At 52.4% G+C, this 115,343-nt stretch carries 82 protein-coding genes (2 of these 82 cut by a window edge); 13 read left to right on the top strand and 69 right to left on the bottom strand.

All coding sequences use genetic code 11. The features are described from left to right. On the top strand, positions 1 to 4,753 hold the 3' portion of the coding sequence (locus ACFSX3_RS00935) for an S-layer homology domain-containing protein (protein ID WP_209992399.1). 404 nt of this gene lie to the left of the window's left edge; the window shows 4,753 of its 5,157 coding nt (coding positions 405-5,157); its start codon lies off the left edge, out of view; it ends in the stop codon at positions 4,751 to 4,753. An 80-nt stretch (positions 4,754 to 4,833) separates the two neighbouring features. Here ACFSX3_RS00935 and ACFSX3_RS00930 read toward each other — a convergent pair whose 3' ends face one another. Next, positions 4,834 to 5,862 (bottom strand): aldo/keto reductase, encoded by a 1,029-nt coding sequence (locus ACFSX3_RS00930; protein ID WP_209992400.1) that lies wholly within the window; start codon positions 5,860 to 5,862, stop codon positions 4,834 to 4,836. A 188-nt stretch (positions 5,863 to 6,050) separates the two neighbouring features. On the opposite strand from ACFSX3_RS00930, the gene ACFSX3_RS00925 reads away from it, so the two are divergent. Next, complete coding sequence (locus tag ACFSX3_RS00925; RefSeq protein ID WP_209992401.1) at positions 6,051 to 6,668, top strand: TetR/AcrR family transcriptional regulator; 618 nt, start codon at positions 6,051 to 6,053, stop codon at positions 6,666 to 6,668. Positions 6,669 to 6,779: 111 nt separating this feature from the next. On the opposite strand, the gene ACFSX3_RS00920 is transcribed toward ACFSX3_RS00925, so the two are convergent. The 16 genes from ACFSX3_RS00920 to ACFSX3_RS00845 form a co-directional block, all read right to left on the bottom strand. Then, on the bottom strand, positions 6,780 to 6,983 hold the full coding sequence (locus ACFSX3_RS00920) for a hypothetical protein (RefSeq protein WP_209992510.1): 204 nt from the start codon (positions 6,981 to 6,983) through the stop codon (positions 6,780 to 6,782). A 17-nt stretch (positions 6,984 to 7,000) separates the two neighbouring features. Continuing rightward, positions 7,001 to 8,164, bottom strand: a complete 1,164-nt coding sequence (locus ACFSX3_RS00915) for a glycoside hydrolase family 27 protein (protein WP_209992402.1) — start codon at positions 8,162 to 8,164, stop codon at positions 7,001 to 7,003. 566 nt (positions 8,165 to 8,730) lie between these two features. Further along, entirely contained in the window at positions 8,731 to 10,437 is a 1,707-nt protein-coding gene (locus tag ACFSX3_RS00910; RefSeq protein WP_379256759.1) for an RICIN domain-containing protein, read from the bottom strand. A 150-nt stretch (positions 10,438 to 10,587) separates the two neighbouring features. Next, complete coding sequence (locus ACFSX3_RS00905; RefSeq protein WP_209992403.1) at positions 10,588 to 12,222, bottom strand: response regulator; 1,635 nt, start codon at positions 12,220 to 12,222, stop codon at positions 10,588 to 10,590. Then, complete coding sequence (locus ACFSX3_RS00900) at positions 12,200 to 13,957, bottom strand: sensor histidine kinase (protein WP_209992404.1); 1,758 nt, start codon at positions 13,955 to 13,957, stop codon at positions 12,200 to 12,202. The genes ACFSX3_RS00905 and ACFSX3_RS00900 overlap by 23 nt, the downstream gene beginning before the upstream one ends. 33 nt (positions 13,958 to 13,990) lie before the next feature. Then, the gene (locus tag ACFSX3_RS00895; protein WP_209992500.1) at positions 13,991 to 15,664 is read right to left on the bottom strand and encodes an extracellular solute-binding protein; all 1,674 of its coding nucleotides are present in this window, start codon (positions 15,662 to 15,664) and stop codon (positions 13,991 to 13,993) included. Between the two features lie 136 nt (positions 15,665 to 15,800). After that, positions 15,801 to 17,060, bottom strand: a complete 1,260-nt coding sequence (locus ACFSX3_RS00890) for an endo-1,4-beta-xylanase (RefSeq protein ID WP_379256762.1) — start codon at positions 17,058 to 17,060, stop codon at positions 15,801 to 15,803. Positions 17,061 to 17,079: 19 nt separating this feature from the next. Continuing rightward, entirely contained in the window at positions 17,080 to 18,054 is a 975-nt protein-coding gene (locus ACFSX3_RS00885; protein ID WP_379312508.1) for a carbohydrate ABC transporter permease, read from the bottom strand. After that, entirely contained in the window at positions 18,047 to 18,952 is a 906-nt protein-coding gene (locus tag ACFSX3_RS00880; RefSeq protein WP_339224228.1) for a carbohydrate ABC transporter permease, read from the bottom strand. The genes ACFSX3_RS00885 and ACFSX3_RS00880 overlap by 8 nt, the downstream gene beginning before the upstream one ends. After that, a complete protein-coding gene (locus tag ACFSX3_RS00875) occupies positions 18,949 to 21,513 on the bottom strand; it encodes a DUF5696 domain-containing protein (RefSeq protein ID WP_209992406.1) in 2,565 nt (854 codons plus the stop codon). The genes ACFSX3_RS00880 and ACFSX3_RS00875 overlap by 4 nt, the downstream gene beginning before the upstream one ends. Before the next feature lie 14 nt (positions 21,514 to 21,527). Further along, a complete protein-coding gene (locus ACFSX3_RS00870) occupies positions 21,528 to 22,154 on the bottom strand; it encodes a YIP1 family protein (RefSeq protein WP_209992407.1) in 627 nt (208 codons plus the stop codon). Then, a complete protein-coding gene (locus ACFSX3_RS00865) occupies positions 22,151 to 23,611 on the bottom strand; it encodes a hypothetical protein (protein WP_209992408.1) in 1,461 nt (486 codons plus the stop codon). The genes ACFSX3_RS00870 and ACFSX3_RS00865 overlap by 4 nt, the downstream gene beginning before the upstream one ends. A gap of 18 nt (positions 23,612 to 23,629) precedes the next feature. After that, complete coding sequence (locus ACFSX3_RS00860; protein WP_209992409.1) at positions 23,630 to 24,511, bottom strand: carbohydrate ABC transporter permease; 882 nt, start codon at positions 24,509 to 24,511, stop codon at positions 23,630 to 23,632. Next, the gene (locus tag ACFSX3_RS00855) at positions 24,508 to 25,473 is read right to left on the bottom strand and encodes a carbohydrate ABC transporter permease (protein WP_209992410.1); all 966 of its coding nucleotides are present in this window, start codon (positions 25,471 to 25,473) and stop codon (positions 24,508 to 24,510) included. Before ACFSX3_RS00855 ends, ACFSX3_RS00860 begins: the two co-directional genes overlap by 4 nt. 18 nt (positions 25,474 to 25,491) lie before the next feature. Then, on the bottom strand, positions 25,492 to 28,386 hold the full coding sequence (locus ACFSX3_RS00850) for an extracellular solute-binding protein (protein WP_209992411.1): 2,895 nt from the start codon (positions 28,384 to 28,386) through the stop codon (positions 25,492 to 25,494). A gap of 120 nt (positions 28,387 to 28,506) precedes the next feature. Further along, entirely contained in the window at positions 28,507 to 29,895 is a 1,389-nt protein-coding gene (locus ACFSX3_RS00845; RefSeq protein ID WP_209992412.1) for an ABC transporter substrate-binding protein, read from the bottom strand. A gap of 256 nt (positions 29,896 to 30,151) precedes the next feature. Between ACFSX3_RS00845 and ACFSX3_RS00840 the strand changes: the two genes are divergently transcribed. The 4 genes from ACFSX3_RS00840 to ACFSX3_RS00825 all read left to right on the top strand — a co-directional run bounded on the left by ACFSX3_RS00840 (position 30,152) and on the right by ACFSX3_RS00825 (position 35,257). Next, positions 30,152 to 30,934, top strand: coding sequence for a helix-turn-helix transcriptional regulator (locus ACFSX3_RS00840; protein ID WP_209992413.1), 783 nt, complete (start codon positions 30,152 to 30,154; stop codon positions 30,932 to 30,934). Positions 30,935 to 31,523: 589 nt separating this feature from the next. Next, positions 31,524 to 32,453, top strand: a complete 930-nt coding sequence (locus ACFSX3_RS00835; protein WP_379312506.1) for an ABC transporter permease subunit — start codon at positions 31,524 to 31,526, stop codon at positions 32,451 to 32,453. Then, on the top strand, positions 32,450 to 33,415 hold the full coding sequence (locus tag ACFSX3_RS00830; RefSeq protein ID WP_209992414.1) for a carbohydrate ABC transporter permease: 966 nt from the start codon (positions 32,450 to 32,452) through the stop codon (positions 33,413 to 33,415). Before ACFSX3_RS00835 ends, ACFSX3_RS00830 begins: the two co-directional genes overlap by 4 nt. A 45-nt stretch (positions 33,416 to 33,460) precedes the next feature. Beyond that, on the top strand, positions 33,461 to 35,257 hold the full coding sequence (locus ACFSX3_RS00825; RefSeq protein ID WP_209992415.1) for a hypothetical protein: 1,797 nt from the start codon (positions 33,461 to 33,463) through the stop codon (positions 35,255 to 35,257). A gap of 602 nt (positions 35,258 to 35,859) precedes the next feature. On the opposite strand, the gene ACFSX3_RS00820 is transcribed toward ACFSX3_RS00825, so the two are convergent. From ACFSX3_RS00820 to ACFSX3_RS00780, 9 genes are all read right to left on the bottom strand, one after another. Next, on the bottom strand, positions 35,860 to 36,636 hold the full coding sequence (locus tag ACFSX3_RS00820) for an alpha/beta hydrolase (protein ID WP_209992416.1): 777 nt from the start codon (positions 36,634 to 36,636) through the stop codon (positions 35,860 to 35,862). 164 nt (positions 36,637 to 36,800) lie between these two features. Further along, positions 36,801 to 37,730 carry a GNAT family N-acetyltransferase gene (locus ACFSX3_RS00815; protein ID WP_209992417.1) on the bottom strand — a complete coding sequence of 310 codons (930 nt, stop codon included), beginning with the start codon at positions 37,728 to 37,730 and terminating at the stop codon, positions 36,801 to 36,803. Positions 37,731 to 37,902: 172 nt separating this feature from the next. Next, complete coding sequence (locus ACFSX3_RS00810; RefSeq protein ID WP_209992418.1) at positions 37,903 to 39,927, bottom strand: right-handed parallel beta-helix repeat-containing protein; 2,025 nt, start codon at positions 39,925 to 39,927, stop codon at positions 37,903 to 37,905. 89 nt (positions 39,928 to 40,016) lie between these two features. Continuing rightward, a complete protein-coding gene (locus tag ACFSX3_RS00805) occupies positions 40,017 to 40,958 on the bottom strand; it encodes a carbohydrate ABC transporter permease (RefSeq protein WP_209992419.1) in 942 nt (313 codons plus the stop codon). Between the two features lie 16 nt (positions 40,959 to 40,974). Then, complete coding sequence (locus ACFSX3_RS00800; protein ID WP_209992420.1) at positions 40,975 to 41,949, bottom strand: ABC transporter permease; 975 nt, start codon at positions 41,947 to 41,949, stop codon at positions 40,975 to 40,977. 98 nt (positions 41,950 to 42,047) lie between these two features. Continuing rightward, the gene (locus ACFSX3_RS00795; RefSeq protein WP_209992421.1) at positions 42,048 to 43,760 is read right to left on the bottom strand and encodes an ABC transporter substrate-binding protein; all 1,713 of its coding nucleotides are present in this window, start codon (positions 43,758 to 43,760) and stop codon (positions 42,048 to 42,050) included. Between the two features lie 102 nt (positions 43,761 to 43,862). Further along, positions 43,863 to 45,605, bottom strand: coding sequence for a sensor histidine kinase (locus tag ACFSX3_RS00790; RefSeq protein ID WP_209992422.1), 1,743 nt, complete (start codon positions 45,603 to 45,605; stop codon positions 43,863 to 43,865). 19 nt (positions 45,606 to 45,624) lie between these two features. Further along, positions 45,625 to 47,226, bottom strand: coding sequence for a response regulator transcription factor (locus tag ACFSX3_RS00785; RefSeq protein WP_209992423.1), 1,602 nt, complete (start codon positions 47,224 to 47,226; stop codon positions 45,625 to 45,627). Positions 47,227 to 47,304: 78 nt separating this feature from the next. After that, positions 47,305 to 49,119: a family 43 glycosylhydrolase gene (locus ACFSX3_RS00780; RefSeq protein ID WP_209992424.1), complete on the bottom strand. Its 1,815-nt coding sequence runs from the start codon at positions 49,117 to 49,119 to the stop codon at positions 47,305 to 47,307. 171 nt (positions 49,120 to 49,290) lie between these two features. Between ACFSX3_RS00780 and ACFSX3_RS00775 the strand changes: the two genes are divergently transcribed. After that, a complete protein-coding gene (locus ACFSX3_RS00775; RefSeq protein WP_209992425.1) occupies positions 49,291 to 50,082 on the top strand; it encodes a helix-turn-helix transcriptional regulator in 792 nt (263 codons plus the stop codon). 216 nt (positions 50,083 to 50,298) lie between these two features. Here the strand turns inward: ACFSX3_RS00775 and ACFSX3_RS00770 are convergent, their stop codons facing one another. After that, the gene (locus ACFSX3_RS00770) at positions 50,299 to 52,281 is read right to left on the bottom strand and encodes a glycoside hydrolase family 31 protein (protein WP_209992426.1); all 1,983 of its coding nucleotides are present in this window, start codon (positions 52,279 to 52,281) and stop codon (positions 50,299 to 50,301) included. A 125-nt stretch (positions 52,282 to 52,406) separates the two neighbouring features. On the opposite strand from ACFSX3_RS00770, the gene ACFSX3_RS00765 reads away from it, so the two are divergent. After that, complete coding sequence (locus tag ACFSX3_RS00765) at positions 52,407 to 53,297, top strand: helix-turn-helix transcriptional regulator (RefSeq protein ID WP_209992427.1); 891 nt, start codon at positions 52,407 to 52,409, stop codon at positions 53,295 to 53,297. Here the strand turns inward: ACFSX3_RS00765 and ACFSX3_RS00760 are convergent. From ACFSX3_RS00760 to ACFSX3_RS00700, 13 genes are all read right to left on the bottom strand, one after another. After that, positions 53,294 to 54,817 carry a glycoside hydrolase family 43 protein gene (locus tag ACFSX3_RS00760; RefSeq protein ID WP_209992428.1) on the bottom strand — a complete coding sequence of 508 codons (1,524 nt, stop codon included), beginning with the start codon at positions 54,815 to 54,817 and terminating at the stop codon, positions 53,294 to 53,296. The two genes, ACFSX3_RS00765 and ACFSX3_RS00760, sit on opposite strands and share 4 nt — an antisense overlap. A gap of 18 nt (positions 54,818 to 54,835) precedes the next feature. After that, the gene (locus tag ACFSX3_RS00755; RefSeq protein ID WP_209992429.1) at positions 54,836 to 56,275 is read right to left on the bottom strand and encodes a glycoside hydrolase family 43 protein; all 1,440 of its coding nucleotides are present in this window, start codon (positions 56,273 to 56,275) and stop codon (positions 54,836 to 54,838) included. 45 nt (positions 56,276 to 56,320) lie between these two features. After that, positions 56,321 to 57,340, bottom strand: a complete 1,020-nt coding sequence (locus ACFSX3_RS00750; RefSeq protein WP_209992430.1) for an endo-1,4-beta-xylanase — start codon at positions 57,338 to 57,340, stop codon at positions 56,321 to 56,323. Between the two features lie 127 nt (positions 57,341 to 57,467). Next, positions 57,468 to 58,994, bottom strand: a complete 1,527-nt coding sequence (locus tag ACFSX3_RS00745) for a response regulator (protein ID WP_209992431.1) — start codon at positions 58,992 to 58,994, stop codon at positions 57,468 to 57,470. Next, complete coding sequence (locus ACFSX3_RS00740; protein ID WP_209992432.1) at positions 58,982 to 60,796, bottom strand: sensor histidine kinase; 1,815 nt, start codon at positions 60,794 to 60,796, stop codon at positions 58,982 to 58,984. The genes ACFSX3_RS00745 and ACFSX3_RS00740 overlap by 13 nt, the downstream gene beginning before the upstream one ends. A 24-nt stretch (positions 60,797 to 60,820) precedes the next feature. Further along, entirely contained in the window at positions 60,821 to 62,353 is a 1,533-nt protein-coding gene (locus ACFSX3_RS00735) for a response regulator (protein ID WP_209992433.1), read from the bottom strand. 131 nt (positions 62,354 to 62,484) lie between these two features. Next, positions 62,485 to 63,396: a carbohydrate ABC transporter permease gene (locus ACFSX3_RS00730; RefSeq protein WP_209992434.1), complete on the bottom strand. Its 912-nt coding sequence runs from the start codon at positions 63,394 to 63,396 to the stop codon at positions 62,485 to 62,487. Positions 63,397 to 63,410: 14 nt separating this feature from the next. Next, entirely contained in the window at positions 63,411 to 64,397 is a 987-nt protein-coding gene (locus ACFSX3_RS00725) for an ABC transporter permease (RefSeq protein ID WP_209992435.1), read from the bottom strand. A 111-nt stretch (positions 64,398 to 64,508) separates the two neighbouring features. Continuing rightward, the gene (locus tag ACFSX3_RS00720; RefSeq protein ID WP_209992436.1) at positions 64,509 to 66,188 is read right to left on the bottom strand and encodes an extracellular solute-binding protein; all 1,680 of its coding nucleotides are present in this window, start codon (positions 66,186 to 66,188) and stop codon (positions 64,509 to 64,511) included. 530 nt (positions 66,189 to 66,718) lie between these two features. Then, positions 66,719 to 68,965, bottom strand: a complete 2,247-nt coding sequence (locus ACFSX3_RS00715; RefSeq protein WP_209992437.1) for a glycoside hydrolase family 95 protein — start codon at positions 68,963 to 68,965, stop codon at positions 66,719 to 66,721. A 21-nt stretch (positions 68,966 to 68,986) separates the two neighbouring features. Beyond that, entirely contained in the window at positions 68,987 to 70,006 is a 1,020-nt protein-coding gene (locus tag ACFSX3_RS00710) for a zinc-binding alcohol dehydrogenase family protein (RefSeq protein WP_209992438.1), read from the bottom strand. Continuing rightward, positions 70,006 to 70,965: an aldo/keto reductase gene (locus tag ACFSX3_RS00705; RefSeq protein WP_209992439.1), complete on the bottom strand. Its 960-nt coding sequence runs from the start codon at positions 70,963 to 70,965 to the stop codon at positions 70,006 to 70,008. Before ACFSX3_RS00705 ends, ACFSX3_RS00710 begins: the two co-directional genes overlap by 1 nt. A gap of 229 nt (positions 70,966 to 71,194) precedes the next feature. Further along, complete coding sequence (locus ACFSX3_RS00700; protein WP_209992440.1) at positions 71,195 to 72,031, bottom strand: amidohydrolase family protein; 837 nt, start codon at positions 72,029 to 72,031, stop codon at positions 71,195 to 71,197. A gap of 131 nt (positions 72,032 to 72,162) precedes the next feature. On the opposite strand from ACFSX3_RS00700, the gene ACFSX3_RS00695 reads away from it, so the two are divergent. Next, complete coding sequence (locus tag ACFSX3_RS00695) at positions 72,163 to 73,032, top strand: helix-turn-helix domain-containing protein (RefSeq protein WP_209992441.1); 870 nt, start codon at positions 72,163 to 72,165, stop codon at positions 73,030 to 73,032. A gap of 65 nt (positions 73,033 to 73,097) precedes the next feature. Here ACFSX3_RS00695 and ACFSX3_RS00690 read toward each other — a convergent pair whose 3' ends face one another. Next, entirely contained in the window at positions 73,098 to 75,524 is a 2,427-nt protein-coding gene (locus tag ACFSX3_RS00690) for a glycoside hydrolase family 31 protein (RefSeq protein WP_209992442.1), read from the bottom strand. 119 nt (positions 75,525 to 75,643) lie between these two features. On the opposite strand from ACFSX3_RS00690, the gene ACFSX3_RS00685 reads away from it, so the two are divergent. Further along, complete coding sequence (locus ACFSX3_RS00685; RefSeq protein ID WP_209992443.1) at positions 75,644 to 76,537, top strand: helix-turn-helix transcriptional regulator; 894 nt, start codon at positions 75,644 to 75,646, stop codon at positions 76,535 to 76,537. Between the two features lie 109 nt (positions 76,538 to 76,646). Here the strand turns inward: ACFSX3_RS00685 and ACFSX3_RS00680 are convergent, their stop codons facing one another. Continuing rightward, complete coding sequence (locus ACFSX3_RS00680; RefSeq protein ID WP_209992444.1) at positions 76,647 to 78,074, bottom strand: family 43 glycosylhydrolase; 1,428 nt, start codon at positions 78,072 to 78,074, stop codon at positions 76,647 to 76,649. A 71-nt stretch (positions 78,075 to 78,145) separates the two neighbouring features. Further along, the gene (locus ACFSX3_RS00675; protein WP_209992445.1) at positions 78,146 to 79,963 is read right to left on the bottom strand and encodes a family 43 glycosylhydrolase; all 1,818 of its coding nucleotides are present in this window, start codon (positions 79,961 to 79,963) and stop codon (positions 78,146 to 78,148) included. Positions 79,964 to 80,188: 225 nt separating this feature from the next. Here ACFSX3_RS00675 and ACFSX3_RS00670 point away from each other — a divergent pair, with 225 nt between their 5' ends. Next, positions 80,189 to 81,331, top strand: coding sequence for a glycosyl hydrolase family 8 (locus ACFSX3_RS00670; RefSeq protein ID WP_209992446.1), 1,143 nt, complete (start codon positions 80,189 to 80,191; stop codon positions 81,329 to 81,331). A 512-nt stretch (positions 81,332 to 81,843) separates the two neighbouring features. Here the strand turns inward: ACFSX3_RS00670 and ACFSX3_RS00665 are convergent. From ACFSX3_RS00665 to ACFSX3_RS00620, 10 genes are all read right to left on the bottom strand, one after another. Further along, positions 81,844 to 83,472, bottom strand: a complete 1,629-nt coding sequence (locus ACFSX3_RS00665) for a response regulator transcription factor (protein ID WP_209992447.1) — start codon at positions 83,470 to 83,472, stop codon at positions 81,844 to 81,846. Further along, positions 83,450 to 85,237, bottom strand: a complete 1,788-nt coding sequence (locus tag ACFSX3_RS00660) for a sensor histidine kinase (RefSeq protein ID WP_209992504.1) — start codon at positions 85,235 to 85,237, stop codon at positions 83,450 to 83,452. The genes ACFSX3_RS00665 and ACFSX3_RS00660 overlap by 23 nt, the downstream gene beginning before the upstream one ends. A gap of 60 nt (positions 85,238 to 85,297) precedes the next feature. Next, the gene (locus ACFSX3_RS00655) at positions 85,298 to 86,176 is read right to left on the bottom strand and encodes a carbohydrate ABC transporter permease (protein WP_076074807.1); all 879 of its coding nucleotides are present in this window, start codon (positions 86,174 to 86,176) and stop codon (positions 85,298 to 85,300) included. Between the two features lie 56 nt (positions 86,177 to 86,232). Continuing rightward, positions 86,233 to 87,132, bottom strand: a complete 900-nt coding sequence (locus ACFSX3_RS00650) for an ABC transporter permease (RefSeq protein ID WP_209992448.1) — start codon at positions 87,130 to 87,132, stop codon at positions 86,233 to 86,235. A gap of 72 nt (positions 87,133 to 87,204) precedes the next feature. After that, positions 87,205 to 88,932: an extracellular solute-binding protein gene (locus ACFSX3_RS00645; RefSeq protein WP_209992449.1), complete on the bottom strand. Its 1,728-nt coding sequence runs from the start codon at positions 88,930 to 88,932 to the stop codon at positions 87,205 to 87,207. Positions 88,933 to 89,065: 133 nt separating this feature from the next. Continuing rightward, positions 89,066 to 89,845 carry a response regulator transcription factor gene (locus ACFSX3_RS00640; RefSeq protein ID WP_209992450.1) on the bottom strand — a complete coding sequence of 260 codons (780 nt, stop codon included), beginning with the start codon at positions 89,843 to 89,845 and terminating at the stop codon, positions 89,066 to 89,068. Positions 89,846 to 89,923: 78 nt separating this feature from the next. Then, positions 89,924 to 91,483, bottom strand: coding sequence for an ABC transporter substrate-binding protein (locus ACFSX3_RS00635; protein WP_379312500.1), 1,560 nt, complete (start codon positions 91,481 to 91,483; stop codon positions 89,924 to 89,926). A gap of 18 nt (positions 91,484 to 91,501) precedes the next feature. Then, positions 91,502 to 93,943: a glycoside hydrolase family 2 TIM barrel-domain containing protein gene (locus tag ACFSX3_RS00630; protein ID WP_209992451.1), complete on the bottom strand. Its 2,442-nt coding sequence runs from the start codon at positions 93,941 to 93,943 to the stop codon at positions 91,502 to 91,504. Between the two features lie 53 nt (positions 93,944 to 93,996). Beyond that, positions 93,997 to 94,665, bottom strand: coding sequence for a carbohydrate ABC transporter permease (locus tag ACFSX3_RS00625; protein WP_339224155.1), 669 nt, complete (start codon positions 94,663 to 94,665; stop codon positions 93,997 to 93,999). A gap of 230 nt (positions 94,666 to 94,895) precedes the next feature. Further along, positions 94,896 to 95,870 (bottom strand): ABC transporter permease, encoded by a 975-nt coding sequence (locus ACFSX3_RS00620; protein ID WP_209992452.1) that lies wholly within the window; start codon positions 95,868 to 95,870, stop codon positions 94,896 to 94,898. A 200-nt stretch (positions 95,871 to 96,070) separates the two neighbouring features. Here ACFSX3_RS00620 and ACFSX3_RS00615 point away from each other — a divergent pair, with 200 nt between their 5' ends. Together ACFSX3_RS00615 and ACFSX3_RS00610 are read left to right on the top strand one after the other, a co-directional pair. Continuing rightward, positions 96,071 to 96,925, top strand: coding sequence for a helix-turn-helix transcriptional regulator (locus tag ACFSX3_RS00615; RefSeq protein ID WP_379312498.1), 855 nt, complete (start codon positions 96,071 to 96,073; stop codon positions 96,923 to 96,925). 13 nt (positions 96,926 to 96,938) lie between these two features. Then, entirely contained in the window at positions 96,939 to 97,718 is a 780-nt protein-coding gene (locus ACFSX3_RS00610) for a helix-turn-helix transcriptional regulator (protein WP_209992453.1), read from the top strand. Between the two features lie 61 nt (positions 97,719 to 97,779). Here ACFSX3_RS00610 and ACFSX3_RS00605 read toward each other — a convergent pair whose 3' ends face one another. From ACFSX3_RS00605 to ACFSX3_RS00530, 16 genes are all read right to left on the bottom strand, one after another. Next, a complete protein-coding gene (locus ACFSX3_RS00605; protein ID WP_209992454.1) occupies positions 97,780 to 99,312 on the bottom strand; it encodes a carboxylesterase/lipase family protein in 1,533 nt (510 codons plus the stop codon). Positions 99,313 to 99,481: 169 nt separating this feature from the next. After that, positions 99,482 to 99,970 (bottom strand): LURP-one-related/scramblase family protein, encoded by a 489-nt coding sequence (locus ACFSX3_RS00600; RefSeq protein ID WP_209992455.1) that lies wholly within the window; start codon positions 99,968 to 99,970, stop codon positions 99,482 to 99,484. Between the two features lie 50 nt (positions 99,971 to 100,020). Beyond that, the gene (locus ACFSX3_RS00595; protein ID WP_209992456.1) at positions 100,021 to 100,731 is read right to left on the bottom strand and encodes a 2Fe-2S iron-sulfur cluster-binding protein; all 711 of its coding nucleotides are present in this window, start codon (positions 100,729 to 100,731) and stop codon (positions 100,021 to 100,023) included. A gap of 16 nt (positions 100,732 to 100,747) precedes the next feature. Then, the gene (locus ACFSX3_RS00590) at positions 100,748 to 102,403 is read right to left on the bottom strand and encodes an FAD-dependent oxidoreductase (RefSeq protein ID WP_209992457.1); all 1,656 of its coding nucleotides are present in this window, start codon (positions 102,401 to 102,403) and stop codon (positions 100,748 to 100,750) included. A gap of 51 nt (positions 102,404 to 102,454) precedes the next feature. Further along, positions 102,455 to 102,991: a hypothetical protein gene (locus ACFSX3_RS00585; protein WP_209992458.1), complete on the bottom strand. Its 537-nt coding sequence runs from the start codon at positions 102,989 to 102,991 to the stop codon at positions 102,455 to 102,457. 29 nt (positions 102,992 to 103,020) lie between these two features. Next, the gene (locus ACFSX3_RS00580) at positions 103,021 to 103,710 is read right to left on the bottom strand and encodes a 4'-phosphopantetheinyl transferase family protein (protein WP_379256779.1); all 690 of its coding nucleotides are present in this window, start codon (positions 103,708 to 103,710) and stop codon (positions 103,021 to 103,023) included. 41 nt (positions 103,711 to 103,751) lie between these two features. Next, positions 103,752 to 104,900 (bottom strand): ABC transporter permease, encoded by a 1,149-nt coding sequence (locus tag ACFSX3_RS00575; protein ID WP_209992460.1) that lies wholly within the window; start codon positions 104,898 to 104,900, stop codon positions 103,752 to 103,754. Further along, positions 104,897 to 106,030, bottom strand: coding sequence for an ABC transporter permease (locus ACFSX3_RS00570; RefSeq protein ID WP_209992461.1), 1,134 nt, complete (start codon positions 106,028 to 106,030; stop codon positions 104,897 to 104,899). The genes ACFSX3_RS00575 and ACFSX3_RS00570 overlap by 4 nt, the downstream gene beginning before the upstream one ends. Positions 106,031 to 106,059: 29 nt before the next feature. After that, positions 106,060 to 106,983: an ABC transporter ATP-binding protein gene (locus ACFSX3_RS00565; RefSeq protein ID WP_209992462.1), complete on the bottom strand. Its 924-nt coding sequence runs from the start codon at positions 106,981 to 106,983 to the stop codon at positions 106,060 to 106,062. A 37-nt stretch (positions 106,984 to 107,020) separates the two neighbouring features. Beyond that, positions 107,021 to 107,851: a thioesterase II family protein gene (locus tag ACFSX3_RS00560; RefSeq protein WP_209992463.1), complete on the bottom strand. Its 831-nt coding sequence runs from the start codon at positions 107,849 to 107,851 to the stop codon at positions 107,021 to 107,023. A 20-nt stretch (positions 107,852 to 107,871) separates the two neighbouring features. Then, complete coding sequence (locus ACFSX3_RS00555; RefSeq protein WP_379256784.1) at positions 107,872 to 108,372, bottom strand: hypothetical protein; 501 nt, start codon at positions 108,370 to 108,372, stop codon at positions 107,872 to 107,874. Then, positions 108,362 to 109,132: a hypothetical protein gene (locus ACFSX3_RS00550; RefSeq protein WP_209992465.1), complete on the bottom strand. Its 771-nt coding sequence runs from the start codon at positions 109,130 to 109,132 to the stop codon at positions 108,362 to 108,364. The genes ACFSX3_RS00555 and ACFSX3_RS00550 overlap by 11 nt, the downstream gene beginning before the upstream one ends. Positions 109,133 to 109,188: 56 nt before the next feature. Next, positions 109,189 to 112,521 (bottom strand): thioester reductase domain-containing protein, encoded by a 3,333-nt coding sequence (locus ACFSX3_RS00545; RefSeq protein ID WP_379312511.1) that lies wholly within the window; start codon positions 112,519 to 112,521, stop codon positions 109,189 to 109,191. Between the two features lie 49 nt (positions 112,522 to 112,570). Next, positions 112,571 to 113,566, bottom strand: a complete 996-nt coding sequence (locus ACFSX3_RS00540; RefSeq protein WP_209992467.1) for a 2-oxo acid dehydrogenase subunit E2 — start codon at positions 113,564 to 113,566, stop codon at positions 112,571 to 112,573. A 122-nt stretch (positions 113,567 to 113,688) separates the two neighbouring features. Further along, entirely contained in the window at positions 113,689 to 114,714 is a 1,026-nt protein-coding gene (locus tag ACFSX3_RS00535; protein WP_209992468.1) for an alpha-ketoacid dehydrogenase subunit beta, read from the bottom strand. Then, on the bottom strand, positions 114,692 to 115,343 hold the 3' portion of the coding sequence (locus ACFSX3_RS00530) for a thiamine pyrophosphate-dependent dehydrogenase E1 component subunit alpha (RefSeq protein ID WP_209992469.1). Its footprint extends 302 nt past the window's final position; 652 of the gene's 954 nt are visible here — the last part of the coding sequence; its start codon lies off the right edge, out of view; the stop codon is at positions 114,692 to 114,694. Before ACFSX3_RS00530 ends, ACFSX3_RS00535 begins: the two co-directional genes overlap by 23 nt.

Genomic DNA, 115,343 nt, shown 5'->3' with positions numbered 1-115,343 from the left:
TAAGGGAGTCGCTGCCATTGTCTATGACGACCAGCGCGGAGACGTCCTCTCTTTACCCGGCGGCGGGAACGGTACTGCCTGGCTGAAGCTGCCCGATCAGCTCTACAGCAGAATCAAGGATGAACTGTCCATCTCCTTTTGGGCCAACATCGACTCTTCGGCTAACGCCTATAACCGTCTGCTGTCCTCCACAATTGCCGAGAAGGGGCTGACGAATGCCGGGGTTAGCGGCTGGCAGGATTCCGAGTTCATTATCATCGCCGGAGACGGCACCTTCAGCAACCGGGTCTATACCGGCACGAACCCAAGCCAGATTGCCAGCTACAAAGGCGATATCGTCTGGAACCGTAACCCGGCTAAGGGCAAGTGGCAGCAGGTGACCGTCACTATGACCAGCAGCGGGGCCTACGAGGTATACCTGGACGGTGTTCCCGTTGGCATCAAAGGTCTGGATCAGGGCAAAAGCTCATCAGGAGCGACCATGCCCTCCGTTCTGGAGCATTTCTTCTCGCGTGATTATCTGAACGCCTTGAAATTCAATGATTTCGGCAGATCGCTCTATACCTCGGATGGAGATATCAAGGGGAAATTCGACGATCTTCGGATTTACAATGTCCAGTTAGATGCCAATCAGGTAAGCGCACTCTATGCGGCGACGAAGCATGAAGAGAACACTTCAGCCAAGCCAGCCAAAATCTCGGTCGATCTGGCAGACCGCTCGCTCGGACCTGTATTCCATGGCTCTTCCGGCGCACTGTATGCGATCAGCGAGCCGAATGTGCCGGATATCAATACACTGATTCCGATCAAGCCCTCGCATATCTCCCAAAAACCGCCGAACGGTATTCAGCATCCGACTGGCGACGCGCTCCGGGTATCGGACTATTTCTTCGAGGCCGGCGGGGAAGCTGTAAATATCGTTATGCAGGATTATTATCAGCATTGGTACTATCCGTCCAGAACGGCTAACGAATATATTCAGGAGGCCGTCATTCCGATTACAACAGCTGTCAAGGCCTACAAGCAGCAATGGGAGGCCGCGAATCCGGGACGGGATGCGGATGCCAGATTCATCTATATCCCGTTCAATGAGCCTGAGCAGAACAATACCCGTTATCCCCAGCTGCTGGCGGATAACCAGACAGGCAAGAATTCAAGAGCCGTATTCAACAGCGACTGGCTGGCGGTAACGAAAAAGATCAAAGAGATTGACCCCGGCGCAGTCATTTCGGGAGTAAATCTAACCCAATATGGAGCCAAGGTATTCGAGGATTTCATTCCCTACTGCGTAGAAAATGACTGTCTGCCGGACATTATCAGCTGGCATATGCTGTGGGACAAAGCCTTCAACCAGGCTCCCTCGAACGTAGCCACCTTCCGGACGGTGGAAGCAGGGTCCTTGCAGCGCTATAAAGAGCTGTACCCGGACCGGACGGTTCCCTTCCCGATCAAAGTGGACATCAATGAGTATGCCGCAACCTCGGAGATTGCCGTAGGCGGCTCGCTGATTCATTACATCGCACGTTATGATGAGCTGAAAATGAACAGCATGCTGCCGTATTGGAACACGGCCAACTCCTACGGGTCGCTGCTCGCCGGGCAGAACGAGCCTAACGGGGCATGGTGGCTCTACAAATGGTATGCCGATATGATGGGCGGCGATATGGCCAAGATAGAGGTCATCAACGCGAGACATGAGAATGACGCCTTCGGCCCCGGCTTGTATGGGCTAAGCTCCATTCAAGACAACAAAAAGCAGGTCGGTATCGCGTTCGGAGGCACACAAGGAGACGGCCAGATCGTGTTCAACAACGTGACCGGCAATGGGAACAGCCCCTCCTTCCTCACAGACGCAGAAGCCGTGCATATCACCGTATGGCACGCTGGATATACAGGCTTGACCGGTTTTCTCGTAGAGCCTACCCAGATTCTGGACCGCGATTATCCCGTCAAGAACGGCTCGGTCACTCTGGATGTCAACCTGAACGATTACACCTCGGCGTATTATGCAGTCATTACTCCGGCTGTTGATCATGCCCCGAAGGAGACTTTCTATCAGCGCTTCGAGGCTGAGAATGCCGAGGTGCGGACCAACGTGACCCTCACGGATCACTATCCGCGCAAGAGCACCGGACGCTCCGCCTCGAACGGCCAGTACGTCCAAGGCATCAAGGCTGCGGACAGCCTGGTGAAGTGGACCGAGGTTACAGTTCCGGCAGACGGGAGCTACCGTCTGGATCTGATTGGAGGCAGCGGCGCAACCTCCACCATGCGTAATCAATCCAACACCGGAGATGCGAATCAGCGCATCAATTCCGAATGGTTCATCAAGATTGACGATCAGCCGGCTACGAAGGTGGTTCTGCGTGCGGATTACAACATGCAGCTGCTGGGAGGCAATACGATCTTCGCCGATCTGACGCAAGGGACACATTCCATCGGCATCAGCAAATACAACCCGGATACGGGAGAAGCGGGCCAGGGTGAATCCACCCTTGATGCGATCGAACTGACGTATAGCGGCTTACCGGGCGCACACCCCAATTACCGCGTACAGGCGGAATTCGCCGACTACGATCCTGCGCTGGGGTTGTCGAGAGAAAGCAGCCTTGAAGGCTTCGAGGGCGCCGGATATGTGACCGGTTACGGCAGCAGCCAGGACGCTAATACCCGCTTTGTAGTAAGTGTACTGGAGGACGGCATGTATGATCTGCAGCTCCGCTATGCAGCATCGGGCGCAGGCAAAATGCAAATTCAACATGACCGCAAGCCGCTCGTGGATCTGCCTGTTACGGATAGCGGCGGACAATGGAAGACCGCTACAGTACCAACCTTCTTACGCACAGGTATTAACCTGGTTGATGTACGTTCCAGCGCTGCGCTTAGTCTCGATTATATTAACGCAGCCTTCGTCAGCCAGACTTCTGTATATTCCGTTGAGGCAGAGGCGGCAACGGTCGTAGGTACTCCGGCCGGCTCCGAGCTGCCGCTCATCCGTGAGGATGCCTTTGCCAAATACGCCTCCGGCGGCAAATATGTAAACGGTATTACCTCCTATGACGGAACAGAGCGGTATCTGGAGCTGAAGGACATCACAGTGTCCAAAGCAGGCACCTACAAGCTGGTCGTCACCTACGCGAACGGTGAAAGCGCCGGGACGCACGCTTACAACAATGACGTTGTTGAACGGTATGCGCAAGTTAGCGTCAACGGCGGAGAGCCGCAGACCGTCTTTTTCAAGAACACTATCTCATGGCAGCAGTTCGCCACTCAGACCTTTGATGTTGAGCTGAAGGCCGGCACCAACAGCATCCGCTTCTCCAATAACAATACGTATGACGGCGGCTCCAATCCTTATGGAGGAACCGGGGCGCAAGGCTTCACTCCTTACACAGCGGTCCCGCACCAATACGCACCTGCGTTCGACCGGTTCGATATTTATCCGCGGCATACGCTTGTGACTGACGGCGGCGGTGATCCCGGCGGCGGCAACAACGGCGGCGGTGATCCCGGCGGCGGCAACAACGGCGGCGGTGATCCTGGCGGCGGCAATAACGGCGGCGGTGATCCTGGCGGCGGCAATAGTGGCGGTAACAATAGCGGTACGAACGGCGGTAGCGGCAACGGGGGCGGCACTACCGTTGGCTCGGTCACCCCTGTTCAGCCAGAAGCACCAAGCGGCAGCGGCCATTTGACCGTCGAAGCAGAGGTTACAGGAACTACTGCAACAGCCACATTGGATGCCCAGAAGGTAAAAGCGGCGGAACAGATCACCGTCTCGTCTCCTCTCGGCACCTTCCACTTCCCTGTAAAAGCGGTTGATACCGCTGCTTGGGAACAGCAATTGGGAACCGGGGACTGGAAGCTTAAGGTCAGTATGACGGTCCTGCCGAAACAGCGGCAGCAAGAGATCCTTCAGGCTGTTCTGGCAGCCCAGGGCAAAGTAATCAGCCCTGCCATTGAATACACGGTAACGGCTGAAGCCAATGGACGTACGGTGGAGATCCCGGGGTTCAAGGGCAGCTATTCCCGGCACACCTTGCAGCTCGATGCTCCGGCGGATAGCCGCAATACTACTGTGGTGCGAATTGAAAAGGACGGAAGCTTCACCTTCGTTCCGGCTGTCATCAACGGCACCGGTGTAATCTTTTACAGTCCAAGCAACGGCACGTTTGCGGTAATTTCAAGCAACAAGACATTCGAGGATATCAAGGGGCACTGGGCACAGGCATCCGTCGAAAAGCTGGCCTCCAAGTACATCCTCACCGGCTTAACGGACAGCAAATTCGCACCGAACGCTACCACAACGCGCGCAGAATTCGCAGCGATGATGGTTCGTGCGCTGGGCTACTCCTCCTCCAGTTCGGCAGATGTTTCGTTTAAGGATACCCCCTCCGGCGCATGGTACACCGGAAGTGTCGGAACAGCCGCTGAGCTGGGTCTGGTGCAGGGCGGAACGGACAATACCTTCCGGCCGAACGACATCATTACCCGCCAGGAGATGACCGTTATTCTGATTAAGGCGATGGCTCTTGCAGGCTCGCCGCTCCCAGCTTCAGAGCTTCAGCCGGCAGCCTTCAAGGATGCAGGCAAGATTGCGGGCTGGGCGCAGCAGGATGTGGCCAAGGCGGTTCAGGCAGGCCTGATCACCGGAACGCCTGACGGACAATTCCATCCAGGGCAATCCGCCACCCGTGCAGAGGCGGCGACAGTGATTCTTAGATTGCTGGAGCAGGCGGGCTTCGTGAATTGAAATAAATAACACAGCGGCAGAACGGGACTGTTATCAGTCTTGTTCTGCCGCTTTTGTTATTATACTTAAGGTTCGTTCAGCTACATATGCCGTCTGCGCTGTTCCGGCTTCATCCACTCCGGGGTCCAGGTTTGCTCTTTGTCATCTACCCGTTTACCTGGCGGAACAATAACATCAATCGCATCCAGCACATCTGTACTGAGCCTGGTCTCCGCACCGGAGATATAGGCACTCAATTGCTCCAAGGTCCGTGGTCCCCATATTGTAGAGGTAACAGCCGGATGGCTTTGTGTAAAAGCGGTGGCCATATCCGCCAGCGAAATCCCCGATTCATTGGCTAACTGCTGCAATTGGGCAATGAGCTTGAACTTGTATTCATTTTCGGCAAGTTCCGGGTCGAGATTATCCATATATCCTTTTAAATCGGAAGCGCGTGTGCCGCTTTGTGCGGGCTGGCCCGGTTTATATTTTCCAGTCAGCAAGCCCCCGGATAGGGGACTATACACAAATAGAGACAAATTGTACTGCTTGGCGATTCCCGCAAGTTCAAATTCCATGCGCCGGTTAATCAACGAATAGGGTGTCTGTTCACTTACAAAACGCTGAATATGATAACGGTCGCTAATCGCCTGTGCTTGTACAAGCTGTCCGCCGAGGTGATTGGAGGTGCCGATATGATGAATTTTCCCCTCCCTCACCAAATCGTTTAACGTGAGCAGAATTTCTTCATAGCCCATCCATTCCAGCGGAAGATGAAGCTGATAAATGTCTATATAGTCGGTTTGCAGACGTAACAGACTTTGCTCGACAGCCGTCCTGATCCAGCGGCGTGACCCGCCGCTCTGATTAATTTTCTCAGGGGACTCCGCACCAAATTTAGTAGCCAGCAATACGTTCTCCCGTCTGTGCTTAATAGCTTGGCCTATCACACGTTCTGATTCTCCCTGTCCGTAAATATTAGAGGTATCCACTAGATTAATCCCGTAATCCAAAGCCTTATCTATGATTAGCCGGCTCTCTGCTTCACTTGTCCTGGTTCCAAAACCAGACCCGCCAAGCGCAAAGCTGCTGACCTTAGTACCGGTCTTTCCAAGAAAACGATATTCCATGTTAAACCTCCTAGTTAAGTTCCTGCCATGGCGAAGATAATGAACACATGTTGATTCCAGCGCTAGGACCTATTATAATCAGGCATACCAAGGAGATCAATGAACATTACAGGCAAAGTGTATATTAATAGATACAATGTCAATAGTGTTGATTAATTAATGGTTATCAGTAAAAAGGAGATCAGCCCATGATTGAACAGAGTACAGACATGAGAGTCGTCCGCAGCCGTACCCTAATGGAGAATGCCTTATTTTCTATTTTGGAGCAGGAAGGAATTAAAGGGCTGAAGGTCAAGAATCTATGTGAAAAAGCAGGGATTAACCGGGGTACCTTCTATTTGCACTATAAAGATATTTTTCATCTGATTGAGGAAACATCATTTATTCAAGGGTTATTAGAGGTATTTGAGCCCATCCATATGAAGGAGTTAATCGACTACCCTGATCCGCAAGGAGCTTTCCCACCTATCACTAAGGCCTTTGAATATATGCAGCAGCATGCCAGTTTTTTCAAGGCATTATTCCATCCGGATGCTCCGGCAGAGATCCAAGAACGCCTGCGGTATCTGACGGGTACACGTTTATATGATAATCTTATACAACATCAACCGGAGATGGATCACGAAAGCCGCCTGTTTACTGAATATGCCATAGCTTATTTGGGTAACGCCCAATTTGGGCTTATCCATCACTGGTTCATGAGCGACCGTGCCATGCCGCCCGAAGATATAGCCCGAATGTTAACCGTATATATACGTAATACCCCCTGTCTTGATAACACTGTCCCACACAAAATAACCCCATAAAGTGGAGCTTTAGCTTCGATGATGACACAGGTACTTTGCGGGGGCCCCAAAACATACACAGAGCAGCGGTTCTCCATCCTTGGAGACCGCTGCTCTGGCTTGTCAGTAACGTTAACGGAACAGCACGCATTTGCCGGATTCCCTGAAATACTGGATCAGCCGCTCAATGGGCTCTCGTCCGCATTTCAACTGGACGCCGAGGCAGTCGATGCACAGGAAATCCTGGGCATTGCGCGTGACCAGCTTCAAGTAAATCGCCACATCATCCGTCATTAAGGGGACGCCGCATTGTCTGCAGGTTCTGTTCATGCTCATACGCTTCTCTTCTTTCTTTACACCAGTTTCGCCCGTACAACCAGACAATCATGAGCTGGCACAACCGGAGCGAACCGTTCTCTGAACACCCCAAGCTCCTTGTGCTCCCAGCAGTCATACAGCGACAGCGATTTGCCGGAGGCATACGGAAGCCCGAAATCCCAGAATTGCAGCGACATCTCTCTTTGACCATCGCTCAGGTTGAAGAACCCTATCGCCAAGTCACCGTCTGCTAATACTTTTACCAGCATGAACACTTCATTGGTATGGAACCACTGCGGCTCAGGCTTAATGCGGTAAGCTCCGCGGCCCTCGATATCCTGGTTGATCGCAATCAGATCCGGGTTCAGCAGAATCTTCTTGGTAGCTTCATTCGCCTTGCGGATATCACTGCCGATCATTAGCGGAGATCCCAGCAGGCTCCACAGCGAGAAGTGGGTCTTGTACTCCACATCCGTGCAGCCGCCGATCTGGCTGCCGATGAAGTCACTGTTGCTGCCCCCGTACATGCCGACTACCAGCATATCCAGATCATTATGGCAGTAGGCTCCGGTGTAGGCGGCTTTGTCGAGCTGCGACAGCGCGAGGGTCTTGATCGATTCCCAGCTGTCCTGAATGTCGCCGGTGGACCGGTACATATGTGCGCCGGATTCACGAATCCACTGGTAGACGTTATCCTCCCCCCAGTTACATGCGGAGAAGAGGATGTCCCTTCCGCAGTTTTTGAGGGCAAGACTCATCCGTTTGTACAGCAGCTCCCCCGACATATGTCTGGGCTTGAAACAGTAGTCATATTTAAGAAAATCTACGCCCCACTCCGCCAGTGACTCCGCATCCTGGAATTCATGCTCGAAGCTGCCCGGATACCCGGCGCAGGTATGCGTTCCCACACAAGAGTACATCCCGAACTTCAGTCCCTTGGAGTGAATATAATCTGCAACCGCCTTCATTCCGTTCGGGAATTTGACCGGATCAGCCACCAGCTTGCCATCCTTGTCCCGGTCCTTCAGGCTCCAGCAGTCATCAATCACAATGTAATCATAGCCCGCATCCTTATAACCGTCCGCCACCAGCGTATCGGCCGCTTCCCGGATCAATTGCTCGTTGATATCCCAAGTAAAAGTGTTCCACGAATTCCATCCCATCGGCGGCGTTAAGCCGAGCTGTTGCTGTTTGTCCATGATTCGTATTCATCCTTTCGAGTCCATCATTCCATGATTAGTTGCCAGCTAGTAATCATCAGCATAAATGCTGTATTCTTTATGTATTTAATCACAACAGGACCTTGCAAGCTATAGCTTGACGTTGCTTTCATATGGATGGATGTTGCTTTTGACATTACGACTGCAGGAGAGTCGAAGATGCATATCCCATGTTACTGAAATACGGCGGAGGCTGCTTGCAGCAGTGGCAGGGGAGAGCCGTTTTTCGCATACATTTGCTCTCGCGCCCCCGCACATGCCGAATGTATTCGGTTTTTGACACACATTTGCTCTCGCACCCCCGCACATGCCAAATGTATTCGGTTTTTCACACACATTTGCTCTCGCACCCCCGCACATGCCGAATGTATTCGGTTTTTCACACACATTTGCCCTCGCTGCTCCTCGCCCTCCCAATGTATTCGGTTTTTCGTATACATCCGTCCCTACTCCATCACGCAAAAGACCCCCTTCACCCCGCACGGCAATCCGGTACTGTCCCGGACCGCCCTGCAGATGGAGAAGGGGGCTCTTACCATAAAGCTCTAGTTCACCTGAACCAGCTTCCACTGCTGGTGGAGATCGCCACGGTAGAGGTTCTGCTGGAGCTTCGCACCGTCTGCGGTGGAGGCTCCTGTGACTTCGACTGCCTTGTTACTGTTCACATTAAGAATGCTCCAGTAGCCGTTGCTCAGCTTGATGAGCCGGAACTGCTGGGCGGTGTTATTCAGATCCTGCATCAGCTGGATGGCTTCGCCGTTATTTTTCGACCCGTTGCGCACATCCATCACCTTATTGTCGGAAGAATTCACGCTGCGCAGCCGGTAAATATTATTGTACGTACCCATATCCGTAACCGTCCATTGCTGAGCCAGCGCGGTGTTCTCCGGCCACTGCTGGAGCTGAAGGGAGTTCGTATTCTGCCCGTTCGGAACATCAATCGCCTTGCCTGACGCCCGGTTGATCAGCTTATACTTCGCATTGTTGGTGACTCCGTTCCACACCCCGTTCCAAGGGTTGAACTGTGCCCGCTCATAATACCATTCGAAGATAAAGCGCGCCATGCCGTCCCGGGTGGCGTTGCCGTCATAGAGCAATCCGCCGTCCGGATCGGCGAAGGAGCTTTTGGGACCGGGATCGAGCAGGAAGCCGTTCATATGGACGGCAATGCTGACATTGCCGGCGGCGGTGAAGATCGCTTTGGTATTCTTACCGAAGCCTGCGTTCGTACCGTTGAACAGATCCCAATACGAGGAGTCTCCCGGCTGGTTCTTGAACCAGGTAGTTTCAGTAATATTGATCGGGTAAGCATCGGCAGCAGGCTTGATGCTGCTATCCCAGATCTGCTGAAGCGAGTTGAAATTGTCATAAGCGCCGTAGCCCGGATACCAGTGTACGGCATAGCCGTAATTGTTCAGCGGGTCGGTCAGCGGACTGGATGCCGTCAGCTGGTAATGCTGATCCCAGCCGAGCCCGGAAGCCCAGATCACATTGTCCGCGCCCTTGCTGCGGATGGTCGAGATCATCGAGTTCTGGAAGTTCTTCAGCGAATTCCAGAACGCCGCGAAGTTCGGCTGGGAGGGATTGCCGCCCCATTGTCCGTTCACATCGCTCAGCACAGGCTCGTTCACCAGCTCGAACATAACATTATCCGCGCTCTTGAGTCCCGGCTGAGAGGCCAGATAACCCCAGATCTGATTGAACTTGTCCAGATTGGCCTGGGTGGTCGCTTTGTTGTCCAGCAGGGTGAAGTCCAGCCCCAGCGTGACATACAGCCCCTTCGTCTTCGCATACTCCACATAAGGAATGATCAGATTCTGGGTAGCTGCCTGAAGGCCCGCGAAGTTATACGTTCCTGCTGCGACATCGCCCATATCCTCCCGGTCGATGAACAGGCGGACCTGATTCGAGTACCAGCCGTGGCTATTGCCGTATTTGCCGGAGGTGCTGGTGAAGGTATCCGTGATCTCCTTCAGGTACTCCAGAGTGGCCTTATGCCGGTTCCCGCCGTTGCGGTTCAGATAATAATTGCTGTTCTGATACGTCCAGTAAGCCCCGGTAGGCTGATGCCAGCCGCTTAGCAGCACAGGCTGTCCGCTGCTGTTCACCAGCTGATTGCCGCTTACATGCAGCTTGGGAACAGGCGAACCCTCCCAAGCGTTTGCCGTGCCACCGCCGGACTGCATCGGCGTAAGCAGCAGGGCCAGCATCACCAGCAGCTTCATGGACCAGCTTAACTTCCTTTTTCTCACAGATACCCATCTCCTTCTCATTTCGTGGAATCGGCGGATGCCGTCTTCATGAAAGCGAATACATCTGAATTGTACTCTGCACGGAGACGGGCGGAAACCTGTGTGATTATAGTTGATAGACTTACAGATTATAGTTGATAGACTGACATATTATAGATTTGCATGCATAGACTCCCTGTATTCCTGGGGGGTCATTCCCGTCATTTTTTTGAAGAACCGGGTGAAGGAATGGTGGGCCTCATAACCGACATACATTGCTACATCGCGGATTTTGAGCGCTTCACTTACCAGCAGCTCCTTCGCCTTGACCGCCCGGCACTGATCGATGTACTCTGACAGGTTAATGCCCTGCTCCTGCTTGAAGAAGCGGGACAGGTACGACGGATTGAAATAATGCAGCTCGGCCAGCCGCACCAGAGACAGGTCCTCGCCCAAATGGCTGTGGATATATTCGCAGATCCGTTCAATAACCTCTGAGGAGCGCTCCTTCTCGGCTGTGCTTCTCCGCTCGAAGAGATCTGCGGCCAGCCTCTCCAGATAAGAGATGCCCTCCCCCAGGGACGAATGCTCGTCCAGCCGCATCAGCTTGCCATATTCATTAACTAGGCTGTAGAGCTCCGAGCGGTTCATATGGGACAGCAGCACAAGCGCAACCGTATAATACAGCTCGGCCGCCTCTTCCACGGAGACGCCCGAATGAATGCCTTCCCGGATCTCCTCCAGCGTCTCGGCGAACCGCTCCCGCCGTCCGGCATCCAGATGGGCTGCAAGATTCTCCACCCGCTGGTGAAGCCGGACCCCCGTCTCACGGATTACGTCAGGCTCGGGCGGACCGCTGCGGTCAATCTGCACCATAGAGATGCCGTCCCCGATCTTCATCTGCTGCAGCCGGTGAAGCCGCTCGTAATGGCGGCCGGTCTCTGTCCAGGCACAGGCCGAGCCGCTGACCGTAAAAGCAACCGGCAGGCCCAGCGTCTGCCGGCAGGATTCCTGGATCATCTCCAGCGTCCCCTCCAGATACCGCGCGAAATTCCCGCCGAAGACAGCCTCGGCATTATGCAGAGGCTGCAGCAGCCACAGGAGATCCCCGTGCCTGTCGAGCACCCAGGCATGCCGGGTCATCTCCACCAGATGGGAATTCCAGATCAGCCGGGAAGAGGTCAGAAGCTCACGCCGGTCCATGTAAGAGATGCCCTCCGGGTATGTAAGCCGTCCAAGCACGAGCATGACCGGGAATTGGGCTTCCAAACTGATACCCAGCTTGCTGAAATCTGCGCTTAAAGCATCCGTATCCGCACACAAGACCTGGCTGTCCTGAAGCAGATGGCGGAGATAATCACCCTGCGCCGCCGTCTCCATGGAATCGCGCTGCTCCCTGGACTGCTCCAGCAGCTCGCTCAGCATATTGCCCTGCTCAATCTCCTGCAGCACCTCCTGCACCGTCTCAATAATCTTGTCGAAGCCCTCCGTCTTCAGCAAATAACGGGCCCCGGGAATCTGCAGCGCACTATAGGCGTAATCGAATTCGCTGTAGCCGGTCAGAAAAACAATCCTCGACCGCGGCCAAAACTCCCGGATCTGCTCAGACATCTCCAGCCCGCTCATGCCGGGCATGCGGATATCCGTCAGCACAATATCGATTCGTGTGCGTGCGAGCCACTCCAGGGCCGCTTTTGCCGAATAGACCTTGTAGACATCAAGCTTGTCCGGTAGCAGTTGATTGAACGCCTCGTATAAGCCGTCTGTTATTATCTCTTCATCATCAACGATCAATAGTCTGTACAAGACCTTCACCTCCTGTCAGCCTGATCCGGATCTCTACCCGGAGGCCGCTTAATGTGCTTCTGTCCAGGAACAGGCCGCTGCCTTCCCCGTAGATTAATTGGATGCGCCGGTGAATATTGCTCATACCGGTAACTTCATGTGTTCCGCCGTTCTGATTCAGCCGCCTTCTCAAGGTCTCGATCCGTTCATCGGTCAGCCCGCTTCCGTTATCCTCGACAATAATGCGGATCTCCCGTTCCTCCTGTTCAAAAGAAACCCGCAGCTCCCCATCCTCCGCCTGCTTCTCCAGACAATGCTCATAGGCATTCTCGATAATCGGCTGGAGAATCAGGCGCGGAACCCGCAGCTCCTTCATGGCTTCCGGCAGCTCGTCGAACTGAACCTGAATGCGCCTGGAGAAGCGCATCTTCTGGATTTCCGTATACATCCGGGAATGGCGCGTCTCCTCCGCAAGCCGGACATTATCCTCCCCGTTACGGGTGATGAACCGGAAATATTCGCCCAGCATGCCAGCGAATTCCTCAATCCGGGAGCTGTCCCCCTGCTTCGCCAGAGCGCTGAGAATGAAGAAGCTGTTATAGAGGAAATGCGGGTTGATCTGCGACTGGAGCTGCTTCAGCTCCGCCCGCTGCATCATCAGCTTCTGGGTGTAATCCTGGTCAATCAGCATCCGCAGCCGGCTGAGCATCTGGTTGAACCGGAGATACAGATAGCCGAATTCATCCTTGCGGCCATGGTCAATCTGAATATCAAGTGAGCCGCTCTCCATCCGTTTGAAGCTGCGGATCAGCACAAGCAGCGGCTTCTGGACGAACTTATAGGTGGCGTAGGAATAGATCAGCACCGCCAGGAAGGACGCCGCCGCGAACAGCCAGGCCCAGACCACGAACTTGGTCAGCGGGCGCTTGACCGCCTTCTCCGGCAAGTAGGTAGCCACAGCCATCCCCAGCTTGTCCGAGGTGAAGCTGTCAATATGATACCGTATTCCATCCAGCTCCCAGTTGTACAGATTCCCCTCATCGATCGCCTGGTGATAGCTCTCAATCATCTCCGGGGAGCTGTTCTCTGTACCGAGTGCAAAGTCCGTCAGCCGCGAGACCAGCAGCGAGCCGCTCTCCTCGTACGCGTTGATCGCCCGGAGCGAATCCTTCAGCTTCTCGTTATCCAGCTCAATCTGAACGATGAACAGCGGTGGCTCATTCCTCCTGCCGCTGGATTGGGTAACGCTTAACTCCAGGAAGTTGTTCCAGTTGATCAGCCGGCCTTCTTTTCTCAGATCGACCGACCGGAAGAAATTGAACTTGCTGCTGTCAAAATGATCAATGCCGTTCATCGCGGACAGCGTTTTGTTAATGGTACGGATATGAACGAACACATCGCCGATGTAGGCGCTGCTGTTCTTCAGGGAGGTGAGCCGCTGCGTGATGTAGTTCAGGCTCTCCCGCTTTTGAACATCGTCCATATAGTTCCAGGTAACGGCAATCTTGTTCAGCTCGGTATCCTGGGCAAGATCATACTGCTGGATCTCCATCCACTCCACCTCGCGGTTCAGGTCCTCCAGATAATAGGTTAATTGCGACAGGGTCGCTCTGGACAGGTCCTGGCTTGCATTCCTGTAGCTCCAGTTGTAGAGGTAGAGTCCAAGCAGCAGAATCGGCAGAATAATAGCGAGATAAGTGACAACCATCCGGATAAAAATAGTGTGGCGCATCGACACCGCAGGAAACTTAAGCATGTGTACCGCCTCCATTGCTCTGCTCAGGCCCGATCATTTGCCGCTCCCGCCCTTCTCTGCATACCAGTCATTGACCTCAGCCGTAATCTGCTCGCCGCCCAGCTTGTTCCACTGGGCCACGAAATTATCGAACTGGCTGATTGGTCTGCCCTGAATGATATCAAGGAAGGCATCAATCTGAAGATTATTTAGAATATTCTGCTTCTCGATCATAGTCTCTGTAGGTGCGCCGACGAAGCTCTCATAGAGCAGCTGAGATTTACGTTCATACCCGTCCAGGATGGAAAAAGCACCCGAAGGCCCATACGTCCGCTCCCAGCCCCAGCCTGTCTCGCTGTCCGCACCTCCCGCCTCGTAAGCGGCAATCCGCTTCTGGATCGTCTTCGCTTCATCCTGAAGCACGGAGGCATCGCCGGTGCGCCGGAAGGTCTCCAGCTCCCGGAAGGCCTCCAGATTCTTCTTCACCGGAAACGGCGTCACCGGCGACAGCTTCCACACCGCCTGCGGAGCGTTATAATACCGCTCCACCTCACTCGTAGTCCCCCAGTTCTTCTCCAGATGCAGGTTAATCAGCTTGATCAGCGCTTCTGGATGCTGAACACCTTGCTTGACCGCCAGGAACTGGTTGGTGCTGAACGGAAGCGGCACCTTCGGCGGTGCCCCGGACTCCGAGACCAGCGGGAAGGCTTGCCACTCGGCCTGCGGATTATGCTCGCGGCTGAGCTGCACGAGGAAGGAGCCCCACTGCTCCCCATACATCATGCCGACCTGCTCATGCTCAATCCAGCCGCTGGCCTTGACCCCGTCCTTGAAGGCGAATTCCCTGTCAATCTGTCCCGTCCGGTACAAGTCCTGAAGCACCTTCAGGGCATGCTTGACCTCCGGCTGGATACCTCCATAGACCAGCTTACCGGTCTTGTCCTTCATCCAGATTCCGGGATACGCACCATAACCGGCCATGAAGCCGGTAAGTCCCATGACCGGGTCCCACAGGTATTTGGTTGCCGCAAGACCGTAAGTATCATGCTTGCCGTTAGCGTCAGGATCTTGCTGCGTAAACGCTTTCGAAATAGTCAGCACCTCTGCCATCGTCTGCGGCGGCTGCAAGCCAAGCCGCTCCAGCCAGTCCGTCCGAATCCACAGGAACATCGCGCCCTCAATGGACGAATTGGTCTCCGGGATGGCCATAAGCTTGCCGTCAAGGGTAACCGTCTCGAACGGACCGGTCCCTTCCTCGCTCAGCACCTTGCGGGTTAACGGGGTTGCATACTGGTCATAGACTTCGCTCAGGTCCTGGATCAGCCCTGCATTGCTCAGCACCCTGAGCTGCGAAGCATTCACCCGCACAATATCGGGGATATCCCCGGAGGCCAGAGATACCCCCAGCTTACGGGAGTAGATGGAGCTCCACTCCGTCCAATCATAGGTAATCTTAATCCCGAGCACCTCTTCATACAGCTCGGTCCAGCGGTTATGCTCCAGCGTCTCCCCCGGCAATTCCTTCAGTATTTCTTCCAGTGCATCGTTGTTCTCACGTACGAACGACAGCTGAATCGGCGGATTGTACTTGCTTAGACCCGGCTCCTCATAGAGCGGAGCGCTCCCCGGCTGTCCTTCTGGGACCGGAGAACGCTCCGCAAGGCTATCACTCTTCTCACAAGCGGTCAACAGTTGTACGGCCATGCATGCAGCGACAGTCCAGGCCATTGTATTCTTGATTGTTTTGGGCACCAGTTGCAACCTCACTTTGCAAGATTATTACTACCAGAATATTATATTATCCCGGCAAAAATAAAGGAATTGTAAGGTGCAATTCTTGTTTGGCTTACCCGTTCTTTACCATTTAAAAATCTGTGACCGTCTGGAAGGCCGGTTTGGGCTGATGCTGCCTGTCGAACAGCATCGGCGCTTCGGTCCGCTCGACCGGGAATGTGCTCAGCCAAGTATGATCATCCGCAATGCCCCAGAACATGACCCCGCTTAACAGCTCCTTCCGGTCTCTTAAAGCAGCGAATAGCTCACCGTACCGCGCGGCCTGCCGCTGCAGGATGTCTTCGGGAACCACAGGGCCGACATCGCTGAGATCGTTATAGACATACAGGCTCATATCCAGCTCGGTAATCTGATTATCAAGGCCCAGGGCATGGAACTTCTCCATGGATTCGATAATGCTCTCCACCGAAGGATACTCCAGATTAATATGGGTCTGGTGGCCAACCCCGTCAATCGGCACTCCCTTCGCCAGCATATCCTTCACCAGCTCGTAGAGCCGGTCCCGTTTCTCCGGACTCTCTGTACCGTAATCATTAATGTACAGCTTAAGCCCCGGTCCTCCAGCCTTGCGGGCCGACCGGAAGGCTGTCTCGATGAATCCGGTGCCGGTAATCTTATACCAGTCGCTGGCCCGCATGCCGTCCGGGTCATTCGGCTCAATCACCTCATTCACTACATCCCAGGAGGAGATGTCGTCCTTGTAACGGCTGACAACAGCGGTGATGTAGCTGTCGAGCCGCTTCAGCAGCAGCTTCTTGTTCGCTTCGCGCCCTGCTGCATCGGTCTCATCCGCCATCGCCTGACCGGCTTCATCCCGGAAGAACCATTCCGGTGTCTGGCTGTGCCACACCAGGGTGTGGAAGCGCAGCCCCATGCCGTTCGCCTTAGCGAAGGCGACGATCCGGTCGGCCCGTTCCCAGGTGAAGGTGCCCTCAGCCGGTGCAATCGCATCCGGCTTCATGGCATTCTCGGCCACGAGCCAGTTCACATGCCGCTTCAGCAGCTCTGCCGTGGCCCCTTCGGTCTGGTCCGGCTCCACCGCAGCGCCTATGGGGAAGTAATCCGCATAGGCTGCCGCCAGCGGCGCGGCCTCCTGCTGCACCGGAGCTTCCGCCGCAGCTTCAGGCGAAGCTGTAGCGGCCGCGGCCGGAGTCCCGCCGGGTGAGGCTGCCGGGGATGACGCTGCGCTCTCCTGCGGCCCCGGCGAGGGGGCAGCCGGAGCCGCATCCCCGCCTGGAGCGGAGCAGCCGGATAACCCTAGAAGCGCGGCTGCGAAGACTATACTCCGGGCCAGTCTGGCCGGAGTGCTTGTTCTGTTATTTTGGCGCATAGTCATCCTCCTTCTACGGTTAACCCACAATCCCGGTACGCTCAATACTCTCCACGAAATACCGCTGCACGAACAGGTAGATAATAATCAGCGGCAGAATCGCCAGCAGAATCCCTGTATCCTGGACCATGCTGAGGTAGAACGGATCAGCCTTGGAATTGGCCCCGTCCTCCAGCAGAATCGCCAGATTATACGGCAGCGAGCCGAGCTGGGTCGCCATCACCTTGCTGGAGGTCAGATAGGTTGTGGTGAAGAAGCTGTCGTTCCATTGCCACACAAACGAGAAGAGCAGCACCGTAACAATCGAGGGTATCGCGTTAGGCAGCATAATCCGGTAGAAGGTCTTGCCTACCCCGGCCCCGTCAATGTAAGCTGCTTCCTCCACCTCTTTGGGAATCCCCCGGAAGAACTGCCGGAAGATGAAAATGTACAGCCCCGCCTTCAGCGAGTTCGCCGTAGCAGAGGTTAGAATAAACGGCCAGTAGGTGTTGAGCAGATTCAATGATTTGCCGCCGGTTAAGAGCGGAATCAGCCCCATCAGGCTGAAATCCTTCAAATTCAGGTAGACCGGAATCAGAATCGTGATCGGTGGGACCAGAATGGTCAATATGACCCCGGCGAACAACAGCTGGCTTCCCTTGAACTTCAGCCGGGCGAAGCCATACCCTGCAAGCGCGCAGGAGATGGCGGTCAAGATTGTAGTCAGCGCCGACAGGGTGAAGGTATTCAGCAAGGCCTGCCAGTAATCCATAATTCCAATCGCTTTGACGAAGTTGTCGAGCGTATAATTCTCGGGAAGCCAGACGACAATCGGTGAATACAGATCGCTCTTGGCCTTGAAGGCCGTGGATATCTTCTGGAGCACCGGATAGAGGATCACGAACGACAGGCCTGCAATGAGCGTCAGCCGCACGAAGGACCATATCCATTTCTTCCAGCGTTCGAGCGACAGTAAGCGGGTCGCATGCAATAGTCCCATCCTCCCTTTAATCATAGTAGAAGACCTTCTTCGAGATCAGATAGCTGCTGACGGCCAGAATTAAGGCTACTGCGGCGAAATACAGCCAGGCCATCGCAGAGCTTAGACCGAAGTTGAACTGGGTGAAGCCGGTCTCCCGGATCAGGTCAGTCATGGCGTTATTCGAGAAGGAATCGATAATCGTATAGATGGAATTCACCAGAATGAGCGGGCTGACCATGGGAAAAGTGATTTTCCAAAAGGCCTCATAGCCGGTTGCCCCTTCCATCTTGGACGCCTCATACAGCTGCGGCGAGATGGTCTGGATGCCGGCCAGGAAAATCAGAATCTGTACGCCGGACTGGCTCACAATACTATAGATACGGCTCACGGCGCTGGTCAGATAGTTCACTACCCATTCGCTTAAGCCCGCGTCCAGCATCAGCCCCTCCAGCTCGAAGGTGCCCAGTCCCTGAATCGCCCCCGCACCGGCGTTCTGATCGTTGACCGCCTGTATCAGGCTGCTGCTCTCCAGGCTCAGAATGACCCCGGAGGCCAGAATGACAGGCAGGAAGAAGATCGAGCGGGCCAGCGATCGGCCGATGAATTTCTGATTCAGCAGCACCGCCAGAAACAGGCTGAAGATAACGATCAGCGGCACATTGATGACCATATTCATCATGGCATCGGCCAGCGAGCGGTTGAATTCGGTATTGACCGTCAGTGCTTCAACATAATTCTGGAAGCCGCTGAAATGAACAATCAGTCCGTCGGAATTGGCCTGCACCGAGCTTAAGCTGTAGCGCAGCGAAGACAGCAACGGAATCAGGAAGAAGAAGATGAAGCCGAGCAGCCAGGGCAGCACATAGAAGAAGCCCATGAATGCCTTTTGCTCTTTGTAGGATCTGCGGTCCAGTCTAAGTATGGATTTCAAGATTGCTCACCACCCGTAATATAGCTTTCGGCTTCAACCGTCCGGCCCCCGGCAAGGACTGCGGTCTTATTGTAGTTAACGATGACAGACATCCCGTTACCATAAGTGCTTTTATAGACACCGTCTGCCAGCTTCTCATGACCGGTCAGCCGTTGATGCTGAACGTTCTTCATCACTCTGTTCACTTCGGTGTACATCTCAGCCGCCTGGTTGATCCACTGCTCATAATGGACCGCATACAGGTTATCGAAGTCGGTATCCTTCACCTTGTAATTAGGCGCATACATCCATTCATAATAGAGGCCGGAGCCATACTCCAGGCTCTTCAGGATATATTGCCTTGGATTCGTGAACGTGGACAGGTTAAAAGGCTTACCGGTGTAATTCACATATCCCCGCACCACCATCGGATAGAACGGAATCTCCTCATCCTCCAGCTTGAACCGGCTGCTGGACACCGGAGCATCCGTAATGTCAGAGAGATACGGGAGGGCGTAGGCATTCCCGCCGTCTGCGAGAATGCGCAAGGACTGTCCGGTGATCTTCTCCAGTGACTGGACCGATATCTGCTCGGACGCAGACCGGTCGATCTCCTGGTTCTTGCGGAAATCACTGTTCAATTGATCGGCCATATCCCGCAGCGAGATGCCGCCGGTCTGAAACGGCGCAAGCTCCTTCAGCGTGGCATCGACATATCCGCCGACCCTGCTTGGCGAAATAATGTAGGCAGGGGTGAAGGAACGGTCCCGCCGGTTCAAGGCCATATTGTACGGATAGACAGCTGCCGGAATCTCACTGAGCATCCGGGAAGCCTTCTGGTTAATCCGGAAGCCGGAGGTCTGGTTCGCCCGCAGCAGAGCTACGTCAGGGAAGAGCTGAATGTCTTGCTCCTTAGCGTATGCAGCCAGCCGGTTCAGCCCGTTACTGCCGCCGATTGCCTTATCCACCGACAGCCGGTCCGGCACCTTATGATCCAGGCCCAGGTTGAACCAGCCGGCATATTTCAGCTTGATATTATCAATGCCGCGCTGCTTCATTTGCTCCAGAATGCTCTCAGCTTGCTCGAAGGTGGTCAGTGCCTCCAGCGATTGATACGGAATACCCAGGACATGCTTGGTCTTCGTGATTCCGCCCACCAGTTCCAGATAGAACGGCGTATTCACAGGGGCTTCTGCGGAAGCTGCCGGCTGCGCCTCAGGCAGTCCGCCATGCTTCGCCAGATAGCTCTGGTAATAACGCGCCATGCCCGGATAGGACGCTTCCGCTCCGCTCAGGAACGCGTAACGGACGATATAATCTGTCTTAGGCGGCTCCTGCTGGAATTTCGGCAGGGTGCGGTTCTGATCGCTTGACGTCAGGGTAAGATCCCCCTTGGCAATCAGGGTGAAGCTCGGATACACATAGTTGTAGCCGTTCAATCTGCCGCTGGTATCCGCGTTGATGGTGGCCAAGGATGCGCCCTGTTCAATAATGCCCAGCATGGCGCCTTCCTCCCGGATCAGGCCGAACACCGGCAGCTTGACCTCCTGCTGCTGTGCGTAGGCATCCGTGGTCTCCATCGTCCCGTCCACACCATACACTGCCTGCTTGTATGCGGGATAACGGGTCTTGCCGTTATTGAAATGAATCAGCGCTCCTGAGCCGTCCGGCACCAGGATGGACCCGGAATCCTTGCTCCCTCCGGCACCCAGGAAGCTCAGCAGGGAGATGTCATTCACCGGATAATCCGCAGGATAACGGATATCCGCTACCGGAACCTTGACGACCAGCTGGTCCCCGTCCAGGGCATATTCAATGGCGAGCTGGAAAATACGCGGCGCAGGCTTGGTCTGGCTGAGGTTGTTCTCAGCGATATCCTGCTGCAGATCCTCCTCTGTGTACCCTGCCTTCTCGAAGCCCTTCAGGGTCCGCTCCAGCTGAAGCCCCTTCAGCGCTTCATCGTTTCGTGTATATACTCCGTTCTCCTCATCGAAATTGTAGGCAATTTTCATCGTCCGCTGCCCGGTCTTATCCATCTTGCTCATGATCTTCTCCTCGAACCGCTCCTTGCCCATCTTCATCGGCAGATCCTCCGCTGTTGCAGCGGCCGTGCCGAACTGGTAGAAGACCTTGACGCCCTCCGGCGTCAGTTCCATCTTCATTTGCTTATGGGCCACGCTGTCCGTATACGAATTGACAGAGCTGACTTGACCCAGGTTGTTATAGAAATCCAGCTTGAGCTGCGCGGACAGCAGGTCTTTATTATCCCCGCTGGCCTTGGCATCCGCTTCACGGTCCAGCGGGTTGCTGTACCAGAGCGTCCCGTCCGACAGATTCTTGACAGCGATCCCTCCGGTAGCTTCATCCATGAACAGCCGGAGCTGCGCGTTCTCGAGCACACCTGTCATACCGCTCACCCCAGTATCGGTGAAGGCAGATTTCAGCGCGCTCCCTTCCGTAAAGGACACTTCAAGATTCGGTTCATGCCCGCTGGCCTGGCTGCCTGAGCTTGACGCCGAGCAGCCGGCCAGCACACTCATACTGAAGAGAATCGAGAGCAGCATGATTAACGGCTTCCTCATTCCCGGTCCTCCTCCTATCTCCTCAAGACAATTTCTTGGTATATGGTTGAGACGAATGCAATCATCTGCTGAATCAGACTGAAGAACAGCAGGGTCAGGAAAGCCATGAAGGCCATAGCGAGCAGCGTCAGCAGAATCGTCCCGATCGTTTTGGACGGGGAGAACTGATGAACGGTCATAATGCCCACATACAGCAGCAGTCCCGACCAGAGGATGGCAAAGTTTTTGAAAAAGTAATAAAAAGAGCTCTCCTGGGCCGAGATGAAATTGCTGATCCAGATCCAGGGGAAATTAATCAGCACTATCGGAAGCAGTGCAAAGCAGGTGGTAATAAAAATCTCCACGAACTTCCCCTCCCCGTCCATCAGCGTGGTCAGCGACCAGTTCGCCACACACCAGAACAGAACAGGAACCAGCACATAGACCGCTTCCAGCAGGCTGTTGAGATACCTCGGATTATTCATATTTACCAGGAACCCGCTGTATTGATCGCCCAGAACATTCGTCAGAATCAGCATAAACAGAATGCCGAAGGAGATGATCAGACTGGTTTTTTGACTGCGTTCATATTTGAGGTCCCAGTATCCGTTGAACGGATGAACCATCACATACAGCGGATGTTGCAGCGCTTCTCTGTTCAATGGAGCTCCACCTTCTTTCTGGCCTTCATTTTCCGGTACATCCTCAGGCCCAGCCATAGAGCTAACAGTACGATCAGACCCGTCATAATAGTGGAGAAATGTTCGCGAAGCACTTCCTTACGGTAGAGCAGGAACGCTTTGGAGTAGTTGGTCCGGTCCATGCTGCGCTCGAAATACTCCGCCGACTCCTTGTACTCGCCTTGCCGCAGATAAGCCTTGCCAATGCCCGCATAGGCGTACTCCATATTCGCATTCAAGTTGACGACCTTGCTGAACTCCTGGGAGGCCAGCTCCTCATCACCGTTATAGTAGCTGCGCACAGCACTGTTCAGCGTTCTTCCGTACTCTGTGGTCTGGAATACCGTGATTTCACCCAGTGCCTGATCCAGCACCAGAATATCGTCACCGCTGTGCTCAATGGCAACCGGAGTGTTGAATTCGCCCAGACGGTTACCGATTCCGCCGAAAATGTACAGCAGATAGCCGTCCCCGTTGTACGTGAACACCCGGCCCCGGCTGGCATCCAGCACCGCGTATATTTCACTGTCGCTCACATCAATATCCACGAGCCGCGGGGCACCGCCCGAGCGCGTGGAGTAGAGCAGATCACCGCTGGGCTTGTAATAGCCCTCTCTCCGCAGAATATCTGCTCCCTGCGCGTTCAGCTTCTTAATCGGGTCCCCGTAATCGTCACCGTTGGTAGCGTACAGAAAGCCTTCGTCATTAATGTCCAGATTCGTAAACTCGGTTGGCGTATACATGACCATCTGCTCGCGCTGCGCCTTAGTGGAGATTGATTTCCAGAAATACTCCACCGCATCGACATGCACCCGGTTCGCGCCAATGAACGATTTGAACACACCATCCGCCCCGAATTCCATGAATCCGTCGAAGACGCCGGCCGACATCACATAGATGCGGTCCGCCTTGTCTACAGCAACACGGACAGGCTGAAATTCAAAATTCGCCTGCAATAACTCGGACTTCGGGGCTTCAATGATCCCCACAGCCTTGAAGCTGCTATCGAGATGGACGATACGCTTATTGCCCGTGTCTGCGACATACACTTCCTTCTGCTGCGTCACATAGATGCCCTGCGGATTGTTGAACTTCTCCGCCTTCCCCATGAACTGGAACGCGTCTACCGTCTTGACGGATTTGTAGTCCTGATCCAGTATTACAAACCGGTTATTGCCGCTATCCAGAACATAGATCTGCTTATCCGCCGTAACCTGAATATCCTGCGGATTGTTGAATGGGCCCGCACCGGAGCTGGCACCCGTGATTAGCGTAGTAGCCTCGTAGGCGGACGGAGCCGCCACCGCATTCTCCCAGTATGAATAATTGTAGGAAGGGGCTGCGCTCTCTGCCAGGGCCAGCTCTCCGCCAAGCCCCAGACTGACCAGGCAGCACAAGGCCAGCAGACCGGTTCTCAGTTTCTTTATCCTTGCGACCATTGTCACCGTTCCTCCTCTCTACTCTTTCATACCGGATGTGGCCATCGTCTGGATGACACTGCTCTGTGAAATAATGAACAACAGAATCGGCACGGTCATCAGCAGCAGAGCGACTGCCGCTCCGACCCCGGCACGCGCAATTCCTCCCTGGATGACCTGGCTGAGCGCGTAGTGAAGCGTCTTCAGGTTCTCACTGTAGATGAAGCTTCCTCCATCTGTGCCCCACAGTGCCGGAAATTGCAGAATCATCAGCGTCAGCCAGGCCGGCTTCACATTCGGCATTACGATTTGCCAGAACACGCGGTACTCATTCGCACCGTCGATTTTGGCCGCCTCAATCAGCGCGTCCGGGATCTGCTCCATGAACTGCTTCATCAGGAACAAGCCTAGCGAGAAGGCCAGTGACGGCACGATAATCGCCGCTTGGGTATTGATCCACCCCAGCTGTGACATGACCAGATAGTTCGGTATTGCCGTAACATGCGGCGAGAACATCAGGGACAGCACTACAATCTTGAACAGAACGCTTGAGCCCGGGAATTTGAACTTGGCCAGCGGATACGCCGCTGCCGACGCCAGCAGGATATGTCCTGCGGTTCCTACCAGTGTGATCAGCAGTGTGTTCGCAATGTATCTGGTGAACGGCACCCAGGAATTGCCCATGATCACCATCAGATCGGTGAAGTTCTCCAGCGTCGGGTTCCGCACCAGAAATCTCGGCGGGAAGATGAACAGCTCATCCAGCGGCTTGAAGGCATTGTTCACCGTGTAGATCAGCGGAAGAACCATGAACGCGCCGAAGCCCAGCAGCAGGCCGAAGAGCATAAAGCTGACAGCAAAGGAACGGTTCAGTCTTTTTTGAGGGCGAAAGGCCCCTATCACTCTTGAATACAGGGTCATTCACCCACCTTTCGGAGCAGCTTCTGAGTCATCATATTGGTTCCGAGCATAATCGCGAAGAGAATGGTTGCAATGGCAGAGGCATAGCCCATCTCAAAGCGCAGTGTCCCGTAATCCATCAGATGCGTGACCACCGTATGTCCCGCATAGTTGACGCTCGGGAAGCCCGCAAGCGCAATAGAGACCTCGGCAACCGCGAAGGAGGCGGTAATCTGCATGACCGCGCCGAACATCAGCTGCGGACGCATGGACGGCAACGTAATGAACCACAGCTCCTGCCAGCGGTTCCTGATCCCGTCCATCGCTCCTGCTTCGAACAGCGTCTGGTCCACGGTCTGAAGTCCGGCGATGAACGCCAGGAAGCTTGTGCCGAGACTCAGCCAGAGCTGTACAATAATGACAATGGCGAGAATGTACTTCTCATTCTGCAGCCATTGAATCGGCTCCAGCAGCACCCCGATCTTCATCAGGAAGCCGTTGAGATAACCATAGCTGTCCCCCGAGAAGACGATCAGCCAGATGAAGAACACATTGCCCGAGATGGAAGGGGCATAGAAGACCAGTGTCATCAGCGACCGGACAAAGGGCGACAGCTCATTGATCAGCCAGGCGAACAGGAAGCAGGCAATATAGCTCAGCGGGCCTGTGATGACCGCGAACAGAAAGGTGTTCTTCAGCGCGATCATGAACACATCATCGCCCAGCAGCAGCCTGGAATAGTTCTCCCAGCCTATGAATCTCGGCGTCTCCAGCATATTGAAATAGAAGAAGCTCAGCCCGAAGGAGACGACCACCGGGATCACCGTGAACAGGAAGAAGATGATCATATAGGGACTCATCATGAAATAATAATGCTTGCTCTTCTTGATATCTTTCCATAATTGCGCCAGGCGGGATTCCTTGAGCGGACCGCCAGCCAGCCCTTGCAAGGCTGGTTCAGTGGTATTGTGTATTTGTACCATCAGCTTACAGCCTCCAACCTAATACGGAAGTTTGAATTCCTTCCGTTTGATCTGAATTTCATCGTTAATGTAGATCAGATAATCCGACAGGGCTTCACGCGGATTCACCTTCCCGTTGACCACCTTGCGGAACGCATTGTCCAGATGCCGGCCTGTGAAGTAGCCGCCCGGAACCTGAGGGTTACCCTTCACCCATTGCCACTGGCTCTCCAGCTCCTTGTAGTCCTTCACCGGCCAAGGCAGCTCCTCCAGCGCTTCGATGTTGGCGGTCGGATAACGTGCCGCCGCTCCCATCAGCCCTTCCATTTCCCGGCCGTACTGGACCTGAGTGTTCTTGTCCGTCCACCACTTCATGAATTCCCAGGACGAATCCTTGTCCTTGGCATTCTCCAGCAGCATGACACCGGTTGTATGGCTGGCCACGCTATGGTCCACCGTGCCGTCCGCCTGCTTCGTTCCCGGCACCACCGTGAATTCCCACAAATTGCGGATTTCCGGCGCCATTACCGTCAGGCTGTTATAGATGGTATAATCGGCAATCCCGATCGGGATCTCGCCTGTACGGAAGCGGTTCGGAAAGTCCACTTTCACCGGGAACTTGTAATTGGTATAGAACTGGGTCCACTTGTTAAATTCACTCATGGAGGTCTCCGAGTTCAGTGCGCTTCGCTTCTGGTCATCCGTATACAACTGCCCGCCGTTCTGGTAGAGCAGCATGGTGAAGGCCGCATTGGGCACCAGCGTCGCGTTGTTCAGCGTATCCTCCAGCGGAAGATAGAACTCCAGATTATGTCTCTGCAGAACAGAGACCACATTGTAGACTTCCTCCCACGTAGTAGGCGGCTCCAGGCCAAGCTCCTGCAGAATATCCTTCCGGTAAAAGAGCATCGGGAAGATCTGCTGCTCAGGCAGCCCGTAGACGCTTCCATTGTACTTATAAGGCGTAAGGGCACTGTCGCGGAAGCGGTCAGCCACTTCTTTGAAATCGGCGAACTGGGACAGATCGGCCGATGCTTTGCGCATCGCATAGTTCACTGGAAGGTCCTCACCGATCTGCATGGCTACGTCCGGCCCTTCCCCAGCCAGGGTTGCCGGCAGCAGAATGTTCGGAGGTACCAGCCTTAGCGCCACGGAGATGCCCGTATCCGGCGTGAAGGTATCGTCAATCATACTCTTCATCACTTGAGCCTGATCCCGCCCGGTCGATATCCAGACCGTAATCGCCTTCTGGTTCTTCGCTACGTTACCGATACTGTCATAGTCTTCGGTATACGAGGCGCCGTAGGCTCTCAGCTCATGCTTCAGCTTCTGGAAGAAGGTAGCCTGCGCGGACGGAAGCGGCTTGTCTGGCGCCGAGACCACCAGTGAATCCAGCGTCAGCGGCTGTTCCCGCACGCTAAGTATCCAGGTTCCCAGTCCGCCGACATTCGTCTTGAAGGAGACCAGCCGTTTCGCTACCGTGTCCGGGTGCTTAGCCATATCCTCCAGCTGGGTGACCATCGAGTACAGCACGGATACCTTGTCGCTGCGTTCCCCGGTGGCCTGCTCCAGATACTCGCCAACACCGCGGATAATCTCCGCCTGCTCCCGGAATACCTTGGTCATCTCCGGTATCCGCTTCTCCAGCTGATAGTCGCGGAATTTATCAGGGTTATTGGAGGTAATCGCCAGAATATTACGGTACATTTCATTCAAGGTCAGGACACTGGACTGGACGGTGCGGACCAGCGGCGCGATATCGCCCAGGGTCACGGTCAGTCTCAGCTTGTGCGTCCCTTGTGTAAGATGGAACAGATAAGGCTCTTCCCCGCCGAGTACATTCATCTGCCAGCCGGGAGAGTAATTGAAGCGGATCTGCTTCATCTCGGTGAACGGATATTCACCGTCAATCGTGAGACTGCGGTTGGCATAGACGCCCCGGAGCTGATTCTGCTTCTCCTTGAGCGCTATCCGGTACAGACCTTCTTCAGGGACTTCAATCTCCCATTCGATCCATTGCCCCGGAAGCTTCCAGTTCACCCCGCCGATGGTGTTGATCCTTAAATTTGAGACGGCATAAGGAACCACTGCCGGGCTGGAGCGGTCAGATAACGGGTATAAGGTAGGCGAGGATTTGGCGGATGCCGCTTCGGCCTGGACCTCGATATAAGGCTCTTTTACCGGCTGAAGGCCCTTCGTCTCATACTGCTGCTTAGCCTCTGCGTAAGACTGCACTGTCCGGTCCTGGAACAGCTCGATATAATCAATGGCCATCGGCTCACGGAGCGCGGTCAGCGACAGGGTCTGGTTCCCCTGCTCCAGATAGAAAGCATATGGCTCCTCATAGAAGCCTTCACTGTCCGCAACGACCGTGGACTGCCACACCGGCTGCTCCACCTGTCTGGGACGCAGATCGTTGCCGCGGTCATCCTGCTTAATGACCTCTTCACGGTTCCCCCAGACCCGGTCGAAGAGCAAGGTATCCGCTCCCTTGAACGGCACTTGCCGGTTGATGGATAAGGAACGCTCAATCGACGAGCTTTTACCTTCCACCGGATAATAATGAACCCGGATGTTATACAGCCCGGATTCGGGAACCGGCACCTCCCAGGAGATGGTTCCCGATTCCGGGGTAATAACTGCTGCTCCGTCAAGCCCCTCGAATTGCTGCTTCACCTCGAAGACATCTCCGCTGCCGGGGGAATAGCTCTCCCCTTCGATGCGGATCTCCCGGTCAGGGCGCGGGGCATCCCTGTGTTGCTTCAGATAGGCTTCATAGCTGCCTTCTGCGGCATCCTGCACGGCTGCCGTGAACTTGCCTTCTGCCGGAGAGTCGGAATGCACAGGCTGCCCCGAGGAATTAAATATCCAGAACGTCCCGGCCAGCAGGACAACAACCAATATAATCGCTATGTTCCTGATTCGAATATTCAACGTACTCCTCCCCTTAAGCGATGGATCATAAGTTCGTATATTTCAAGTTCCAGCTTTATAATTGCCGCAAGAATGGGAACAACAGTCCGCGGGGGACTGTTGTTCCATGCGGGTATCGGTTTATTTTTTGTAGACCGCGTCTACAGAAGCCTGAACCTTCGCCTTGTACTTCTGAATGACAGTAGACGCCGAGGTTCCCTTCTTCAGCTCGTCAATCATCTCGTAGTACGGCATGGTCGAGAAGGTGTTATGGTTCGTGAGCAGCATGCCGCCTTCGACCAGCTTGGCGTTGTTGATATCATCCTCGTTGTCATACGTGCTCTCCAGGGAAGCCTGCTTCGGATAATCGTAGATGGACTCGATATCGTTGAGCTTCTCCCAGATATACAGCAGCTGGTCCGGATTCTCGGCCTTCTTCGGGATGGTCAGGAACTGGACATTGGATTCCACACTGTGGTACTCGGTAGCATTAGGTCCTTTTGGAAAAGGAACAAAGCCGATATCATAATCCTTCATGTCCGTCTTGAAGCCGTTCGCCTCATAATCTGCTCCCGCATACATCAGCGTGTTCCCCTGGCGGAAGAACTGCGCCGGTTCCTGCCAGTCCCCGCCTTCTGTCGGCCGCGCTACCTTCTCGGCACCCAGCTTGGCGATGAACTTGAAGACTTCCAGCAGCTTGGGATCATCGAGATTCTGTTTGTCGTCAATGGTCAGATCGGTCTCGTTGGAGGCCAGTGCCATTTCCAGGAACCCGCCTGAGGCCAAACCCCAAACATCAAGTTTTCCGTTGTTATCTGTATCTTTGTTCGCTTCTTTGGCGACTTGGGTGAAGGTCTCCCAGTTCCAGTTATCCTCGTTCACATATTCCTGGAGCGGCTTCATGCCCAGCTTCTTCATCAGGGTGCGGTTATAGAAGACCCCGCTGATCAGGTTGCCCGCATTCTCCGAGAAGCCATAGCCCCGGCCCTCATATTGCGAGAATTCTGTAGTCATCCGCTGATTGAAGGCATTCTCATTCTTGGTGTACTCGTCAACCGGCCAGAACATATCCTGCTTCGTCAACACTGGAATCATATATCCCTTGCCCATTCGGACAATATCACCAAGCGGTTCACCGGCGACCAGTGAAGCCACTACCTTCTTCTGGTATTCACCGAAGTCAAGCGCCACATATTCAACCTTAAAGTTATGCTTCGCCATCAATTCCTTCAGATTCTTCGAGCGCTGGATATTGTCAGGATTGTCCTCGGGAATCTTCATATCCCACCAGGAGACAATCTTAATCGTTCTGCCGCCCATATCAAAATCCTTTTCCGGTGTAGCATTGCTCGGCTCCGCAGCCTCTGTAGCTTCCGCTGTGGCTTCTGCTGCCGGTGCCTCCGTAGCCGCCGCCGGCTGGGCTGACGCTCCCCCTCCGGCATTCCCGCCGTTACCTGCTCCGCCGCATGCCGTCGTTGCAGCTAATAACAACATACTAATGAATACTGACATTACTTTTTTTGCCCGCATGATCTGTCCCCCCAAGTATGAATGACTTACCTCGAAAGTTTAGCGCTTACATTTTCAGGCAGCAACCCGTCTAACTTCAGGTGTTCACCTGTCAAATTATAGGTCGGGTCCGCAAGTCCTTATCCACCGGGCAGCCGGATTTCGATCAGGTAAACAAATGGAGCCTGGTGCAAGAATTGCACATTGTAGCGCCCGGCTCTGTTGCACATAATGAATGAAGGAAGCTTAACTTCTCTCTGAAAGCGGGGTCTTCAGGTTGTACAGAATCTTATGTGTAGAGCGAAACCGTCAGGTACGGGAGATCGCTTCTTATATGGCAGGGAGCAGACTTAAGAATTTCATCATTCATGCGCATGCTGATTATTCATCCGATATTCTGCGGCTGATCCGCAGTGAGGGGATATCACTGGTTCTTCTGAATATCAGGGACGCCCATACGCCGGGCATGAGAGTCTGTGAACAGATCAGGCAGGGAAGCTCCGTTCCGATTATCCTGCTCGGGGGCAGCGGGGATTTCGGGTTGGCGCGCCAAGCCTTACTTTATAATGTAAGCGATTACTTGACAGATCCGGTGAACCCGGCTGAGCTGGGCGGAAGCCTGGAGGCGGTTAGACGGGTGCTGGCTTCGGCTGGCAGACCGGCTGCTGCTGAGCGGGATTATGCGGATCAGGATTATGCGGAGTTCAGCCTTCAAAAAGAGCCGCCCTCCCCGTGCCCGATCGTCAGTACGATCAAGCAATACGTGGATGAGCAGCTCCATCATAATATTACACTCAAGCGGATTTCCGACTCCCTGAACTTCAATTGCGCCTACCTCGGACAGAAGTTTAAGCAGCAGGAGAAGATGTCCTTCAACGAATACCTCCTGCGCCAGCGGATGGAGAAGGCCAAGCTGCTGCTGGAAACGACCGACATGAAGATCTATGAGATTGCAGACGCTGTCGGATATTCGGAAATCGACTGGTTCTACAAGAAATTCAGGGAATACACGGGAACCAGCGCCAATGAATACCGCAAGCAATGCTTCATCACCGCCTGAGGGGGGGGATTGGAGGGAGCGGCCAGTGCGTTTCTGTAATGTTATGTTCCAGGACGCACTCACGACGCTCATCCGCCTACTTTTTCCGAATTCAGGTGCACTAATGCCCTTAATTCCGCTCATCCGCCTACATTTAAGAATTCAGGTGCACTAATACCCCTCATTTGGCTCATCCGCCCATATTTGATGAAATCAGGGGCATTAATACCCTTCATTCGGCTCATCCACCCTCATTTGATGAAATCAGGGGCACTAATGCCCCTCATTCGGCTCATCTGCCCTCTCGCCTCCCGTCTTCCGTTCTTACCCCTTCCTATACTCCCGTTGCATCCGCAACCCCTGCTTCTCTCGCTTCCCCTCCCATGCACTTTCCCTTCTCATCCGCGCCTCCTTCACCTGACAATAGATCAATAATTGGTGAGGATCGGTCATTGTAGGAAGATAGACGATAACTTATTATAGTTTCATACATGAAAGCGTTATCAAAACCGAAGTTGCTTACTGAAGAAGGGGGATGACAGACGGACAAGATACCTGGGAATGCTTGCCCCGGCTTAGCTTCAGAGAGCAATCATACAAAGAGAATACAATGAGGAGTGAAACAATGCGCAGCCAGAGCATAAGAAGCAATTCTTTCCGGAAGTTCCTGTACATTTCGCCCTTTATGGTTTTACTTGCTGTATTTGCGTATTACCCGCTCTATGGATGGGTGTACGCATTCTTTGACTATACCCCGCCTATCCCATTGTCTCAATCTGAGTTCGTCGGCTTCAAATGGTTTCATTCCCTGGTCGAAAATCAGGTCAAGATCGACCAGTTAATGCAGGTTATCTGGAATACCTTCGGCATCAGCGGACTGGGTATCCTCTTCTCCTGGCTCCCGATGATCTTCGCCATCTTCCTGACCGAGATCAAGGCTGTCCGGTTCCGCAAATTCATCCAGACGGTCACCACCCTGCCTAACTTCATCAGTTGGGTGCTCGTCTACTCCCTGGCCTTCTCCATGTTCTCCAGTGAAGGGATGGTCAACGGCTTCCTCCACATGACGGGACTGTCGGATAAGCCAGTGCTGTTCCTGCAGAGCTCAGATCATGTCTGGCTCACCATGTGGTTCTGGGCTACCTGGAAGACGCTCGGCTGGTCCGCCATCCTGTATATCGCCGCCATTATGGGCATTGACGAGTCACTGTATGAAGCGGCTCACGTAGACGGTGCCACAAGAATGCAGGTCATCCGCCATGTCGTGCTGCCAAGCATGATGCCAACCTATTTCGTCCTGCTGATGCTCCAGATTGCAAGCTTCCTGAACAACGGATTGGAGCAATATTTCGTGTTCCAAAATGCGTTTAACAAGGACACTATTCAGGTTCTCGATCTATATGTCTATAACCTCGCCATGGGCGGCGGCAGTTATTCCGTCTCCGTTGCCATCAGTATGCTGAAGAGTCTGATTAGCGTGGTGCTTCTCTTTTCGGTGAACGGGCTGTCCAAAATGCTGAGAGGAGAGGGCATTGTATGAGTGACAACCAGACCAGTCTTACGCCAAACACCCGGGAGATCGATATCACCAAAAAAACGGTCAAAATGCAGGTCAGCGCTACCGATAAAATCATCTCCACTATCATCTATATCCTGTTCTCCCTGTTCGCCTTCATCTGCGTTTATCCGTTCTACTCGATCATTATCAATACAATCAGCGCGAACGACCTCAGCGCGAAGGGTGAAATTATTTTCTGGCCCAAGGGGATTCATTTCCAGAACTATGTCGATGTATTTAAAATACCCGGCCTCGGCAATGCCTTTGTCATTTCGCTGGGCAGAACGGTAATCGGAACCCTGCTCACGGTCGGCGCCTCCGCCTTCCTGGGATTTATGTTTGCGCAAGAGGACATGTGGGGCAAGAAATTCTGGTACCGCTTCACCATCATCACGATGTTCTTCAATGCCGGGATCATCCCGTGGTATCTGACCATGAGAACCCTGCATCTGACCGACAATTTCCTGGCGTATATTCTTCCGTCCGTGGTAGCGCCTTTCTTCATTATCCTGGTCAAAACCTTCGTCGAGGCAACACCGAAGGAGCTGCAGCAGGCGGCCAGCATTGACGGCGCGGGAATCTTCACGATTTTCTACAAAGTCATTCTGCCGATCAGCAAGCCGATCCTTGCAACCGTTGCCATTTTCTCGGCGGTCAACCAGTGGAATGCCTTCCAGGATACGCTCCTGCTGGTGACGGACAGCAAGCTCTACAGCCTGCAGTTCATTCTGTATAACTACATCAACCAGGCGAGCTCCTTGTCCACCATGGTCAACCTGCAGAATGCCGGATCAACGGCGATGGCTACTCTGGCGACCAAGCAGACCTCTACCTCCATCCGCATGACAGTTACCATTATCGTAGTCGCACCCATTCTGCTGGTATATCCGATCTTCCAGAGATTTTTTGTCAAAGGAATTATAATTGGCGCCGTGAAAGGCTAACGGACCTGCGCCATTATGATACATTAATCATTCGGGGGGCTACACATGAAAACACACATTAAGCTGGGCAGAAAGTCTGCGCTCTTACTAGGGACGACCATCCTGCTGGTAACAACGGCGCTAAGTGGTTGCAGCGGTAATTCCAACAATGGAGGAGCTGCTGCGGGGACGGCCGAACCCGGAACACCTGCTGAGTCATCCGATCCGGGCACAAGCAAAGGCATCGATCACAGCAAACCTCTAACCATTACGGTATTCGACAACGCAGCTAACTATCAAGGCGAACAGACGGGATGGTACGGCAAGCTGCTGAAAGACAAGTTCAATATCACACTGAACATTCTGGCTCCGCAGGTAGCGGGCGACCAGCTTTACAAGACTAGATCAGCCTCCGGTGACCTCGGGGACCTGCTGATTATTGAGAACAGCCAGCTCGAGGAACTGATTCCGGCAGGCATGATTATGGATCTAACCGACATGATTAAGAACACGGAGCATCTGTCCCAATATGTAGACAATCACTTTAAGCCGTTCAATGTGGCCTTCGAGAAGCAGAATCCGGATGGCAAAATCTATGCCCTCCCGGCCTTCACCGCCGACACTTCAGCAACCACCTTTTCGGAAGAGCTGCCTTACTCCAGCCCGATTATGCCTTGGGACTACTACAAGGGAATTGGCGCGCCGAAGCTGAATAATCTGAACGACCTGATGACCGCCCTGAAGGACATGCAGGCTAAATATCCGAAAACTCCGGACGGCAAGCCGATTGTTCCGATTACGCTGTGGAAGGACTGGGACGGCGGAAGCATGGAGAATGTGCGCTGGCTCAGCAACTGGTATGGCTATGAGCAGCCGAACGGCACTACAACCATTCAATTGAATGCCAAAGGCGATATCGTTCCGGTTGTGGACGACAACGGCATGTACAAGAAGATTCTGCAGTTCTATTATGACGCTAACAAAATGGGTCTCGTCGACCCCGACTCCCCTTCCCAGGACTGGAACAAGGTATCTGAGAAGCTGACCAACAAGCAGGTGCTGCTCCTGTGGTACTCCTGGCAGAGAGGCTTCTACAATACGATTGAACGCGGCAACCAGGGTGACGGCAACGTAGCCGTTCCGATCGGCGATACCCACCTGATTCAGAACAGTGATGCTTACTTCGGGAACGGCAGAGTGTTCGCCATCGGCTCCAAAGCGAAAGAACCGGAAAGAATCATGGAACTGATGGACTGGATGTCTTCGCCGGAAGGTCTGCGTTACTACACGAACGGCTTCGAAGGCTTCAACTATGAAAAAACACCTGACGGCAAATTCAAGCTGACCGAAGTGGGCCAGACCGCATTCCAGGAAAATACCCCGGTTCCTGCTGAATACGGCGGCGGCGGTTACCAGGATGGCCAGAGCAAGGTCAACTCGATGATTATGAGTGATTTTGTGGTCGATCCGGAAACCAAAGAGTTCTATAACAGCACCTACTGGGCATCCACCATTGAAGCGAACAAGACTGCGCTGACTACAGATTGGCAGAAGACCTATGACGCCACTACTCCGACCGAGTACTATACAAAGAACAACATGATCGACATCGTGCCGAACATCAACACCAGTCTTGGCTCCGATTCCTCTGACGTCAAGAACAAACGCAGCCAGATTTCAGATTATGTCAAGAACACCTCCTGGAAAATGATCTTCGCCAAGGACCAGGCTGAATTCGACCAGCTCTGGACCAAGCTGAAGAGCGATGTCGAAGGACTCGGCTGGAACGATGTCTTCGCCGTAGACAAGGAAAGAGCAGAGAAAATCGTTAAAATGCGCGCTGATGCGGTTGCTAATAAGTAAACAAATGAGCGTTACTGTGTAAGCTGTAAAAGTAAAAGAAGAGGCAGCCCCGAAGCCATGGATATGGCTTGGGGCTGCCTTTTTTGCGCTTAAGTATGTAGAGCAACTTCTCCGGCTAATGAAGCCCCTCGTCGGCAATCTGCCTACTCACATCCAGCTAACCTGGCCTCTTTGGCTAACAGCCTACCCATATCCATCCAATCAAGCCCCCTCATCGGCAAGCAGATGGAAAAAGGTATCTTAATTTGGCAGATTCCGGCGTTTACAGATAAGCAAGTGGAGAAACAGCATCTAATATTGTTTTTTTACCCACTTTGGTTGAATTGTGATGGATTAAGTGTTGTTTGTCCAACTACTGTTCCCGGAAGGCAAATTTGTTCACCAGCAAGTGGAGAAAATCCAACTATTTCCTCATAACGTGCTCATGGTCGCGTGCAGTGCGGTCTTGTGCAATCGGCGGACGATAGGTGATTGATTAGTGATTGATTAGTAAGTGATTAGTGAGTGATTAGTTGGCGATCGGCGGACGTTGGGTGGGTGACTAATAGGCGATTGACGGTAAGCGGCATACGAGACGCCCATTTCGAACGCCCCCTAACCATTTAGAAAATAAGCTGCGCGAACTGATACAAGCCGTTCTTCCAGACCGGCCAGTCATGGTCGCCCTGCTCTTCCACCCAGATATGCGGCACTTTATGTTCTGAGAAATAAGCATGGGTGCGGTCGCTGACATACTTGAGGCTGTCAAGATCTCCGCAGGATAACCAGAGAACGTTAAGCGCTGCGGACGTCTTCTGCGGGTCCGGTACCAGCAGCTCCGGCTCCTTCGTGTTAGGTGCCGCAGAGAAGGCTCCCACCCAGGCGAAGCGGTCCAGATTGTTCAGACCCATGTTGAGCGATTGCCCTCCGCCCATGGACAACCCGGCCAGCGCACGGTGCCCCCGGTCCGTCAGCACGGAATAATTCGCTTCAATATAAGGGATCAGATCGTTCAGCAGATCAGACTCAAAGGTTGCAAAGGCTTCCAACTTGTCAGGCGCGAAGATGTCGCCCTCCGCCCGGTCATTCAACATCGCCCGCCCGTTCGGCAATACAACAATCATGGGCTTCAGCTTGTGATCAGCATAAAGGTTGTCCAGAATAATCTGTGGCGTGCCGTGAGTGTACCATTCGTCTTCATCTCCGCCAATGCCGTGCAGCAGATACAAGACACTATATTTCTCTGTGCTAGAGTATCCAGGCGGCGTATAGACTCTGGCCTTCCGGGTGTTGCCTACTGTGGCAGAGGGATATTCGATCATTGTGATCTTACCACGCTCGATCCCTTCTCTCTCCTGATCATATCCCGCTGCTTGTGTTGTATACTTCTGATGGTTCATGTCCAATGCTGCTCATTCCTCTCTTAGATTATATGTATATCCCATTACTTTGTTTATTCGATAAACTAAGTGCAGAATCCTGCTGAGGAACCTGCTGCGGAAAAATATATATGTAGGATAGAAGGCCTTCTGCATTCTCCTGCATTGGACAGTCCCGCTTGTATTTAATCTTCGTATACATACGAATGCATCGGAGTAATCTCCACCGGGTGCAGTGATTGATAGAGTGCATTAGCCTCGGCAGAGAACCCTGTAATATATGCCGTTGTCACACCTTGCTCCTTCAGGCGGATGAAGCAGGCTGAAATGACAGATTTGCCGAAGCCGCGTTGCCGGTAATCCGGGTGGGTCCCAATCGTCTCTATAACCGCAATCCCGTTATCCTGATCCACGAATCCAAAACAGAAGGCAATGGGCCGGCCGTTCTCATCCATCACCGTGAAGTCAAGGTCCGCACGATAGGACTTTAGATCTTTTCTCCAGTACTCTATGCTCCCGACGTTGGAATCACCCGAAGAGAAGATCTGCTCCATTAAATCGCTCTTCGTGCCTTCATCTATCCCTTCCGTCATGCAGCGGATGGAGAATCCTTCTTCCAGATTCAAAGTGTAATCCATATGAACAAGATCGTATCTTCGGGTATTCCCGATATGGGAATCTTGCACAAAACCTTGATCCAATAATGCCTGAACCTCCTGACCATAGGGATAGCAATCTGTGTTAAGCTTCTTTTTCCCCTTGCCCCATACATTCCGGGTCCATGCGACCATCTCGTCCGCCAGATGCGGGTAATCCGGATGAACGATTAAACTGAAGAAACCGCCTCCGGATTCGGAAATGAACAGGCCTGTGATCTCACCTGCTTCATTCTTCCATAGGTGTGCATTATTCTCCATGAAATTAGGGTCTGCACTTTTGGGCGCTTCGTACCGGTTCCAGAACTCGAATCTGACAAATTCCCAGGTCTGAAGTTTACCTGTCAATGTTACCATTTTTCTCAAAAAGGCATGAACGTTATTGAAGTTCTCCTGGGTGTCTACGTACTTTTCATTGAATGCCTTTATCTCCTCATCTCCATTCATCTCTCTCATCATTTCATTCTTCTTCCATTATATGTAGGCCCACTTCCCCTTCATAGGCAGAGATCGGCTATAACCATTTGTACTATTGCATCACCATTGTTAAACTTCTTGCAGGATTTCTCATTTCGTGCACCACACAAAAGCCTGTCCCCAGGGACAGGCTTTCAGCCATAACCATTCAGTTCTACAGCACAATCTTCAACGGACTGTTATCCGTTAATTCAAACGGTCCAGGCGTCACATTCGAGTCCGGGCGCTGCTTACCGAAGAAGTCGCGGTCGAACCGGTACGCCGAGCCGTCCGGCTCCTCGTAACGCATCTCGGCGTGATAGCTTCTGCCCAGCAGATTCGTGGTGACCACGGTCGGCGCTGCTGCACGCAGCAGCTCAGGGTTCACGATATGCACCTGCACCTTGCCGGAAGCCGGATCAACCTCGATCTCAAGACCCTTATCGGCATAGACCTTCACGTTCGGCTCATGTGTACCCGGCACCGCATCTTTCAGATACAGATTGCCTTGAATGGCTACAGGAAGGGCTATCTGTTCAGGATGGAACGGCTTCCCGGAATCGATCAGCGCCTTGATCTCTTCCCTGGTGTATTCCCACCACTGCTTATCCAGCGCATTCGGGTGCTCATCATAGCCGCCTAATCCGACTGGATGCAGATAACAGCGGGAATTATCCGGGATACCGTCCATTACCCGTTCACCGTTATCGTTAAGCTGTTCTCTCGGGGCCAGCGGCAGATGCTCAAAGAAGGTCATCGGCACTACCTCATTGTCCGTGTCCTCATCTCGCAGGAAGATATTGTTATAATATCGGTCATCACCGCCCGTGAAGTTGCTGTAACCGGCAATCGCTGTCTCATGCGGAATATGGTACGGCGTATAACGGGTAAGCTCGGGGCGCACTACGAACCTGCCGGCGAACAGATTATGGACGAACGCGCCGCCCTGGGCCATATTGCGGAAGTTCATCGGCGACAGGAACAGGTTGTGATCCACCATATAAGGACCATGGCAGACCTCCATGAAGAAATCTTCTGACAAATTGTCAAAGAACACATTCCGGCTGATACGGGTGCCCTGTGCTTGCCAATCGAGCCATAACGCCCGGTAGGAGCTGTAAATGACATTTCCGCAAATCTGGGTATCCAGTGAAGCATGGAGCTTGATCCCGCCTACCTCTGCCCCGTGGAAAATCCGTTTATGATGAATATTATAAATGCGGTTCTGTTCAATCCGGCTAAAAGCAGCCCCTAAATGTCCCACGATTCCAGCCTGTTCACAATCATGAATCACATTATTGCGGACGATATGGCTTCCAATGTTGTCCTTATGCCAATCCTGGCGGAGTGCGCGGAAAATAACCTCCTGCTCCCGCTGCGTCCCGCCCTTCATCCGGCCATTTGACCACTCGTTATGCCCGGTTGAGATTTCTTTGCCCAGGCTCACCCCTGTGCATTTGGACTCGCAGATATGGTTGTCTTCAATGATCCAGCCTTTGCTCCAGTGGGGGCCGATCAGCCCTTCCTGCAAGGCCGTTGGCGGTGCCCATTGCGGAGAAGCCTGGCGGAGTGTGAAGCCCTTAACGGTTATATAACCCCGTCCAGTCTGCTCCGGCCAGAAGCAATAAGGGCGAACGCTGATCTCCACATTCTCCCGGCGCGGGTCCTTGCCCCCGAAGCTCGCCCAGATCCTTGTGGAGGCCGAGCCTACTTCTGCATACCACTGCAGCAGAGAGTCCGCTGCGTACTTGGCCTGCGGCCATACCTTAGGATCGCGCAGCTTGGTAACGCTATCACATTCATACAGCGATTTACCGTCCAGGTAGACCTCCCCCAGATGCGGCTCGAACGCCCCTTCGAACAGCCAGTCGCCATATAATTTCTCCTTGAACGGATTGCGCACAGCAAACAGGCTGTTCGGCACCTCCGCGCTCCAGACACCGTCTCCTTCATCCTGCCAGTCCGCCACCGGCTCAGCGCCTGTGATGACGACTTCCCCGTCCCCGGCAGCCTGATAGACAATCCTCTGTTCCTCTGTTCCTCCGTTAGCCGGGCTCACCCATTCCCTGTATGTACCCGCATGAACGGTGACCGTGTCTCCAGGCTCCGCCAGCGCCGCAGCGCGGGAGATGGAGCGGAAAGGCTGTTCCGCCGTGCCAGGAGCCTGATCGCTCCCTTGCAATGCAACATGATATTCCATATGAGAATCCTCCTCTTTCTTGTATGTCATATGGACATTTTAAATGAATATCCTGTATATTGCTATAACCATGTATACAATTAGACAACCTAACCTTTAACCCCGCCGACCATCATACCTTTGACAAAATACTTCTGCAGGAACGGATACACCATAATAATCGGCACGGACGCTACTATCGTCATCGTTGCCCGCACGGACATCGGAGTGACCGCATTCTGCTGGCCTCCCGTTGCCCCCTGGATCATCCCGTCCAGCGACGAGGTACCGGTGGTAGTGTTGGAGTTCTGCAGAATCTTCTGCAGCTCATATTGCAGGGTGCTGAGACTTGCATCCGAGGAGTTGTAGAGGAAGACATCGAACCACGAATTCCACTGGAACACTCCCGAGAACAGCGCCACCGTAGCCAGCACGGGTACCGTAAGCGGCAGGATGATGCTGAAGAAGGTCCGGTAATCGCCCGCGCCGTCAATCTTAGCCGATTCGATGATGCTCTCCGGCAGATTTTCAATGAAGGAACGGATAATAATCAGGTTGAACACCCCGATGATTCCCGGAAGAATGTAGACCCAGAAGCTGCCGACCAGTCCCATATCCCGTATCAGCAGGTAATTGGGAATCAGGCCGCCGTTGAAGTACATCGTCATGATAAAAGCTACGGTGATAAATTTGCGCAGCACATAATCCTGTCTGCTAAGCGTGTAGGCCAGCATGGCGGAGCAGAAGACGGTGACGACCGTTCCGATCACGGTGCGCAGCACTGAGATGAAGGTCGCATGAAAAATCGTGGCCTCTCTCAGAATATAACTGTAATTCGCAAGCGTCCATTCTCTGGGCAACAGGTAGATCCCGCCTTTGATAGAGTCTTGCGCGTTGTTAAGCGACACTGCAAGGACATTCACAAACGGATAAAGGGTAACAATCATTAGTGCGATCATGAAGCAGTAGTTGCAAATGACAAACAAGCGGTCGCCGGTGGAAGAGCTTATGGGGGGCTTGCGTTTTTTCTTATGGACAGCTGCGGTTTCCATGCCTGCGCCTCCTTTATTAATACAGTCTGGCTTCGCCCATACGCTTCGCGGCATTATTCGCCATGAACAGCAGGATGAAGCTGACGACCGTCTTGAACATTCCCGCTGCGATGGACAGGGAGAAGTTACTCTGGGCAATTCCGTATTTCAGCACGAATATATCAATGTTCTCGGAATAATCCACATTCATGCCGTTGCCCAGCAGGTACTGCGGCTCGAATCCCGATTCCAGCAGATAGCCGATATTCATAATGAGCAGGACAATCACAACAGACTTGATGCCCGGAAGCGTGACATAGATCATTTTCTTGAACCGGTTCGCGCCGTCGATCTCCGCTGCTTCATACTGTGTGGGATCAATCGTCGTCATAGCGGCCAGGTAGACGATGGTGTTCCAGCCGATATCCTTCCAGACGGAGCTGGCTCCGAAGATGGTCCAGAAGTATTCCGGGATACCCAGGAACAGGATTTCATTGCCGCGGTCAAGGAAGCCCAGACCCACCAGCAGCTGGTTAATGGTACCATCCGGGGACAGCGTCGTCTGAATGATGCTCGCCGCCACAACCCAGGAGATAAAATGCGGCAAATAACTGACAGTCTGCACTACACGCTTGAAGGCAATATTGCGTATTTCATTAAGCAGCAACGCAAGGGTGATCGCGGTGACGAAGCCGAAGAACAGGTTAATCGAGCTCATCGCCAGCGTATTGCGTAACACCCGGAGGAAGCGGTCATCCCCGAACAGAAATTTGAAATGCTCGAAGCCAATCCAGGTCTGCTCCATGAACTTCCTGGCCGGCTTATAATCCTGGAACGCAATGCTCCAGCCCCACAACGGCAAGTATTTGAATACAAATAGCCAGATTAGAAAAGGGATTGACATCACTGCCAAGGCCCGCTGCTGGCCCAGCTTTTTGAAGAACAGCCTCATCCGGCCCGGCTCCTTATCCGCCGCCGGCCGGGATAATGCGGGTACCGTATTTTTATCCATCCGTATCTCTCTCCTTCAGCACACCGGGCCGTCCAAGCGGCAACCAGGAAAGACCAGGATAGCTACACAGCCCTAGTCTTTCCTGCCGATTCCGGCGGCTATTGGTTCGCCAGTTCGACCTTCGCTTTGACTTGCTCGGTGGTCCATTGCTCATAACCCGCAGTATCCAGCTTGCCGAATTCCTTCATGTATTCCTCCCAGACCGCATCGAACTTATCGGGAGTCGTCAGCACCAGCTTAGGGAAATATTTCTTCGTCATTTCGTCCTTGCTGGCTTCCCAGAGCTGTTCCGGGGAATTCTGCTCCTTCGCGAAGCCCCACGCCGGGAAGTATGGACGCGGAACCGGTTCAGCGAACAGCTGGCTGTAGGTCTGTACGCCGTATTTCTCTAAGATAGCCTTGTCCTTGTCGGTCAGCGTCATCTGGAAGACCTCGGGCTGGCTGGCAACATTCTTGGCATTTCCGTCAGCCAGTGTTGAGGTCGCATTGTACATCGGCCAGTTCCAGCTGAAGTATTTGAAGCCGAAGCTCTCTCTGAACGGCTCGTCAATCTTGTCGATCTGCTCTTGCGTACGGAAGTAGCGGCCCTGTTCATTCACTTCATACGTCTCACCCTTGATGCCCCAGGACATCAGGGTCTGGTTCTCTTCCGTCAGCATGTTGTCGAAGAACTGGATGATGCGGACCGGGTCTTTGGCACTGACCGTAATCCCGATTCCGCGGTTCGTTACAAGGCCCCCAGGCGGATCAAGATAAGCATCCGGCGTGCCTTCCTCGAAGGTTACCGGCAGCGGGAAATACTTGAAGCCGTCCAGGGAAGGATCTTTACGGGCGGCGTCCTTCAGCACGTTCAGCGCATTATCCACCTGCCAGCGGTAGTCGAAAAAGCCGAGCACCTTGTGGGAGGTTAATTTGGCGATATACTGGTCATAGTTATCGACGAAGGAGGCTTTATCGAACAGACCGGCAGCATTGAGGTCATTCAGCGCCTTCAGCCACTTTTTGGTGGACTCGGCACCGGCATAGGTCTTGGCTTCCCAGGTGTTCGTATCCACTGTAACGTTGCCGTCATTCGGATAGCCCATCAGATGCATCGGCGGGTTGGAGGTGGCGAAGAATCTCCAGTCATGTGTAAGGGAGACCATGCCCGTCAGATTCTCATCCTTGTGCTTGTCGCGGTAATTCTTAATCAGCTCTATATATTGATCCAGCGTCTTGATCTTCGGATAACCCGCTTCCTCCAGCACACGGCGCTGAACCCAGAACCCCGCACCAGCTTCCGGCTCAGGAATGAAATCGTTCACCTGGGCGGCAATCGGCAGGAAATAGATTTTACCGTCCTTGGAGCGCATCTGGTTCAACGACTTGCCATACACACGCTGGATGTTCGGCCCGTACTTCTCAATCAGCTCATCGAGCGGGATGAATGCGCCGGCATTCAGCACTTCCTCTATAGCAGCATCGGGAATCAGTACATCCGGGTAATCGTTAGCGGCAATCATGGTTCCGATCTTGGTATTGAGGTCACCCACCACGAATTCCAGCTTGAAATTGACACCGGTCTGATCCTCCAGCAGCTTGCCGATGGTCGTCTCATTGGTGTTTCCGTCCTTCGAGCCGGCCACCCCGTTGAAGATTTTGAACGTTACCTTATCCTGCTTGGGTTCGGTCTCTGTGGTAGCGGCAGCGCTTGTCGGCTCCGTCGTCCCCGTATTCTTCTTGGCATTATTAGGCCCCGAGCAAGCCGTCACCACGGATAATGAGACGACTGCCGTCAGAGCGAGAAGCCATATTCTCTTGCTTTTACCCATTGCCTGTATTCCCCCTTGTATATTCATGGTTTAGTGCTTCTTTAGTATAAAAGCGTTTTCATTACTCCGTTACCCGTGAAATTATGGCTTCTCCTTTGAAAACTATGGATGAACTGGAATTCTCAGCTCAATCCGTGTCCCTTCACCCGGTCTGCTGTCCACCCGGAAGGTTGCGCGCCTGCCATACAGCATGGTTACTCTGTAGATAACATTCTGTATTCCGATACGCTCGCCGATAATCCCTTCCATGTCGAGGTATCCGTACAGAGTTTCAACCTGCTCACCGCTCATGCCAATCCCGTTGTCCGCCACTTGGAAGACCACCTCATCCCCCGTCAAGCTGATGCGGATCTCAATGCTTCCGCCTTTTTTGAGCGGCTCGATGCCATGAATACTGGCGTTCTCCACGAAGGGCAGGAACACCATTTTGGGGACAACGCAGGCGTAAGCCTCAGGCTGCACATCGATATGATAGCTCAGCTTATCCTCGAACCGGTATTTCTGAATATCCAGAAAACAGAGAATGAAGCCCAACTCCTCCTCCACGCTCACCCACTCCTTATTCCAGGTCAGCGAGCTGCGCAGGATCATCGCCATGCTCTGGATGATTTTGGCCGTCTCGTTCTCCTGCTTCAGCAGGCTCCGCATCCGAATCGTCTCCAGCGCATTGAACAGGAAGTGCGGGTTAATCTGGCTCTGCAGAGCATTAAGCTGCGCCTTCCGCCGCTCCAGCTCCAGCGACTTCTTCTGAATCTCCGTTAGATACACATCGTTAATCAGGGCCTTAATCTGCATAATCATACTGTTGAACTCCAGGGTCAGCTGGCCGATCTCATCGCGAGATTCCCCGTGCATGATCGTCTGGAACTGCTGCGTCTTCACCTTTTTCATATGCTTCAGAATCTCAATAATCCGGAGGTTGATCGAACGGGTAATGATCAGAATAATAACGGTGGGGACAATCATCATCAGGCAGGCCGACCAGAGGATGAAATAACGGGATTTCAGCACCTCCTTGATGATCTCCTTCTCATTCACTGTGCCGACAATCCGCCAGCCGGACAGATAGCTGATACTGCCGTATTCCTTCTCGAAATTAATGATATGCTCCTGTTTCAGGGAGGCATACAGCTGCCGGTCCTTCCCCTGCCAGTCTATGGCCCGGTTAGTCGTATATTCAATCCGGCCCTCCGGCCCCAGCAGATACACATCCCCCTGTACGTTCAGATTGGCGAAGACCTCCATCAGATCAATCGTCTTAAAATCAATCTTCACCAGCTTCTCCTTGACCATCCGGTCCGCGAAATAATCCATCCGCCGCAGCAACGAGAACGACTGGAACCGGCCGCCTGCATCCTGGGTGCGGACGAACAGCGGCTGGGAGGAAGCCTCCTGCATCCACTCTTTATACCAGATACTCTCCCGGACCTCCCCGGACAGGATCCCGATATTCCCAGAATTCAGCAGCGTGGGGTTATCCACATAGATGGTTTTGTTTTGCAGCGAGGAAGAGAACGGGGAATAGTTGTTCAGGGTGGACCTGAGATAGAGGTCGTAAGCCTCGACATAGTCTTCGGTCTGTGTGAAGTTACGGTCCAGCACCTCATTGGTCTTGTAATCCGCATAGAAAAAAGAGGACAAGCCCACGGCCTGATCCACCACCAGCCGGAACTCATTCTTAATCTGTTCCACCGCCAGATCGATGTCCTTGATCCGCTGTGCCTTCACATTTCCGGTAATCGTGTTGTAGAAGATCACATTCGTGAGAATAATCGGAGCGATGACCCCGAGGAAATAGACGAGGAACATTTTATTCCTGAGCCGGATATTATTCAGCAGCTTCATGCAGCGCCCCCTCCTGGCATTAACGGTTGCCCGTCCGGTTTCTATATTCTGTAGGCGTTCTCTGCTCCAGCTTCTCGAACTGGGTAACGAAATAATCGGCGTTCTTGAATCCGACCTGCTCGGCGATTTCATAGATCCGCAGATCCGTCTGCCGCAGCAGCTTCTTGGCCTCAGTGACACGCAGCTGGAGCAGATAATCATTGAAGTACATGCCGTAATTCTTCTTGAACACCTGGCCTAGATAGGCTGAATTCATATAGAACTGGCCCGCGATCTGCTTCAGGTTCAGGTTCTCATGGAAGTTCCGGTCCACATAGCACTTGATCCGGTACAATCCGCTGCTGCCGTAGTTCTGGTACAGCTCTTGAATCCGCTTCGCCGCCTCCAGTGCAAAGGCTTCGAACAAGGCCCTCAGCTCCGCCAGGGTGATGTTATGATCCGGCCAGTTCATCATCGGGACAAGGCTCTCCAGCTGCTTCTCATCCCCTTCCATGCTCCGTATGGTATGCAGCACACTATGGACGCATTGAATGGCAACAGCCTTTATCGCCTCCCGGGAGACCAGCTTCTCCTGAAATTCTGTGAACAGCTTGCCGATCGCGTCCATCATCTCCGCCTGCTTATTCTCCTCAATCGCTTCAATCAGCGCCTGAAACACCTCACTGCTTGCATGAATATAGTTCAGGGACAGACCGGTAATATCAGAGGACAGCAGAATCGGCTGGGCAGGACGGACATATTTGTACTCCACAGTCTCCTTGGCCGAGGTATACGAATGCTTCAGCTCCTGAAGTGTGGTTACCGGCCTGCCCGCATACGCCTGAACCTGCAAGGGATAATGCTGGTAGAGCTTACTTAGACAGTCCGCCACGAAGCTGCGCAGCTCCCCTGAATGCTTCGCCAGATAATGCTCAGGCACAATGAAGCCGAAGAACCTCCGGTGCTCATAGATAATAGGCGCCTCTGCTGTGAGCTGCTGCACCGCCTGCCGGATCGCCTCCTTCAGCTCCGCCTTCCCGGGCATGGCCTGCCCGCTCCAAGGGAACACATTGTTCACCTCCAGCAGCACATAGGTGAACCGGCGGGCTCCCGCCTCTATCCATTGCTGCTCCCAGGCATCAAGCGCCCCCTCCGCCGCTTCTCCCCGGATCAAGGCCTCCACCCGCTTCTCTCCCTCATGAATGCTCAGCCGGTCCTGAAGCTGCTTGCGCGCAGTGAATTTATCGCGGAACTTATGAAGCGCTTTCACGATTTCATGCTCATTAATCGGCTTCAGCACATAGTCCAGCACGCCATACCGGACCGCCTGCTGGGCATACCGGAAATCGTTATATCCGCTGATAATGATAAATTCCGTTCCAAGCTGCTCCTCCGTCACCGCCTCAATCAGCCCGATGCCATCCAGGACCGGCATGCGGATATCGGTGATCACCAGCTGCGGCCGCTTGGCCCGGATCAGCTCCAGCGCATCCTCCCCGTTGTCCGCCTCATCCACTATCCGGAATCCGCTGCCCTCCCAGTCAATCATTCCGATCAGGCCCTTGCGGACAAACAGCTCATCATCGACAATAATGATCCCGTACACTTCGGCATCCACTCCTCCGGTAAGATCGTGAAACAAAGGGAATCCCCGGCCTAAGTAAACGGTCAAGGATTCCCCGATGATAAGGAATATTATAGAGTTAGGCGGGCCAGGCGTCTAGCCTACGATGACTTCCATGGAGACCTGCTTCAGGCCCGGATTCAGGTCCTTCTCCTCGGTAAGATCCAGAACTGGAGCACCATCAATGTCAAAATGCACGCGGCGCAGGCCGGAGCTTCGCGGTCCCTCGATTCCCGGTCTGGCATGGTAGGCGTTCCAGATCACCCCGTCCTCGTCCGTCACATAGGAGTTATGGCCCGGTCCGTATTCCCCCGGCACGCTTCTGGAGGTCAGCAGCGGATAATTGCCCTTGGTCCAGCTCTGGATATCCAACAGATCTGCCCCCTTGTCTGCGGTCAGCAGACCCACAACATAAGTAGCATCCACCGCTGCGCTGGCAAAAGTCACGTACAGCTTCTCATCAGTGTACAGAGCGAACGGACCTTCATCCACGAACGTATGGTTATTGGCCCAGCCGTAATCCGGCCGGGTCAGCAGCACCGGATCACTGGTCAGCTTCCAAGGCTCCTGCGGGTCAATCGTAGCGATATAGACCCAGGCTCCCAGATCCACCGGCAGGAATTGGCGCTCCGACCATGCGGCATAGAGCTGGCCGTTCCAGCGGATGACGGTCATATCCAGCGAGATCGTCTTGCCCGCCTCGCACAGATAACTGCCGTCCTTCTTCACTACCCGGCAGGGCTTGGACCAGTCCGCAGCATTCATGGGATTCCCGCCCGGATTCAGCTTCATCACATGTGATTCCTCATGGAAGAACTCGCCGGGTGTTGCGGCATGGAAAATATACAGCTCGTCTTCAATGATATGGAGTTCCGGCGCCCACAGCAGGCCGCCAATCTCTTCGTACGTGGAGGAATCGAGGATCAGGGCTTCCTCGGCTGTCACCAGCCCGGGAATCGTATCGGCTTCCCTAATATACAACGTATGTTCCTTATCCGCATCATTAGTCGCAATGAAATAATATTTCCCCCTCCACTCTGCAATGCAAGGGTCCGCACGGTTAAGTGCAACCGGGAATGGAAAGTGATCCTGATGGATCTTCCCGGAGATGCTATAGGTTCCGGCCTCGTCCCAGTTGATGGCATCCGTGTTCCAATGGACTTTTTTGGCAGCCTGCGTTCCATCACTATATAGGGCCGTTGCCCGAACCGCCTTCACATCCTCCACCGATGCCGCATTCACACGGTCCGGTACTACGACAGCAATGTTCTCCGGTACCGTAAGCTTACAAAAGAGTCTGCGGGCTATCCCGGCAGAGACAGAGATCCTATTACGCGGCTGGATTCCCTCGATATCAGTCTGCACCGCTTCCAGCGTGAACGGCTCCGCTTCGACCGGTTCCGAGACATTCGTAAGGCTCATGATGTCTGCAGCGAAATTCTCATAGCCCTGGCCCTGACCGTCTATCCAACCGATCAGGTAACCGTTCCGCTCCGGGTCGTAGGTGCAGGAGACATCGCTTACATGAGTGTCTGCCTTAAGCTCCAGCAGTCCAATCTCACTGTATTGCAGCAGATCGGCAGAGGAGAACAGCAGCACCTTCCCCTTGCTTTGTTCATCTACTTCCCCGTCAGCCTCGGTGCGCACAGCGATGACGCCGAAATTTCCGTCAGCCAAGTAGAAGAGATACGGCTTCTTCAGGCTTTTGGCCCGGAGCGTCCCATCCTCATTCTCCGTCGCCTTGGCGAACAGGACACCCGAGTTATGATTCAATGCCAGATACTGGCCTCCATCGGTCTTGTAAGCCAGGTGCATACTGTAAGCCAGCTTCGAAGCATATACGATATCCTCCTGCGGCAGTCTTGTATAGCAAAGGATATCTTTCCGATCCTCGTTTTGTTGTGGTATCATGGATTCATAACCTTCCTTCCTATTGATAATTACTAATAACAATAATCACGCACTGTTCAGTTAACCTTCGAATTCACTCTTATATCCACTACAAATTATAGAGTTTCACCGAAATTCTAACAATGATATTTACTGACCATTAATTGATCTATCCGAAGAAAGGAGAAGCCCATGCCCTCTATACACTACGTTGAATACGACGCTGCGCATCAGCACGATTTCGTGTACAGCATACCGGAAGGGCTGGATGCCTGGCTTCTTCTCCTGACACAGACTCCGGCGCTGTTCGAAGTGAATGGAGAACTGAAGGAGTATCCTGCTCACTCTGCTGTTCTGTACCCGCCTAAGCACAACATCTATTACCGCGCCTGCTCCCGGAATTATGTGAATGACTGGGTGCGCTTCGATGCGGATGAATCTTATATTACAGAGACCGTCTTACCGGTCGGTACTCCATTCTCCCTGCCCGACCCCGGGTATTGCCATCAGCTGTTCCAGCTGCTGACGCTGGAGAACTCGTTCCAGAACGATTACCGGGAGCTGTCCATTGACTACCTGTTCCGCCTCTTGTTCAACAAGCTGTCCGAAGCGTCCCAGGACAAGCTGACGCCGCAGTATTATAATCTGCTGGAGCTGCGCAAGACGTTGTACAGCAATCCCGGCCACCCCTGGACCGTATCCTCGATGGCCGGGTATCTGCACATCAGCACCGGCTACCTCCAGACCATCTACAAATCCGCCTTCGGCATCTCATGCATGGAGGATGTCATCCAATGCCGGATTCGGCTGGCCAAGGAGAAGCTGGGCTTCGGCCAGCACAAAATCGCCGAGATCGCCGCTCTCTGCGGCTATGCCAATGTTGAGCATTTCTGCCGCCAGTTCCGCCAGCTGACCGGCTTCTCCCCCCGCGCCTACCGGGAGCGGCTGGCTTCCAAGCAACCGCTGATTCGGGAGGAGACGTAGGGGCGCTTTAGAGTAGCTTATGCCTTAGGTAGGAGGCTGTGCGGAGTAGGTTGTTGGGATTTGGCCCACACGCACCCGCACCGCCCAATGTGTTCGGTTTTTCGCATACATTCAGTTCACATAGCAGAGCAGCGACCCTCCACTATCAGGAGAATCGCTGCTCTGTTTAACTTATACAGTTGTGAGCAAGCAGGAGTATAGCCATATTCAATGGCCTTACTCCTCAGTCCCGCCAAGCACCGGCAGCACGGCACCGTCCCGCACAAACAGCGGAATCTGCGTGAGCGGCGCATCGATCATGATAGCCTGTCCGCCAGCATAGGCTGTGCCGGTATAGACATGGGTCCACTCTGAGCCGGACGGCAGGTATACCTTGCGCGCCCGTTCACCCTCGGCCAGCACCGGGGCGACCAACAGGTCGGGACCGAACATATACTGGTCCTCGATATCCCAGGCCGCCGGGTCCTGAGGGAAATCATAGAACAATGGACGCATAGGCGGCGTGCCCTTCTCATGTGCAGCCTCCATCAGCCCGCGGATGTAGGGCTTAAGCCGCTCTCTCATCTGCATGAACTCCTTGAAGATGACATACGCCTCATCCCCGTAGCTCCATACTTCATTATCCGAGCCGCTTCCGCATACGCCCCCGCCCCGCGTTCCGGTGGGCTGAACAAAAGGTGAACGGTCCCCATGCAGCCTGAATACCGGAGAGAACGCGCCATACTGGAACCAGCGGATCATCAGCTCCCGGAAGGAGGCATCTGCCGGATTGCCGCCGTGGAAGCCGCCGATGTCGGTGGTCCACCATGGAATCCCGGCCACGGCCATATTCAGCCCGGCCCGCACCTGAATGCTGAGCACCTTGAAGCTGGAGTGAATGTCTCCAGACCATACAAGCGCCCCGTAGCGCTGGCTGCCCGCCCAGGCGGTACGGACCAGATTGATAATATTCTCCTGGCCTTCAGCGGCCATGCCGTCATAGAAGGTCTGGCTGTATTTCATCGGATAGATATTGCCGATCTGCTTACTGGAGCCTATATGATAACGGTAAATATCATGGTCATAGACCGTCAGTTCCGGCTCCGCCTCATCAAGCCAGAAGACCTTGATTCCTTTGTCATAATAATTCTGTTTGATCAGTCCCCACAGGAACTTACGGGCCTCCGGATTCGTCGCATCGAAGATCGCATTCTGTCCAAGGAACTGGAATTGTGTCCGCACCCCGCGGTCCGAGCGCAGCAGATACCCTTTTTCCAGCATCTCCTTATAATTCTCGCTCTCCGTCTGGACCGTCGGCCAGACCGAGACCATCAGCTCAATGCCCAACGCCTGCAGCTCCTGCACCATCGCCTCAGGATCGGGCCAATATTCCGGGTCAAACCGCCAGTCCCCCTGATTCGTCCAGTGGAAGAAATCAATGACGATGACGTCGATCGGCAGACCCCGCCGTTTATGCTCCCTCGCCACCTCCAGCAATTCCTCCTGCGTACGGTAGCGGAGCTTGCATTGCCAGAACCCCATGCCATAATCCGGCATCATCGGCACGGTTCCCGTAGCCTTGGCATAAGCCTCCTCGATCTCGGCAGGCGAGTCACCGGCGGTGATCCAATAATCCAGCTGCTTGGTTGACGGGGCTGTCCATTCGGTCACATTCAGACTGAAATGCGCTTGTCCGATCGCCGGATTATGCCACAGGAACCCGTAACCGGCGCTGGACAACACGAACGGAATACTGATCTGGCTGTTGCGGTGGGTCAGCTCCAGCGAGCAGCCCTTCAGATTCAGGAAGGAGTGCTGATACTGGCCCATGCCGTATAGCTTCTCTAACGGGTCCGCTTCCAGCCGGAGCTTCACGGAGAAGTCACTGCTGCCGGGGATGGCGCTTAGCTCTCTGCCCCCGTATTTTAACTGATAGGTATCCTCCGTCTCGTTAAGGAGCAGCTTGCCATGCTGGTTATAAAAGAAGATCTGCCCCTTGTCCGTCATTTCCGCCCGGATATTCCCGTTAACAATCGTCGCGCGTTCTGGGGTAATCGATATATGACTCAGCGTCTGCACAGCTGGCAGAAGCGCCCACTGTTCATCGGTAATCTCCGCATAGGAAGCCCGGACACGCAGCGAATGCTCTCCCCAAGGCTCTATCCAGACTCTCTCATGGTCATATTCTCTGATTAGCCTGCCATTCTCTTCACGAAACATAGCGCGATCCCTCCAACAGTTCTATAATAAGGTTGCAACCACATTATAAAGAGTGCAAAGCCGCTATACTATACATAAAAGTACGCATCTATCATACGATATTACGATTGTGTGGAGGGATTAAGATGAGTGGAGCGTTCGAGGACAAGCCTTATCCATGGAAAAAAGAGCACACGGAAATTCCCGAGGGCCTGTTTCCCATCAATGTATTTCATATCTGCTTTCCGGACCGCAGTATTATTCCGCCTCACTGGCATGACCATCTCGAATGGATTCTTATTACCAAGGGCCGCTTCCGCGTCCAGGTCGGCCCCCACTCCAGAGAGCTGGTACAGGGTGAGCTTGCCTTCGTCAGCCGTCCGCAGATTCATGCGGCCTACCCGACAGAGGATGGCAGTGAGCTATATGCGGTTGTCTACAACGAAGCGCTGCTGAACGGCATACGCGACCTGACTGAGCTTCATCATATCCGGCCGCTGCTCTCCGGTGAGATCAGACTGCCCGCTTTCTATGGGACGGATCAGCCGGTTACCCGCCAGATCAGAGGATGCATTGAACAGATTATCTACAGCTACCAGAGCAAGAGCCCCGGGTACGAATTATGTATCAAAGGAGGCCTGTTCTCTTCCCTGGGTCTAGCTTATCCCTTGGCAGAGTTCACAGCACCGCCTTCCAAAAAATACCGGCAGGAGACGGGCATCCAGCCCCTGCTGATTCACCTTAGCAACCATTTCCATAAACCGCTGACTGTGGAGGAGGCCGCACGGATCTGCTGTGTGACCCCCAACTACTTTTGTCATCTGTTCAAAAAGAACACAGGCAAGACCTTAATCGAATATGTGAATATGCTGCGCGTGCATGAGGCCAGCCGCCTGCTCCAGCTTCGCCGGTATTCGATTCAGGAGGTTGCCTTCAGAGTCGGATTCACGGGCCTGACGTATTTCGGCAGAATATTCAAACAGCACACATCGATGACACCCAGCGAATATGCTTCCCATTTCCAGACCCGGGCTTAATCCTCTCTGTGATAACGGCAATATTCGAAATCGGCATAGCCGCCGGGCTGGCGGGTCGCATAATTGAACAAGCCAATCCGGTAGCCCATGAAATGATTCAGTGAATATTTCATATGCAGCGTCTGCCCGATGGGGTGCCAGACCTCCCCGCCTCCTGAATAGAAGAACCGGGCCTCGTCCACGCCATCCTTGAAGTTGAACTCAATTCTGAAGCAGATGTGCCCACCTGTGAACGGGATACTCTCCACCACTTCAACGCCATCGTCACTGCGGGCACACATATTCACGGTGAACTGTCCCTGCTCTCCCGCTACAGCCTCAACCGTGCCGTACTCGTACTGGAGAGCAACCATGCCGGCCCGGTCCCCTTCGTTCATGCCGCCCAGATACAGCAGCGTCTCGGCGCTACAGGCCGGCCCCTCCGTCCGCTGGGTCAGCGTATTACGGGCCAGCAGAACATCGTCTGTGATCCGGCCTGTACGCAGCCGCAGACAGCCCGTCCGCTCGGTAACCGACCATAGCCCGTTATCGGGATTATGGTTCCACTGCCACTGGAGCGCCAGCCGGTTCTCCGTATACTCGAACTCATCGCTGATCACAAGCGGCTTCGATTCCCCGGCGGGAAGCCTCGTCTCGAAGGTCAGCGGGGCCTTGCCGCCTTCCCCGATCACCGGCCACCCGTCCTCCCAGCTCACGGGGAACACGCAGGGAATGCGTCCGACCGCCCCGTGATCCTGGAATAACACGGCATACCAGTCGCCGTCCGGCGTGTCCACAAGCCCACCTTGCGCTACACCGTTATTCTGGTAGCCCAGATGATCATCCAGAATAACCCTGCGCTCATAAGGGCCCGTCAGCTCCCGGGACCGGTAGCATAGCTGGCGTCTGCGCATGTTCCCGTCCCCCGGCCATTCAATGAAGAACAGGTAGTAATAGCCGTCCCGCTTATGGGCATGACAGCCTTCCATCCGCAGCATAATGCCCTGCCGCTCACCTTCCAGCAGCAGCTGATCCGTCACGCCGGGCTTCACCGCCGTCAGGTCCGCCGTCAGGTCCGCTGTCAGCTCCCGGATGCGGATATCTCCGTTCCCGTAGATCACATAATTGCGCCCGTCCTCATCCAGCAGCAGCGCCGGATCATGATACAGCCCCGGAATGACTGAACGCTCCCAAGGCCCGTGCTCAATATCCCGGGTCTGGTAGATATAGAACTGATCCATATCATTAGAGGAAAAACATACATAATAGGTTCCATTCTTGTAACGCAGCGAAGCTGCCCAAGAGCCCCGGCCGTAGATACCCTTGCCATCCTCCAGCCGGTGGGCCTTGTTATCCTCGAAGGTATCATAGACGTAACCCGCAAGCTCCCAATCCTTCAGATTCACCGATTTCATAATCGGGCAGCCCGGCATGGAGTGCATGCTGGTGCTGACCATATAGAAAACAGGGCCGACCCGGATCACATCCACATCCGGGACATCTGCCCATATTACTGGATTCGAAATTCTGGCTGTATTCAATGTTCTGCCCCCTTGAAGTTAGTGCTCTTGCGCAGTGAACTGCCAAGCGGCCAGCTTGAACAGGCTCTTATCGCTCTCTCCTATGAATACCAGATAGAGGTTGTGTACTCCCTCTGCTCCCTGGACCGCAGTCTTCAGCTCCAGCCATTCCTGCGAGCCGTCCGCCGCCGGAACCGTCAGTCTGCCGATAACCGGACCCGCCGGCTCATCCAGATGAAGTTCCAGCACGCCGCCCGCTTCCAGGCTCAGGACCGAGACTTGGAACGACTCAGCTCCGCTGCCGAAGTCTACCCCGGAAAGTCCGATCCAGCCGCCGTGCGCAATATCCGTTACGATCTGCTCTGCACCTGCCGCCCCGGCTTCCGTCTTCAACCCGGCACTCCAGCCCATCGTTGCCGCCGGAATACGATCATACGGGTTCAATGCGGCAAGCTGCTGCACACCTTCGTAATCCGCATGGATCTCGGGAATGGACCCGTCCTCATGATGAGTCAGGCGGTTAAGATGTGTGGAGCGGTAACCGTTCGCAATCCCTTGGGCCTTGGACAAGGTCTGGGCGTGATAAGCAATATACCAGCTATCATGGAACTGGAAGACCGCATGATGGTTATTCCCGGACACGCCGAAGAAATGTCCCGGATTCTTCAGGATCGTGCGGTGATACGTCCACGGCCCCATCGGGTGATCACTGGTCATATAAGCGATCTCTCCCGCAGGAGGACTGCCTTCCGGCCGTTCCCCGTCATAGAAGTTCGAGCAGTAGGTATAATAGTAGACTCCGTTCCACTTGTGAATTCCGGCATCCTCGAACATGAACGGGGCCGGAATCACTTTCGCTGTACCTACCACACTGGTCATATCCTCACCCAGCGGCATCACGCGCGCTGTGCCCGGCTCGGCGAACTGTCCTTCCGGGACACCGCCTCCGAAGTAGATATAGCCCTTGCCGTCATCATCGACCAGCACCGCCGGATCGAACAGCCAGGTCACATCCTCTACCCCCGGTGTGGAGCGCAGAATCAGTGCCTCCCCGATCGGGTCCACCCATGGCCCTACCGGACTGTCACTCGACAGAACGCCGATGCCGCTGGCATTATTGGCGAAGTAGAGGAAGAACTTGTCCTGACCGTCAATCACGGTATGAAGTGCTGCCGGTGCCCAGGACTGGGTTGCCCACTTCGCTGCACCCTCCGGTCCAGCTACGGCTATTGGACCATGATCGGTCCAGTTCACCAGGTCAGCAGACGAGATTACGGTAATCGTGTTAATGCTACTGTAAGAATTCTCCTTCACCACACCGTTCTCATCATACTCCAGTGCATCATTGGTCATGTACAGATAGACTCTGTCCGCGAATACCAGGGCATAAGGATCGGCTCCGTATCTGTGTGCCACCAGCGGATTGCCATTTGGCTGTACCTTGCCGGCAGCCTGCTTCAATTGAGTTGTCGTTGTCATTTGATTCCCTCCAGATATGATATGGTGTCCAGCTTAGGACGAATATTAAGATTGCGAAGCCGCCAGCTCGGCCAGCCGGGCGAATGAAGCCTTCGGCTGCTTCTGCTCATCGAACAGGAACGGCCAGTTCTTACGTCCCCGGACGGGGAAGCCGTCCAGCCAGGTATAATCATCGGCTACGCCCCAGAAGGTCACCGAATCAATGGAGTCTCTGAATTCCAGCAAAAGGGCGAAGATCTCGGCATATCGCTCTTCCTGGAGCTTCAGCATTTCAGCTGTTGGCGCTTTCAAATCCGTGCGTTTATCGTCATGACGGAACACGGAGAGATCCAGCTCCGTAATGTGGATCTTAAGCCCCAGCGACGCGTAGAGCTTAAGAGCACTACGGATTTCCTCAATAGTAGGGCCATAGATATTCCAATGTCCCTGCATTCCAATCCCGTGAATCGGCGTATTCTGATCGAGCAGGCTGCGGACCAGCTTGTGGATTTTGACGCTTTTGACAGGATCGGTCTCATTATAGTCGTTGTAGAACAGAAGCGCGTCAGGGTCCGCCTGATGTGCCATTTCAAAGGCCTGGCGGAGATAATCCTCGCCGATGATCTCAAGCCACTGCGTATCCCGCAGGTACTGGTCTGTTTTATCCTCAATCGCTTCATTCACTACATCCCAGGCATACGCCCGTCCCCGGTAACGGCCCACTACTGTGTTAATGTGGGTCTGCAGGCGGGCAAGCAATTGCTCTCTGCTGCAGGTTCCGCCTTCCGTATCCCGGAACATCCAGTCTCCGGTCTGGTTATGCCACAGAAGCGTATGCCCCCGCACGCCAATCCCGTGTGCCTCAGCATATTCGAAGATACTGTCCGCAGCCTCGAAGGTGAATTCGCCTTCCTGCGGCTGCACCAGAGCCGGCTTCATCTCATTCTCGGCGGTGATGCTGTTGTAATGCCTCGCGATAAAGGGACCTTGGGCTGCTATAATGCCAGTACTGACGGCAGCCCCTATTTTAAAGGCCTCCCGGAACATTTCATGTAATGCAGGAATTTCGCTGCTGGTTTGCTTCATTTTTTGCTAACCTCCTGTATTTGACAACATTTTTTGGGACAACTCTCTCTATCATAACGCATTTGTATGCATTTACCATCACCAAAGTAAATAGATGGACCCCAAATAAATAATTGCACCCTATTTGTTATCCGCCCTGCGCTTGAGCTTGAGCCTGCGCCCGGAAGGCAACGGGCTTCAGCGCCGTCCGTTTCTCGAACTCTCTTAAGAAATGATGATAGTGCACATAGCCGACACTCTCCACAATGCTTCTGACCGTGTCATGAGTGTCGATCAGCCGCTTCTTGGCTGCTTCGATCCGCAAATTATGAATGTACTCCAGAATGCTGATGCCGTGTTTTTTGATGAAGGCCTGGCCCAGATACACCGGATTGATATAGAAATGCTCTGCAATCTCTTTTACCGTCAGATGCTCCGAATAATGATCCCTCAGAAAGCATTCTACGCGGATCAGCGGATGCTCGGAGTTACGCTCCTTGTGCTGGCGGATATAATTCATACTGGTTCCCAGCGCTGTCTCCAGGGTGACCTGCAGAGCTTCCAGGGATTTGGGCTCGGTTCTGAAAAAATCAAGCGTGCCGATCCACTGATCGTCCGTACCCCCGAATTCCTTCAGCAGCTCCATGCTCCGCAGCATGATATCCATGCCCGTCATCTGTACGATACCCGGATCTGTCCGGTTCTCCTTGAACACGCTAAACAATTCGCCCAGCTTCTCCACCACCTTCTGCTCATGCAGCCGCTCCACTGCGCTGAAGAGCTCCTCAATCAGCTCTGCGGAAGGAAGCGTATAGTTCACCTGGCCTTCGGCTTCGCTGGCCGAATTCACCGGACCACTTCCATCCGAATAAAAGTAGTGGCGGGCTGCAGCGCCTGCCGCTTCCCGATAGGAGACCGGCAGCTCGCGGAGGGAACGCACACTTGGCCCGATGCTGACCGAACCCTTCACACCGCTGCGGGTCAGCCCGGCGTATAGCTGATCCGCCAGCCCGGCTGCCGTCTCCGGGCTCTCAACGACCAGCCCGGCCTGATCCCCGGGCAGATCAATAAACAGGGCGCCGGCCGGTCCGGCCAGCTCCCGGCAGAGGTCCGTAACATTGCTGCTCTGGCCCTCCACATGCACATACGTCCAGCCTGTGGCTGCCTCATCCAGGCGGTCCATCTGCTCGGCCGCCTCCTCTTCCGGCTCCGCCCAGTGGCCCTCAAGCATGCGCGCAATCGCAAGCGGCAGCAGCTGGCTGGCCAGCATACTCTGCTGCATAGTCTGCTTAAGGCGCAGCTCCAGCTCATCCGTAATGTCTGTAAGCACCTTATCCCATTCCGCATCGACGACCGGCTTCAGCAGGTAGTGCCTTACCCCGTAACGAATAGCTGTTCTGGCATACTCAAATTCGCCGTAGCCGCTGAGCACGATGAAGATCGGCTGCTCCATATCAAGGCTGCGAACGCGCCGGATCAGCTCAAGCCCGTCAATCTCAGGCATGCGGATATCCGTAATCACAAGATCGGGCGAGCTGCGGATAATGGCATCCAGTGCCTCCTCCCCGTTCTCACAGGAGCCGCATACCTCGAAGCCCAGCTCCTCCCAGTCGGTCAGCGTCCGCAGCCCCTCTAAGGCAATCGTCTCATCATCTGCGAGCACTACTTTATACATGAGCTCCCTCCCCCATCGGAACCAGACTCAAACTCCCCCGGAATCTGGATAGTAATGACCGTACGTTCGTATTCGGTGCTCTCAATGCTGAACCCCGCTCTGCCGTTATAGTACAGCATGAGGCGTTTATACACATTGCGGAGCCCGACATTCTGTCCCGTATCCTCCTCTGTCTCCAGATGGGACTTGATCCATTCCAGCTTCTCCTTCTCGATTCCTTTGCCATTGTCAGTCACTACAATCTGCAGACCTGTATCATTCCGAGAAGCGGACACGTGGATTTCTCTTGCCCATTTGACCGACTGCAGGCCATGCTTGCAGGAATTCTCCACCAGAGCCTGTATACTCATCTTGGGAATCCGGCAGTTCAGCACCTCAGGCGCAATATCCAGCACATAAGAGAACCGGTTCTGGAAGCGGAACTTCTCAATCTGCAGGTACATCTCGATGAAGGATACCTCCTCCTCCACCGTAATCAGATCATCCTTCCAGCTCAGCAGCCTGCGCATAATCAGGGCCAGATTGCGGATGACATCGGTGACTTGTTCATATTTATACTTCTTACAGATGACCAGGATCGCATTCAGCGTATTGAAAAGGAAATGAGGGTCTACCTGACTCTCCAGATATTTCAGCTCTGCCCGGACCCGTTCCAGCTCCAGATCCTTTTTCTGAATCTCCAGCTTGTAGACATCATTGATCAGATTACGGATTTTATCGGTCATCAGATTGAAGCTGCGGATCAGACCGCCGATCTCATCCTTCCCTTCATACATATCAATGCTCTCGAATTGCTCATATTTGACCAGCTTCATATGCTTATAGAGCAGCCGTACCCGCAGATTGTAGGAGCGTATAATCACGATCATGAGCAGAGTGGGCAGGATGATCGTCAGCAGGACCAGAATCAGCGAGTTCCTGAGCGCCCGGTCCATCTCATGATTGATCTTACGCCCTTCAGGAGTTCCGACCAGCCGCCAGCCCTTGGTATAGGCCGCACTGCTAAGCGCCCGGACAATCTGCTTGGAGGGCTGGTCAAGGCTGGTGTCCACATTCAGCAAGGCACTCGCATCCAGCGAGGAGAAGGAACGGTCCGAAGCCAGCACGAGCCGGTTCTTTTCATCCAGCAGCTTGAAATCCAGATAGTCACGCTCCTTCTGGAACAGCTCCTGCATGTTGTTCAGCCGCAGATCAATCCTCAGATATTTGGTGTAGGGCTGGCCCGTGAAGTTATCCAGCTTGCGGATCAGGCTGACCAGCACCTCCTGCTGCGGCGGATTCAGCGGGTTGGTCCCCTGATAAGAAGTGAGCAGCACCTTACCTGTGCTGCTTGAGATTTTGCGGTACCATTCACTCTGCTTATCCGCGTACGACAGATTGAAGTAGCTGTTGCCGTTCTGGATCGTCGGATTAGAGGTGTATATGCCCATCCAGGAAATATAGGAGTGGAGAGTGCTGTACTGCCGCAGCTTATCCTTCAGAGAATCATTATAGGCATCATAATAAGCCTCATTATCCGGATAGGCGTAATCCATCATCTCCATGTAGGGCCGGTCCGCAGCTACCGTATTGCTGATGGCCACGCATTCGTTCACGATCTGCATCAGGTCATAGACTACCCGGTCTACCGAAATCTCCAGGTTCTCCCTCTCCCGTGCCTCCACATTACGGCTGATCTGTACATAAAAGAGGGCATTGATGCTAAGTATGGGGACGAGCACACACAGTAAGTAGATAAACAAAAACTTGTATTTAAGCGGAATATCATTGATGAAAGCAGATGGCTTCCGGTTATCCTTCATGCAGGCCCCCTCCTCCCTCTTGATTTAACTCTTCTTGTATGCCGAAGGCGTAACTCCGTTAAGCGCCTTGAACTTGGCGGCGAACACATCGGCGTCTGAATAGCCCACTCTGCTTGCGATATCCGTAATTCCCATATCGGTCCGGCGCAGCAGCTTCTTCGCTTCTTCAATCCGGTATTCATGCAGATAATCGTTAAAGGAGCTGCCGTAATACTTCTTGAACCGCTGTCCCAGGTAGGCGGAGTTCACATGCAGATGCCCCGCAATATCCTGCAGCTTCAGCTTCTCCTGATAATGCCCGCGGACATACTCTATCGCTGCGGACACGATCTGATCCTCTGCCCTGCCGCCCGCAGCAGCAGCGAACCACTCTGCAGCCTCACATAGCTCTTCCTCTATCTGACGTTCAAGCAGCGGCAGACAGCTGGCCGTGTGCCGGGACGGGAACCATTTCTGCACCCACTGCGTATAGTCTCCCCCTCTGGCGGTAATTTCACGTAGCAGCTCAGCTTTGACATTGGCCAAAAAAGCGTCGATCCATGAGCTTGAAGCCACCTCCGCCGAGAAAATCCTGAACACCTCGCCAAGCTGCGCAGTGAGATGTTCAACCTTCCCTTCGGTGACGGATTGCAGCAGCGATCGTCTCAGCTCTGCCGGAAGCATAGCCATCTGCGTCTTATCCTGCTTCTCGAAGAAACCGGCCACCTCGCCCCCCGGGGCATCCGGCCTGCACAGCTCAGCAGCCAGCGCCTCATGGTATGCCGTATTCAGCGCCTCCGGGCCCTGATGCTGAAGACTTGCCGTGAAAAAGACAGGCGTGGGATACAGCGGCCGCAGCTCCTCCATCCAATTGGTGAGCAGTGCCCGGTCAAGCTCCGGCCCTTCCTGCGGGGACACCAGCAAGTATCCGTGCTTCCCGCTGCCTGCGGTGAACGGATAGACCGCAAGGCTGCGCAGCGGCTCCTTGCCGCTCATGGCGGCGACTTGCTCGCGCATATGCAAGCTGTCCGGCGCGGGTCCATGGACCAATATACAGCATAGCCGCGAGGCGGGGGCGATCCCCAGCGTCTTCAGCCCCTGCTCGCGCTCTTCCTCCGTATTCTCCCGCATCAGGAGCCGGGATACCGTATCCTCCTGCATCAGCGCCGAGAGCGCTTCACGCCGTGAGGACGCCTTGCGTTCCTTAAGAATCTGTTCCGTGACCGTCTGCAGCGCCTCCGTCAGCTCGTTTTCATCCAGAGGCTTGGTTAGATAATTGGATACTCCGTATTTAAGCGCCCGCTTGGCATACTCAAAGTCAGCATAGCCGCTAAAAATAATAAACTTCGGACGGCAATCGCTCTCAGACGTTCTTCGGATCAGCTCAAGGCCGTCGATGACCGGCATACGTACATCGGTGATAACCAGATCAGGGCGGGTGCTGTGAATCAGCGCCAGCGCGTCCTCCCCATCCAGAGCCTCACCGCACACTTCAAAGTTCAATTTCTCCCAGTCTACCAGGAACCGAAGCCCTTCCAGCATCAGCGGCTCATCGTCGGCAAACAGTACCTTAAGCATTGGATCACCATCTTTAATGAAGTATTTTGAGTTCTGCAACGCTCACCAGTATGGAACAGGACAAACCGCTTCGGCTGCACCCGAAACGGTTATAGTATACATATTTTTCTTACTATAATACGTAGTGACAATTACTCTTTTACGCTACCCAGGTTCAATCCTACCACGAAATACTTCTGCAAGAAAGGGTAGACGAACAGAATCGGGACCGCTGTAACGATCGTAATCGCTGAACGCATGGAGGCTGGCGTAACCAGTGACTGTACCTGATTGTTCTGGCCTCCCGCAAGCATCGAAGGATCATTGTTCGCACTCATAATGGAGCCGAGCATCTTCATCATTTCGTATTGCAGCGTGCTAAGCTTGATATCCGAGGAGGCATACAGGAATGTGTCAAACCAGGAATTCCATGAGCCCACGGCGATAAACAGTGCGACAGTTGCCAGTACAGGCGTACAGAGCGGGAAGATGATTTTCCAGAAAATTCTGAACTCTCCCGCCCCGTCAATCTTCGCCGATTCGGTAAGGCTGAACGGAAGTCCGCGGATATACGTCCGCATAATAATCAGGTTGAACGCGCTGACCAGACTCGGCAGGATATAGACCATGAAGTTATGCAGCAGGCCCATATTCTTGATCAGGAAGTAGTTCGGAATCAGCCCGGCATTGAAATACATAGTCAGGATGAACAGCAGGCCGATCTTTTTGCGGAAAATATATTGCGGCTGCGCCAGTGCATACGCCAACATCGTAGTCAGGAATACACCGAGCATCGTTGAGATAATCGTACGGGATACCGAGATAAATGCGGCATGATAGATTGTTCCTGATATAAAGACCGCCCGGTAATTCTCCAGCGTCCATACACGGGGCCAGAGGTAGATTCCCCCGGTAAGCGTGTCACTGCCGTCATTGAAGGATACCGCCAGCGTCTGGAGGAACGGATAGAGCGTGACAGTAACCACAAAGAGCATAAATATCGTGTTGATCGTATGAAATACAACCGGCTCAATCCGGCCTGAACCTTTTGTCACAGCTTTCATATAGGCTGCCTCCTCTATAGTAATCGCTCTTCGCCAAGGCGTTTTGCGACATTGTTTGCGATGAGTACGAGAATGACACTGACAATCGTTTTGAAGATCCCTGCCGCCGTAGCCAGCGAGTAGTTACCCATGGCCAGACCATACTTCACTACAAAGATATCAATGGTTTGCGAATAGTCCACAGTAAGTCCGTTGCCCAGCAAATATTGAAGCTCGAAGCCGGCATCCAGAATATGTCCAATGTTCATAATCAGCAAAATAACGAAGGTAGCCTTGATTCCCGGAAGCGTGATATAACGCATCTTTTGAAAACGTTTCGCGCCGTCAATGGAAGCTGCCTCGTACAGGGAAGGATCGATGGAGGTAATGGCCGCCAGATAGATGATCGTGCCCCAGCCCACCTCTTTCCACACGTTCGACGCCCCGATAATGCCCCAGAAGTATTTCCCTTCACTGAGCCACATAATCGGATCTTTAATCAGGTGAAGCTTCATTAGAACGACATTGACAATCCCGCCATCGATGGAGAGTGAAGTGGACACAATCCCCGCAGCGATAACCATGGACAGAAAGTGCGGCAGATAGGAAATGGACTGAACCGCACGCTTGAAGAACTTGAGCTTAATCTCATTCAACAGCAGAGCCAGACCAATAGCGGTAACCGTACCCAGTACAAGGTTAATAAAACTCATGGCAATGGTGTTGCGCAGTACCAGCATAAAGGTATCATCGGAAAATAAGAATTTGAACTGCTGCAGGCCTACCCATTCCTGCTGGCCGAAGGACACCGCCGGGCGGTAATTCTGAAAAGCCATGAGCCAGCCCCAAATGGGAACATAGTTGAAGATAATCAGATATAGTGCGATGGGCACAGACATAAAAATAAGCTGTTTCTGTGTTTTCAGTGTTTTCCAGCTGAGTTCCACACCGATTTCCGGATCGATTTTGCTTTTTCGGGTCTTCTGTTTTTTGACCTGTTTGTCCAGTACGGCATCAGACATGTTGTATTCCCTCCTGTAAAAATCATTCTCTCCACGTTGTCCTATTCACGCAGTCCTATTTAGGAAGAGCGGGAAATCGCATTTCCCGCTCCTATTTCTGTATTGAATGGTTTATTTAACGCTCCATTTTTCGATGCGCTGCTGGATGCCTTCATTCATCCGGTCTTCATAGGCCTTGATGTCCAGCTTGTGGATTCTGTCCACATAATCCTGCCATACGCCCTCGAACTCTGCAGGACTGGCCATAATGGCTTTCGGCAAATATTTAATCATGAGGTCATTCAGCTTGGACTGTGCGAGCTGGGCTGGTGAACCATCTTTAAGCACGACGGAATACGCAGGGAAATAAATGTTGTTCTCTTTCGGTTCCTTGAAGAATTCGGACCAGGATTTCTTGTTGTACGCCTTCAGAATCTTCTGGTCGTAAGGCTTCAGGCTGTCGAAGAATTCCTGCGGCTGTGTGCCGGCATCTGCTGCGTTACCGTCGCTGTACGTACCTTGAATCTTAGGCATGTAACCGAACATCCCTGAGATTTTGTTAGCAACCTGCCAGCTGGTCTGCTCTGCATTGTTCCGTTGCTCAGGCGTACGGTAGAAGGAGCCATCTGCATTCACTTCATAATCTTCGCCTTTCACGCCCCATTGAAGCGTCTTCTGCCAATCCTCGGTAATCATCTTATCCCAGAATTTGAGAATGCGGACAGGGTCCTTGGCATTGATCGAAATTCCGAATCCACGGTTGGTGCCGACCGCTCCGCGGTCACGATACCATTCTTCTGCACCCGGATAGAGCAAAGGGAAGCCGATATACGTATTTTCCAGCTTGCCTTGGGAGATCAGGGATTTCTCGCCGTCCTGGAAGTTCCAGTGCTGGTCGAACATCCCGATGACCTTACCGCTTGCTACCTTGGCCAGATACTGGTCATAGTTCTGTACGAAGGCTTCTTTGTCCATCAAGCCTTGAGCGTTGATGTCATTAAGCTTCTTGTAGTACGTCTTGGACATATCCTTGTCGGCAAAAATCTGTGCTACATTGTTATCTACAACAACGGCCCCATCATTCGGATGCCCCGACAGATGCTCTGGGGGATTCTGCAGCGGGAACACGCGCCAGTCGAAGTTGAGTGATTCGAACCCGATCATGTCCGGGTGTTTTTCTTTATATTTGGCAATGATGTCGAAATACTCATCCAGGGTCTTAGGAGTAGGGTAGCCCATTTCCTCAAGCACACCTTTTTGCAGCCAGAAGCCTGGTCCCTGATAAGTAGGCTCGGTGATTTTACCTTGATAGACGCCATAGCTTGGCAGTACATAGATGTGGCCGTCACTCTCATCCTTGATCTGGTTCCAGACCGCACCGTAATGCTTCTTCAGGTTGGGAGCGTATTTCTCAATCAGATCCTCAAGCGGAATGTATGCCTTGGCGTTGATTAATTTGTCGTCGCCCGACAGGATGTCCGGGTAGTCGCCTCCGGCAATCATGACACCGAGCTTCTGCTGCAGGTCGCCGACCAGAAATTCCTGGTTGAAGGTGATTCCGGTCTCGTCTTTGATCAGCTTCAGAAGCTTATTGTCAGGTGTTGGCTGTTGTCCGGGACCATTCATGAATACCGAGAACGTTACGGGTGCAGTGTCGTCTCCGGCTGCTGCCGGACTGGCGTTACCTCCAGTGGCTGAATTTTTGCCTCCGGTGTTAGTGTTGTTGCCTGATCCACAGCCTGTAAGTGCCAGTGTGAGTGCTAGTACACCGGCCGCAGCGGCCTTAGCTGAACGTTTTGCCGTTTTGTGCATGTTATTATGCCTCCCCTTTTTGGCTAATCGCTTATGTTTCTATTTTCTCTTGGTGACAACTTTAATTATACGTTTTCAGAATGCGCTTACAATTCATAGAATATAGGTCTTCCCCCCTGAAAATTCATAAAAAGAAAACGTTTGCTTACAGTACGGCAGCGGAATTGCCGTTCTTTCTTAGCTGGCTGTGCGTGGCGTTGAGCGTGTTTACGGCCTCCTCGGGTTGGCAGGTTTTGGCGAATCAGGGCATTAGTGCACTTCATTTGCTCGGGGTGGCCCGCTTTCGGTGATTTCAGGGGCACTTGTGCTCTTCATTTGCGCTGGTGGCCCCCTTTCGGCGATTTCAGGGGCACTTGTGCTCTTCATTTGCCCTACCCGCCGCCCCCTAGTCCGATTGTGTTCGGTTTTTCGATTACATCCGGCCCGCTCGACGTTCTAGCCAACCACGCACGCAAAAAGGACTGGCGCAAATACGCCAATCCCACATTACTATACTATCCTATTCGTCAACTAGCCAGCCTAATATTAATCTACCCGGTGAATGTATACGAGCTTCCCGCTTCTCCTGTGAACGATACGGAATCAAGTCCTGGACCTTCGAGCCGGCAAGGGCCGGATACGGTACATGTTACCACTGCTTCCGTAACGAGTCCACCGCTCCAGGCGAAATCGAGGGTATAGCCGCCTCTTGCCCGCAGTCCCTTGACACTGCCCTCGCTCCAGTCCGCTGGCAAAGCAGGCAGCAGTCTGATCCTATCTGTATGACTCTGCAGCAGCATCTCCGCAATGCCCGCTGTTCCTCCGAAGTTCCCGTCAATCTGGAACGGCGGATGATTGTCGAACAGGTTAGGCAGGGTCGAATGCTCCAGCAACGCCCGGACATTGGTATAGGCCTTGCCCTCATCTTGCAGTCTGGCCCAGAAGTTAATGATCCATGCCCGGCTCCAGCCGGTATGTCCACCGCCGCTGGCAAGTCTGCGTTCCAGCGTCGTACGGGCCGCTGCCGCCAGCTCCGGCGTATGCTCCACCGTGAAGGCATCCCCCGGATACAGCGCGAACAGATGCGAAATATGCCGATGCCCTGGCTCTACCTCTTCGTAATCCTCCATCCATTCCTGAATCTGGCCGTATTTACCGATCTGCGGCCCTGGCAAACGATCCAGCGCTGAGCGGAGCTCTTCGCGGAATGCCTCGTCCCGGCCAATAATCTCCGCGCTCTGGATGCAGGCCTTGAACAGCGCCTCAATAATCTGGAAGTCCATAGAGGCTCCGGCACACAGCACACCCGATTCCCCGCCAGGTAGCTGGTAGGTGTTCTCCGGCGAGACGGACGGGCAGGTAATCAGCCGGCCCGACTCATCCTCTATCAGATAATCCAGCAGGAACTGTGCAGATTCCTTCATCGTATCGTAGGCATTCGCCAGATAATGGCGGTCCTGGCCGAACCGGTAACGCTCCCACATATGCAGACACAGCCAAGCTGCTCCCAGCGGCCAGAACGATGCTGGCAGATACGTATCCTGAGGAGCAGTATCTGCCCAGATGTCAGTATTGTGATGTGCCGTGAAGCCGCCACAGCCGTACATCACCTTCGCAGTCACCCGTCCCGGCTCACGCATCCGTTCGATCAGATCGAACAGCGGCTCATGGCATTCCGCCAGATTACAAAGTTCAGCCGGCCAGTAATTCATTTGCGCGTTAATGTTAATCGTGAATTTGCTGTCCCAGGCCGGGGTGAAGCTGTCGTTCCAGATGCCTTGCAGATTTGCAGGCAAGGAGCCCGGACGGCTAGAGGCAATCAGCAGATAACGGCCATATTGGAAATAAGTCGAGATCAGTCCGTGGTCTTCTCCTCCCTGCCGGAACCGATTTAGCCGTTCACTGGTCGGCAGTCCGCTCAGCTCCGGGTCCTCCGGCAGCGTCAGCGTGGTCCGGCCGTATAGGCTGCGGTAATCCGCGACATGACGGGCAAGCAGCTTGTCATAAGGAACGCTACTCAGCTCTTCAAGCTGCCGCTTGGCATACAGCGCCGGATCGGGATGGCGGAACGTGGTTCCTGCAGCAAGCAGCAGCGTTATCGAGCTTGCCCCCTCCACCAGCACATATTCGCCGATGTTGCGGCAGATTCCATCTTCTGTGACGGCCTTTAATACAGCAGCGAAGGAGCTGCCCCCGCGCCCGCCGCATTCTCCGCCCATCACCAGTCCGCTGTCATTCCATTTCTCGGTCTTCTCCAGCATTCTCCAGTTCTGGCGGTTGAACCTGGCCTTCAGGGAGATTGCGTTCTTCCGGTCAGAGGTGACCCGCACCACGATGGCTTGATCCGGGAAGCTGGCGAACAGCTCACGGGTATACCGGACTCCGCCAGTGGAATAACTCACCCGGGTTATACCGGATTCGAGATCAAGCTCCCGCTGATAGTCAACAGCAGGCTGCTCATGTCCGCCGAACGACAGTAGCAGGTCGCCCAGCGGCAGATAATGGCGCTGCGCTTCCGGCAGCCCCACCATCGTCATGGCCGCAAGCTCCTCCGCCTCCTGCAGCTTGCCTTCCAGAATCAGCTGGCGGAGCTTGGGCAAGTGAGGCAGCGCATCTTCATTGTTGCGGTCACGCGGACCTCCGTACCATACGGAATCCTCATTGAGCTGCAGCTTCTCCTCAGCCACCCTGCCAAAGATCATCGCCCCGAGCCGGCCGTTACCGATCGGCAGCGCCTCATTCCAATTCTGTGCCGGTTCACTGTACCATAACCGCTGGCTCTGTTCCGTGCTTGTCATCGTTGCTTCGCTCCTTCGCAGTTAATTCAGCTCAACCAATGCCTTGATCACCTTGGATTCAGGATTCAGCCAGCTCTCGAACTGGCCGATCATCTCCCCGAATGAGCAGCGGTGGGAAATATAGCGGTCCACATCAATATAACCGTCCCTAATCGCGCTAATCACCCGTTCGAAGTCCTCGCGGGTCGCATTTCTGCTGCCCTGCACTGTCATCTCGCGGGCATGGAAATCCGGGTCACTAAAGGTAATATTCCCTTTGACCAAGCCGACATAAGTCAACGTACCGCCATGCCCCACCAGTCCGAAAGCCCCTTCCATAGAAGAGATGTTGCCGGTGGAATCAATGACATGCGGCAGGAAGTTGCCGTCCGTCAGCCCCGACAATTGTTCCTTCGGCTCTTTCAAAGCGCTTACCGTATGCTCTGCCTGCGCCCAGCCCTTGCAGAAGGCCAGGCGTTCATCGTTGACATCCATCGCAATGACCTTCGCCCCGGCGTACCGTGCCATGGCCATCACGCCAAGTCCGATCGGGCCTGCTCCAATCACAAGTACCTGATCCCCGGCGCTGATTCTTGAGCGCCGCACCGCATGGGCACCAATCGCCAGCGGCTCCAGCATGGCCGCCTGATCCAGCGTCAGCCCATCTGTCTTCAGCAGATTGCCTACAGGCAGACTCACCCGTTCCCGCATTCCGCCATCCAGGTGAACCCCGAACACTCTCATTTTCTGGCAGCAATTCGTTTTACCGTTCAGACAGGCCCGGCACTCTCCGCAATGCAGGTAGGGGATGACACTGACCTGATCCCCTGCGCGAAGCCCTTGTGAATTGTCGCCAATGCGCTCAATAATCCCGGACAGCTCATGCCCCAGCACACGCGGATAAGTGAAATAAGGCTGGTTGCCCCGGTATGCGTGCAGGTCTGTCCCGCAGATGCCGATCCGGCGGATACTTACAACCGCTTCCCCGTCCTGCAGCTCAGGCTCCGGCAGATCCTCACGGAATACGAACTTTCCGATCTCCTCACAAATAATTCCCTTCATTATAAGCGCTCCCCGTTCCGGCTCTGTGCTTCGTTCCATTCCGGCTGTCCGCTCGGCCAAGTCGCCCCGTCGATCGGCTTCAGAATGTCCAGTACCTCTGCCAGTAATTGTTCATTGATCGGCTCTTCGGTCCATTTAATATTGTTGCGGATATTCTCCGGCGTTGCCGTACTCACCAGTGTCGTAGGAATCTGCTCATTCGCGGTGGAGAACTGAACCGCCAGCTTGGCGATTTCTTCTCCCTTGTCCCGGCAAAATTCGGCGGCGCGCTGACACGCGGCCTGAATCTCGGCGCTCGCCGGATGCCAGTCCGGCACCTTGCGGTTGCTGAGCAGCCCCATGGAGATCGGCGAAGCATTGATCAGTCCCGTTCCCCGGCTCTCCAGCAGAGGAAGCAGCCGCAGCAGCGTAGTATCATTCAGCGAATAGTGGCAGTAGGACAGGATAACATCCAGTGTGGTCTTCGACAACACGCTCTCGAAGATATTCAGCGGCAGGCCGGTCACGCCGTAATAGCGGATTTTGCCGGATTGCTTCAGCTCCTCCAGCGCCGGAATTCCCTCCTCCATCACCTGCGTAATCGAGCCGAATTCAATATCATGCAGCAGCAAAATATCCAAGTAATCTGTGCCCAGTCTGCCCATACTCTCTTCCGCACTGCGGATGATCCGCTCTCTGGAGAAATCGAATTCCCCCTCGCCGTAACGTCCGGCCTTCGTGCTCAGGATATACTTGTCGCGCGGTACAGTTTGCAGCGCTTCGCCCAGCACTGTCTCCGCTTTCATGAGGCCGTAGTAAGGGGAGACGTCGATGAGATTAATCCCCATATCCAGCGCCGTATGCACCGTGCGGATACCCTCTTCCTTAGGCACATCCCGGAACACACTTCCGAGCGAGGACGCCCCGTAGCTTAATACGGAGACATCCAGTCCCGTATTCCCCAGCTTTCTGTATTTCATATCGCTCAACCTCCTATAATTAGTGAAGCTATAGACTGTACTTGCTTTTTTTCTGTTGTGGGATTGCCGTGGCTCCAGAGAATGTTTGGCCCTCCGGCCGCTGTTGTCCCCAGATTTCTTGATTTAACCGCTGACAGCGGTAGAACTCCGGTGACAAAGGCGGACGCTATCGCTCCTACAGTTCCAAAATTCTCCTCCGCCACTTTTCCCTTTCAGTATGGTTTCAAGTTCAATCTAACAGCTTATAAAATCTAGCAGCATTCGCTCCAAATACCGGCTCCATCTCTTCCGCAGACAATCGGCCTTGCAGTGCTGTTCGCAGAATCCCCACAACCTCCTCATAGGTTGCCGCCATCAGGCACACGGGCCAGTCGCTGCCGAACATCACCCGCTCGGGTCCGAACAGCTCCAGCATGGCATCTACGTAAGCGGTGAAATTCTCCTGCGTCCAGCCCTGAGGATCTGCTTCGGTGACCATCCCGGACAGCTTGCAGTAAATTCCCGGTTGCTTGGCAACCTCCGCCATCAAGCTTCTCCACGGCTCTAATTGGCCCGAAGCAATCTTCGGCTTTGCCAGATGATCAATAACTCCCCGTAGTCCCGGAACCTGTTCCAGCATCTCAATGAGCTGGGGAAGCTGATCGGCCAGCACCAGCAGGTCCACCGGCACATCCCGCTCCGCAAGATATGAGAGCGCTTCTATATATGGCCGGGTCAAAAGCACACCGGGGTCAGCCATCTCCTGAATCATCACCCGCAGCCCGGTGAACTTCGGATGTCTGCTGAGACGCTCGAATTCTGCCTGGAAGGAAGGGCTTGCAAGATCCAGCCAGCCGATCACACCCGCGACAGACTCCGCCTGCTCGCTCAGTCCCAGAATGTATTCTGTCTCCTCCACGGTCGGCGCAGCCTGTACCACAATCGTGCGGCTGATCCCATGCTTCATTAGCTCCGGCTCCAGATCAGCGGGCAGATAATCCCGGAACAGCACCGGAATCTCCGGTGTAATCCATCCATAATCATCCCTGTCTATCTTCCAATAATGCTGGTGAGCATCAATATACATGATAACGCCTCCATTCCACCTTATTGTAAACATCCGATAAAGGAATAAAAATAGCTAAAACAAACAAATCTATACCTTATTTTGATATGATGTGGGTAAGAATGAAGAGATGTAACTCAGGGGGCGATTTCATGGAACCGATCCGCAGGCATTTTGACCATCAATTGCCGTTTACGCTGCTGCTGGACTATAAGGAAACGAAAAGCCCGCAGCGCGAGCTGCCCGACCACCAGCATGACTGGTACGAATTCATCTACGTATACGGCGGCAAAGGAAGCTTTTTCATCGATCAGACCTTTTATGAGATGCATCCAGGCGACATCATTGTCGTTCCCGGAAATACAGTGCACCGGGGATTCCCCGACAATGAGGAGCCGGTGACCTCCTCTGCCCTTTTTTTCAGCCCGGCTCTGATCCATAACCATACCTACAGTGAGTCTTATCCCTATCTGAAGCTGTTCGACGCTGCCAAGACAAACAAGCAGTATAAGTATACCCTGTCCCCTGAACATGCTGAAATTCTGCAAAATGATATCGATGCGATCCACCGGGAGCGCGAGCAGAATCAGCCGGACGGCGGGCAGGCGCTTACGCTGCTGCTTCATCTTACACTGCTGCATCTGAACCGCTACTGTCTACCGCAGGCCACCGAGCCGGTTGCTTCAAGTCCCTTGCTGCCGGAGTGGTTCCGTGAGGCGCTCAGCTATATCAACGATCATCTGGATCAGCCGCTGGAGCTAAGCTCCCTGGCTGCGCGGGCCTCGATCTCACCGGCCCATTTCAGCCGGGTCTTCAAGCAGCGTCTGGGCATGAATGTGACGGATTATATTGCGACGAAGCGGATTTTTGCCGCCAAGGACAGCCTGCTGCAATCAAGCTGTACCATCGAGCAGATTGCCATGGCCTGCGGCTTCGAGAGTATGCCCCATTTCTACCGTACGTTCAAAAGAATCACCAGCATGACACCCGCCGCCTACCGCAAGAGTAACAGAGCTTACTAGAGCTTCTCTATTCAGCTTACAAAACGTTCAAGTTGGTAACAAGTTGGTAACAATGAACCTCAGCCTCAGCTATGCAGGTCCTCTGCGCGGACGGTTAGAGCTTCCCCTTCATAAGTGACAATAACGCTTCCGGCATACCCGGCCAGCTCTACGGCAAATTGCCTTACCGCCTGCATTCCGGCATAGTCTCCGGCCCGCTTCCCGATAGTCAGGCTACGGTCCGCTTCACACCAGCTCAGCTCAATCATGGCATAGGAGCCGGTCTCATAATTATAATTATCGCCTTCATCTTCATACAAGGTGAAGACTGCATCCTTGCCGCCGTATACCTTGAGCCGGGTCACAGCCTCCGGCTGTTCATCCGTATACTGAACATCGGGGCCGAGCGGGACAACGGACCCGGCGCGGACATACAGGGGAAGCGTCTCCAGATCCGCTTTTGCTACAATCGTCACGCCGCCCTCCAGCCGTTCATCGCTCCAATAATCGTACCATTCGCCTTCAGGAAGGTAGACACTGCGTTGCTTAAGAACCCCCTCAAGTTCACGGGATCCGGGACCATAATACATGGCCTCCGTCACGGGAGCTACCATGAAGGCCGGACCGAACATGAACTGGTCGCTGATAGAATGAACCCGCACATCCTCCCGGTAGTCGAAGGCCAGTGCGCGGAACATGGTATAACTGCGGTGTGCCACAGCTCCGGCCAGGGAGTAGATGTATGGCATCAGCCTGTAACGGAGCTTCAGATAGTTCACCAGCGTGTCATACATCAGCTCACCCTCCTGGCCGAACTGCCATATCTCTCTCGGCGTATCCGTGCCATGCGAACGGAACATCGGCAGGAAGGCTCCGAGCTGGAACCAGCGGACATATAGCTCCCGGTAGCCCAGATCAGCAACACCCTCGTCATAATCCCCGCAACAGAACCATTGCTCCTTGTGATTCTTCACGAAGAACGCCCCGATATCCAGCGTCCAGTAAGGCGAACCAGTCACGCAAAAGTTAAGGCCGTCTGCAATCTGCTTTCTCAGCGTCTCCCAATTGGCGGCTATATCGCCTGACCATGTTATCGTGCCATAGCGGTGCTGCCCTGCGAACGCCGAACGTGTCAGATTGATTACCCGCTTCGCTGAGGTCGCTGCCCGCTGGCCTTCATAGATCCCTTTGGAGTGCTGCATGGAATAGGCATTAATCAAGCCCGGATCGAGGTAGCGCTTCGATTCTGCCGTATTAATCAGCAGCCGCTGCTCCGGCTCCGGCTTCACCGCCCCCTTCCAGTCCGCTTCGAACGGCTCGGTGCAATCGCACCACCAGGCATCAATCCCATGGGCGAACAGTCCTTCGTTGGCCTGCTTCCAGTACAGCGCACGAGCCTCCTCCGAGAAGGCATCATAAGTCGCCTGATTGCCGAGCAGGAAACCGCGTGCCTTCATCTCTTCATGATTCTCCCCGCCCGCGCCCATAATCGGCCAGATCGACACCATCAGCTTGGCGTTCATGGCGTGCAGGCTGTCCATCATTTGTGAGGGATCGGGGAAGCGTTCGGGATCGAAAGTCTTTTGCCCCCACAGATTGCCCGTCCAGGACTGCCAGTCGAGTACGATACAGTCGAGGGGAAGCGAACGTTCACGATACTCTTGTACGATGGCAAGGAGTTCCGCCTGGGAGACGTATCTTTCCTTGGACTGCACATACCCGAAGGACCACTTCGGCAGCATCGGCGCTTCTCCTGTCAGATAGCGGATTCCCGCCGTAATCTGATCGAATTCCGGACCATAAATGAAATAGTAATCCATCTCTTCATCCGCATCACTCCAGAGATACGAGCCAAAGTCATCGTCATGAAAAGTCATATAAGACCCCGAATCTACCAGAATCCCATAGCCGCGTGTAGACACCAGTACCGGTACAACCGCCTTCATATTCTGCTGATACAAATATTGCTGCCGTCCCCGGAGGTTCATCATCCCCTCTTCATGGGAGCCAAGTCCGTACAGGGCTTCGCTTTCCTGCCATTCGAATTCCAGCTTCGTGTGAAAAGCCTCCCGGTCCAGCCTCCGGTTAACCCCCTCCGCTCTGGCACGCAGACCATCTGCACCCTGCCCAGTCTCGACCGTGTCTGATGAGGCATCGAAGACTGTATGATAGACCTCTGTGCGCTCCAGGGTTTTGCCGCCTCTGGCTGGCTCCCGTGTCAGCAATGTGCCGTCCGCAGCTCTGTAGCTGAACGCACAGGTCTCTTTATCCACTTCAATCGTTAGCTGCCCCGTTGATATCTCCAGATGGCCGGGCAGTTCAGTCACATTGTACTCTACATTCTCTGCCGCTGGCCGGCTTACCACCATCAGACTCTCTTTGCCGCTCAGCTCGGCATTCAGCGTATAACGAATTCGGGCAATCCCCGGCGTACACCAGCCGATATGCATCATTCCCTCACTAGTCTCCAGCCTTACGCCAGCCTCGCCGGATTGAACAGTTATCAGTTTCACAATGGTTCCACCCTTCCTTATGACTTCTCTTGATGATAATGATATTATTATTGGTATCGGTTAATCTAGCATATATTTGCGCAATCTCAACACAATATGGCGATTTCGAGGAGGGAACCATGTACGAACACCGTTACAGGGAAAACAAGCTGCACGGCCAGCCGGAATTCCCGCTGCATATCTACCGGGTGGAGCATCAGGCAAGCGTGCATTCCATTCTTCCCGTGCATTGGCATAACGAAATGGAGATGATCTATCTGGCGGAAGGCCGCGCTACCTTCTATATTGAGAGCCGCGAGTTCGCCATCCAGGCAGGAGATGCCCTGATCGTTCATCCCGGTGAGCTTCATTCAGGCATGGACACCGCCATTGGCGGCACCTGTTATTATTCCATCGTGTTCAAAGGCTCCTGGCTGTCTTCGCCACAGCCTGACCGGGTACAGGAGCTGTTCCTGGACCCCGTCCTGCAAGGTACGGTCCGCCTTCCCGTTCTGTTATCTGCTGCAGACGCCGCCCACTCCCCCTTGCTTCAGCTGATCAGGGAGCTGCTCAGCCGCTATGAGCGTAAGCCCGGGGCTTATGAGATGAGCCTGAAGGCGCTCCTGCTGCTGTTCATCGCAGACAGCTATCAATACAGGCTGACCGGCTTGAACCCGGCGGCGGAGACCCGGCACGGCCGGGAATATAACCGGCAGATCCGGGAGGTGCTGAGCTATATGGAGGCGCATTCCCGCGACCGTCTGGAGCTGGATCAGCTTGCCGCCGTGGTAGCGCTGAGCCGCTCGCATTTCTGCAAGTTTTTCAAGGCTCAGACAGGGATGCGCCCGATGGAGTATCTGAACTATATCCGCATCAGCCAGGCGGCCAGTCTGCTCCGCAGCGGATCATACAATGTGCTGGAGGCTGCGCTGGAGTCAGGCTACCAGCATGTCAGCTATTTTTCCAAATGGTTCAAGCATTATATGAACATGACCCCCTCGGAGTACAAAGCCCGGTATTCTTCCGGCGTGTAGCTGCGGGCTCAGAGTGTGCGCACCATGATATGAACAACAAGACAGCAGCACCGGGAAAACGCTTCCTGGTACTGCTGTCTGTATTATTCTTCGACTAAGTGCGCATGGTCTATTCCAGCTTAAACGATGCAAACTGGGCGCCGCCGCCTCCGGTATACGTGAAATACAAGGCCTGAACGCCGTCCGGAATCGCCACTTCCGCAGCATATTCTTTCCAGACATTCGTGAAGCCTACCGGAATAGAAGCAAGCGCAGGCCCGTCCCAAGCCGTCTTCACCTGGAACTCCCCATGGCAATATCCCCGCACCTTGATGGAGACCCGGCTAACCCCCTTGCAGTCAAAATACTTGAACCCGGCGGTCGCCGACTCCGTCATATTGGCAATATAGCCAACCTCTTCATCGCCGTCTCCGCCGTCCTGGGTAATTTTCGGGAACCGGCTGTCCATCCAGGCCCCCACCTTGCCAAAGCCTCCGGTATACATCTCCTGATCCTTGGTGAACAAATGACAGGCCAGGTAAGCGGGATATTCTCCACGTCCCTCCAGCGGGCCGCCGTTCGGGCCGGAGGTTGTAATCTCCACCTGCGGGATGGTGCCGTCTTCATGGAACGTAATCGGCTCGATGCAGCCCTGGCGCGAGAACGCGGTCCCGTTGGTATGCCGGTGATAGAAGATATACCACGCTCCATTAACCTCCACGATGCTGCCGTGGTTATTGCCGCCGTAATACATCGTCTGGTCCGCAGGCTTATACGTATCGATATGCAGATCACAGTTGCTCACAATGACTCCCTGGTACACGAAATCCCGGGTAGGATGGCTGCTGGTGGCATAACACAGCTCATGCATGGAGATGGAGGAATAGATCAGGTAGTAGATATCCCCTCTTTTGCGGATGGAAGGGGCCTCGAAGAACTCATAGCCCTCGAAGCCGGTTCCCTGGCTGTAAGGCTGGCTCGGTGCAACGAACACAGGCTCTTCAATAATCGTAAGCATATCGGGACCCAGTACGGTAGCCATCGCGCCGTGTCTGGACTTGTCGCCGTATCCGCAGAAGCCGGTATACAGGTAAGTGGTGTCTCCTTCGGTTAATACCCCCGGGTCAAACTGAGGCTCATCGCCTTCCCGTTCGCCCAGACGCGTGCCGTCCCCGTAGGTGACATAGCCGTAGAATTCATATTTGCCGCCCGGCTTATCGCAGACCGCTACCGATACGACAGAAACCTTGTCCAGTACATAGTAGAGATAGTAGCGCCCGTCCGGTCCCTGCGTCACATCCGGTGCATAGAGACACATGCTGCCTTCCGGGTTGAGCGGGTCATCTGTCGTCTTGTAGATCACCCCTTCATACTGCCAATCTCCCAGATTGTCCTCCGGCGCTGACCAGCAGACATAGTCGTTCAGACAGAAGGCGTGTCCGTTGAACCGGTCATGCGAGCCATAGACATATACTCTTCCTTCAAAAACATATGGTTCCGCATCCGGCACATACTCCCAGGAAGGCAGATAGGGGTTAAATCCTTGTTGTTGTGTCATTCTAACATCCTCCATTTGTTATATAGATTGTCGTTGTTAATGTTTCATTGTGGGATTCTTGTGACTCCAGACTAAGCAAGCACCGTCACCTGTATCGTGCAGTCGGCGTAATCCGGGTGTACATCCCTCTCCCCGGCCACATCGAGCAGAGGGACGCCATTACTGTTGTAATGGACTCTGTGAATCGCCGAGCATCTCGTTCCATGCTTCACCAGCTGCTCTTCCCCGTGGTAGAGGACTAGCGTAGTACCGTCTGTATCCTGGAAAAAGGAATTATGCCCCGGGCCGTACACCCCGTCCAGTGAATAATAAGAAAGTGCCGGCGTGCCCGCCTTGCTCCAGGCACCGGCATCCAGAACATTGCCGCCCCGTGGGATGCTTAACCAGCCCACCGCGTAGGTATATCCCGTTGCCGCACCGCCGGAATAGGCAATATACACGGTATCTTCCGTAAGGAGCGGATACGGGCCTTCGTTATTGATCGTGCCCTGAACATTCTCCCAGCCGAGCAGCGGACGCGACAGCAGCACCGGCTCACTGGTTAATACCGCCGGGTTCGCTTCATCTACAGTGGCGATATACAGCATGGAGCCGGTATCCAGCGGCGTTCCGATCCCTTTACGGTAAGACCAGACTACACAGGAGGTACCGTCTGCCTTGAAATAAGTCATATCCAGCGTAATGCCGTCTTCGGCCAAAGGAGTACCGTCCATCCGCTTCACCCGGACCGGCGTGCTCCAATCCCCGGCCTTCATAATATCGCCGCCGGGATTCAGCTTCATCAGATGACATTGCGGTCCCCATACCTTGCCGCCAACGGCGAACAGGATGTATAGCTCCCCGCCAATGATATGGAATTCCGGCGCCCAGAAGGTCTGGATGAAGTTCAGCTCCTCATTCAGGTCCAGTATAACGGCTTCCTGGAAGCCGGGAACGAATAAGTCCTGCAAGGTATCTGCCACGCGGACATAGATGCCGATATTATTGACATTGTCATTGGTAGCCAGGAAGTAATACCTGCCGTTCCAGGGAAGAATCACCGGGTCTGCATAGCCGCTTGCTAACGGGAACGGCAAGTCATAAGTGACTACTTTTCCATGTATGGTATGTGTTCCTGGCAAGGTGAAATCAATCCCTGCGGTATCCCAGACCACCCGCTTATCGGCAGTGGAGCCGTCAGAATATAGCGCTGTGGCTCTGAGCTTTGTCAATTCATCGGCAGAGTGGACACTGACCTGCTCTGCCACTCGAATACAGGTGTTGTGTACTGGAGTCCAGGCTGCCTGTACCTTGCGGCCGGCGGGAGCGTCCACTGTCAGCACATTCCCCGGACGGGTTCCGGGCAGCGGCTGAGCGGGCCGCTCTGCCGCGAAGGCTTCCGCAGGCTCCGGCGGCGAGATCCCTTCCGGCTTCCGCAAGTCGGCCAACCGGTTCACATAATAGCTGCCGTCGTTGTCCTGCCAGCGGATCTCGTATCCGCCGGTGCTGTCCAGTGCGCAGACGGCTTCTTTTACATAGAGGTCCTTGTGCAGCCGGAGCAGCCGCTGGTCTTCGAAGGTCACCAGATCCGGCGAGGTCCACAGCAGAATCTGCCCCCTGCTCTCCCCATCATCCTCCCCCGAGGCGTCAACCCTTACGGCAATCATCCCGAAAGCACCGTCCTGTGTGCGGAATAGATAGGGATTTTTGAGTCCTTTTTCATGAATCACACTCTTCTCATCCACGGTTGCCACGGCAAATAGTATGCCATAGTTCCGGTTCAGCGGCTGAAATTCGTTATGGTCATCTGTGCAGGCCATGTGAACACTGTTGCTGAGAGATCCGGTGTAATCTTGGTTCGGTATGCGCGTGTAGACTGTAAGCTTCATTAGCTCTGAGACCTCATTCATAGCTCAATCACCCTAACCTTTTTATTCAACTTGCAGTATGTCCCTACCAGTATAGAGAAGCTTTTGGCGTGAAGTCCATGACATATAGACACCTAAGATTGATCTATCCTTAGATTATGGTCCACAGCCGGAATCGTCTATAAAATATCTGGAAAACGCTTTAATCTCTATACCGCCGCTTATGATATACTTGGGCAAAATAAAATTCACCTGGAGGATGTTATGATGAATACTACAGAGGGCTCTTTTTATACAGGAGAGTACAGAAATTTGTTTCTTGAAAACGGACTGCGTCCGGAGGCAATTCAGCAGCGGCTGGAAGATACCTGGAACGAAATGTTCTACGGTGCCCCTGATGTCCGGCTCTATCATACTATGGATGATGATAAGGGTTATATCGTAGATACAGGCAATACCGATGTGCGCACAGAGGGCATGTCGTACGGGATGATGATGGCGGTTCAGATGGATAAAAAGGAGGAGTTCGACCGGCTCTGGAATTTCGCCAAAGTCTTCATGCAGCATACGGAGGGCCGTTATAAGGATTATTTCGCCTGGCAATGCAAGTTGGACGGTACACGGTTGTCTCCCGGCCCTGCGCCGGATGGAGAAGAGTTCTTCGCGATGGCCCTGTTCTTCGCTTCCAGCCGCTGGGGCGACGGTGCCGCGCCATTCAATTATTCTGAGCAGGCCAGAATCATTCTCCGCGCCTGTGTGCACAAGGGAGAAGACGGGGAAGGCGATCCGATGTGGGACCCCGAGACCCGGCTGATCAAGTTCATCCCGGAGACTCCGTTCAGCGATCCCTCCTATCATTTGCCGCATTTCTATGATCTGTTCGCGCTGCAGGCGGATGAAGCTGACCGGGCGTTCTGGAAGGATGCTGCTGCCCGGAGTCGGGATTACCTGCACCTGGCCTGCCACCCGGTTACCGGACTGTCCCCGGAATATGCCAACTATGACGGGACTCCGGTGGAACCCCAGCCGCATGGCGACTTCCGCCACTTCTTCAGCGATGCCTACCGTGTCGCCGCCAACATTGGGTTAGATTATGAATGGTTCCGCTGCGATCCTTGGCAGGTAGAGCAGTCGAACCGGATTCAGGCTTTCTTCCGCGATATCGATCCGGCTGATTACCGGCGGTATACCATTGACGGTCAGCCGTTTGACGAGCTGTCCCTGCATCCGGTCGGCCTGCTGTCCACTCTGGCAATGGCCTCGCTCGCTGCCGACGGGCCGGATGCCGGGCGCTTCGTCAAACTGTTCTGGAACACCCCGCTGCGCACCGGAGAACGGCGGTATTACGACAACTGCCTGTATTTCTTCACCATGCTGGCGCTAAGCGGGAATTATCGGATTTACTTATAAGAGATAGGGGCACTTGTGCTCCTCATTCGCTCATCTAGCCGCTTTCTGTTGATATCAGGTGCACTTCTGCACCTCATTTGTTCATTTAGCAGCCTTCTGCTGAAATCAGGGGCACTTCTGCTCCTGATTTGTTCATTTAGCCAACTTCTGCTGAAATCAGGGGCACTTGTGCTCCTCGTTACTCTAATACCATCCCTTTCATTTCCCCATCCAACCGACTTTTGGCTGCATTAATGGGATTTATCCCTTTCTTTTCCCCATCCAGCCGACTTTTGGCTGCATTAATGGGATTTATCCCTTTCTTTTGCCCATCCAGCCGACTTTTGGCTGTATTAATGGGATTTATCCCTTTCTTTTCCCCGTCCGGCCGACTTTTGGCTGCATTAATGGGATTTATCCCTTTCTTTTACTCTCCTCAACGAATAATCGCTCCCCCGGACGATGGAGGCAACGCCATCCATCCCGAAGGAGCGATTATTTCTTCCCCAATTCCCCCTATTCGTTCCCACCATTCAACCCCCAACCACATCCGCACGGTATTCCTGCGGCGTGGTTCCGGTCCATTTTTTGAATACCCGGGTGAAGGATTGCGGGGTGACGTAACCGATTAACGAGCCAACCTCCGCGACCTTGAGCTCCCCTCTGCGCAGCAGGTCCTTAGCCTGGCGGATGCGCAACTCCTCGATATACTCGGACAGATTGATGCCCCGTTCCTGCTTGAACAGGCGGGACAGATAGGAGGGATTGAAGTGGATCACATCGGCCAGCCGCACGAGCGACAGGTCCTGGTCGAGATTCTCTTCTATATATAAGCAGATCCGGTCGATGACACCGGCTGCCCGCTTCTGCTCCCCGCTCTTCCTGACAGAGAACAGCATCTCTGCTGTATCCCGCAGATAGCGGAAGGCTTCTCCCCAAGTCCGGTGAGACTCAAGCTGCATCAACCCGCTTCCCCCGGTCTCCTCGTCCGCTTCCCATCTGTTCATGTACGACATGAGCATGAGGGCAATTGTGTAATACAGCTCGGTGAGATACGGATTGCACCTTCCCGGGTCCTGCCCGGCCGGTTCAGCCATCTCCTTGAACAACCGGAGGAACTCCTCCTTGCGGCCCGCCTCCAGATGCGCAGCCAGGGTCTCCACCTTGTCACGCAGGAAGCGATCACGCAAGGTATCAGGCACCGCCGCTTCATTCAGCTGCACCTTCTGCACCATCCGCTCCCCGTCCCCGGCCCGGTAATGCTGAACCTGCCTCGCCTTATCGTACACCACTGGAAGCCTGGACCACGCGGACTCCTCCGCACTGAGGGTGATGGCAATCCCGATCTCCAGCGATTCCCGGCAGGACTGCTGAATCAGCTCGAAGGTGCCTTCCAGGAATTTAATCATCTGCTCCCAAGCCTCCGGCTGCGTAGCCTCTCCCGTCCCGTCCGGCTGAATTAGCCAGATCAGGTCACCGTACCGGTCGATGACCCCGAGGCTGACCGTCCGCTCCTTCAGCAGCTTCTCCGACAGGAACTTGACCGCAAGCGCCGTCTCCCGGCGGTCCATATACGTGCGCGAGGATTCAGGATCACTGATGCTGCCCAGTGCGATCAGCACCGGCCGCGAAGCATCCAGCGGAATATTCAGACGGACGAAGTCCCCGGCCATATCCTGATCCGCCTTGACGCTGTGAATGAGGTGGCGGAAATAATCGCCCTGCGCCAAGGTCTCCAGCGTGTTAAGCTGCTCCTTTGATTCACGAATCAGATCATTGACCTGCATGGTGTCGTTCAGCTCCTGTAGCGCACGCATCACCGCTTCAATCAGCTTCGGATAACCTTCATTCTTGAGCACATACTGGACGCCCGGAGCCTGAATCGCCTGGTAGACATAATTGAAGTCGCTGTGTCCGGTCAGGAAGACGATTTTGCATTGCGGCCAGCTCCGGCGGATATGCTCCATTAGCTCCAGCCCGTCCATCTCGGGCATGCAGATATCAGACAGGACAATATCCACCCGGGTCCGGTGCAGCAGATTTAGCGCTTCACGGCCCGAGTAGGCCTTGTAGATGTCCAGCTCAAGCTCCATTTTGCCGAAAATTACCGCCAGTCCATCTGTGATAATCTCTTCATCATCAACGATAAGCATCCTGTACATCAGCATTCTCACCTCCAGCTCTAAGCAGGATGGTTACCCTTAGTCCGCCCAGCTCACTCCGGTCCGCCAGCAAGCCGCTCTCTTCCCCGAAGGTAATGCGGATGCGCCGGTGAATGTTCACAAGGCCCGTGGTCTCCGCCTGCTCCTGATAGACAGTAAGGGACTCTTTCAATTGCTCTAGCGTATCATCGCTCAGCCGGTCCCCGTTATCCTCGACGATAATGCGGATGTCCGGACCTTCCTGCGCGAAGCGGACAATGATCAGGCCCTCCATGGCTTTCTTTTCCAGGCTGTGCTTGAACGCGTTCTCAATAATAGGCTGCACGATCAGCCGCGGAACTTGCACCTTCTTCAGTTCCTCCGACAAGGCATCGAACCGGACACCAATTCTGCGGGAGAAGCGCATGGCCTGAATCTCTGTATACATTCTTGCATGGTGAATCTCCTGCTCCAATGACACCAGATCGGAAGCGTTCCGCGTGACAAACTGGAAGTATTCGCCGAGCATCGTAGTAAGCTGTTCGATCCGCTCGGTATCGCCGGTCTTCGCCATCGTGTTCAGAATGAAGAAGCTGTTATACAGAAAATGCGGGTTAATCTGTGACTGCAATTGCTTCAGCTCTGCCCGCTGGGCCATAATCTTCTGCTTGTACACCTGATCGATCAGGGAATGCAGATTGCTCACCATCTGGTTGAAGCGGCTGTACAGATAACGGAATTCATCCTTCGACTCATGCTGGATATGAATATCCAGATCGCCCTGCTCCATTCTCCGGAAGCTCTTCACCAGCGTCAGCATCGGTTTATGAATGAACTTGTAGGTCGACAGTGCAAAAGCAATGATGATGGCAAGCGCAGCCACACCAAACACCCAGGCCCAGGTATAGAATTTGCTCAGCGGATTCTTGATAATGTCCTCCGGGATGATCCGGTAGATGGACAAGCCAAGCTCCTGTGAGCCGGTCTGGACGATATAATAAGGAGCACCTGCGATCCTCAGCCTCTCCCCGGAGGCCACCGTGCGGATATCCCGGGCATACTGGGACGGTTCCGCAAGCGCCAGCTCGCCGGTCATGCTGTAGAGCGCGAATCTTGCACTATCGGAGAGCAATAGCGTTCCACTGCCGGGATACGTATTGAATTGGCCCAGCGCCGCCCGCAGCTCCTGAGTATCCAGCTCAATCTCTACCGTCAGCAGCGGCTCCGCTCCCTTGATGCCCCGCTGCTTCATCGCACTAAGGTACAGGCCGCCATCCCACTCAATCACCTGGGAACGGCGGTCCCCGAAGACCGAGCGGATCTCGCGGAAGCGCTTCAGTTCAATCTCACGCACGCCGCCGACCGACGAGATAGTCCGGCCTATAGTCATGATATGAACCCTGACGTCCTTGATATACGTGCTGCTGTTCTGCACGATGAATAGCCGCTTCATCAGCGAATTCAGATTCTCCGTCCGGTCAATGGTCGGCAGCGTTTCCCAGGTCAGGGCCAGCTTGTTCAGATCCTCATCCTCCAGCAGACTGTATTGCAGCAGCTTCATCCGCTCGATCTCATTCTCCATATCATTTAAGTAAAAGACGGTCTGGGCGCTGGCCGAGCTTCGGATATCGCTGCTGGCCGTTTGCATAATCCATTGATACAGATAAGCGGCGAAGACAAGAATAGGCAGCATAATGAGCAGAAAGGTCACAATCAGCCGCAGAAATATCGTATTGCGCAGTGAGTAATCCTTTTTGAACAATAATCCCAGGCCCCCAGCAATCATTTTCACCATTATAGCCTGAATCCGGGGAGAGCCGCAGGCTTATGCATAACCTCCGGGAGGTTAACCTTTGACACTGCCGAGTACAATCCCCTTCACGAAATATTTCTGCAGGAACGGATAAGCCAGAATAATCGGCAGGGAGCCGAGGAAGATCTGGGAAGACTTCAGCGTCCGGTCCGAGATCAGCGCCAGATCAAGCATGGCATCACGCGACATATTCGACAGGTTCTGCTGGATCACAATCGTCTGAATATAACTTTGCAGCGGATAGTTGGCCGGATTGCCCATGAGCAGCAGGCCGTCGAACCAGCTGTTCCAGTGCTCCACCATTGAGAATAAGGCCAGAGTAGCCAGCGCCGGCTTGGAGATCGGCACGAAGATGGACCAGACCGTCCGGAAGTGGCCGGCCCCGTCAATCAGCGCCGCCTCTTCCAGCTCCTTCGGAATCTCCCGGAAGAAGTTAAGCAGCAGCACTACGCTGAACACAGGAACTGCGCCGGGCAATACCAGTGCCCAGATGGAATCCAGCAGGCCATACTCCTTGAGCGTGGTATACCAGGGAATCAGCCCGCCGTTGAACAGCATCGTGACGAAGAAGGCCCAGGCATAGACGCTGCGGAACCGCAGAGCGTGCGATTCCTTGGACAGCGGGTAGGCCACGAGGATCGTTAACAGAAGATTCAGCGGCGTGCCGATTCCGATCCGCGTCAGGGAGACAAGCATCGACTGCCAGAATTCAGTCCGGCTCATCGTATACATATACGAGGCGAATGTGAAGTCTACCGGCCAGAGTCTGACATACCCTGCGGAAGCCGCCGCGCTGGAGCTGAAAGACACCGCTATAATATGAATGAGCGGCAGGATACAGAGCAGTGAGACCAGAATCAGAACGGTTGCGTTCAATACCGCAATCCCGTCAAAGCGTTTTTTGGGGCGAATGGGAGTCCATTCCTCCGGTTTGGGCGTTAGCTGTTGCTCCAAGGGTACTCCCTCCTCTAGAAGATCCGGTATTTGGCAAAACGGTAAGCCAGGAAATACGAGCTGGATATTAAGGTTAGCGATATGATCGATTTAAAGAAGCCGACGGCAGTCGCTACGCCGTATTGGGCGTCCAAAAGACCGATCCGGTAGACGAAGGTATCCAGGATATCCCCGCTCTCGTAGACCTGCGGACTGTACAGATTGAAGACCTGATCGAAGCCCGCATTCAGCAGTTGTCCCAGACTGAGTACCGACAGCAGGACGATGACCATACGTATGCCCGGAATGGTAATATGCCAGGTCTTGTGCCAGCGGTTAGCACCGTCAATGGTAGCCGCTTCATACAATCCGGGATCAATGCCCGTTATAGCCGCCAGATATACAATCGTGCCGTAGCCGAAGTTCTTCCACACATCCGAGGCAATCAGCGTGAAGGGGAACCAGTCATTGTCGCCGAGGAAAAAGATCTTGGAGACGCCGAACCATCCCAGGAATTCATTCACAATCCCGCCCGATGGAGACAGAATATCAATCAAGATGCCGCCAAGCACAACCCAGGACAAGAAATACGGCAGATAAATCGCTGTCTGCACGGACCGTTTAATCACATTACTGGCCAGCTCGTTCAGCAGAATTGCGAACACCAGCGGAATAATGAGGCCCAGAATCAGCTTGAGACTCGAAATAAACAGCGTATTCCACAGCACCTGTGTGAAGCTTGGCAGGTTCATCACATATTCGAAGTTATCCAGGCCCACCCACTTCTGATCCCCGAACAAGCCCTTGGCAGGGATGAATTTCTGGAACGCGATCATGACACCGGCCATGGGGACGTAGGAGAACAGAATGATCATCACCAGTCCCGGCAAAAGCATCAAATGAAGCGGCAGTTCTTTTCGCAGTTTTGCTCTCATCGTTATCCTCCACATCTGCAGGGCAAGAATGGAATGGAGGAAGAAAAGGTCGTTTTCTTCCTCCAAGGCGCCTTATTTCTTAGTCGCTGCGTACCATTCGTTGACCTCTTGCGTAATTTGATCGCCGCCCAGCTTCTTCCAGTCCTTCACAAACTGGTCGAACTTGTCGATAGGATCACCTAGAATGATTTTGACAAACATTTCATTCTGCTGCTTTTCAAGCGTCGTTTTGCGCTCGACCATGGTCGGTGTCGGAGCGCCGACGAATTTCTCCTGCAGGAACTGGTCATTCTTGATGTACTGGTCGGCTATTCCCATGGAGCCTTGCTCGCCATAGATCCGCTCCCAGCCCCATAGAGAGAAGCCTTCCGTTGAACCTGAAGCATAGGACTCCAGCTTCCCTTGGATCGTCTTGGCTTCGCCTTTCAGGGTAGAGAAATCACCTGCCTTGCGGGCAGCATCAATCTCACGGAAGGCGTCTACGTTCTTCGTTACCGGATACGGTGTAACCGGGGACAGCTGCCAGACACTCTCCGCTTCAGGCGGTGCATAGTACTTATCGAATTCGGCCGTCTCGCCCCAGTTCTTCTCCACATGCAGATTGAACATTTTGATTACAGCTTCAGGGTTCGTGGCTCCTTTCTTGACCGCGAAGAAACGGGTGGTGCTGAATTTGAGCGGCACCTTCGGCGTATCGCCCGATTCCGAGACAATCGGGAAGGCCTGCCATTGCGCCTTGGGATCATTGTCACGGTTAAGCTGCAGCGGCCAGATGGAATTCCATTGCTCTCCGTACTCCATCCCGATCTTGCCTGCGGAGATCATCTCGGAGACCTTGCCGCCGTCCTTGACCCCGAACTCCTGGTCGAGCTGTCCCTTCTTGGCCATATCCTGGAGCACTTGGAGCGCTTGCTTCACTTCAGGCTGAATGCTGCCATAGACCAGCTTGCCGCTGCCGTCATCCACCCAGATATTCGGGTAAGCGTTGTACCCGGCCATGAAGCCTTCCAGCCCCATTGCTCCTCCCCACAGATCCTTGGTGATGCCGAGTCCGATGGTATCCTTCTTGCCGTTCCCGTCCGGGTCCTTCTCCACGAAGGCTTCGGAGATCGCAAGCACATCCGCCATGGTCTTCGGCGGCTGGAGTCCCAGCTTCTCCAGCCAGTCGGTACGAATCCAGATGTACATCGACCGTTCAATGGAGGATTCCAGGCTTGGAATCGCCATTAGCTTCCCGTCGAAGGTCGCTGCGTCGAATACACTCGTCCCTTCCCCCGCGAGCACTTTTTTGGTGAACGGGGAGGCATACTTTTCATATAACGCCGTCATATCCTCAATCTGGTCAGAATCGGCCAATTGCTTGAGCTGTGTGGCGTTGACCGGAGTCACATCCGGCAAGTCGCCGGAGGCCAGGGTGACATTGATCTTCTGCAGATATTGATCCGAGGTCTGGCTGCCCTTCACAATCCAGTTATACTTGATCTTGATTCCGAGCTGATCCTCATACAACTTGGTCCAGCGGTTGTTATCAATCGTCTCATCCTTCAATACGCCAAGCACGTTATTCTCTACCACATCGCTCAGATCTCTGACGAACGATAGCTCAATCGGAGGATCGTATTTGCCGAGCGGACTCTCATCAACAGCTGCGCTTGGCTTCGGATCATTACCGGCTGCCGCTTCCTTGCCGCCGTTACCGGATTCCAGCTTGCCCGAGCAAGCGGACAACAGCAGTGCAGACAACAACAAGATGGACGTACTCTTCAGTAGACCCCGACCATTTCTTGTACCTTTGTTCATAGTCAACCCCCAGTTCAATTAGTGTTGATTGTATTTGGTTACGCTTTCATTATGGGGGAGACGCCTGTTTATTGACAACGCTCACATTTTTACTTCACTTATCCGGCATTGACAAAAATCCCAGTACTGCGCTTTAACTGCGCTTATCTCGCAGCTCCAGCCCTGCGGCTCCGCAAGCTTCTTCGCCACTCGCCGGATACTCCAGTTTGCCCTCATCGCGGTAAGCGCCCGGCGTCATTCCTGTATACTTCTTGAAGACTTTGGTGAAATAGTGCTTGTCCTCGAACCCAACCTTCTTGCCGATAGCGTTCGCGGATAGCCGGCCATGGGACCTGAGCAGCCTCTGGGCCTCCTTGATGCGAAATCCGTTCAGATAATTGACAAATGTATCGCCAGTCACTCTTTTAAACAGACTGCTGATGTATTTCGGATGAAGGCTCATCAATTCGCCCAGATGGTCCAGTGACAGATCGTTCATATAATGGGTTTTGGTATACGCCAGAATGCGCTTCGCATGGTTCGAGTATTCCGGGTCGGCTTCAGAGGGAAGCTCCTGTTCAATCCGCTCCAGCAGAGCGGCAATCTCATCCTTGCCCAGCGGCTTCAGCAGATAATCCATCACTCCTGTGCGGAGCGCTCTGCGGACATATTCAAATTCATCGTAGCCCGTCAGAATGATGAAACGGTCACACAGTCCGCTCTCTCTGGCCGCCTCGATGAGCTCGAAGCCATTTTTCTCCGGCATATGAAGATCTGTAACCGTCACATCCGGCATACACTCTGTCATGAGCTCCAGAGCCTCAAACGCATTATCTGCTCTGAAAACTTCCGTCCCGAGCGGAGCCGCCTCCCCGATAATTTTCACCAGCCCGTTAAGGATCAACGGTTCATCGTCTACGATCAATACTCTCATATCTGTCCCCTTCCTCCTGCTGTAATGATGAAAGCAAAATAAGGTAGAGGCATGACGCCTCTACCGGTTGTCCTTGGCTTACTTGAACAAATCCTTCTTCTTCTGATACGTGTCGTTGGCCCAGTCCACCAGCTGCTGCAAGCCCAGGCTCTCAGCAGTCTTCACCAGATTCTCGTAACTTGCCACCGCTTCCGTTTCAGATTTTGCCAGGTATACCTTGACCTTTTCATTTTTGATCATCTCGTCGATTTTGGTCTTGAGCGTTTTCTCCGCAGAATCCGGTTGTGTCTGGATCAGGCCGAGCTGCGGCTTGTAGGTCGTGATCGCTTTCGTCTCCATCAGCGCCTGCGTCTTCTGCTTGCCCGGCACATATCCCCTCAAGCCTTCCATTACGCCGTCGTTGTACAGTACCCACCAACCTATGCCGTTGGCATTCATGAAGTCTTGATCAGATGAATCGTACTTCAGATCCGGATGCCCCTCTTCGTTCCATGTCCAGTGCTCGCCTTCCACCCCGAACATCGTCAGCTTCCGGCCTTCGTCGCTGGCCAGGTACTGGAGAAGCTTGATCGAAGCCTCCGCGTTCTTATTCTTCTTGGTGATGAAGGTGCCGGCGAAGCCCAGCCCTGTGCTAACCTTCTTGGCTTCTTTCGTCAAAGCGCTCGGCAGCATCTTGAAGGTAAACGTACCGTTGTTTTTCTGAATGGCGCTGTTGTCCGTATCCGCAGTACCTACAGTGTGGCCGTGGGCGAACGCTTTGCCGCTTGTCGCATACTGTTCATCGACCTGATCATTGGCAAATGCAAAGTTCTCGGCCAGTATGTAGCCGTTGCGGTACAAGCTGTTCATAAATTTGAAGAACTCCAGCATTTGCGGCTGTCTGATGTAATAATCCACTTTCCCGTCATGCTCGTACCAATTGTCAAACAGAGCCTCGGCCCCGAACTGCTGGAGAAAATACTGCTCGATCCAGTTTTTGTCCATGACCAGCGGTACCATATCGGGATATTTCTCCTTGACCCTACCGAGCACCTTCACGAAGTCGTCCAGTGTCTTAATCGGGGGATTTCCCAGTTCCTTCAGGATATCTTCACGCACCGCAATCCCCGGATTGCCGTCCCCGCCAAGGGCAAATTTATTCTGGGCCATCTCTTCTTGGGTGGCAAAAGCATTGCGGACCGTATAGAAGTTACCGTCATCCATCGTATTGATCGCAATTCGGGTGGGTTCTAGCTTGAAGTCCGGCGCATATTGCTCGATCAGCTCATTCCACGAATAGGACAGCTTGGAATCTGACATCCGGCCTACGTTGCTGGAGGTGAGCACCAGATCCGGCAGATCGCCGGAAGCAATCATCAGCGGAAGCTGCTTGTCGTCTGTGGCTACGGTTACATTCAGCTTAACGCCAGTCTGCTCGGTGATTTTCTCCGCGATCGGCCCCTTCCACTCCTTGGTTGCCCACCAGGGAAAATCAATGAACAGGGATAATTCCTTCACAGCTCCAGCTCCGGCTGTTGCGGCCGCACCCTCCTGCTTGGTACCCTCGCTATTGCCTCCGCCGCAGGCGGATAGCAGTCCCAGGGCCAAGGTAACTGCCATTGTTGCCACAAGCGTCATGCGGCTGGTTGTCTTTGTCAATGTAATCCCTCCGTATCATTATTTAACAGGAATATCCAGACTTACCGGCTCAAGCCCGTCAGCGCTGACTGTGAGCGTGGAGATTCCTGGCTCATATCCTGCACGGACAACGGCCAGCAGTCTGCCTTTGAAGGAAGTGAAGTGGCCTGTCGTATAATTCTCAGTTGTCTGCGGTCTGCCGGTGCCGAAGGCAGCCAGCGTAGCCGCACCTTCTACCCGGGTAGTCGCCACAAGCGAGGCCTCCGGCACACAATTACCGGCTGCGTCTATTATTTCAACAACCGCGTAACAGAGCGATTGTCCATCTGAGGCAAGCTCTTCTGTCTCCGGAACAATCCGGATTCCCGCAGGTTCTCCCGTGGAATGAAGCACATCGCTCGAACCTTTGCTGCCTTGGGTATAACTCACAGCCTCCAAGATGCCCGGCATATAGGTAAGAACAAACCGTGCCTTGAAACGGTTAACCTTGCCTGCGGGTTGTCTGCCCAAGCTTTTACCATTCAGAATCAATTCAACTTCCTCGGCCGCCGAGTAGACTTCGACAGTAACAGGTTCGCCTTCGTACCCGCTCCAGCTCCAGGCGTGCTCGCATTCCGTCCAACCCCATCCGCTCATCAGCTCTGTTTTGCCGTAGTTTTGGGGATGATGGGAGGCAATAAAGGTTTCGTCAGAGCCCCAGACAATCCGCCGATAAGCAAGCTGGGGGCGGGCGAAGCCGCACAGATCGAAATCCGCGTCATAAGACAGACGCCATGGATACGGGGACTCAGGCAATTTTTTCCGTTGTTCATCCGCCTGGTCCGGTTCCGTATAGATCGTTTTGCCAAGGCCCGCTTCCCCGATATAATCGAAGCTGGTCCAGTTGAAATCGCCTATTATATAAGGATGACGCTCCACGCCTTCCCAATATTTATCCATATCTCTGGCTATACTCTCGGTTGAGCAGATCACCCGGTCAGGGTATTTGTGGGCAGCGGCATCGAATTGATGAATCAGATAATTGTAGCCGACAATATCCAGCGGAGCGCAGAAGGCTTCCGTATAGCCATCCCACACCTGCTTGCCGAACTCCGTGTCAAAGTTGACGAAGCCTGCCGACTCCTTGGGCGGATTCTTGAGATCATCATAAAACCGCTGCTGATCCTCATCCTCCAGCCCGCTGAAGAAGGTGCATACCGCGTTGGTAACCGGACGGGTCGGGTCCAGCTCCCTTACCCATGCCGCCAGTCGGGCAGCCCATTCATATCCGCGGGATAACCCCCCGCGCTCGTTGACTTCATTGCCTGTGGACCACATGATAATACTGGGATGATTGCGGTCCCGAACAATAAAAGCCTCTATGTCAGACTTCCAGTTCTCCTCAAAATATAAGCTGTAATCATGCGGGTTCTTGTCCATCGTCCACATATCGAAGGCTTCATTCATAACGAGCAGGCCCAGCCGGTCACAGGCATCCAGCATATCCCTTGACGGCGGATTATGGGCGCAGCGAATGGCATTATACCCGTTGTCCTTATGCAGCTTCATTTTGCGGTATTCGCTGTCCCTGTAGGAAGCGGCTCCGAGAATCCCGTGATCATGGTGCACACAGCCGCCTTTCAGTTTCACAGTGCGTCCGTTCAGCATTAGACCATTCTTCACATCTACGGTGAGTGTACGGATGCCGAATAGTGTGCTATCGCTGTCATAGTGCTTATCGCTTCCATTCAGAGATGCGGTAATCCGGTACAGATTCGGGGAATCAATATCCCATAACTCGGCATGTTCAACAGCGACTGTTACCCTGCCAACGGCCTTCTGCGCTGCCGGTACATAGACTTGCACTCTGCCGCTTCCCGCCTCACCTCCTACGGCTTCCTTCTCCAGCTTAAGGTCTACCCACACACTGGCAGGGGTATCCGAATGATTCTCTACCGTGGTCTCCACAATAACAAAGGCTGTGCCGTTGACGATATGCGAGGTATGGGCGTATATTCCCCAAGGAACGATATGCAGCTTAGAACTGGTCAGCAGATCCACATGACGGTACAGGCCTGAACCCGTATACCAGCGGGAGTTAGGCTGTGCGGCGTTATTCACCGTAACCGCGAGCCGGTTTGCCTGGCCCGGCTTGATATAGGGAGTGAGATCAGCATGAAATGGCGTATATCCGTAATGATGCTGGGCTACAGTATGTCCGTTAAGCACCACAGTGGTGTTCATATAAGCGCCGTCGAATTCGACCACGACCCGTTGTCCCTGCGCCTCTTCCGGTATGTCCAGCATCTTGGTGTAAGTTCCTATGCCTCCGCCGTAATAGCCTGTGGCTCTCCCTCCGGGCGCATCCGCCCAGGTGTCCGTTTCAATCGTGAAGTCATGTGGCAGATGAACGATCCGTGGTTGTTCATCTCCCTTGCGATGAATGTGGAACGGTTTCCCGTGTTCAAACTCCCAGTTTCGGTCCAGATTTTCTCTAAGCAATTCCTATCTCTCCCTGCTTCTTTTCTATTGTTTTTTCAATCTCAGCCTATTTATCAGCCTTTCACAGAGCCGAGCATGATCCCGTGTACAAAATACTTCTGCAGGAACGGATACACGCAGATGATCGGCAAGATGGAGACGACCATCGAGGTGACCTGCAAGGAAAAGCTGGTAACTCCGCCGCCAGGCCGGTTGGCCACAGCCACCGAATCCATTGGGGCGTTGCTCTGATTGATGACTTCCATCATGCGGAAGGTAAGCGTCCTCAGATTCTCGGATTGTACGAAATAAGCGGAATCCAGCCAGGAGTTCCACTGGCCCACACCCATGAACAGCGCCATTGTAGCCAGCAGCGGCATGGAGACCGGCAGGATGATCCGGAAGTAAATAACGAATTCCCCTGCGCCGTCCATGTGGGCGGATTCCTTCAATTCTCCGGGAATTTCCCGGAAGAACGAGATGGCGATGAGCAGGAAAAAGGTGTTCAGCATAGAGGGTACAATGTACACGCCGAACGAATTCAGCAAGCCTAACGAGCGAAGCACCACGTAATACGGAATCAGACCGCCGGAGAAGTACATCGCAAATATAATCAAGGTGAAATAGAATTTACTGAACAACAGATCCCGGTGAGACAGCGCGTATGCTACCAGACTGGTGAGCAGCAGTCCGAGCGCAGTACCCGATACTGTCCGGGCCACAGTAACCAGAAATGCCTTCATCCATTTGGGGTCCTCCAGAAAAACTCTGTAATTCTCGAAGGTTATATTCCGTGGCCATAAATACATCCCGCCCAACAATGTGTCTGATCCCTTGTTAAACGAAGCGATTAATACATAATAAAAGGGGTAGAGCATAGCTAGCCCAATAATGGAAAGAAGCACATATATCGTACTGTCCATCACGAGATCTTTTTGTTTTTGACTCTTGAGCACAACTCCCGCTCCTTTCCCTAGAATAGACTTGAGCCAGAGACTCGCTTCGCAATGAAATTGCTGGAAAAAATCAATATAACCGAGATTACAGACTGGATTAAATCAATCGCACTTGCATAAGAGAATCGTCCGTCGCTTAACCCCACCTTAAACGCATAGGTCTGCACAATCTCCGATGTAGGATTATTGATACTGTTCCCCAGCAGATAAGCTTGCTCAAAGTTAGAGCCTACCAGCCCGCCTCCAAGAATGCTGCCGATGGTCAGAACCAGCACGACAACGATGGTCCCCTTCATTCCCGGCAGTGTGATATGGCGGATACGGGCCAGCCTTCCTGCCCCGTCAATCTCTGCGGCTTCATAGAGAGAAGGATTGATGCCTGTAATAGCCGCCAGAAAAATAATCGTCCACCAGCCCATCTCTTTCCACACAGCACTCCCCACAGCCAAGCCCCAGAAATAATTGGGACTCGTCAGAATATTAAGCGGCTGGTCGATGAACCCCGCTTCCAGCAGCGCTCTATTCACAAGACCGATGTCTGCGGACAGGAACGCATAGGAGACCCCCACAACCACAACCCATGAAATAAAATGGGGCAAATAGCTGATCGTCTGGACAAACCGCTTGAACGGCATACTCTTCACTTCGTTCAGCAGAATGGCCAGTATAATAGGGGCTGGAAAAGCGAAAATCACCTTTAAGAAACTGAGCACAAGTGTATTCCTGACGATCTTGCCGAATTGATAATCATGTACAAATTCATCGAAATACCTTAGTCCCACCCAATCACTGGTAAAAATGCCCTTGATACCGTCTGAAATGCTGTAGTCTTTAAACGCCATCAGAATACCGAACATCGGCGTATAGGAAAAAATGACCAGAAATATCATGCCCAGCGCGACAAATAAATGGAGCACCCTTTGTTTTTTGAACCGCTTCCATATTTGGTCCCGGTTGGTCAGCGGACCGGTTACGTTGCTTTCAAGCTGCATTTTCGTTCCTCCTTTATCTGTAGTTTAGCTTTTCCGGGGACGGCGGCGTAAGCTGATATTTTCTAGAAAGCGTTGTCATTTTTATATATCAGGCACCGCTTTCTAAAACTAAAATATATTATTCTTCTCATTATAATGATCAATATCCCTTGACGAAATAATAATATTATACTATTACTAAAACTATATTAAGATTTTATATGGTAGAGGAAAGGCGGGTAGAGGATCACATGCGAACCTATTGCTTACCCAATTTTACAGAATTCCGGTTTTTCTGCTTTCCGCACTCCTTGGGTAACTTCATCCAGCCGGACGACCATAACGTGAACCGGCCGAATGGTGTCAGAGATTTCAGTTTGCATTATATCGCCAGTGGAAGTGGGTTCATTGAAATAGAGGATAGAACCTTCACATTAGGCGCAGGAGATGCTTTTCTCCATTTTCCGAACGACCGTATGCGTTACTACTGCTCGGAGTCGGACCCGTGGAATATCTTCTGGATTCAGTTTAATGGCAGTGCACTCCCGGCTTACTTTCTGGATAACCGGTATTCCGGTTCTTCGATCTGGACGTTGAAGAATGCTTCTCTGCTACAATCGGCTTTCGAGGATTTATTTCATGAGCTTGAACACTATAATTTCCTCCGCCCCTCCCGGATCTCCACCTTAACCTATAGTGTGATCATTGAATTTGTAAGCAATTCGCTTCCATATTCATCCTACCGCAGCACCAATCACCTGGACAAAATAACCGCGCTATTGCCCGAAATGCAAAAAAAAGCCCACCTTCCCTTTGAGCTGGAATGGTGGGCAAGCAAAGCAGGACTGACACCGAATTACTTCTGCAGTCTATTTAAAAAAGCAACGAAAATGACACCGGTCTCTTATATCACCAAATGCCGGATTCAAACAAGCAAGCAATTATTGCTGGGCAACCCCTCTATGTCCATTAAAGAGGTTGCCATCGTCTCCGGGTATCCGGGAATCAGCTACTTCAACAAAAAATTCATGGAATCCGAAGGAATTACGCCAGGTGAATTCCGCGAGATTCATTAGGAGGAGAGCGCGAATGGCACTTATTCACTATGTCGAGTGCAATACGACACACGCTTCGAATTTCGTTGTAGATGTTCCCGCTGGCGCACACTGGCTCCTGGTTATTACCAAGACACCGGCGCTATTCTGGGTGCATGGCGGACTCAAGCAATACCCTGCCCACAGCGTAGTTCTCTACCAGCCGCAGCAGAAGGTGTATTATCAGGCCTGCGCCGGCCAGTTCATCAATGACTGGATTCGTTTTGAATCCAATGAACCTTATGTTACCGAATCTCCGCTTCCCTTAGGTATCCCCTTTGCGCTTAGCGACCCTGACTATTGCCAAAAGCTGCTTGAGCTGCTCGCCAGCGAGCATCATATGGGCGGGGACTGCAAAGCCTCCTCCATCGATCTGCTCCTGCGCGCGCTGTTCAACAAGCTGTGGGAATCCTATTTTCAGGACAATATTACCCCGCAATACTACAAGCTGCTGAAGCTGCGCACGTTAATTCAGACTAACCCGGGAGAATACTGGACCGTCTCCAGAATGGCCGATGTGCTTGAGATCAGTCCAGGCTATCTCCAGAGTATCTACAAAAAAAACTTCGGACTCTCCTGCATGGAGGATGTCATCAACAGCCGGATTCGCATGGCCAAGGAGTACCTGATCCACAGCACCGAGAGCATCGCCGAGGTCGCTGCAAGGTGCGGCTATCCGAATGTGGAGCATTTCTGCCGGCAATTCAAGCAGGTGACCGGGTACACACCACGAAATTACCAGCGACAGGCCAAGGCCGGGGCTTCGCCGCCGTGACTTCAGAGCCTATCAGGCTTCCGGCCGCTGCCCGTCAGCAGTTGGCTGAATCACATCCGCCTCAGACCGGGCTACCAGCCTTCTTAAAATACTGCTGCACCAGAAAATTCATGATCTCACCCGGCTGTTCTTTGGAAAATTCAGCCTTGTCTGCGAACAGCATCCCGTAAGGTGCTTCCGGGGTGTACGGCTCCCAGCGCGGCAATTCTTCGCCTGTGGAATCCGGTCCGTTCGGGTCACCGGTACGAATGAAGTGTGCGGTGTAATTGCACATCTGGCGGGCCAGATCGTAATGCTTGCCGACAAACGGCCGCCAGCACTTGGCCAGCGTCTCGAAGAAGAACCACAGATCCACAGAGTGGAAGGTGCCCGGATTATCCCAGCCCGGAATCTCGGCATCGAAGTTATAGTAATAGAGCGGCGTTTCTCCTCCGGTATCCGCGTTCGCCTGCGCGGCAATACGAATCGCGTATTCGATCCCGCTTACCGCTGCCCGCTCCGCCGCTTCCTGAACGGCATCCGGCCGTGCGCCGCTAAGCTTCAGGAAGGTCTCCGCATCCTCCCCGAACATGTCCGCTGCAAGCTGCTTGAACTCCTCATAGGACTGCACCTTCGGAGTGCTGAAGAACTCGGAGGAGGTATGGCCGAGCATAACCGGCACCTGCAAGCGTCTATTCTGCACGAACAGATCGAACGGATTCCCCACCTGGAACTTCTGGTCGGCAACGGTGCCCCAGAACCCGCCAAGCGCTACTGCCTTGTCCCGCAGATAGACCGCATCCAGCTTCCGGGCTTCCGCAAGCGTGGATACCCCCAAATATTTGAAGAACTCGATACCATCACGTTCAGCCTCTTGCAGATCACTGCGCATAGGAGGCAGCAGCGTTCCCGGATACAGCCTGGTGAAGATACCGCTTTCAACAATCGCCCGCTGAAACAGGCCTTCGTTCTGTGGAGAGGTAAGCTGGCTCATGACACTTCCGCCACCCGCTGACTGCCCGCCGATGGTAATGTTATCCGGGTCGCCCCCAAAGGCTGCAATGTTACGCTTCACCCAGCGGGTAGCCGCTTGCTGGTCAAGGTTGCCGAAGTTAGCGGGCGCCTCGGGCGATTCAGCCGTAATCTCGGGATGGCAGAGGAAGCCGAAGATATTCAGCCGGTAATTAATAGTCACAACTACGATACCTCTGCGGGCAATCCGTTCGCCGTCGAATTCCATCTCTGCCGGATGGCCCACCTGCAGCCCGCCGCCGAAATACCATACATAGACGGGGAGCTTCTCGTCCGCCTGCTTGGCCGGAGTCCACACGTTCAGATACAGGCAATCCTCGCTCATCGCAATGTCCGGCTCGACCGCCCATTCACGGGTATAGATATTGTTATCATCCAGCTCCTGTCTGACCTGCATGGAGACCGGTGCGAACTCGTGGGCTTGCAGTACACCTTCCCAGTCTTCGGCAGGCTGCGGTGCCCGCCAGCGGTTGCCGCCTACAGGCGGAGCCGCAAACGGTATTCCCTTGAAGCTCGTAATCCGGGGATCGGCTGCGGGCAAGCCTTTGACCGTACCGTTCTCCACATTGACCAATCTAAGCATATTACCGTCTCCTTTACATGCACATAGTTGCTTACCCCCAAATTCTAATAGACCCCCTGGCCCAAAACAATGATCTAAGCAGGATCGTAATTGATCTATTCTAACATGCCGGCGCACGCCAAAAACCCTCTCCGCCCGGAGAGGGTCTACCTGAAAGGATTGTTAATAGCTACTGATTAGAAGACGAGGCTTCATCACTCTTCACACAGTCAATGGCGACCACAATCGCGATGATGATCGCCTCCAGCTCCTCATTCCATACTTGCACACTGTAGCTGTCTCCCCAGGTGAACCACTTCTTGCTCACTTCCCCGACGACCGCCCCGCGCTGCAAAACCTGGAAATCCATATCCCACCAGTTCCCGTGCACCTCAATATCCGCCGAATCTATCGAATAACGCGCCTTGAAGAACGACAGCTCCTTCTTAATTGTGAGCACCTCACGGCCATCCGCTTCTACGAAGAACTTGGGCAGGAAGCTGAACACCTTCTTCGTAATCTGTGCAACTTCCCTTCCGCCTGCATTCATAATCGAGAAGGTCTTTGGAATCCGCATGAAGCTGCCCTCTACGTAATACACATCCTGTTCCCGCTCATCCTTCACCGTAAACTTCTCGCCTATGCTGAATATCTTTTGCTTGATGTAGAGTTGTTTCATGGTGTGTCCTCCGCTATAGTAGTTTGTTAATGCAATCTATCCGTTGCAGCTTATCCATGTTTCCCAAACATGTTCCACATTCCCCAGACCGATACTCTATTCATTTTGGAGATCGCCTCCACAATCGGAATGTCCATGGGGCAAACCTCCTGGCAGGCAAGAGATTTGGAACAGCCATCATATACTCTTTGGGTATATTGTTTTTTATAGGCTTTGTCCTCACTTAATAAGGTCAGATTAGTCATCGACATCGCGGAGGACATTCCAGTAAATAACTCACCCAGGCTATAATTGGGGCAGACCTCCAGACAACTGCCGCACATCAGGCATTGGGACACTTCATATTGCAGCGTTAAATTGGCGGTTCTAACCTTTGCCGGATCTTCCAGCCATAGCTTCATGTCCTTCATCACTTCGAACATTTGACTCCGGTCCACTGCCAAATCGCTTATGACCGGGAATTTACTTAGGGGATGAATCGTAATTTCATTGTGCTCTTGTACCAGATCATCGCAAAATAATTGGCAGGACAGTACCGGCTTCTCATTAACCACCATTGCACATGCTCCGCACAGTCCCTGTTCACAGCTGCAGTCCCAGCGGATGGGCCGTTCTCCCTCGTCCTTTTCCAGCATTTCACTATTCAAATTATTAATTAGAGTCCCTATGGATACATGTAATTCACCCGAGTATTCAAAGCTCTGCCAGTATGCTTCCTTCGCCCCATTTTCCTGCCGCTTGATATTAATCCTGATACTCATAGTACTGCCTCTTTTCTTAATTAAACTCAATGCAGATACTATTATTCAGAAATACTGCATTCGTAGATTTCTTGAATTGTGTATCATTTTTTTCACTATAATCGATTCTCTGATGTGCCCCCCGGCTCTCTTTTCTAGCCAATGCCGACTCGACCATTCCCCTTGCCAATAAAATATTGGCTGATAATGTTTTGTATTCATAAAAATGATGATGATACCATGACTGTGCGGTGTCGTTGTTCATTTCCTCCAGCCTTTTTTTGGCTTCAAGCAGCTGTCTCTCTTTTCTATATATACCCATGGCGCCATACATAAGCTCTGATAATTCTTGTTTGATCTGAAAATAGCCTTTTATAGAAGTATTCGCCCTCTTCTCCCAATGCTGCAGCTCCTGATTTGCTGTCTCCAGCTGCTGTTCACCTATTTTGTCTGCGGCAGCAGTATCCATTGGGCTGACCATTAGAGAGCTTTCCGCTGCAACCCATCCTCCACAAATCGCGCCTAATAACGAATTTCCGCCCAGTCTGTTTGCCCCATGATATTGAGCGGAGCATTCTCCTGCGGCAAAAAGTCTCGCTAGATTCGTTGTGTGATTCTTATCCGTCTTGATTCCCCCCATAAAGTAATGAATCCCTGGAGCAACTGGAATGGGTTCCTTATACGGGTTGACCTTTAAGAATTTCGAACAGATGCTGACAACCTCGTCTAACTGTACATCAATAATTTCCGGGGACAGATGAGAGACATCCAAATAAACCTCCTGGCTCCCGTTAATGCCCAGCTTCATCTCATTACATACTTTATAGATACTCTGACTCACCACATCACGCGGCATTAAAGCCCCATATCCCGGAAACCACTCCTCCATGAAGTACCAGGGCTGCCCCTCTTTGATGACGTACAATCTTCCTCCGACGCCACGTGCAGCCTCCGTAATCAGCATACGTTTGGAAGGGGTATGTACTGTCGTAGGATGATATTGAATCATCTCCAGATTCGAAAATTCGACCCCTTGTTCAAGCAGCATTCCCGCGGCATAGCCATCATTTAATCTGGAGCCGGTAGTTTTTCCGAAAACGCCATTCGGCCCTCCGACGGCCATAATCACAGCATCGGCAACCAGACTTTTCAATTCGTTCGTGTTTTCGTGCAACAGAACAGCACCCGCACATTCCTGACCCTCGATTAATAGGGAGTGGAATCTCCAACCCACCAGACGCTTGATTTGGCCAGAAGCTTCATATTTCCGGCATTTAGCTATGATAGCTGTGGCAATTTGTTTACCGGTACGCGCACCGGCGTAGGCAGTACGTTTCTTTTTTTGTCCGCCGAAATTCCGTAAATCCACTCTGCCCTTCTCATCCCGGGTGAAATTCACACCGATTTCTTCAAGCCAGCGGATGATCTCCGGAGCCCTCTGTACCAGATTAACCACGGCTTCAGGGTCATTAAGATCACTGCCTCCCCGCATGGTATCCTCAAAATGCTCATTTATCGAATCATCTTCTTGTTTGGTATTCAAGGCAGCATTAATTCCGCCCATGGCCATTACAGACTGTGCTCTCTCTGAATAAGCCGGTGACACCAAGGTAACAGCTGCTCCTTCTTCCACAAGCTTCAGCGCTGCCGTCATTCCGGCCAGGCCACTGCCCATTACAAGTATATTCTTCATCCGAATGCTGACACTCCTCTCTCTCCCCAGACAACAGCTTCACCCAGCTGTCTATGCTGCCCAGAACATAATTTGGGAACCCATATACATCACCAGCACCAAGGCTAAGAAGACATAGGTCCCTCTGATGAAGAGCGGGTAATTCTCCCGTTTTTTAATGACTCCCATGGATATAAAGAGCTTGGGCACGCTGATGGCCATATGTAGGCCTACAGTTAAGAGAAACAAAAACTCTGCCGAAACATAAATAATATTAAACATAGTCCCGTCTATCCTTTTACTTAATTCAATCACCAGGATATGCACCAATAAAAATATCCCTGTGAAAATACCTGTTGCGGACTGGATTACAGTGCCCATATTCAGCTGCGGATATTGTTTGGCTTGTTTATCCCTTTGGCGATTTTTCACCATCAGGAAGATAGCGGAAAGCATATGGACGGACATGACAATGGACAGAATTCCGCCGATTGTCATATGAATATATCCATACGGCATGATTCCTGCGTAATAGATACAGGCCACTATAAGATGTATCAAAAAAAACAAAGTGCTTAATGCTCCGGAAATCGCAACTATTTTCTTCATGCCAGGAACTCCTTACCAGATTTTATCCATTAACTTTCACTCTTAATATAGGCTACAAGGTCATGAAGTGATATTTTTTCCATATTGATATGATCAGGTGTGCTTACGCAAACGGCAAGCCTGTAATTATCCTGTAGCAAGTAACGGTAAAAATAAACTGTATGGTCTTCTTGGGAGCAGAGCTGTACGGTTTCTCCATTAATCATGAAATAAAATGAGTTCAGCGGCTTACTCAGCCCGACTCCCAAAAACTTAATATAACTTTCTTTTAACGTCCAGAAATCATACAGCGAATGAACCTGCTCTCTTATTTCCCGAGAAATGATATCCTCATATTCTTTGGCATGGAAGAAGCGTTTAGCAATATCCAAGTCAATGTCCCGAATTTCTTCAATATCTATTCCAATATCCTCAGTATCCAATCCGCAGACTACATACTTTCCAGAATGAGATATATTGTAGAATATCTCATTCTGATCCTTTACATAAGGTTTTCCGTATGGATTTTTGTCAAATTCAATGTCTTTCATCGTAACTCCAGTTTTCTTCGCGATCATGAATCTGGCCAGCACTTCCCCGTACAATGTTCTTTTTCGATCTGCCTCAAATCTGAATTTGTGTATGGCTTCCCTTTTGTCTGAAGCACATGTGCCCAGTAACGTCTGATAATCTTCAGCACTTATGGGGTCTTCGATATTCATATAATAGAGTTCTGCCATAGTTATATTCCTATCCTTGTCTAGTTGAATTCGTTGCCACTTTAGGAAAGACTTCTGAATTTCTTTTCCCGCTTGCTGGTTATGATTACCGAAATGGCTAGAATCAACGCTGCCATTCCGCCAAGTAAAACCGCCTTTCCAGCTATATCCCCCAAGGTTAATCCTTGCTGTAAATCCAGAATACTTCCCATAGCCCATCTTGCCGGTGAAATATAGGAAATGGCATTGATTAATTTAGGAAACAGTTCCACCTGAATAAAGCAGCCGCCCAAGATAACAATCAGCAGGTTCGCAAAATTGGAAATCATTGAAGCAGCATCCGCCTCTTCCGTAATGGAAACATAGAATGTCCCCAAGGAGACAGCCACCATAGCCGTCAGGAAGAGAATCAAGAACAGCACACCGGGCTCCACGCCAATGGAGGTATTCGTGAAGTATTCCATGCTGAGGATTGCGGCCAGAATTTGAAAGGCGACGATGACCAAATTGCAGAGTACATTGGACAGATAATACATCCATACTTTGGCCGGAGAGAGGAAGATCCTGGAGTAAATATTGCGCTCCCTGTCAATATTAATTACATTCGCTATGGCCGAGGAATTGAAGAAAATAAACAAGATCAAAAAACCGACAAAGATATTGGAGTTGTTGTATTCCGTATACAAATCGTTAAGAGAGGTTTTCTCCACAAACTCAGAGCTGGCGATATAATTGCCTACCGCATTCTCGAATACAGCAGCATCCCCCCCTGAAATCTTGCCCAAGTTGCGTAAATTCAACAAATGATTTTTGAGGATAGCCTGAAGCAAGGTATATACGTTTTGCTCTTCGTTTCCTTTCACCACAAGATGCTCGATAGAATTATTTAACAACCCATCCTGGAATCCGCTGCTGATAACCAAGGCTGTATTTATTTTATTACTTTGAAAATTGGCCTCCACTTCATTCTCATTCATCTTGAAGACCTTGATGCCATCCAGGCCGTCAACAATTTGGGTGATGGCTTCCGAGGCCCGGGTTTTATCTCCATCCACAATGCCCACGTTAACAAAGGTTGTCGAGTAACTGACCATTTTACTGGCAATGATTAAGACGATAATCGGAGTGATGGTCATTAACAGAAAAGAAATCGGTTTATGCATTATCGTAATTCTTAAGTTATTTTTTATTAATGCATAAAATGTTCTCATGCTCTTAATTCCTCCTTCTTTTCTTTGGCAACAACTATAAATAGACTGACGAATATTAAAAGGAGAAATATGGAAGAGCTTACCCATATCATTTGGTTGTCATGCGCGTAGGTACTTTTTAAAATACCAACATTCACCCATCTTAACGGGGAGACCAACAAGACTTTGCCGAATACGCCGTCCATATCGTAAGGAAATGGTGTATACGATCCCCCGAGAAAGGAGAAAATCGGCAGAATAATCACAGACAGAATCACATCCACTTTGCCGCGCGCTTTTAATAATTGGGCCACTAACATGCCTAGAGCTACATTGAATATGGCAAATAAAACAATATACAGGTACATGAATAAAGAATAATTGCCCCAGTTTACGTCCAGGTAGGTTATTGAGAAAATAAAGGCTGGAATAAATACCACAAAGGCAAAAATAGAGTACGCGGCCAAGGAAGCGAGATAATACTTCACCCTGCTAAGTCCTGTAAGTAAAATTCTCTCTTTGATTTTGGTTCTTTTGTCCGTAAATAAATCCCCAATGGGAATCAGCATCATATACATCACCATAAGCGTTAATTCCACCACCCCATAATAATCATAGGAGCTCATGGCACTTTTGGATGGAATCAGTTCTACAGGCACTTCATACGTCGCATTATCCGCACCAATCAGTTCAATCGCTTTTTCCCCGTCAATTTTATAGGCTTCCTTAACCGTCTGGATGCTGCTGGCCACGCTTCGGAATAAGGCTACTACTCTGGCCGTATTTAACGGCTCCGATTCATTTCCGTAGACCAGGATCTTCTCCTTATCCAGGTGCACGAATACCTTTTTGTTCACCCGTGCCTCTTTTTTGCCTGCTTTCTCTGAGCCGGTGTAGCCCATTTTTATCCCGTAATCTTTTTCAATGGATACAGAGGCTGTGGTTAAGGCATCAATAACCTCGGCTGCCATTCCTTCCGATTGATTGAGCAGTGCAACATCAACCATGGTCAGGTTTGATTTGTCAGAGAAGGCTCCGGTCAGAATCGAACCGATCAGAATCATTAAAAAGATAGGGAATATCATCAAGAATAATAACCACTTTGGATTTCTGATTTGATTTTTAATGATTTTCTTTATGATCTGAAACATATGATCTTCCTTTCCTCTAGACTCTATGGTCAGTCGCGTAATTTGCGCCCTGTCAATGTCAGGAATACAGTTTCCAAAGTAACATCTGTGGTGCCGATACTTCTGATTTTCACATTTTTGCTGTTTACGTATGCAATAATTGCATTCAAATTATCATTTTCTTTCAAAGACTCCACCTGGATCAGGTTGTCATTGATTTCAACATTAACCACGCCATCAATAAGGGAGATTGCTTCCTTATCCAGTTCAAGGGCGTCATCAACAGTTAACTGCAAAGATTTCTTATCACTGATCAGATCCGTTAATTCTTTCTTTGTACCCGAAGCAATAACCTGGCCTTTATCAATAATAGCTATGCGATTACAGATCGCTTCAACTTCCTCCATATAATGTGTTGTGTAGACAATCGTCACGCCTTTCTCATTTAACCGCTGGACAGACTTCAGGATGTGGTTTCTGGACTGCGGATCAATCCCGACCGTTGGCTCATCCATAATAAGAATCTGTGGTTGATGGACCAAGGCAGTAGCAATATTCAATCGTCTTAACATCCCGCCGGAGAACGTCTTCGCTTTTTTACGTTTGACATCGGACAGGCCGGTAAATTCCAAGGCTTCATCGATTCCATTCTCCAATTCTTTCCCCTTCAGTCCATACAGCTCACCAAAGAACTTAACGTTCTCATACGCAGTGAAATTATCATACAGGGCAATGTTTTGCGGGACAAAGCCCAGCTTTCTTTTTTCATCCTCCACCTTATTTCCGAATAGCCTGATGTTTCCCGACGTCGCATGAAGCAGGCCGCATACCAGATTAATCGTGGTACTCTTGCCGGCTCCATTCGGGCCTAACAGACCAAATACCTCTCCTTTTTCAATGGACAGATTGAGTCCGTTTACTGCTGTGTAGTCACCAAATTTTTTGACCAGGTTATCGATTTGAATCACATTCATCTTTCATCCTCCACTCTTTTTAAATGGCAAGCTGGTGTTATAGTGCCTCTCTCTGAGCTTGATCCATAAGCTTATTGCGCTTATTGCCTATATCCATTAATTTATTGCGCAGATGGAACAGCAGCATATTGGGATTATCCATAAAATAAAAATGGTTCCCCTGAAAGAGGGTAAGTGCGTATTTTTGGGTGGTGTATTTCTTCCATCCCTCTAGTTCTTTCTTAGTAGCAATGCTATCCCGGTTCCCGCCATAGATATCAAATGACACCGGGACGGCTTGCGCAGTCTCAGGATTATACGTTTCACACATTTTCATGTCTTTTCTAAAGGTAGGCAGGATTAATTCCAGAAACTCTCTGTTTTCACTGAAAGCGTCCGGGATTCCGCCGAGACTGATGATTGTATCCATAAATTCAGCATCGCTCTTCAGATATAATTTGTCATTTGCGTCTTCGGTCAGACTCTCCGTGAACTTGTTCATATAGTTGGGCGCTTTCATGCTTGATATAATTACATATTCCGGTAAGTTAAGCCCCTGCTTATATATTTTTTGCGTCAGCTCATAGGAGACCAGCCCTCCCATGCTATGCCCGAACAACACGTAGGGCACATCCGTGTACTCTTTCATTTCCTGGAGCAATAGATCTGTAAGTATATCCACATTATCAATGGCCGGCTCCGTTATTCTGGCCCCTCTGCCCGGCAGTCTGACCAAGCAGGTCTCCACATCCCGCGGCATCTGCTCTTCCCAGTGCAAAAAGGTTGAAACATCCCCGCCCGCAGGAGGGAACAAAAACAAGCGTAATCTGATTTCGGACTTTTCGATGTTTCTTTTGAAAAAAAACCATGGTTTAACCTCTTGTTTCATGTTACCCTCCACTATTCTCATTAGCCTGCAAAATTCAGATAGCTGTTAAGGGAATGGAATATCCCAAAGGTGATGGCGATCCCCACTCCCAAATGATCCCCCAGCCACTTCTCTGCTAAAGCGAAATACACGGCCGGGAAGATGGACATCCCCATGAATACGAAAAAAGTCCCGCTGATCAAGGTATAGTCCATCCCGCCCGCAAAATAACGAATCCATAAAGCGTAATAGAGCAGTAAAAATACGGCCATTCCAAACACATACCTGCTTTGCAATGACGGAGAACTTTTATTTACGCGAAAAATTAATACAAGCATGAGTAACACCTGGCTAACACGTTCAATATAACTAATCATTTCAACCTTGTTGTTAAAGGCCTCCCCGGTTCCGGCAGTTCCGTTTATCGCAAATGCGTAAAATAGCAGATTAGGAAGCAATACCAACAAAAGAATAATCAGGCCTTTGAGTGAAAATCCGAGCCTGTTTTTAGTTAGGATGGGTTGCATGCCTTTATGCCGCACTCTTTTTTTGCTCCAGCAAGGCAGTCATGCTTTTTTCGAACTGCGTTTGATTCTTTCTCATATCAAAGAACATCCAGATGTGATACACAGCCCCCATAATACCGCCGAGGAGAGCCGTAATCTGCATAACTGTCATCTGACCGCCATCGAAATAAATGATCGTATCCGTCATTGCAAAAACCATGGTGATGATCAAATCCAGTCCGACGATAATGCCCAAGATGTTGAGCTTGGAGGAGAAAACCTGATTTCTTTTGGCCAACAGCGAAGTTACCAGATACCATAATCCAAAGCCGCCAAACATCCAGATAAAGTCAGGGTCGAGCGGAAAGGCTGCTACTTCCAAGGCTACCCGGTACATTTCATTGCCTGTGGAATACAAAGTCATAACCTTCATAATAAAAATTTCTCTCATCCACTCCAAGGACAGCAAGCCGGCGCCGCCATAACCAACAATGGTTACCCATTTGTAAAAGCCTTCCCATTCATAGCTTTTGGATCTCAATGTTGAAACTGCCGTCGATATCCAGTAGATGGACAAGAAGCCGATCGCTACGAAGATATATCTCCATAAATGCGGAATAAACGGATGGGCGGCAATTTGCTCATAGAATTCCGTTCCTCTGTATTTCTCCGCCGGATCAATAGGCATCAGAATGCCTATTCCCATATAGAGCAAGCCTATGAGGAGAGAGACCCACATCCCGCTAGTGTACAGGCTCATTTTTTTTGCTGTAATTACATCCAATCTTTCCTTCATCATTGTTCCTCCTATAAAATCATATAATGTAAACTTTTCAGATCATTCACTTGCCCTCAACGGGTGAACTCAAAATACTTTGTCTTCACAAAGTAATCCAAATACCGGTTGAACACCTCCTCTCCTACCTCAGGGCATGTGATTGTAGTTTCACTCAAGCCATTGGTAACATTGGTAATGTCATACGTGATTTCCACATCCCATTCACCCATATCTTCCGGAATGAACGGCAGCATAGCCTTGGTGGTATTCAGATTAGGATTCTCGGCAACTCTGTCCACCAATTCATCCTTCCACTGCTCATAGGGCATTTTTTCAACTTTGAACCCGTACGAATTCATCCAGGTATACACTTGGTTTAGTGTGTTCATTTTACTGGCGACAATATGGAAGTTTTTGTTACTTGATCCCGCTTGGATGGACAATGCTACAATAGATTTGCTGACATAATCCACAGGAATAAATTCTATATTCACATTCTCCTCGAACAATACTCCTGCCTCTACACAGCTTTTGATCATAAGCCACATAATATCTCTGGTTTGACATGCTCCTGTGGTGCTGGAGCCGGAGATTCTGCCGACGCGGTAGATGCTCACCGGAATGCCTCTCTCTTTGGCCAGAGCCATTATTCTCTCGCTAACCCACTTACTTTGCTGGTATCCCAGTACAAGCACCTCATGATCGGACGGAATGGTATCCTCGTATGCGATATAGCCGTTTTCGTGTGAGAGCGTAGAGAATACATAATGAGTTGACACGTAATGTACCTGCTTTAACTTATGAGTGGATGCCAGACGTAGAATTTCCTGAACTCCCTGTACGTTTACATCTTTAATCTTGTTATACGGCTCCAGGAAATTAGTGATAGCGCCCGCATGATAGATGGAATCGATCCGGACTGCCAATTCGTTGAAATCCTGCAGCTGTTGGCCGAGCAAAGGTCTGGCAAGATCGCCCGTGCAGACTTCTATTCTGCTTCTGTAAGCTTCGTCCCATAAATTGTACATTTCCATATTAGCCACAACTCTGTCGTAGCCGCTCTGCACACTGTCCGCACGGACCAGCAGCACCATATGATAATCTGTCATAGCGATAAGCTCCTGCAGCAGAAATGCCCCCAGGAATCCCGTCACACCGGTCAAAAGGACGTTATGGATCCGGGTATGATCCCACGCTTGAAGTTCCTTTGCTCCGGTAATTTCCTCGTCCAGCCACACCTCATTTTTCAAGAATTCCCGGGTCTTATAGCGGAAATTACTTACGGCGGATTCATTGATATCCTGTTTATTTTGCTCGCTTTTGACCGCTTCAATATACATCGCCATTTGCTCAATGGACGAGCTGTCGAAGAAAATCCGCACCGGCAGCATCATATCAAAGGCATTCTTGAACTTTACAATGAGCTGGGCTGCCATGATGGAGGTTCCGCCAAGTTCGAAAAAGTTATCCAAAACTCCTACTTTATCAACGTTAAGAATATCTGCCCACAGGCCGGCAATTTTTTGCTCCGTTTCCGTTCTCGGCTGCAGATATTCAGCCTTAACGCCTGTTCTTGTTTTCATTTTCGAATCCGCAATCGCCCTCATTATTTCTTCAATAGACTTTGTATGACTAACCAGATCGTTAATTTGATCTTTTTCGGCTTCATCCAGCTTATTCCATCTATTGAAAATGAACTGGTAGGGGTCGAAGCTGCGGTCTGCCTTGTGCGGTTTGTCTGGAATATCCGGTTCTTTGTCTGCTTTGTTAGGATGGAGTGCTTCATTCGCATAATCCTCGAGCTTTTCACAAGAAATTGTCAGGGCTTCACCTGAGTGAACACGCTTCAAGTCGGTGCGGGTAATCCTGGCCAGAAATTGAGCCGCACTCTCATTCCTGCCGCTGGATTGATAGTGGAACACTATAGAGTCACACTGATGTTCTCTAATTTTATTGGCTAATTCCTTCATTAAATGATATTCAACATTTTTACCGAGCACCCGGCAATTTAAGAGCAGAGCGTCAACCTTGAAGCTCTTCTTATCAACTGTCCCAATGAGGGTACCGGCCGTACCGTAATCTCCAAATCTGTCTTGTACCTTTACGGAATAAATCAATTGATTATCCCCGTTAAGCGCTCCGATGATTTCTTCCTGTGTCCATAGTAACCCTGTCAGGTTGAAGTCCTTGGTATTATGGAGGATATGCTCGATCTGTTCGGCCTGCAGCTCATTAATTTCCCGTAGAGTGACTTCCAGATGGATGGATTGAAGGAATTCCTCCAGACTGTATTCATCTGTGCTGTCTGCCAAGACATCTTCGCCATTGCTGTAATGGGAAGCTTCAGCGGATATATAATCCAGAATCCCCGAGGCCTCTACGCTCTGCATCCAAAGTGTAGAATCCTCCGGCAGCAGCAGCTGGCGTATTCCGTTTAGGTACAGCTCTTTCGTATCCAGTACAATGAATTGATCCAGTGAAACGCCATGTTCTCTATGTATTTGCAGGATTGCCTCTGTTATCGATTCACACTCACAGCTCATATACTTACATTCTTGCTTGGTGAGGATGAGATCTTCCCTGTCCAATATGGCATTCAGTTGTCCTGGAGCGGATCTTGAACACAGCATGATTTCATTTCCCCAGCTTACAAGTTCCTGCAGATAGCTCTGAAATAAAAGGTAGGAATCATCCGTAACCACTCTTTGCTCATCCAATTGATGAAGAACTGCGTGTCCTGCTTGTTCCTCTTGCTCACACAATAGGACATCCGCATCAAACACAAGGATATTGCGCTTATTTCTCAGATCCAGCTTTATGAGCCGGCTAATCTGTCTTGCAGCCTCTTTGTAGATGCTATTCACATAAGGAGCTTTGGCAAAAGCATACATGCCCATGTGATAGCTCTGATCTGCGCCGTATCTGCGGATCAGCTCTTCCCCGTCTGCCAGGTACAAGCCTTCAACGAATCTAAGCTTATCCATCATAAACTTTCGCAGCATCATGGAAGTTTCCATTGCACCGTACACCATTTGCAGGTCACCGACTCCCAGCGGTCTGTTCTCATAGACAGGAGGGAGCATAAAAATCAGCTTGCAGCGGAGTGCCGCCTTGGCATGCAGAACGGCCTCGATCAACATCGACAGATCAGCCTTGCATGAATTAAAGCTCTCTTTCAGATAGAAATCTTTCCGGCCTATAATATCTTCCAACCGGGTCCAGATGACTAAATAATCCGGTTTCTTCTGAAATAATAAGCTGTCCGGGTCCATGCACTGGGATATGATCTGATTATAAGGTCCGGTTTCAATTTTGGACTGAAGCCCGAGTTCCTTGAGATCTTCTTCAAGATAGTCTTCCAGTAAATCAGCAGTGAAGCTGGATAATACATAAATATTGCGCGGCATGTCACTCACTATATCCTCCTCCTTCACTCTCCACTTCCGGGCTCACACCTTACACATGGATCTCAAAATGTTCAAGCTTGCTCTTCAGCCGCGTCAAAAATTCGACCGCATAGAATCCGTTCACTACACGATGATCGTACGCCAGGCCAAGATTGATATAGCTTCTTTCTGCCACTGTCCCTTCTTTCAGGACCAATTCCTTCATTACCGCACCCACGGAAATCATCCCGGTCTGTCCCGGCAGAATGATGGGAATGACGCTGACCACATCTGCGCTTGAATTCAGACTAATCGTTATCGTTCCGTCCATCAGATCCGCTTCGGCAAAACTGCTTCTTAAGGCTTTATATTTATATTCCATCATTATTTCTGCAGTATGCTCAATCCTTCCAGCGTGTTCAGCTTTAATTACCGGAATGTAGAGACCTGTTCCCACATCTATGGTCACACCGACGTTGACTTCAGCAGCAGGAATAAATGTATCTTCATCCCTCAGCGTTCCGTACATCAACGGGAATTCATCCTTGATTGATACCAGCAGCACCGGCAATACTTCTCCAAACCCCACAATGGCCTCAAGCTGCTCACCAATTTCCCGCATTCCGGTTAGAGCTTCATCACAATACACTTTCATTAATAAAAATGCGTTCGGAATATTCGTATGCGATTTGGCTACTGTTTTAGAGACCTGTTTTTGATTCTTACTCAAGAGAATCCGGGTCTCATCCCCATCGATTCTTTGCTTCAGCAGCTCCTCCAAATCACTTAATTTAATCAATTTCTTATTTAAGGCTGACAGCTCCTCCTGCGAAAATTGGTGCAATGCGGCAAACGCTTCTGCCTGATTGGAAAGTTTGTAATTGGCCGTGCTTTCTGCTGTGGCACTGCCCACGGATAATTCCTTGTATGTATTCATTTCTTGGAGGGACTCAAAAACAAAGGCAATAACCTCGCCGGTCTTCACATCGGTTTGTTCTTTAGCCGCAGGATAAAAATAGCCGTCTGCTTCACATTCGACATCAATAGCTGCCTTGGAGGTCTCCAAGGTGGTAATCAGATCACCGGAATGAATGAATTCACCCTCAGCGCAATAATAGTTCTGGATCAAGCAGCTGTTATCATTCGCATTTAACTGTGGAACAACAATTGGTCTCATACCCGCCTCCGTTACCCTTCTTTAGCGATTTTCATCAGCTTCAGTACACTTTCATAAATGTCCTGTTCCCCTACCAGCACCTGGCTTTCATAATACATGGATGCGGGAATAATACTGTCAGAAGAACTTAAGAGCTCAATGGCTCCATCCTTCAGCTTATTGAGATATGGATATAATTTGACCGCTATTCCTTCGCCCCAGGTATGCCCGCTGGTCCCCTCTTCCACAATGAGAATCTTGCCGGCTGCAATCGCATCTTCAATAATGGCCTCGATTCCGCAGGGATACAGCTTGGAAGGTACCGCTACCTTAACTTCAATTTCATCCGCCATAATCAGCTTTTCAGCCACTTTCATGCACATGGAAGCCAAGCCTCCGGGGCAAAGGATAAGAACATCCGGTACACTGTTTTCTTCTATACTGGCGACTGCCCAGTTCTCATGGTCACCTTTAAAGGAATAGTTGAAAAGTTCATCAATTACGCCATTTTCATACCTGTACTGGGAATATATTATTTTTTCTTCAAAAAAAATACAAGGATTTTTCTCACTCAACATCCGGTTAAACACATAATAATTATCATGAAAAGGAGACAGCTCATACACGCTTAGATTAGGGATGCCCATGAAATATTTTTGCATGCTTTGACTGTGTGTGGGTCCGTACCCCCTGTAACCGCCATTCGCACATCTGACAATCATGCTGAGATCCAGCTTGTCCCCGTACATGGTTACGGACTTGGATGCAAAATTGAGCAGAGGATCAAATGACAATGTAGTGAAATCCGAAAACATCATATCCACGATCGGTTTGTGGCCCATGATTGCCATTCCGCTTGCCATGTTGACAAATCCCTCTTCACTTATCGGCGTGCCAATCACTCTGTCCGGATAATCATCAGATAATCCCTTGTTGATTTTGAAGGCACCCCCATAAGGCTCACGTACATCTTCCCCGATTACAACGACTGCCTCATCCTCACACATCAGCTGATGAATGGCATGTCTCAAATTCTCATTTATTTTTTCTTTTTTCATAGTCCGCCCATTCTGCTCCCTCTCTGTGTATGACAAGCTCCTGCAGCGTTTGCATTTGATTCCGGACAGCTTCTTCAAGCTTATCTACCCTTGCCTTATCACTGGCTTTCATTTGGTTGTACCAGTAATTCTCCCGGACTCTTTCAAGCTCATCAGCACTTCTAGTGTCATCGCCTTTACTGTGGGACGCGACCCGATCTGTTATGAATTCCATGACCAGGGGTTTGGATTCCTTACGGACACGGTGTATAGCGTCACCAGTCTGTTCTCTTATTTCATTAACAGCTTTGCTCTGGATGCACAGATAATCAAGATCGAACCCCCGTACCCGGCCTTCTATGCTTCCCGACATGCTGTAGCTTTGATGGGTTGATATCGCTATTCCATTGTTCTCTACAACGATGACCATCGGGAGATTCCAGATGCCGGCAAAGTTCAAGCTTTCGTACACGCAGCCCCTGCCAAAGGTTCCGTCGCCAATATAGACAAATACCAGATTATCTTGTTGCTTGTATTTATAACTCCAGGCGATGCCTGTGCCTACTGCTATGCCTTCGGCCTGAATCCCTGTAGATATAAAGCGGTCTCTGCGAATGTGCTGGCTTCCTCCGATTCCATTACATACAGCG

Origin of the sequence: Paenibacillus rhizoplanae (assembly GCF_042684125.1) — a bacterium.
Classification (GTDB): Bacteria; Bacillota; Bacilli; order Paenibacillales; family Paenibacillaceae; genus Paenibacillus_AQ; species Paenibacillus_AQ rhizoplanae.
This window is presented reverse-complemented; position numbering and strand designations above follow the sequence as displayed.

What these genes read in the sequence shown, in the direction of transcription:
- ACFSX3_RS00930 (WP_209992400.1), bottom strand. Translation starts at nt 5,862, where the DNA reads ATGGAATATCGTTTTCTTGGAAAGACCGGTACTAAGGTCAGCAGCTTT.
- ACFSX3_RS00925 (WP_209992401.1), top strand. Translation starts at nt 6,051, where the DNA reads ATGATTGAACAGAGTACAGACATGAGAGTCGTCCGCAGCCGTACCCTA.
- ACFSX3_RS00920 (WP_209992510.1), bottom strand. Translation starts at nt 6,983, where the DNA reads ATGAGCATGAACAGAACCTGCAGACAATGCGGCGTCCCCTTAATGACG.
- ACFSX3_RS00915 (WP_209992402.1), bottom strand. Translation starts at nt 8,164, where the DNA reads ATGGACAAACAGCAACAGCTCGGCTTAACGCCGCCGATGGGATGGAAT.
- ACFSX3_RS00900 (WP_209992404.1), bottom strand. Translation starts at nt 13,957, where the DNA reads ATGCTTAAGTTTCCTGCGGTGTCGATGCGCCACACTATTTTTATCCGG.
- ACFSX3_RS00895 (WP_209992500.1), bottom strand. Translation starts at nt 15,664, where the DNA reads ATGGCCTGGACTGTCGCTGCATGCATGGCCGTACAACTGTTGACCGCT.
- ACFSX3_RS00890 (WP_379256762.1), bottom strand. Translation starts at nt 17,060, where the DNA reads ATGCGCCAAAATAACAGAACAAGCACTCCGGCCAGACTGGCCCGGAGT.
- ACFSX3_RS00885 (WP_379312508.1), bottom strand. Translation starts at nt 18,054, where the DNA reads ATGATTAAAGGGAGGATGGGACTATTGCATGCGACCCGCTTACTGTCG.
- ACFSX3_RS00875 (WP_209992406.1), bottom strand. Translation starts at nt 21,513, where the DNA reads ATGAGGAAGCCGTTAATCATGCTGCTCTCGATTCTCTTCAGTATGAGT.
- ACFSX3_RS00865 (WP_209992408.1), bottom strand. Translation starts at nt 23,611, where the DNA reads ATGGTCGCAAGGATAAAGAAACTGAGAACCGGTCTGCTGGCCTTGTGC.
- ACFSX3_RS00860 (WP_209992409.1), bottom strand. Translation starts at nt 24,511, where the DNA reads ATGACCCTGTATTCAAGAGTGATAGGGGCCTTTCGCCCTCAAAAAAGA.
- ACFSX3_RS00855 (WP_209992410.1), bottom strand. Translation starts at nt 25,473, where the DNA reads ATGGTACAAATACACAATACCACTGAACCAGCCTTGCAAGGGCTGGCT.
- ACFSX3_RS00845 (WP_209992412.1), bottom strand. Translation starts at nt 29,895, where the DNA reads ATGCGGGCAAAAAAAGTAATGTCAGTATTCATTAGTATGTTGTTATTA.
- ACFSX3_RS00835 (WP_379312506.1), top strand. Translation starts at nt 31,524, where the DNA reads ATGAGGAGTGAAACAATGCGCAGCCAGAGCATAAGAAGCAATTCTTTC.
- ACFSX3_RS00830 (WP_209992414.1), top strand. Translation starts at nt 32,450, where the DNA reads ATGAGTGACAACCAGACCAGTCTTACGCCAAACACCCGGGAGATCGAT.
- ACFSX3_RS00825 (WP_209992415.1), top strand. Translation starts at nt 33,461, where the DNA reads ATGAAAACACACATTAAGCTGGGCAGAAAGTCTGCGCTCTTACTAGGG.
- ACFSX3_RS00820 (WP_209992416.1), bottom strand. Translation starts at nt 36,636, where the DNA reads ATGAACCATCAGAAGTATACAACACAAGCAGCGGGATATGATCAGGAG.
- ACFSX3_RS00815 (WP_209992417.1), bottom strand. Translation starts at nt 37,730, where the DNA reads ATGATGAGAGAGATGAATGGAGATGAGGAGATAAAGGCATTCAATGAA.
- ACFSX3_RS00810 (WP_209992418.1), bottom strand. Translation starts at nt 39,927, where the DNA reads ATGGAATATCATGTTGCATTGCAAGGGAGCGATCAGGCTCCTGGCACG.
- ACFSX3_RS00805 (WP_209992419.1), bottom strand. Translation starts at nt 40,958, where the DNA reads ATGGAAACCGCAGCTGTCCATAAGAAAAAACGCAAGCCCCCCATAAGC.
- ACFSX3_RS00800 (WP_209992420.1), bottom strand. Translation starts at nt 41,949, where the DNA reads ATGGATAAAAATACGGTACCCGCATTATCCCGGCCGGCGGCGGATAAG.
- ACFSX3_RS00795 (WP_209992421.1), bottom strand. Translation starts at nt 43,760, where the DNA reads ATGGGTAAAAGCAAGAGAATATGGCTTCTCGCTCTGACGGCAGTCGTC.
- ACFSX3_RS00790 (WP_209992422.1), bottom strand. Translation starts at nt 45,605, where the DNA reads ATGAAGCTGCTGAATAATATCCGGCTCAGGAATAAAATGTTCCTCGTC.
- ACFSX3_RS00780 (WP_209992424.1), bottom strand. Translation starts at nt 49,119, where the DNA reads ATGATACCACAACAAAACGAGGATCGGAAAGATATCCTTTGCTATACA.
- ACFSX3_RS00775 (WP_209992425.1), top strand. Translation starts at nt 49,291, where the DNA reads ATGCCCTCTATACACTACGTTGAATACGACGCTGCGCATCAGCACGAT.
- ACFSX3_RS00770 (WP_209992426.1), bottom strand. Translation starts at nt 52,281, where the DNA reads ATGTTTCGTGAAGAGAATGGCAGGCTAATCAGAGAATATGACCATGAG.
- ACFSX3_RS00765 (WP_209992427.1), top strand. Translation starts at nt 52,407, where the DNA reads ATGAGTGGAGCGTTCGAGGACAAGCCTTATCCATGGAAAAAAGAGCAC.
- ACFSX3_RS00755 (WP_209992429.1), bottom strand. Translation starts at nt 56,275, where the DNA reads ATGACAACGACAACTCAATTGAAGCAGGCTGCCGGCAAGGTACAGCCA.
- ACFSX3_RS00750 (WP_209992430.1), bottom strand. Translation starts at nt 57,340, where the DNA reads ATGAAGCAAACCAGCAGCGAAATTCCTGCATTACATGAAATGTTCCGG.
- ACFSX3_RS00745 (WP_209992431.1), bottom strand. Translation starts at nt 58,994, where the DNA reads ATGTATAAAGTAGTGCTCGCAGATGATGAGACGATTGCCTTAGAGGGG.
- ACFSX3_RS00740 (WP_209992432.1), bottom strand. Translation starts at nt 60,796, where the DNA reads ATGAAGGATAACCGGAAGCCATCTGCTTTCATCAATGATATTCCGCTT.
- ACFSX3_RS00735 (WP_209992433.1), bottom strand. Translation starts at nt 62,353, where the DNA reads ATGCTTAAGGTACTGTTTGCCGACGATGAGCCGCTGATGCTGGAAGGG.
- ACFSX3_RS00730 (WP_209992434.1), bottom strand. Translation starts at nt 63,396, where the DNA reads ATGAAAGCTGTGACAAAAGGTTCAGGCCGGATTGAGCCGGTTGTATTT.
- ACFSX3_RS00725 (WP_209992435.1), bottom strand. Translation starts at nt 64,397, where the DNA reads ATGTCTGATGCCGTACTGGACAAACAGGTCAAAAAACAGAAGACCCGA.
- ACFSX3_RS00720 (WP_209992436.1), bottom strand. Translation starts at nt 66,188, where the DNA reads ATGCACAAAACGGCAAAACGTTCAGCTAAGGCCGCTGCGGCCGGTGTA.
- ACFSX3_RS00715 (WP_209992437.1), bottom strand. Translation starts at nt 68,965, where the DNA reads ATGACAAGCACGGAACAGAGCCAGCGGTTATGGTACAGTGAACCGGCA.
- ACFSX3_RS00710 (WP_209992438.1), bottom strand. Translation starts at nt 70,006, where the DNA reads ATGAAGGGAATTATTTGTGAGGAGATCGGAAAGTTCGTATTCCGTGAG.
- ACFSX3_RS00705 (WP_209992439.1), bottom strand. Translation starts at nt 70,965, where the DNA reads ATGAAATACAGAAAGCTGGGGAATACGGGACTGGATGTCTCCGTATTA.
- ACFSX3_RS00700 (WP_209992440.1), bottom strand. Translation starts at nt 72,031, where the DNA reads ATGTATATTGATGCTCACCAGCATTATTGGAAGATAGACAGGGATGAT.
- ACFSX3_RS00695 (WP_209992441.1), top strand. Translation starts at nt 72,163, where the DNA reads ATGGAACCGATCCGCAGGCATTTTGACCATCAATTGCCGTTTACGCTG.
- ACFSX3_RS00685 (WP_209992443.1), top strand. Translation starts at nt 75,644, where the DNA reads ATGTACGAACACCGTTACAGGGAAAACAAGCTGCACGGCCAGCCGGAA.
- ACFSX3_RS00680 (WP_209992444.1), bottom strand. Translation starts at nt 78,074, where the DNA reads ATGACACAACAACAAGGATTTAACCCCTATCTGCCTTCCTGGGAGTAT.
- ACFSX3_RS00675 (WP_209992445.1), bottom strand. Translation starts at nt 79,963, where the DNA reads ATGAATGAGGTCTCAGAGCTAATGAAGCTTACAGTCTACACGCGCATA.
- ACFSX3_RS00670 (WP_209992446.1), top strand. Translation starts at nt 80,189, where the DNA reads ATGAATACTACAGAGGGCTCTTTTTATACAGGAGAGTACAGAAATTTG.
- ACFSX3_RS00665 (WP_209992447.1), bottom strand. Translation starts at nt 83,472, where the DNA reads ATGTACAGGATGCTTATCGTTGATGATGAAGAGATTATCACAGATGGA.
- ACFSX3_RS00660 (WP_209992504.1), bottom strand. Translation starts at nt 85,237, where the DNA reads ATGATTGCTGGGGGCCTGGGATTATTGTTCAAAAAGGATTACTCACTG.
- ACFSX3_RS00650 (WP_209992448.1), bottom strand. Translation starts at nt 87,132, where the DNA reads ATGAGAGCAAAACTGCGAAAAGAACTGCCGCTTCATTTGATGCTTTTG.
- ACFSX3_RS00645 (WP_209992449.1), bottom strand. Translation starts at nt 88,932, where the DNA reads ATGAACAAAGGTACAAGAAATGGTCGGGGTCTACTGAAGAGTACGTCC.
- ACFSX3_RS00640 (WP_209992450.1), bottom strand. Translation starts at nt 89,845, where the DNA reads ATGAGAGTATTGATCGTAGACGATGAACCGTTGATCCTTAACGGGCTG.
- ACFSX3_RS00625 (WP_339224155.1), bottom strand. Translation starts at nt 94,665, where the DNA reads ATGAAGGCATTTCTGGTTACTGTGGCCCGGACAGTATCGGGTACTGCG.
- ACFSX3_RS00620 (WP_209992452.1), bottom strand. Translation starts at nt 95,870, where the DNA reads ATGCAGCTTGAAAGCAACGTAACCGGTCCGCTGACCAACCGGGACCAA.
- ACFSX3_RS00615 (WP_379312498.1), top strand. Translation starts at nt 96,071, where the DNA reads ATGGTAGAGGAAAGGCGGGTAGAGGATCACATGCGAACCTATTGCTTA.
- ACFSX3_RS00610 (WP_209992453.1), top strand. Translation starts at nt 96,939, where the DNA reads ATGGCACTTATTCACTATGTCGAGTGCAATACGACACACGCTTCGAAT.
- ACFSX3_RS00605 (WP_209992454.1), bottom strand. Translation starts at nt 99,312, where the DNA reads ATGCTTAGATTGGTCAATGTGGAGAACGGTACGGTCAAAGGCTTGCCC.
- ACFSX3_RS00600 (WP_209992455.1), bottom strand. Translation starts at nt 99,970, where the DNA reads ATGAAACAACTCTACATCAAGCAAAAGATATTCAGCATAGGCGAGAAG.
- ACFSX3_RS00595 (WP_209992456.1), bottom strand. Translation starts at nt 100,731, where the DNA reads ATGAGTATCAGGATTAATATCAAGCGGCAGGAAAATGGGGCGAAGGAA.
- ACFSX3_RS00590 (WP_209992457.1), bottom strand. Translation starts at nt 102,403, where the DNA reads ATGAAGAATATACTTGTAATGGGCAGTGGCCTGGCCGGAATGACGGCA.
- ACFSX3_RS00585 (WP_209992458.1), bottom strand. Translation starts at nt 102,991, where the DNA reads ATGAAGAAAATAGTTGCGATTTCCGGAGCATTAAGCACTTTGTTTTTT.
- ACFSX3_RS00580 (WP_379256779.1), bottom strand. Translation starts at nt 103,710, where the DNA reads ATGGCAGAACTCTATTATATGAATATCGAAGACCCCATAAGTGCTGAA.
- ACFSX3_RS00575 (WP_209992460.1), bottom strand. Translation starts at nt 104,900, where the DNA reads ATGAGAACATTTTATGCATTAATAAAAAATAACTTAAGAATTACGATA.
- ACFSX3_RS00570 (WP_209992461.1), bottom strand. Translation starts at nt 106,030, where the DNA reads ATGTTTCAGATCATAAAGAAAATCATTAAAAATCAAATCAGAAATCCA.
- ACFSX3_RS00565 (WP_209992462.1), bottom strand. Translation starts at nt 106,983, where the DNA reads ATGAATGTGATTCAAATCGATAACCTGGTCAAAAAATTTGGTGACTAC.
- ACFSX3_RS00560 (WP_209992463.1), bottom strand. Translation starts at nt 107,851, where the DNA reads ATGAAACAAGAGGTTAAACCATGGTTTTTTTTCAAAAGAAACATCGAA.
- ACFSX3_RS00550 (WP_209992465.1), bottom strand. Translation starts at nt 109,132, where the DNA reads ATGAAGGAAAGATTGGATGTAATTACAGCAAAAAAAATGAGCCTGTAC.
- ACFSX3_RS00545 (WP_379312511.1), bottom strand. Translation starts at nt 112,521, where the DNA reads ATGCCGCGCAATATTTATGTATTATCCAGCTTCACTGCTGATTTACTG.
- ACFSX3_RS00535 (WP_209992468.1), bottom strand. Translation starts at nt 114,714, where the DNA reads ATGAAAAAAGAAAAAATAAATGAGAATTTGAGACATGCCATTCATCAG.